Source organism: Nesterenkonia sp. PF2B19, from assembly GCF_001758425.2.
Taxonomy (GTDB): Bacteria; Actinomycetota; Actinomycetes; order Actinomycetales; family Micrococcaceae; genus Nesterenkonia; species Nesterenkonia aethiopica.
Genome location: NZ_MDSS02000009.1, coordinates 1 through 92124, shown reverse-complemented (window position 1 = coordinate 92124; position 92124 = coordinate 1). Strand labels below are relative to the sequence as shown.

Genomic DNA, 92124 nt, shown 5'->3' with positions numbered 1-92124 from the left:
GCTCGGCGCCGAGCGCCGCGAGCCGCTCCCGGGCCGGCGGCAGCCCCGGCAGCACGAGGACCACGAGGTCGATGCCGAGGCCGGGCGCCCGGAGCGGGCCGAGAGAGTCCAGCGCATGCGCCAGCAGCGGACGGCCGCCGAGCTCCACGAGAGCCTTGGGAATGCCGTGCCCCAGACGCTGTCCGCTTCCGGCCGCGACAATGACGAGCGCCCGGTGCTGTTCAGCATCCGGGCGCTTCGTCTCAGCCGGTGCGACCTGGGGGCCCACCTGATGATTCACCTGTTGTGTGCCTCGCTCCGTGGTCGGGCCTCAGGTCACTTCTTCGCCGACGCGGCGTCGGCGTCCTGCGGCTTGGGCGCCTCGTCCAGCACCTCGTCCAGCAGCTTCTCCGCCTCGTCCTCCTCGAGCTTCTTGGCCAGAGCCAGCTCGGAGACCAGGATCTGCCGCGCCTTGGCCAGCATCCGCTTCTCCCCCGCGGAGAGGCCTCGGTCGTTCTCCCGGCGCCAGAGGTCCCTGACCACCTCGGCGACCTTGTTCACATCGCCGGAGGCCAGCTTCTCCAAGTTCGCCTTGTACCGACGCGACCAGTTCGTCGGCTCCTCGGTGTACTCGGCACGCAGCACATCGAAGACATGCTCCAGGCCTTCCTTGCCGACCACATCACGCACGCCGACCAGGTCGACGTTCTCCGCCGGAACCTCGATCGTCAGGTCGCCCTGGGAGACGCGGAGCTTGAGGTACATCTTCTCCTCGCCCCTGATGGTACGCATCTTGACCTCTTCGATGGTGGCCGCTCCGTGATGCGGGTATACGACTGTCTCGCCGACCTCAAAAATCATGTAATTGTTCCCCTTTCCCGCGGACAAGTTTATCACGGATCACATGCGCGACAGCGTGTCGGATCCCACCCTTGCCGTCACACGGCATAAGGTGTGCGGCCGCAGTTCTTCGACAACCTGTAGAATCACGGCTGACACCCGCCTTCCGCGCGGACCTGGGGTCGACGTCGACCTCGGGCCTGGTCACCGCCTTCCCCGGCGGAGTCCGTACCTTTCTCCGCGCGGCCACATCTGCGGCGTGACGCCTCCTGGCACGGACACAGATGACGTAGTCTGGAGGCGATCATCGTCGCACCGACATCGTGAGGAGACTCTCGACGTGAAGCTCGCCCCCTCCCAGGTCCGCCGCGCGGCCGCGGCATCCCTGGCCGCCGTCGCCGTCATCGGCGTGACCGGCTGCAGCGCCATCAACTACCAGGCGACCACGCACCAGTACTCCGGGTCGGACGGCGTGCGCGTCGACATCGACGACGTGAAGTTCCGGCACATCGCCTTCGTCGGCGCCGAGGAGGGCGGACCCGCCCGTGCCATCGGCACCGTCAACAACGGCGGAGTCGAGGACGTCGAAGTCGAGATCAGCGCCGACGGCCAGTCCCACTCCTTCACCGTGCCGGCCGGCCAGGCCGTCTCCCTGGAGAACGATGAGGAGTTCATCGTCGAGGGCTTCAGCGGAGCCCCCGGCAGCATCCACGACGTCACCCTCACGGTCGACGGCGACACGGAGGACATCGGCGCCACCGTGCTCGACGGCGTGCTGCCCGAGTACCGGGCCCTGCTCCCGGACGGCTACGACGAGGCCGTGGTGGAGCACCTCGAGCACGGACCGGACACCTGGGGCTCCGGGGCCGCACACCACGACCCGGACGACGACGGCCACTGAGCATCCGCTCCGGCCGACCCGTGCGGTCGGCTCCTGCGAGGAGGGCCCAGCCGAGAGATCGGCTGGGCCCTCCTCGTATCTGCGGGGGCACCCACGACCCGCAGGCCAGGGCCGCCGCTCAGCGAGCGGTCGCCTCCCGCAGCATCCGCCGCAGCCGGATCGGATCGAAGCGCCAGAAATCGCGCACCCGACCGTCGATCCGCAGCACCGGGATCTCCTCAGCATGGCGGGCCAGAGCCTCCGGATCGGCGCTCAGGTCCACTTCCACCGGCTCCAACGCGAACTCCGCACAGGCCTCGGCGGTGACCGCCAGCGCCTCCTCGCAGAGATGGCAGCCCGGCTTGGTCAGCACCTCCACGAGGACGCCGCGGTCCCCCGCGCCGCCCGGGCTCACCGCACTCTGCTCCTGGGACGGATCCATATCAGTCAGCCTCCTGGTCGTCGATGAGACTCAGCCGCCCCGGACCTCCCCGGAGACGACCAGACCCCGGGAGCGCGGACGCTTCCGGGGTCTGTGTCAGCTCAGCTGAGCTTACTTCTTGTTGCGCCGCTGGTGGCGAGTCTTGCGCAGACGCTTGCGGTGCTTCTTCTTCGCCATACGCTTGCGGCGCTTCTTGATCACTGAGCCCATAGGGAGCAGATCCTTGTCTGTCGGTGAATAGTCGAAAGGTCTCGGAACAGTGTAGCGGTTACTGGGCCCATGCCTGGAATCGGCCCTCAGCGCCTGGTCAGTCGAACCAGGGGTCGAGCCCGTAGTGCGGGAACAGCTCTTTGCGCGTCTGCATGACCGCCCGGTCCACCGCGTCCGCGGGGTCATAGCCGAGCTCCCAGCTGCGCCACCACAGTTCGGCGTCGTCGTGCATCCGCTCCGGGGTCTCCACACCGCAAGTGCGCCGCACGTAGTCCCGCCAGGGCTCGGGCACCGCGGTGCGCAGCGGCAGCGGATCGCCGGCGGCGATCGCCACCAGATGCGTCCAGCTGCGAGGCACCACCCGGTGGACCTCATACCCTCCCCCGCCGGTGGCGATCCAGCGGTTCTGACAGTGCTCCTCCGCCAGATGCGCGACGTCCAAGGCCAGCTGACGCTGCCCGTCGATGCTGAGCCGACAGTCCGTCAGCGGGTCCTCCTCATGAGTGTCGCAGCCATGCTGGGACACCACCGCCTCCGGGGCGAAGGCCTGCACCAGCGGCGGCACCACCGCATGGAAGGCCCGCAGCCAGCCGGCGTCGCCGGTGTGAGGCGGAAGCGCCACGTTGACCACGGTGCCGGCGGCGCTCGTGCCGTCCGGCGCAGTACCGCCAGTCTCATCGGGGAACCCGGTGCCCGGATACAGCGAGACCCCGGTCTGGTGCAGGGAGACCGTCATGACCCGGGGGTCGTCATAGAAGATGTCCTGGGTGCCGTCGCCGTGGTGGGCGTCCACGTCGAGGTAGACCACCCGGGACAGCCCGCCGTCCAGCAGCCGCTGGACGGCCACGGCCGCGTCGTTGTACACGCAGAAGCCGCCCGCCCGCGCCCGGCCGGCATGGTGCAGGCCCCCGGCGAAGTTCACCGCATGGACGGCCTCCCCGGTCAGCACGGCCTCCGCGCACAACCGGCCGCCTTCAGCGATCCGCGCCGCCCCGGCATGCAGCTGGGGGAACACCGGGGTGTCCTCGGTGCCCAACCCGTGCTGCGGGGCGGGGAGACCGTCCGCCGAAGCGGCTTTGACGGCCTCCACATAGTCGGCGTCGTGGACCGCCAGCAGGGTGGCGTCGTCGGCGATGCCGGGCGCGACGAGACGCACCAGAGGGTCGTCGAGGATCCCGAACTCGCGGCAGAGCCTGTGGGTCAGGTCCAGGCGCACCGGATCCATCGGGTGGGTGGCGTTGAAGCGGTACTCCAGCAGCGCCGGATCCCAGATCACGGTGGTGGGCACGGCGGCGTGGAACGAGGGCTGTGTCACACGCCCGAGCCTACGACAGGACGACCCGGATAGGCGATCAGGCGCTCTCGGCGAAGTGCTCGAGCTTCGTCACGTCTCCGGAGACGATGATCGTGTCCCCCGGCGACACCAGGGTGTCCGGCTGGGCGTAGACGAACTCCTTGCCGGGGGACTTCACGCCGACCACATTGACCCCGTGTCGACGCCGCGGCTGGCACTGGTCGATCGTCTTGCCCTGCAGGTCCTTCGGCGGCCGCATCTTGACGATGGCGAAGTCGTCGTCGAACTTGATGAAGTCCATCATCTGCCCGGAGACCAGGTGCGCGGCGCGCACGCCGGCGTCGTGCTCCGGATAGATCACGTGATGGCACCCGATGCGTTTGAGGATCTTCCCGTGGGTGGGGTTGATGGCCTTCGCCCAGACGTGCCGGACCCCCAGGTCCACCAGGTTCACCGCGATCAGCACCGACGACTCGATGGAGGTGCCCACGCCGACGACCGCCGAGTCGAACTCGTCGGCGCCGATCTGGCGCAGCGCCTCGATGTCGGTGGCGTCGGCCTCGAGCACATGGGTGAGCGTGTCCGAGTACTTCTGGACCAGACCCCTGTGCCGCTCGACGGCGAGCACCTCCTTGCCCTGGGCCATGAGCTGCTCGGCCAGCGCGATGCCGAACCGTCCCAGCCCCACGACCAGCACGGGACGGTTGCGTTGTTGACGGCGATCACCCAAGGATCGGCCTCCCCTCCGGATAGCGGTAGCGCGTGGTGCGCTGACGCACGGCCAGCGCGGCCGCGAAGGTAATGATGCCCACCCGGCCGGCGAACATCAAGGCGGCCAGGACATACAGCCCCGACGGCGGCAGCTCCTCGGTGAGCCCCGAGGTCAGCCCCACCGTCGCGAAGGCCGAGATCGACTCGTACAGCGGCCGCTCCATGTCCAGGCCGGTGATGTGCATCAGCGCCAGCGTGGAGATCAGCACCAGTGTGGCCCCCATGGCCACCACGGAGACCGCCACACGGACCGCCGAGGCCGGGATGGTCCGCTGATGGGCGACCGACTCCTTGTCACCGCGTGCCTCGGCCAGGAACGCCAGCCAGATCACCGCGATCGTGGTGACCTTGATGCCGCCCGCCGTGGACACCGAACCGCCCCCGGCGAACATCAGGCGTCCGAGATCAGCATGGTGGTGGAGTTCTCATGGTTGGACTCCACCACGGAGAAACCTCCCGAGCGCATGTTCACCGACGCGAACAGCGAGCTCTGCAGCTTCTCCCACATCGGCATCTCCCCGATGGTGGCATTGTTGTTCCACTCGAGGAACGCGTAGATCGCCGCTCCGACGACCATCAGCAGCGTCGTGACCTCCACGGTGAGCTTGGCGTGGATGTTCCAGCTGCGGTAATGCCAGCGGAACCGCCACAGCACGTAGAGCACCGGGAAGCCCAGACTTCCCAGCACCACACCGATCATGATGGCCCAGAGCACGATCGGGTCATGACCTACGGCCTCCAGCCCGTCGGCATGGATCACGAACCCGGCATTGTTGAACGCCGAGATCGCATAGAAGATCCCATGCCAGAAGCCGGTGACGACGTCGCCCTCGATCGCGATCAGCCGCGGCACCAGCACGGCCGCCAACGCGGCTTCGATGGCCAGCGAGATGATGATGACGATGCGGATCAGACTGGCGACCTCCCCCAGCTGATCTGTCTTCCAACCCTCCTGAGCGAGCTGCTTGGTGCGCACGCCCAGGCTGCGGGAGACGCTGGCGGCCAGCACAGAGGCCACCGTGAGGATGCCGAGGCCGCCCAGCTGGATGGCCACGATGATGGTGATCTCCCCCGCCAACGACCAGTGCTCCGCGGTGTTCACCGGGGTCAGCCCCGTCACCGACACGGCCGAGGTGGCCACGAACAGGGCCTCCGGCAGGGAGGCCGCACGGCCGCTGGCCGTGGCCCACGGCATCATCAGCAGCGACGTGAAGAAGGCGATCGCGAAGGCGAAGATGAGCAGAGCCGCACGGGCCGGGGACGCCCCGGCCACACTCTTCATCCACCCCACGAAATCTGACCACAGGCCCCCGCGGGCCTGCGGCTGTCGATCCCTCACCATGGAAGAGAGCCTAGACCTGTTCTCGCAGCTGTGCGGTCATCTCCGCGGCCCGGTCCGCGCTGGCCTTCACGGCGGCGACCACGGCCTCCGGGACGCCATGGGAGTCCAACTGGCCGATGGCCCTCTCGGTGGTCCCGTTGGGCGAGCACACCGCTCGCCGCAGGGCGGCCGCATCGGCGGCGCCCGAGACATGGTTCTCCACCAGCATCGTCCCCGCGCCCTGCACGGTCCGAGCGGCGAGGTCGGCGGCCAACGCAGGATCCAGCCCCAGCTCCACGCCGGCGGCGGCCATGTGCTCCGCCAGGTGGAAGGCGTAGGCCGGCCCGGAGCCGGAGATGCCGGTCAGGGCATCGATCTGGGCCTCGTCGATGACATGGACCGCCCCGCAGGCCTCCAGCAGGCCCTTCACCCGGTCAGTCTGCTCCGCGGTGACGTGGACACCGGGAACCAGACCGACCACGCCGAGACCCACGGACAGCGGCGTGTTGGGCATGGAGCGGATCACCGGCTGGCCCGCACGCAGGGCGTCCTGCATCATCTGCAGGTCCACCGCGGCTGCCACCGAGACCACCACCGCCTCGGGCCTCAGCGCGTCCCGGATCTCCGTGCACAGGGCGACGATCCCATGCGGCTTCACGCCCAGGAAGACGACGTCGCCTCGGCGGCCGCGCGACGGTTGGCCTCGGCGTCGTCCTCCTCCGCCAGCACGGTCACGCCATGCTCGGCGGCCCGCGCCCGGGCGGAGGCCGCCGAACGCGAGGTGGCGACGACGTCGTCGGCCGAGACCCCCGAGGCGAGAAAACCGGACAGGATGGCGCCGTTCATGGACCCGAGCCCCAGCATCGCGATGCGCATCAGGACCTCTCCTCCTCCGTGTCAGCTGCGTCAGCCGTGTCATCGACCCCGGCCCCCTCGGCCGAGGCCGCGCCGCGCGCCAGGTGGCGGCGGGCGAACTCCAGTGATTCTGCCAGCCAACGCTCCTTCTCACCCACCTGCTTGGCCGCACGGGTGGCTACCTCCACCGCCACCACGCCTCGGAACCCCTGCCCGTCGGCGAAGTCGGGAGAGGCGATGAGCTCCAGAGTCTCCGCGACAGGCTGCTCGCCGTGGCCGGGGATGAGGTGGTCGTCCTTGAAGCCGTTGGACCAGCCGTCCGTCAGGTGCACATGCCGCAGCCGGCCGCCCAACCTGCGGCAGGAGTCCAGCGAGTCGGCCTCCGCGGTGGCCGCATGGGAGAAGTCCCAGGTCACGTAAGGGTAAGCCTGACCCACCGGGTCCCAGTGCGGCAGGTACATGGCCGCGGTGCGCCCTCCGGCCTTCCACGGGTACATGTTCTCCACTGCGAAGTGGACCCCGGTGTCCTGCTCCAGCTTGGCGATGCCGTCCGCGAAGCCCTCCGCGTAGCCGGCCTGCCAGCGGAACGGGGGGTGCGCCACCACCGTGGCGCACCCGACGGCGGCGGCCAGCTTGGCGCTGCGCCGCAGCTTCTCCCAGGCGGAGCCCCACACCTGCTGGGTCAGCAGCAGCGTGGGCGCGTGGATGGCCATCACCGGCAGCCCGAAGCGCCAGGACAGCTCGTTGAGCACGTCGGCCTGCTGCGTCTCGGCCCGGTGGGTGACCATGACCTCCATGCCGTCGTAGCCGAGATCGGCCGCCATGGAGAAGCCCTCAGCCGCCCCGAGGGGGTAGACCGAGGACGTGGACAGCGCCACCGGGATGCGCGGCTCAGCGGTGGGCATGTTCGACCGCCGCTCGAGTCGCCGCGACGTCGCGCCGCGACGGCCGCCTCAGCTCGCGGGCGAGGTCCACATGGCCCACCCCGGGCGCGTGGGCGACCTCCACGCCGTGCTCCCGCACCAGGGCGTCCAGCCGACGCAGGATCAGCCCCTCCCTCAGCGCCCAGGGGCAGATCTGCAGCTCGTCGATGCCGAAGGTCTTCATGGCCGCCTCCGCCACCAGCGCACCGGCGAAGACCTGCCGCGCGCGCACGACGGAGACGCCGGGCAGCTCCGCCCGCTCGGTGGCGCTCATCTGGCCCAGCCGCTTGACCAGCGGCTTGAGGTCCTTATGCGCCAGCGTACGACGCACATAGGGGCCGGAGGCCGACGGTGCCGCGCCAGTCATCCGGGCCAGAGAACGAAACGTCTTGGAGGTGGCCAGCACCTCGGTATGGGAGTTCAGCATCGGGAACTCCAGGCGGGCGGCCGCGATCTCCTCCCGCACATAGGTCTTCAGCGCCTTGATCTGCTCCTTGGTGGGGGGATCCTCGGTCAGCCAGTCCCGGGTCAGCCGACCCGCGCCCAGCGGCACCGACATCGCCGTGCTGGGCAGCTCGTCCTGCCCGTAGGCCATTTCGAAGGAGCCCCCGCCGATATCGAAGTTCAGGATGTGGCCCGCGCTCCATCCGCGCCACCGACGGGCGGCGAAGAACGTCATGGCCGACTCCTGCGCCCCGGTGAGCTCCATGAGCTCCACATCGGTCTCAGCGGCCACGCGAGCCAGGACCTCGTCCCCGTTGGTGGCTTCGCGGATCGCCGAGGTGCAGAAGGACAGCAGATCCTCGGCCCGGTGCCGGGCGGCGAAGCGGGCGGCCTCGTCGATGAACCCGATCAGCTCGTCCTGCCCCGCCCGCGTGATGGCGCCCTCGGGGTCCAAATGACGGACCAGGGACAGCGGCCGCTTATGCGAGGCGAAGGCTTCGGGCTTGGCTCCGACGTGCGCGTCCACCAGGAGCAGGTGGACGGTGTTGGAGCCGATGTCGAGCACGCCCAGTCGCATGAGACCCCTACTTCCCCGACCCTGCGGTGGCGGGCTTGGCACTGGAGGACTTCTTCGTCGTCGTGGACTTCGCCCCGGAGGACTTCGAGGACTTCGACGAACCGGACTTCGTGGAGGTGCCGGACTTCCGTGCGCCCTTCTTCGCCGGCGCTTGGCGCGCTTCTCGGCCAACAGCTCGAAGGCCCGTTCCTTCGTGAGCGACTCCACCGAGGTCCCCCTCGGCACCGTCACGTTCGTCTCCCCATCGGTGACGTACGGACCGAAACGGCCGTCCTTGACCACCACGGGCTTCTCCGAGGTGGGATCCTGCCCGAACTCGGCCAGGGGTGCGGCCGCCTGACGCCGACCCCGCTGCTTGGGCTGGGCGTAGATCGCCTGGGCCTCCTGCAGCGTGATCGTGAACAGCTGCTCCTCCGACTCCAGCGAACGGGAGTCGGTGCCCTTCTTCAGGTAGGGACCGAAGCGCCCGTTCTGAGCGGTGATCTCCTCGCCGTCGGCGTCGACGCCGACCACCCGCGGCAGGGAGAGCAGCTTCAGCGCGTCCTCGAGCGTCACCGTCTCCAGCGACATCGACTTCAGCAGGGAGCCCGTGCGGGGCTTCTCCTTCTTGGGCTTCTTCTTCGGCTTGGGCTTGCCGTTCTTGTAGTACTCGGTGGGCTGGGCGTCCAGATACGCCTGCACCTGGTCCTCGGTCATCTCCTCGATGACCTCGGTGACATAGGGGCCGTAGCGGCCGTCCTTGGCGACGATCTCCCGGCCGGTCTCCGGGTCATGTCCGAGCACCCGGCCGGAGTGCTGGGCCTTCTCGAAGAGCTCCTCCGCACGCTCGGCGGTCAGCTCGTCCGGAGCAAGGTCCTCGGGGATGTTGGCGCGCAGCGGCTCTGCGCCCTCCCCGCCCTCGGGGTTCGGACGCTCCAGGTAGGGCCCGTACCGCCCCACACGCAGGGTGACGCCCTCCGCGATCTCCATGGAGTTGATGGCCCGGGCGTCGATCTCCCCGAGGTTGTCGACGACGTGACGCAGCCCTTCGGCGCCGCTGTCGGCTCCGAAGTAGAAGCCCTGCAGCCACGCCTCCCGCTCGATCTCTCCGCGGGCGATCTGGTCGAGGTCGTCCTCCATGCGTGCGGTGAAGTCATAGTCCACGTAGCGGCCGAAGTGCTCCTCCAGCAGCCGGATCACGGAGAAGGCGGTCCAGGAGGGCACCAGGGCCGCCCCGCGTTTGGTCACGTAGCCGCGATCCATGATCGTGGAGATCGTCGGTGCATAGGTGGACGGGCGACCGATCTCCCGCTTCTCCAGCTCGGCGACGATGCTCGCCTCCGTGTAGCGGGCCGGCGGCGTGGTCTCGTGCCCCTTGGCCCGGACGTCCTCGCCGGTGAGGTTCTGTCCCTGCTCCAGTTTGGGCAGCCGCCGGTCCGAGGATGCGGCGTCGTCCTTCTCCCCCTGCTCCTCGCCCTCGGCGGCGGTCTTCTCCTTGACCTCCTCATAGGCGGCCAGGAAGCCAGGGAAGGTGATGACGGTTCCGGAGGCGCCGAACGTGGCGCGCCTCCCGTCGGAGGCCTGACCGGTCAGCCTCACCGAGGCGGTGAAGCCCTTGGCGTCGGCCATCTGCGAGGCGATGGTGCGCTTCCAGATCAGCTCGTAGAGGCGGAACTCCTCCTTGGAGAGCTCCCCGGCCACCTGGCCCGGGGTGCGGAAGTGGTCTCCCGCCGGACGGATGGCCTCGTGGGCCTCCTGGGCCGAGTCGTTCTTCTTGGCGTAGTGCCGAGGCTTCTCCGGCACGGACTCGGGGCCGTAGAGCTCGGAGGCCTGACGGCGCGCCGCGGTGATCGCCTCATTCGACAGCGTCACCGAGTCGGTGCGCATATAGGTGATGTAGCCGTTCTCATAGAGACGCTGGGCGACCTGCATGGTCACGCGGGAGGAGAACCGCAGACGCCGGGAGGCCTCCTGCTGCAGCGTGGAGGTGGTGAAGGCCGGGGACGGCCGGCGGCTGTAGGGCTTCTCCTCGAGGGAGTCGACCTCGAAGCGCGCCTGGGTCAGCCCCTCGGCGAGCGACTCGGCGGCCGTCCGGTCCAGGACGGTGACCTCGGACTTCGACCGGGTGGACTTCAGCGTCCCGCGGTCGTCGAAGTCCGCCCCGGTGGCCACCCGGGCGCGTCGACGGCGTGGAGCTTCGCGGCGAAGGACTCGCCGGCGTCGGTGGTGAAGGTCCCCGCCAGGTCCCAGTACGAGGCGGGGATGAACGCCATGCGCTCCCGCTCCCGCTCGACCACCAGGCGGGTCGCCACGGACTGCACCCGGCCTGCGGACAGGCCGCGGCCGATCTTGCGCCACAGCACCGGGGAGATCTCATAGCCATAGAGGCGGTCCAGGATGCGCCGGGTCTCCTGCGCGTCGACCAGGTCCTCGTCGATCTGGCGCACGTTGTCCAGGGCGCGGGTGATCCCCTCCCGGGTGATCTCGGTGAAGGTCATCCGGTAGACCGGCACCTTCGGCTTGAGCACCTCGAGCAGGTGCCACGCGATGGCCTCACCCTCGCGGTCGGCGTCAGTGGCCAGGTAGAGTTCGCTGGCCTCCTTGAGCGCCCGTTTGAGCTCCGAGACCTTCTTCTTCTTGGACTCGGAGATCACGTAGTACGGCTCGAAGCCGTCCTCCGGGTTGACCGCGAACTTCCCGAACGGGCCCTTCTTCATCTCCGCCGGCAGGTCCGAGGGCTGCGGCAGATCACGGATATGCCCGGCCGAGGCGTCCACGATGAAGTCGTCGCCCAGATACTTGGCGATCGACCTGCTCTTGGCCGGCGACTCGACGATCACCAGCTTCTTGCCTGCTGCGGCCTTGGGGGGCACTGCACTCCTCGACGTCGGGTTGGGTGGCGGCGGTGCTCAATATATCAGTGCCGTCAGACGGCGCCGTCGTCGGCCTCCGACCCCGTCTCATCGGCCCCGTCCCCGGAATCCGCGGGCTCTTCCGGCCCCTCCGGAGCAGCCCGGCGGACCGGCTCCTCGATGGCCGAGACGAAGTAGTGCAGTCGACTGGCCGGGTCCTCCTCAGGGTGCTCCGAGCAGGCCTGCTCGTACTCGGCGACCAGGGCGTAGAGCCGATCCTTGAACTCCTGAGCACGATCCTCATCCAGCGACAGGATGCCCGAAGACAGGATGGGGTGCAGCTCCACCGAGCTGGGACCGCGCTGCTCACGCCGCAGGATCTCGTCCCCGATGCGTCGCTGCAGCGACTTGATCTGCGCGTTGGCGTAGGCGTTCTTGGCGTGCGCCGAGGAGTCGAACCCGGAGATCCGCAGCCGCCGGGCGGCGGCCTGCCAGTACCGGTTGCGTCCGTCCCCGGCATGCTCCACCCGCCGGATGTATCCGTACTTCTCCAATGCCCGCAGGTGGTAGCTCATCGCCGAGGGCGAGATGTCGCACTGGGCCGCCAGTTCCGTGGCTGTGTAGACCCGATGGGTCCCGAAGAGCTCGTCCAGGGCGGTGAGCCGCGCCTCATGGGCGAGCGCACGGATGGCCTGGACGTCCTCGATGACGACCGACGGCGGCAGGTCCTCATGGTCGTGCCCGCTCCTCGGGGCCGCCGGACCTGTCGCGGCGTCATCGTGGTCTGCGAGTGCGGCGCGAGGTGACATGGTGGGAAGTCTAGACGAGCGGATGTGACGCAGACATCATCGCGCGTCATCCGAGGACGCCCGCAGCCGCCTCACGCCTCGGTGAGGAACCCGTCCACGTAGAGCTCCAGGACCTCCTCGCGCAGGGCGGAGGTCAGCTGCTCGACGTCGACCGTCCCGTCGTCCAGCAACGCCCCGACCGCGGTGATGAGCTGCCCGGCCTCGAAGTCCCCATCCGCCGCGCCCAGCACGCCCGCGGCCCCCGAGGACACGGGACGCGCCCGTCGCAGACCGCCGCCCTGACGCGCCAGGATGACCTCCGGGTCCGCGGCGCCGAACCGCTGATGCCGCTCCTCGGTGACGTCCCCGGCGACGACAAGCCGCTGATCCAGCACCGCTGCGGGGTCGGCGGCCGCCGCGAGCGCCCGCTCAGCGGCACGCCCCAGGATCGGGCCGAGCGGCTGATCCACGGGGTGGGTGATCTCCTCCAGCCGCACCCAGGACGCCCCGCGCCGGCGCGGGGCCGGTGCAGCCAGATCAGGCCGAATCCGACGGCGGTGACGCCACGGGTCGCGAAGTCCTCGACATACTCGGCGTAACGGCGCCGGTAGTCGTCCAGGTCACGCTCCTCGGCCGCGTCGCGCAGCCAGGTCTCCGCATAGCCGGGCCCGTCCTGGAGGTCGCGCTGGACGAACCACGCGTCGAGACCGGCCTCCTGAGCCCAGCCGCGGGGACGCTCCTGCCAGTCCGAGGCCCCATGGACCTCCCAGTTGCCCAGCATCTGGGCGGTCCCACCGGGTGCGAGCACCGCCGGCAGACCCCCGATCAGCTCGGCCATGAGCTCATCGCCGGTGCGGCCGCCGTCGCGGTACGTGTACCGCTCCCCCACGCGGGCCTCGGTGACGCGCGGGGTGATGACGAACGGCGGATTGGAGACCACCAGATCGAAGGTCTCGCCGGCCACCGGGTCCAGCAGGCTCCCGCGACGCAGCTCGACCCGATCGGCCAGCCGGCGCGGGTCCAGGCGCAGCGCAGGCGCATTGAGCAGCAGGTTGAAGCGGGTGAAGGCCAGCGCACGGTCCGAGAGGTCGGTGGCCACCACATGCTCAGCATGGTCCAGCAGATGGAACAGCTGGATGCCGCAGCCGGTGCCGATGTCCAGCGCCCGGCGCACCGGGCGACGGTGGGTGATCGACGCCAGGGTCAGACTGGCCTGACCGACACCGAGCACATGCTCCGCAGGCAGAGGACCGTCCACCTGATGAGCGGAGAGGTCGGAGGTGACCCACAGGTCCGACTCTCCCTCGCGGCCCTGGACCTGATAGGGGCGCAGATCCACCGACGGACGGCAGGTCCCGCCGTCGCGGTGGGCCAGGCCCAGCGTCTCCAGGCCCTCTGCTCCCAGCCGCGGCAGCGCGGCGGAGACGACGTCGGCATCGACCTCCATGTCCAGCAGCCACAGGGCGGTGAACACCGCGCAGGGGTCCGGTCGCTCCTGCTGGAGCAGCCGGGACACCACCAGCTGGCCCGGGGCGATCTGCTCCCGGTCCAGGGCGGCCACGGCCTCGGGACCCAGCAGCTCGGAGACCCGTGCGTTGGTGAACCGGGCGGCCTGAAGCTCGGCACGCAGCACAGCGACGGCGGCAACCGCGGCGTCGCTCTCGGAACGGGGGGCGGGCAGCGCGGCCGCAGCCTCGCGGGACAGGCGGGTCATCGGCGTCGGGGCCTCTCGAGGTGTCCGGAGTTGGGGTCCTGCGGGTGCGCGCTCAGTCGGGCCTCGCAGTCCGCGCAGCGCGTGGTCTCAGGGATGTGGCGGCAGTCCTCGCAGTAGAGCATGAGCGTGGAGCATCCACGGTCCCGACAGTTGTGGAAGGTGCTGGTGGGCCCTCCGCAGGCGGTGCATTCGCCCAGGGTGACGGCCTCCTGGCTGAACCGGGTGTTCATGCGCCCGTCGAAGACGTAGAGCTCACCCTCCCAGTAGCCGGAATCACCGTAGGTCTCCCCGTAGCGGACGATGCCGCCGTCGATCTGATAGACCTCCTCGAAGCCTCGCCGCCTCATCAGCGCGGAGAGGACCTCGCAGCGGATGCCGCCGGTGCAGTAGGTGACCACCGGCTGATCCTTCAGGTGGTCATACTTCCCGGAGTCCAGCTCCGCGATGAAGTCCCGAGTGGTCTCGGTCTCCGGGACGACGGCGTCCTTGAACCGGCCGATCTGGGCCTCCATAGCGTTGCGGCCGTCGAAGAAGGTCACCTCCGCACCGTCGGCTCGCTTGGCCTCCACCAGCTCGTGGACCTGCTGCGGAGTCAAGTGCTCGCCGCCGCCGACCACGCCCTGCTCGTCGACCTCGATCTCCTCCGGGACCCCGAAGGCCACCAGCTCGGGGCGGACCTTGACCGAGAGTCGAGGAAAGTCCGCGGCACCGCCGTCGGACCACTTGAACTCCATGCCGCGGAACGGGCCGTAGGAACGCGTCTGCTTCACGTACTGCTTCACCGCTGAGAGCTCTCCGCCGACGGTGCCGTTGATGCCGTGGGGGGAGACGATGATGCGACCCTTCAGCCCCAGCTCCCGGCACAGCGTGTGCTGCCACAGCCGTACGGCCTCCGGGTCGGACAGCGGGGTGAAGGCGTAGTAGAGGACGATCCGCGAGATGCTCACGGGGCACCAGGATACCGGCGCACACCGACGATCCGGACAGATCCTTCGCCCCTGGTCAGTCGCCCGCAGATCGTGCTGACCACGGGGTTCAGCGCATCGATCTTTATGAACTCGTTGCCGTGGCCCCTCCCACACCCCCGGTCTGAACTCATATAGTCGTCTCATGACTTCCGAGCTGAACGACGCACTCGTCCGCACCTGGGTGACCGGCTGGGCCCGGACCCACGACTACGACGTCGACCACGACGGAGCCGTCCACTCCGCCCTGCGCTCCGGCGATTCGGACGACTGGGAATACGTCCTCCACGCCCCGGACGAGACCGCTCTGCGCCAAGTCATCTCGGCGGTCACGAAGAGCCCGGGGCGACTGCTGACGCTGATTGCCGAGCCCGGCGACGAGTCCCTGAAGGACTCCATCAACGGCCTCGAGCGCATCAGCGACGAAGAGAAGCTGATGGTCGTCGACATGGGCACCCAGGACGTCGAGGACCCCATCACCCCGGAGGCTACACCACCACCCGGGAGGACTTCGACGGCTGGACCCTGTTCACCGTCTGCTCCGGCGACACCGTAGCCGCCCGCGGGCGCGTCGCCGTCGTCGACGAGTACGCCGTCCTGGACCGCATCTACACCAATCCCGACTTCCGCCGTCAGGGCCTGGGCACGTTCGTGACCCGCGCCCTGGTGGCCATCGCCCTGGAGGGCGACGTCGAGGAGGGCCTGCTGGTGGCCAACGCCGAGGGCCTGGAGCTCTACGAGTATCTGGGCTGGACGCTGCTGGGCGACGTCTACGTCTACGGCGCCCCGGGCAGCGAACGCATCCGCCCCTCGCACTCCCAGTTCGACGACCTCAAGAGCGAGGCCTGAGCCTCCGAGCGTTCCTGCGCGGCGGTACCGCCGCGCCGACCTGAGGGCCGTCTCCTGCGGCTCCGCCCTTCCCGGCGGAGCTCCGTAGGGGACGGCCCGTCGTCGTCTGAAGCCGCGTCCTCCCGATCCTCCGTGTCACTCTATGAACATAATTCCCATCGACGTGATCATTCTTGTAGAGTCGGCGTCACCGCCACGACAGATCGACCCACCCGGCCGGAGACGCGAGGCCTCGCATCGGCCGCTCCCACCCGTGGCACGTCACATCCCATGACTGAGAGGAGCGGTGATGACCGCCCAGCCATCGTTCACAGACCGACTCGACGCCGGACCGGTGATCTGCGCCGAAGGGTTCCTCTTCGAGCTGGAACGCCGTGGATACCTCACCGCCGGGGAGTTCGTCCCCGAGGTGGCCCTCGAGCACCCCGACGCGCTGCGCGCGCTGCACGTGGACTTCCAGCGCGCCGGCTCCGATGTCGTCGAGGCCTTCACGTACAACGGACACCGCGAGAAGATGCGCGTCATCGGCAAGGAGGAGCTGCTCGAGCCGCTGAACCGCGCAGCCCTGCAGATCGCCCGCGAGGTGGCCGACGCGCGCCCCGGCGACCTCATGGCCGGCAACATCTCCAACTCCAACATCTGGGACCCCGCCGACCCCGCCAAGCAGGCCGAGGTGCGCGGAATGTTCGAGGAGATGGTCGGCTGGGCCGTCGAGGAGGGCGCCGACCTGATCATCGGGGAGACCTTCTACTACGCCGGCGAAGCGCTCGCCGCCCTGGAGATCGCCCGCTCCGCCGAGCTGCCGGTGGTGCTCACGCTGGCGCCGATGGCCTTCGAGGAGATGGCCGACGGCCTGGGCGTGGTGGAGACCTGCCAGCGCCTGGAGCAGGCCGGGGCCGACGTCGTCGGCCTGAACTGCTTCCGCGGCCCGGCCACCATGATGTCCTGGCTGCGACAGATCCGCGAGGCCGTGTCCTGCCACGTGGGCGCGCTGCCGATCCCCTACCGCACCACCGAGGCGGAGCCCACCTTCTTCAACCTCTCCGACGACGGCGCCGCCGTGCCCTCCCCGCATGGCCGTACCTTCCCCACCGCGCTGGACCCGCTCTTCACCAACCGCTATGAGATCGGTGCCTTCGCCGCCGAGGCGCACGCCCTGGGGATCAACTACCTCGGCGTGTGCTGCGGAGCGTCCCCGATGCACATCCGCCAGGTGGCCGAGGCGGTGGGCCGCACCACCGAGGCCAGCCGCTACTCGGAGCGCATGGAGAACCACTTCATGTACGGCTCCCATGACCGGCTGCCCGAGCACATCGCGGAGCTCGGCTCCAGGGCCTGACGACAGGGGCCGACGACGGGCCCGGGCGGCCGGGCCTCAGACGGCGACTGCGGCGGCGGGGCGAGTACCCTGAACGGGATGACCCGCCCCGCCGCCGACCCCGCTGACGACGTCGCCGAGGACCCCTCCGCCGCACTCACGCTGCTGCGCCGCGCCGGACTGCCCGCCACGGTCAGCGACGAGGGCCCGCTGCGCCACGTCCGCACCCTGGAGGCCCGCACCGCCCGCACCGCGCCCTGGCCCGAGTGGGTTCCGGAGCCGCTGGCGCAGGGCTACGCCGGCGTCGGCATCGGACAGCTCTACACGCATCAGGTCGACGCGCCGAGGCCCTGCGGGCCGGACGGCACACGATCCTGGCCACCGGCACCGCCTCCGGCAAGTCCCTGGGCACCCAGCTGCCCGGTCTGGCCGCCGTGCTCGCCGAGGGCGGCACCGTCCTCTACCTCTCCCCCACCAAGGCCCTGGCCGCCGACCAGCTCGACGCGCTCACCGAGCTCGCCCGCCAGGTGGACCACGCCCTGGCCGACAGCGAGACGCACACCGCCGACGGCGGGATCCGCGCCGCCTCCTATGACGGCGACACCGACCCCGAGGAGCGCCGCTGGGTGCGTCAGCACGCCAACGTGGTGCTCACCAACCCGGACATGCTCAACGTGGGCATCCTGCCCAACCACCGGGCCTGGGCCCGCTTCCTGGCCCGCCTGCGACTGGTCATCATCGATGAGGCGCACAGCTGTCGCGGCATCTTCGGCTCCCACGTGGCCCTGCTGCTGCGCCGGCTGCGCCGCGTGGTGGCCCACTACCGCCGGGGCGCCGAGCCCGTCTTCGCCGCAGCGTCGGCGACCAGCGGCGATCCGGCGTCGTCGTTCTCCCGCCTCATCGGGGTTCCCGCCGAGGAGGTCACCGCTGTCACCGAGGACGGCTCGCCCCACGGAGCCGTGGACGTCTACCTGTGGGAGTCCACGCTCTCCGAACACACCGGCGACGGCGGCGCCCCGCTGAAACGCAGCCTCACCGTGGAGGCCGCCGACATCCTCACCGACCTCATGGTGGCCGGGCACCGGACGCTGGCGTTCATCAAGTCCCGGCGCGGCGCCGAGACCATCGCCCGGATCGCCGCCGACAACCTGGCCGAGATCGACACCGACCTGCTGGGACGCGTGGCCGCCTACCGATCCGGGTACCTGAAGGAGGAGCGGCGCACCCTGGAGGACGCGCTGCGCGACGGCCGGCTCCTCGGCGTCGCCTCCACCCCTGCATTGGAGCTGGGCATCGACATCTCCGGTCTGGACGCGGTGATCATCGCGGGCTGGCCCGGCACGCGAGCCTCCTTCTTCCAGCAGCTGGGACGCGCCGGGCGCTCCGGGCAGCGCGGGGCCGCATTCTTCATCGCCGGGGACGACCCGCTGGACTCCTACCTGTTGGAGCACCCGGAGGCGATCTTCTCCGCGAAGGTGGAGGACGCCGTCATCGACCCCTCCAACCCGCATGTGGCCGCCCCGCACCTGCTGGCCGCCGCGCAGGAGCTGCCGCTGACCCTGGACGACGTCGAGCTGTTCGAACCCGGCCGATGGCTGATCGACGCGCTCACCGAGCAGGGACATCTGCGACGCCGACCGCGCGGCTGGTTCTTCGCCCACGACGACGCCTCCGCCGCCGACTGGGTGCGCCTGCGCTCCGACGGCGGCGGGCCGTACACGATCGTCGACGCCGAGGACGGTTCGGTGATCGGTGACATGGGAGCCGCCCAGGCTCAGCCTCAGGCGCACCCCGGAGCCGTGTACGTGCACCAGGGCCGGACGTTCATCGTGGAGGACCTGGCCGCCGACGACGGCGTGGTGCTGGTCTCCCGGGCGAACCCTCCGTACTACACCCAGGCCCGTGAGACGACGTCGATCGAGGTGCTCGAGACCTCCGCCTCTCAGGCGTGGGACCGGTTCGGCCTGCACCTCGGACAGGTGGAGGTGACCTCCGCCGTCGTCGGATTCCAGCGCAAGGCGCTGGGCACCTCCGAGGTGCTCTCCGACGAGCCGCTGGACCTGCCGCCGTCGCGCCTGCAGACCCAGGCGGTATGGATCACCGCGCCCGAGACCGCGCTGGCGGCCGCCGGGGTGGTGCCCGAGCAGGTCCCCGGGGCGCTGCACGCCGCCGAGCACGCGATGATCGGACTGCTGCCGCTCATCGCCTCCTCCGACCGCTGGGACATCGGCGGGGTCTCCACCGCGCTGCACGCCGACACCGAGCAGCCCACGATCTTCGTCTACGACGGGCACCCCGGCGGCGCCGGGTTCGCCGAGCGCGGGCATACGGCAGTGCGGGAGTGGATCGCCGCGACCGCGCAGACCATCCGCGGCTGCGGCTGCGAGACCGGCTGCCCTTCCTGCGTGCAGTCCCCCAAATGCGGGAACCGGAACGCACCGCTGGAGAAGATCGCCGCGCTGCATCTGCTGGAAGCGCTGCTGGCAGCGGCGCCGTAGACGCGGCGCGGCCCGCGTGGGCTCCGGCAGACACGTCTGTCCCCGTCGTCATCGTCTTTCCCCCCACCGGGTTTCACGGGGACTGACGAAGACGACGGGGACAGACCGCGCGTCGGAGGGGGCTCAGATCACTCGCAGAGGTTGAGCTCCGAGTCGATCAGCGTGATGTTCTCCGCGGTGATGTTCTCTCCGCACGGGCTCTCGTTAATGGCCGTGTCTTCTAGAGTGAGGTTCGCGAACCGGATGTCCGAGGTGTTGGCGAACTCGCTGCGCGCCGAGATGCGCAGGTCGCCCGGCCCCGAGACGTAGCCCTCCTCACTGGCCACTGTGATGTTGTGGCAGTTCTCGATCAGCATGGCGTTGGACCCGGTGTCCCGGATCTCCAGGGTCTCGATCTCCACGCCGCCGGACTCGGAGACGCAGAAGAACCCGCGGCCGCCGCCGTCGGCGATCAGCTCCCCGACACGGATGTTGGTGGGGTACTCGCCGTCGATCTGCCCGTTGCGGTTCGCCGTCCGGAAGGTGGCGTATCCGGTGCCGGCCGCCGCACCGTCGCCGACGATCCGCTCGATGTCGGCGTTGACCGTGTCATTGAGCAGCAGGCCGGCATGCCCGGTGTCCACCGCGGTGACGGTGCCGATGGTCAGCCCGTCCACCCCGTAGGTCTCCACGCCGTGGGTCTGCGTGCCGGAGACGTAGACGTCGTCGATGGTGATGTCACGGGCCTCACGCACCGAATCGTCGTCGCGGCTGTCGATCCGCATCCCGTGGCCCCCGGAGAGTCGCAGGTCCATCTGTCCGAAGTGCACGTCTGAGGAGGTGCGCAGATACACGCCGAAGTTCGGGTTGCCGGTGACGGAGAGGAACGGCACGGCGACGTCCTCAGCGTGCCGGATCCGCACCACGCCGGTGTGGTCCTCGTAGCTGAAGTTCGACTCATTGCCGGCCACGTGGATGGTGCCGCACACCGAGAAGGAGGTGTGACTCGGAAGGTCGACGGCGGCGTCGGCGGTCATGGTGCCTGAGCCGCGGACCACCACGGACTCCTGCTCCGTGCGGCCCTCGGTAAGGCTGTCGACGGCGGCCTGCATGGCCTCGACCATCGCATAGGTCTCCAGCACGGTCTCTCCGTCGTTGGCGGCGCGCCAGGTGTCCCCGTGGCGGGTCACGACGGCGTCGGCGTCGTCAGTGGTGCACTCCTCGAAGGGATTGCCGTTGCCCCCGCGGGCCGTGACCGGAGCCAGCAGGGGCTCCGACCGCTCCGAGACGCCGCCGGGATTGACGGCGAGGACCATGTAGTACCAGTTGTGCTCGGCCTCTCCCTGCGCGGTGTAGGTGGTCTCCGCGGTCTCCGCGATCCGTTCGAAGCCTCGGTCCGCGTTCAGCGAGCGATAGACGTGGTACTCGTCCGCCGCGTCGTCACCGGTCCAGGAGATGGTGGTGCGGGACGGGTTGGCCTTCTCCAGGGTGAGATACTGCGGCGCGGCCGGAGCGGTGACCTCGGGGTCCACGATCGCGACCGTGTGGACCTCGCTGTGCCCTGATTCGACGCCGGCGGCGCTGGTCTGGGTGACGGCATAGTCATAGGAATAGCCCAGCTCCACGTCCGCATCGGTGAGACTGGCGCCCGCGGTGCTGCCCACCGCCTGGAAGTCCTGCTCGCCGTGGGCGGAGCGATAGAGGGTGTACTCGGCGGCGCCGACCGACTCGTCCCAGGCCAGGGTGGCCGACGGCGGTTCGGTGCTCACCTCGGCGGCCTCCAGCCCGGTGGGCGGGGCCACCTGGGAGATCTCGACGCCGTTGAAACGCCCATCCCCAGAGACCTCCAAGACCAGGGAGCCGTCGGCGACCTCCGTGTAGACGCTGTGCTCGGCGTACTCCCCGCTGCCGCGTGGGCTCAGGCTGCCCTGGAACTCCCCCTGGACCGTGAGCTGGGTGTTGTTCGAGGCGATCTCATCACCCGAGATGACGGTGACGTGATACTCCCCGTCGGGGAGATCCACCTGGAACTGCTCGCCTCCGGCCAGGACGAAGTCGCGGCGCATGTCATCCGGCGCGCCACGATCCCGGCAGGCGACCGGGGCGCTGAGCCCGAAGCCGGACTCGGCGTCATAGAGTGTGGATTCGGTGACCTCGTGATGGCCTTCGGCGACCGGCCCGCCGGCGCAGCCGAAGTCGAAGGCCAGCACCTCGCCCGGCGGGATGCCGTCTGCTGGCTGGATCGCGGATGCGGGGCTGGTGGTCGCCGTGTTCGTGGCGGTGCTGGCCCCCGTGCTGGAGGCGACTCCCAGCGGCGCCAGCAGGGCCAGCGCGGCCGCCGGTCGCAGCGCGCTGCGGCGCCTGCCGCGGGTACTCGTCCTACCCAGAGGCCGGGGCCTCGGTGTCGATGCGCTCGACATGCTCAACTCCCTCAGTAAAGCGGTCGGGTGATTCACGTCACGTATTGAAACGTTGCAATGACCCTATGGAAAGCGCTCGCCAGGTACAACGCAGATGCGCAATGGGTATCACTGAGAGAGTCCGTGCACGTCAGAGTCATCGCTGAAGCGCACGAGTGAGGTGGAGCGGGCAGTGGAGCCGGCGCCGTCACGCCCCGTCCTGATCACAGATCCTCCTCAAGATTCTCGGGGTTCTGCGATCAGAACGGGGCGACAGCACCAGACGACGGCGGAGCCCCCGACACAGCAGCACCCCTGCGGCACATGCCGCAGGGGCGCGCCTGGCCCATCAGCGGCGCATGACCTTCCGGGCCGCCCAGTTGCCGATGATCTGCAGCGACTGCACGAAGATGATGACCACGATGACGGCCAACCAGGTCACCTCCGGACGGAACCTGTTGTACCCCTCGACGATCGCGAAGTTGCCGATCCCGCCGCCGCCGATGATGCCGGCGAGGGCCGACATGTCGGTCAGGGCGATGATCACGAAGGTGTAGCCCAGGATCAGCGGTCCCAGTGCTTCGGGCAGCATGACCGTCATGATGATGCGTGTCCGCGAGGCTCCCATGGCGCGGGCCGCCTCGATGACACCCGGGTCGATGGAGACCAGGTTCTGCTCCACGATGCGCGCGATCGCGAACGTGGAGGCCCAGATCATCACGAAGATCACGGCATCATTACCGATACCCTTGCCCACCACGGAGATCGTGACCGGCTGGAGCGCCGCGATGAGGATCACGAACGGGATCGGGCGGATGAGGTTGACGACGAAGTTCGTCAGCAGCCACACCGGCCGGTTGGCGAGCAGGCCGCCGTCACGGGTGGTGTACAGCGTCACGCCGATGGCGAGGCCGATGAGACCGGCGAAGACGAAGCTCCACGCCACCATGTAGATGGTGTCCCCGATGGCCTCCAGCAGCGTCGGCCCGTAATAGGACCAGTCCAGGTCGCGGTACGTCTCGATCACGCCGCCACCTCCTGGACGGCGCCGGCCGCAGACAGCGCCCCGACGAACTGCTCCACTGCGTCGGACTCACCGGTCAGGGCCAACGTGAGCAGCCCGTAGGCGGCGTCCTTGGTGGTGTTCATTCCCCCGTGGACGATCTCGAAGCCCACCCCATGTTGACCGGCTTGGCCGAGCACACTCCCGACGGCCACCGAGTCCTTCAATGAGACGGTGACGAGCCGCCCCGAGGTGTGCTGCCGGATGCGCAGCACGTCCTCCGGCGACGGTCGGTCCTTCAATGCGGCCCCGACGAAGCTGGCCTCCTCCCCGTCACGTGGATTGGAGAAGATGTCATAGACGTGGCCGGATTCCACGATTCTGCCGCGATCCATGACGGCCACCCGGTCCGCAATGGCACGGATGACCTCCATCTCATGCGTGATCGCGACGATGGTGATCCCCAACTCCTCGTTCGCGCGACGCAGCAGAGCGAGGACCTCCGCCGTCGTGGACGGATCCAGGGCCGAGGTCGATTCGTCTGCCAGCAGGATGTCCGGTTTGGCGGCCAAGGCTCGGGCGATGCCGACGCGCTGCTTCTGGCCGCCGGAGAGTTCCTCCGGATGTTGGTCAGCCTTGTCGGCCAGGCCGACGAACTCCAGCAGCTCGGACACCCGAGCCTGCCGATCGGCCTTCTTCCATCGAGCCACCTTCAACGGGTAGCCGACGTTGCCGGCCACCGTGCGGGAATGGAAGAGGTTGAACTGCTGGAAGACCATGCCGATCCGGGACCGCACCTTGCTGAGCCGGCCTTCGGACAGTGCAGAGATCTCCTCTCCGAGGACGTGCACCGAACCGGATGTGGGCTTCTCCAGTCCGTTGATCATCCGGATGAGCGTGGACTTCCCCGCCCCAGAGAATCCGATGACGCCATACACCTCGCCACGGTCCACATGCAGAGAGACGTCGTCGACCGCCGTGACGGCCTTCTCCCCCTTCCCGAACCTCCGGGTGACGTGGCGAAACTCGATCAGCGGGTCGGCGCCCGCGGCGCCGCCGCTCATTCGTCCTCGTCCTCGTCGGTCTCTGCGTCCTCGGCGTCGGTCGCGTCACCGCGGAGGAAGTCCTCGTACTCCTGCAGACCAGCTTCGAGCTCCTCGATGCTCGGGTCGGCAGGCACCGAAGTGTCCTCGGAGATCTCGGCCGCCGAGTCCAGGACACGCTGGTCGTGATAGAGGGCAGCGATCTCCCGGAGGCCTCGTTGTCTCGGTCTTCGTCCCGGACCACGAACCCGTTGATGTAGGGGAACGCCTCCGGGTCCTCCGGATCATCAGCGAACAGGGCGGTGTTGGGGTCGATGCCGGCGTCGTTGATGAAGCTGTTGTTGATCACCGAACCCTCCACCGACTGCAGGGCGTTGACGGTCTGCGCGGCGTCGACCGGGTGCACGGAGACGGTGGAGGCGTCCTCGTCGATGTCCGCGGGACGGGGCTCGGGCACGTCGTTCTCCAGGACGACGAGCCCGGCGGCCACCAGCACGTTGATGCCTCGAGCCTGGTTGATCTCGTCATTGGCGATGGCCACGGTGTCCCCGTCCTGGAAGTCCTCCACCGAGTCATACGTCTCGGAGTACAGGGACAGTGGGACGATCTCCGTGCCGCCGATCATGGTGAGATCGTCATCGTTGTTGACGTTGTAGTTGGCCAGGTAGGCGATGTGCTGGAACCAGTTGGCGTCGAGGTCTCCGTTGCTCAATGCCGTGTTGGGGACGTTGTAGTCGTCGAAGTTGACGATCTCCACGTCATAGCCGAGTTCCTCGGCGGCGATGTCGGCCAGGAGCTGGTTGGTCTCGTCCTGGGCGGTCACACCGATGCGGAAGGTCTCGTCGTCGGCTGCGTCGTCACCTCCGCCGAAGACGGTGCAGCCGGTGGCCGTCAGGGCGATGGTGAGGCCCAGCGCGGTCAGAGAGAAGGCGGTCCGACGGGGGCCGCGGACGGTGGAGCCGACAGGTGTGGTGAACGGGATCATGAGCGTGTGCTCCTTCGATGAGCCGGGGTGGAATCTTGCGTGGCTCCTCCAAGGAGCCGGGCCCGTCGGACCTGGCCGGGGCAGGGCGAGGTCTTGGCAGGCGAAGTCCGTGACGGATCGTCAGCGGGACGGAAGGCGCCGTCGTCGCGGCGAGCATCGAGCCCGGGAGAGTTCCTTTCATGCTGCTCTTGCCCCATCCGGTCTGCGACGGCCACTGTGAGGCCGCGGCGCTGAGAGGGGCCGCTTCGTGATCCGAGACCACCCGTGAACATGGGGTTGGCGAGCGACCGCTGGCGGATCATGGAGGGCGGGCGCCCTCCGGTCGCTGCTCGTGAAGCACCTCCACTGTAACCGACCGGCCCCGGAGTGAGTGGAGGTCTGCCGCAGAAGGTCACGGGCCCGGATCGGGCCGCCGGTCGAGCCCAGTGCAGGCCAGCCCCGTAGACGGCGGATGGACGCACGGAGGCCCCCGCACCGGCTGGTGCGGGGGCCTCCGAGATGCGACGTCGGCTCAGCTCAGCGCTGATCCACTCAACGCTGAACCGTTCAGCTCAGTGCGGCTCAGCCGATCAGAACGCCGGGGCGACCTCGCCGTCGGGCCAGGTCTCCTCGATGAACTCACGGACCTCGTCGGAGTGCAGCAGCTCGTCGAGCTTCAGCAGGTTCTCGTCCTCCTCGGTGCCCTCACGCACGGCCAGGAAGTTGGCGTAGGGGCTGCCCTCGGGGTCCTCCACCAGCAGGCTGTCCTGGGTCGGGGAGAGCCCGATCTCCAGGGCGTTGTTGCCATTGATCACGGAGGCGTCGACGTCGTCAAGGGTTCGCGCCAGGGAGGCGGCGTCGGCCTCGATGAACTCGAACTCGGACGGGTTGTCCGCGATGTCGTTGATGGTGGCCTCGGCCGGGTCCACACCGTCGGCGAGGCCGATCAGTCCGGCGTCGGCCAGCATGGCCAGCGCGCGACCCTGGTTGGAGGGGTCGTTGTTCACGCCGATCTGGCCGCCCTCAGGCAGGTCCTCGATGCTGTCGTGACGCTCGGAGAACAGCGCGAAGGGCTCCACGTGTACGCCGTCGTAGTGTGCCAGCTCATAGCCCTGGCCCTCCACCTCAGACTCCAGCCACGGCTGGTGCTGGAAGTAGTTCGCGTCCAGCTCCCCGGCGACCAGCGCCGGGTTGGGCTCGGTGTAGTCCTGGTACTCGACGACCTCGAGGTCCAGACCGGCGTCGGCGGCCAGCTCCTCGTCGATGAAGCGCAGGATGTCGCCCTGCGGGACGGGGGTCGCCCCCACGGTGAGGGTGATGGTGCCGTCCTCGTTCTCGGTGCCGACGGCGACCTCGTCGTCGGCGAAGAGGCCGCAGCCGGTCAGGGCCAGTGCGGAGACGCCGACGACGGCCGACAGCCGCACCGCGCGGGAGGTGTGCAGAGATGCCATGTGTGTGCCTTTCTGTGTGCGAGCAGTGATGACGAAGCTGGTCAGCGGTGGTCGATCCCGCGGGCGACACGGTCGCCGACCCATTGGACGACGGCGACGATGATCACCAGCAGGATCACGCAGGCGAGCATCGTGTCGCCCTGGTACCGCTGATAGCCGTAGTTGTAGGCCAGCGCCCCGAGTCCGCCGCCGCCGATCGCGCCGGCCATGGCCGTGTAGCTGATCAGCGCCACCACGGTGACGGTGAAGCCGCCCACGATGCCCGGCAGGCCCTCACGGACCTGCACCTGGCGCATGATGTGCCCTGAGGAGGCGCCCATCATCTTCACGGCCTCCACCTTCCCGGAGGAGACTTCGCGCAGCGCGTTCTCCACCAGGCGCGCGAAGAACGGGATCGCCCCGATGGACAGCGGCACGACGGCAGCCTGCCAGCCCAGCGCGGTGCCCACCATGAACCGGGTGAAGGGGATGAGCGAGATCATCAGCACGATGAACGGGATGGACCGGCCGATGTCCACGACCAGGGAGACCACTCGGTAGACAGGGGAGTTCGGGGAGAGCCCCTTGGGGCCCAGGTTGTGCAGCAGGATGCCCAGCGGCAGACCGAAGATCGCCACGATGACGGCCGTGGCCGCCGTCATGAAGATCGTCTCCAGGACGGCGTCCGGCAGTTGGTTGTGGAAGACGGGGTTGTCCAGGAAACGCCCCGAGGCCAGCGGGGTCGCGGCGGCGAGACCGGATGCGGTGATGCTCACTGGTTCTCCTCCTGCTGCTCGGCGCGGGCGTCGTCCTCTTCATGCGCAGCCCGCTCAGCCTCCACCTCGGCGCCGGTGGTCAGCTCGGCGTGGATGCCGTGGTCACGCAGCACCGCCGCGATCTGCTCGGCCTCGGCGCGGGTGGTCGGCTTGATGTGCAGACGGCCGACCTGACGGCCCTGGATGGTCTCGATGGTGCCGGCTTCGACACGGGCGTCGAGCCCTTGGGAGGACAGCAGGGAGAACAGCTGGCCGACGTCGGCCAACTGGCTGCTCTCGGCCATCAGCGCCTCCACCAGGGTGTCGCCGGGCCGCAGCGCCGCCGTCGGAGGAAGAGAGATGAGCTCCTTCGACAGCGGGGAGCCGGTGTCCTGGATGACGTCCAGCAGGGCGCCGGAGCGCTCGATGCGACCCTCGGAGAGCAGGGAGACGGAGTCGCAGATCTCGCGGACCACGGACATCTCATGGGTGATGATGATGACGGTGATGCCCAGCCGGTCCCGCAGCCGGCGGATCAGCTCCAGGATCTGCCGCGTGGTGCCGGAGTCCAGGGCGGAGGTGGGCTCGTCGCACAGCAGCACCCGCGGCTCGGCCGCCAGCGCGCGGGCGATGCCGACGCGCTGGCGCTGCCCGCCGGAGAGCTGGGAGGGGTGGTTGCGACGACGGTCGGTCAGGCCGACCAGCTCCAGCAGCTCCTCGACGCGGCGCTTCCGCTCCTTGGCCGGCACCCCGGCGATCTCCAACGGGTGGGAGATGTTCTTCTCCGCGGTGCGGGAGTCCAGCAGGTTGTGATGCTGGAAGACCATGCCGATGCTGCGGCGCGCCTTCATGAGCGCGGCGCCGCGGGCCTGGCCGAGATCCACGCCGTCCACGCTGATGCTGCCCGAGGTCGCCGGGTCAAGCCCGGTCAGACAGCGGATGAGGGTGGACTTGCCGGCGCCGGAGCGGCCGACGATGCCGTGGATCTCCCCGTCGGGGATGGTGAGGTTCACCGAGTCGAGCGCGGTCACCCCGCCGGGGTAGACCTTGCTGACGTCTGTCAGTTCGATCATGCGGACTCCATGGATTCTGGGTGTGGGCAGGCGCCCTTGTGAGGCGTGGCTCCTGCACGGCGGCCCGGCGCGGGGCCGGGCACAGGTCTGGGCATGGGAGCGTCGCGGGGCGCAGGTCGTGGGCCCTCGGCGGCGCGGGGTGAGATGGAGTGTCAGTGGGGCAGGGCACCTGGCTGTGCCGGCCTCATCGATCCTTTCGTCGCTGCTCTTGCCCGTTCCATCCAGTGCTGGGGACCAGCGAGAACGGGCCGCTTCTGTCGATCCTGACCACCCGTGAACATGGGGTTGGTGAGTGACCTTCGGTGGATCGGTCGGGGCGCGGGCCCCGGGTCACTGCTCGTGAAGCATCCTTCAGCCTAGCGGAGGCTGAAGGATTCCGTCATGTGGGCGGGTACGCCGTCGTCGCGCGGCGTCACAGATGGCGTGTGGGTCACAGCCCCCAGCCGGGCTCTGGCTCGCACCGTCGGCGGGGTCCGGAGCTCCTCCACAGCTGCACGACGAGACGTGGGACACGCGGGGCTGTCCACAGGGCACGGGCTCGCCCTTCTGCCCCCGTCCCCCGGGGACCAGGATCGAAGGACCGCCCGGCCCCGGGCGGAGCCATCGAACCGCAGGATCTGGAAGGACTGATCACCATGGCGTCACTCACGATGCTCCCCTCACAGGACCGCCCGCCGGCGGGCCGCCGAGACTCCGGCATGGAGGAGCTTCTCCGAGAGCTCCATCAGGAGGAGGACGGTCTCGCCACTGCCGAATACGGCATCGTCATGCTGGCCGCCGTCGGCTTCGCCGGGCTGCTGGTGGCGGTGCTGTCCTCCGGCGAGGTTCGGGAGATGCTCGCCGGCATCGTCCAGCGGGCCCTCACCCTCTGATCAGGCAGCCAGAGGTGCAGCCGATGAGAGTGGAGGACGACGTGGGCCGGCCCAGGAGCCGACCCAGGGGCCGAGCCCCGGGGATCCACGACGACGGCGGTGCGGTGAGCGGGGAGTTCGCGGCCGCGCTCCCAGCCGCCGTCCTGATCCTCACGCTGCTCCTCGGGCTGGGCATGCACGCGCCGCGCAGGTGACCCTCGAAGAGGGCGCCCGCGCGGCCGCTCGGGAACTGGCCCGGGGTGAGACCGAAGCCTCGGCACGGGAGGTCGTCCAGCGGGTGGCAGGCGAGTCCGTGCAGGTCAGCATCTCCCGCGACGGCGAGCATGCCCGGGTGAGGCTCGTCCGCCCGGTGCGGCTCCTCGGACTCGTGGAGCTCTCCGCTGAGCAGACCGCTGACGCCTCGGCCCGCGTGGAGCAGCCCTCCCTGGGCGGCGCGCCTCCGGGTGGGCCGCCATGATCGCCCACCAGGAGGAGCGTGGCTCCGGGACGGTGCTGACCCTGGCGGCGATCGCTGCCCTGATGATGCTCATCGGGGTGGTCCATGTGGTCGGCTCTGCGGCTGTGGCGGCCGCCCAGGCCGCCCGCGGGGCAGATCTCGCCGCCCTCGCCGCAGCAGATTCCGCCCGGGGCCTCACCACCGGGGACCCGTGCACCGTGGCCGACGACGTCGCCACCCGGAATGGCGTGATGCTGCGGCACTGCGTGATCACCGGAGACCACGGCACCGAGGCCGTGGTGGAGGTGGTGGTCCCGGTCCTGCCGAAGCTGCTCGGGCGGGGCCGCGGAGCCCCCGGGCTCTGCCGGCGGCGGGTGGGAGGCTGTCGGCAGCGCACGAGCCGGGCCGCCGGCGGATGCCTGGGGCTGAGGTGATGCGTCCACGGAATGCAGCAGCTGGAACCCGGGGCGGACCTAGACTGGGGCGCATGAAGATCGAGGTCCTGGGCCCCATCCGGCTGCGGACCTCCACAGGTCAGGCGGTGGAGGTCCGCGAGCGCAAGGTCCGCGCCGTCCTGGCCGCTCTCGCCGTGGACCTGAGTGACGCCGTGCCTGCTGACACCCTGATCGATCGCGTCTGGGGCGGGGACCTCCCGGCCCACCCGACCCGTGTGCTGCAGGCCAAGCTGTCTCAGCTGCGGTCGGCTCTGGACGAGACCGAACCCGGGGGCCGAGCCCTGCTGAGCAGCGGGCCGGGCGGCCATAGGCTCTCCACCAGCGCCCCGGCACCCGCAGCGGGAGGCTCCGGAGGTGCTCAGGAGCCCGAGAGGGAACTTGAGGTGGAGGTCGATGCCGAGGAGTTCAGGCAGCTGATCGTCCGCGCCCGCGGATCGGAGGCCCTCGCCGAGCGGACCGAGCTGCTGCGTGCGGCCCTGCAGCTGTGGCGCGGTGAGCCCTATGCGGAGCTCCGGGACGCCACCTGGCTCGCCCCGGAGATCGGACAGCTGCACGAGCTGCGGCTGGAGGCCGCCGAATCGCTGGCAGAGGCGCTGCTCGAGGTCGGTCAGGCACAGGAGTCCGTCACCGTGCTGGAGCCCCTGGCCGCGCACCACCCCCTGCGCGCCCGCCTGACCCGTGCCCTGATGCTGGCCCTGCATCGGGCCCATCGCCACCCGGACGCGCTGGGCGTCTACGAACGGCACCGACGCCACCTGGCCGAAGAGCTCGGAGCGGACCCGGATCCGGAGACCTCCCACCTGCACGTGCGCATCCTTCAGCAGGACCCCAGGCTGCAGGACCGTCCACAGGATCATGACTCTGTGTTCCACCGACCCGACGCTGCGGCGCACCGCCCGGAAGCCGCGCCGGCGCCACGGCTGCCGGTGTTCGCCTCGTCCTTCCTGGGCCGCATGCCCGAGCTCCGCGAGGTGGAGCTGCGACTCACGCGGAGCCCGCTGGTCACCGTCCTGGGGATCGGCGGCGTGGGGAAGACCCGCCTGGCGGTGCGTGCCGCCGAGCTGCTCTCCGAGAAGTCCGGCGACGCGGCGTGGTTCGTCGACCTCAGCTCGCTCGACGCCTGCCCGCCCCCTGACACGGGTCCCGCTCGGGTCGCTCGGCTGGTCGCCGAGAGCATCGGGCTCACCCAGCTGCGCGAGGAGAGCCGGGACCTCCTCGATCGGCTGACGGCGGCCCTGCAGGCCACCGGAGGCCTGCTGCTGCTCGACAACTGCGAACACGTCGCCGATGAGGCCGCCCGCTTCGCCCACGCCGTGCTCTCCGCAGGGAACGCGCTGAAGATCCTGGCCACCAGTCGAGAGCCGCTCGGGCTTCCCGGTGAGCAGCGCCTGGCGCTGACCCCGCTGTCAGCACAGGCACCCGACGACGACGCGGTCACGTTCTTCCTCGACCGGGCCCGGGCCGTCACCCCTGACCTTCCGGAGGACCCGCACACACTGGCTGTCGTCGCCGAGCTGTGCCGACGCCTCGACGGTCTGCCCCTGGCCCTCGAGCTCGCCGCGGCCCAGACCGCCGCCCTGGACCCGACGAGGCTGCTGGACCGTCTCACCGACAGGCTGGACCTGCTGAGCCGCCCCGAACGCGGGGCACCACGGCGCCAGCAGACTCTCCGCGGCATGCTGGACTGGAGCTGGTCCCTGCTGGACGAGCCGGAGCGGGTCCTGCTGCGCAGGCTGGCGGTCCATCCGGTCAGCTGGACGGTGGAGACCGTCGAGTCGGTCTGCGCGGACAGCCAGGACGGACCCCTGCGATGCGCGGCCGTCGTCCCCGCACTGGTGAGCCTGGTGGACCGCAGCCTGGTGGTGGCGGAACCGACCGAACACGGCACGCGCTACCGGCTGCTGGAGTCGGTGGGAGCTTACGCGGCGGAGCAGCTGCGCCTGGCCGGCGAGCGCGAGCACATCGCCCGCCTCCATCGGGAGCACTGGCGCACCGAGATCTCCTGCGCGCAGGACTATCTGTTCTCCGCCCACGCCCGCGACTGGGTCCGCCGGATACGCGCCGAACGGGCCCATCTGCGCCACGCCTTCGCGGAGGCCGTGGCCGTCCAGGACGGAGCCGCCGCCGTCGACCTCATCCTCGCCTGGTTCTGGCACCGATGGATCACCGGGGAGACCGCAGGCCTGCTCGACGAGCTGCGGCAGGCGGCGGCCTGCCCAGGACCTCACGACGGGGCCCACGCCCAGGTGCAGGTCCTCATCGCGGTGCTGTCCGGCAGCCCCGGCGAGAGCACCGCGGACATCCTCGAGGCCCTGGACCGTCTCCGTGCCCGCACCGAGAGCTCTCCGGGGGGCCCGAGCCACAGAGCGCAGCGATCCCGGCTGCAGGTCCAATGGTTCGCGGCCACCCCGCTGCTGGTCGTGCCCGAGTCCCGTGCCCAGGGGCGGCAGGTGGCGGGAGAGGCGGTGGAGGGGCTCGTCGCGCTCGGCGACCTGCCCGCGGCCGCCTTCGCCTCCACCCAGCGGGACTGGTTCCTCCTCGACGCCGGCGAACCGGCCGTCGGCATGCCGGACGGGCATGATGCCGAGCAGATCCTGCGGGAGCACGGGGACGACTACGGGCTCACGCAGGTCCTCGGGATGCGTCACATCCAGGCGGAGCGCGACGGGGATCGGGAGGTCAGCGCGGCCGCAGCCCGAGAAGCCACGGACCTGTCACGCCGGCTGGGCGCCCGCGGCGAGGAGTGCTTCTGGGAGGCCATCCAAGGACTCCACGCCCTCGACGCCGGCGACCACACCGGAGCGCACGGCCACCTGGACCGCTCCCTGGCGCTGGGGCGCACCATCGGGTCCGACATCGAGGCCGGGTTCGCCACACTCGGGCTGGCTGAGCTCGCGGCCCGCGAAGGTGACCAGGCTCGCGCGGCGGCGCTGCGGGACAGCGCGGTCTCACCCACCGCGGAACGGTGGCTCCGGCGCATCCTCAGCGAGCCGTCCGTCCTGAGCGGGTCGTGAGGCCTCCGCCCCGGCGCCCAGACCGTCGTCCACTCTCCTGTCGACGTGGTCGCCACGCATCAGTCGCCCCCAGAGCAGCACACCTGCCGCACCGAGCAGGAGGACCGCTCCGAAGACCACATACCCCGCCTGGGTCGCCACGGTCAGGCCGACGTCCGCCGCCTGTGTGAGCGCCTCAGCCTCTGCCGCGGGCAACGTGGCGGCCACAGCGGGACCCGCACCGAAGGTCTCCGCCGCGGCGTCGACCGCGGAGAGCTCCACGTCCGAGGAGACCTCCTGACGGAGCACTCCGCGATGCACCCACAGCGCGCCGGAGCCCAACACCGCGATCGAGCTCGCGCCGCCGAGGCTCGCGGAGATCTCCTGCACCGCCGTGGCCGGACCTGTCTTCTCCAGGGGTGCGGCCCCGATGATCCGCTGGGAGAGCAGCGTCATCAGCGGGGAGACCAGCAGGGCGATGACTGTCAGCAGGACCGCCACCTCCGGTGCGGAGGCCGCCGGCAGACGGACGGCCAGCACCACACCGACCAGGCCGGCCACGAGCAGGAGGACCACAGCGAGCCCGGGCCCGCGGCGGGCCACCAGCGGAGTCGCCGCCGTGCCGACCGTGCCGGCCACGGCGGGCCCCAGCAGCACCAGCCCCGCGTCCCACGGGCTGAGCCCACGGACCACCTGCAGATGCTGAGCCATGAGCATGTCGACGAACCCGGCCCCCAGGCAGAGCAGGAACAGCACCAGGATCAGCGTGCGGAACGTCCAGCTGCGGAACAGGGCCAGGTCCAGCAGCGGATGGGCGGCCCGGCGTTGCCGTCGGATGAACAGCGCCAGCAGCACCAGGCCGGCTGCGGCCGAGAGCATCGGCGCCGGTGCCGGGCCGGCGTCGGCCATCTCCTGCATCCCGTACACCAGCGCCAGCACGGCAGCCACGGAGAGGGCCACGCTGGCGACGTCGAGGCGCACCGTCGGGTCAGCATGGTTCCGGGGCAGCAAGAACGGCCCAGAGAGCACGAGCACTCCCGCGATGGGCACATTGATCAGAAAGACCGCACCCCACCAGAAGTGCTCCAGGATGAACCCTCCGACCGCGGGGCCTGCGGCCATGCCGCCGGCGAATGCGGCCATGAACAGGGCGAAGGCCACCCCGTACTGCCGCTCGTCCCGGAACGTGGTGCGGATGAGCACCAGGCCCGCCGGGGTGAAGGCCGCCGCCGCGATCCCGAGCGCCGCCCGGGCGCCGATCAGCGTCTCTGCCTCTCCGGCGAAGGCCGCCACCAGGGAGGCGAGTCCGTAGGCCGCCACAGCCCCCAGCAGCAGCCGCCGGGGGCCCACACGCTGGGTGAGCAGGCCGAAGGTGATCATCGTGGCCGCCGTCAGGAACTCGCCGATGTGCAGGATCCACAGGGACTGGGACCCCGCCGGGGCGAGATCGGCGGTGATCGCCGGCATCGCCAAGTACAGGGCGGTCACATCGGTGGCGAGCATGAACAGGGGGATGACCATGATGATGAGCCCCACCCATTGGCGGGCCGTGGCCCTGACCGGTGCCTCGCCGCCGTCGCGAGCCGCTGTCGTCTCCGCGGTGCTCATTCTGCGATCCCCTCCGGGTAGGGCCGCCGCTGGCGCGACTCCGCCAAGGAGAGCGCCCACCAGCCCAGCTGGTCCAGCATCCGATGCGCCCAGCGGCCCATCCGTTCAGCGTCGACGGCGCGGCCGTCATGGTCGAAGCGCTCCCAGAAGTCCTGCAGCACCACGGCATCGCGCAGCGGCACCGCATGGAACTCCACGAACACGCCGCGCAGGTGTTCGATGGGCGGGAACGCCCCGAAATGACCTCCATAGGCGACGAAGCCGACGGGCTTGAGGCTCCATTCGCTGTAGAACCAGTCGATGGCGGCCTTCAGGGCCGGCGGATAGCTGCGGTTGTAGGTCGGGGTGACCACCACGAAGGCGTCAGCGCGGGCCAGTCGTTCGCCCAGCCGCCTGACGTCCTCGGGAGCCGCGGCGTCGGGGTCGTTGCCGCCCAGCTGGGCGGGCAGATCGAACTCGGCCAGGTCGATGAGGTCGACGTCGAACTGGCCGTGGGTCCCTGCTTCGGCCGCGAACCACCCGGCCGGCGTGGGGGCGAACCTGTCCGGCCGGGTGCTGCCGATGATCACCGCCAGCCGCGGCAGCCCGGGGGCGTCCTGGTCCGTGATTCGGCTGGTGGTCGGGGTGCTCTGGTCGGTGACGGTCATGATCTCCTCCTGATCGGTGGTGTGCCTGTGCCACCGATCCTGGAGCGCCCCCGCTCCGACTCTGCTCCGGTTCTGCTCCGGTTCTGCTCCGGGGTGCTCCGGGGCGCTCTCCGCCCCGCACCTTCAGCGCCCGACTGAGCCGCCAGACGTTCCGCGTCCGGGGGCGCCCGGATAGGCTCCAGTCCATGACGTCATCGCATCCTCCCCTGTCAGCCGACCAGGCCGCTCCTGGTCCCAGCAGCCAGCGATGGGATACGCACACCGCCGCACGCTATGACGACACGCTCGGGTGGATGGGCACGCCGGAGGCTGTGGAGCCCGCCGTCGACCTGCTGGAACAGCTGGCGGACGGCGGCACCGCTCTCGAGTTCGCCGTGGGGAGCGGGCGGGTCGCCGTTCCCCTGGCCGCCCGTGGGGTCCCGGTCCACGGCATCGAGCTCTCGGAGCCGATGGTGGAGCAGCTGCGCGCCAAGGCCGGCGCCGAGAGGATCCCGGTGACCGTGGGCGACATGGCCACCACACATGTCCCGGGCCGGTTCAGCCTGGTGTACCTGGTGTACAACACGATCTCGAACCTGCTCACCCAGCAGGAGCAGGTCGCCTGCTTCCGCAACGCGGCCCGCCACCTGATGCCGGGCGGCCGCTTCGTGGTGGAGCTGGGCGTCCCACCGCTGCGTCGACTGCCTCCCGGCCAGCTGACCTGCCCTTTCGACGTCTCTGAGGAACACCTGGCTTCGACGTCATCGACCCGGTCACCCAGCGGCTGACCTCCTACCACCACTGGCCTCGGCGCGGCGAGCAGGGCCGCAGCGAACAGCGCTACGCCTGGCCCGCCGAGCTGGACCTGATGGCCCAGATGGCCGGGATGGAGCTGGAACGACGCACCGCCGACTGGCACGGCGCGGAGTTCACCGCAGACTCGGAGCAGCACGTCTCCGTCTGGCGCCTCCCCCTCGAGGCTGCGGAGAGCTCTGACCCCGCCGCGCAGACGACCCGGGCCCCCTGAGAACACGTCGACACGAGGAGGACCCATGGGGACGCAGCACCAGCGCACCGAGGAGTTCACCGAGCTCCGACCACTGCTGTTCTCCCTGGCCTACCGGATCCTCGGCAGCGCCGCCGAGGCGGAGGACGTCCTCCAGGACGCCTGGTTGCGCTATGCGCGCACCGACGCCGTCGTGGAGACGCCGCGCGCCTTCCTGACCACTGTGGTCACCCGGCTCGCCGTGGACGTTCTGCGGTCCTCCCGGCTCCAGCGCGAACACTATGTGGGGCATTGGCTGCCGGAGCCTGTCCTCACCGATCACGACGACGACCCCGCCGCGGCGGCCGAGCGGGACGAGTCGATCTCCATGGCATCGCTGCTCCTGCTGGAACGCCTGAGCCCGCTGGAGCGGGCGGTCTACGTCCTGCGGGAGGTCTTCTCCTTCGACTATGCGGACATCGCCGAGACCGTGGAACGCTCCGAGGCGGCCTGCCGGCAGCTGGCCGTCCGCGCCAGGAAGCATATGGCCTTGCCCCGCCCCCGCTACGCCGCCGACCCTCAGACCCGGCAGGAGCTCACCCGCCGGTTCATCGCCGCCTTCCGACATGGTGATCTGGAGGGTCTTCGGGATCTCCTCACCGCGGAGGTCACCATGGTCGGCGACGGCGGCGGCAAGGCTCCGTCGGTGCCGCATCCGGTGTCCGGCCGGGACAAGGTCGCTCGCCTGCTGGCCTCGGTCGGCGCGCCGATGGCCGCGATCGGAGTGCGCCTGGAGTCCCGGGAGATCAACGGCTCCTCCGGCCTGCTCACCCGGACCGAGGACGGCGAGATCGTCAATGCGGTCATCCTGGAGATCTCCGAGGACGGAGTGGAGATGATCCGTGCCGTGAGCAACCCGGACAAGCTGCGTCATCTGGGGCCGGTCAGCGACATCTGGCGGCTCAAGGAGGAGTTCCAGCAGGCTCGGGCGTCCCAGCGTGAGGCGTCGATGTCACAGCGCGAGGCGCCGATGTCACAGCGGCCGCGGCCCGATCGTCCTGAAGGGTGAGGCGGCGGGACCCACCTGCCGTCCCACCCCTGAAGGAGGTCATCATGAGCACCACGTCCGGCCGAAGCTCAGAGCCCCGGCGCCCGCTGCTCACCCTCGGCGCCGTCGTCGTGCTGGTCGCCACGCTGCTGAACCTCGGTGTGTTCTTCGCCGCCCAGGCCCTGGGTGCCTCCCTGCGGCTGGATCCTCTGGGACAGGAGCCGGGCCACCTGCTCCGGTGGGTCGACGTCGCGTGGAAGACCGCCGTGCCGCTGGCGATCGGCATCGGCCTGGTGGCCCTGCTGCGCCGCTCGCGCAGGGGCCTGCTCGTGCTGCTGGTCGCCGCGCTGGTCATCGTCGGCCCCACCAGTGCTGTGCCGCCGTCGGTGGCCCATGACGGGATCACGGCGGCCGCACTGGCCTTGCTGCACCTGATCCCGCTGGCGGCGTTCACCGTGGTGGCGCTGCGCGTGCGGTCGGCTCAGCCGGCCACCAGCCCGCGGGCGGCGCGCAGCGTGGCCGCATAGTCACGACGCCGGGCGTCCGCGTCCCCGGGCACGAGGCCGGTGAGCTCCAGGCTGATCAGCCCGTGGGCCAGCGCCCAGAGCCGCAGGGCAGCGCGCCCGGCGGGGTCCAGATCTGGGCTGGAACCCGGCTCACGGGAGTCGTCCTGCGGCAGGCCCATGGCGCGGGCGACCGCGGCGCGCAGCACCTGGAACGTCGGGGAGGCCGGCGTCTCGGGGCGGGAGAGACCGTCGCCGAGGGACTCGAACATGACCCGGTAGAAGTGCGGGTCTGCCAGGGCGAACTCCCGGTAGGCCATCCCGAGGGCCAGCAGGTCCGCCCCGGGATCGTCGGTGTGCTCGACGGCGGCGAGCACGGCGCCGAAGCGGCGGAAGCCCTCCTCCACCACGGCCTGGATGAGCGCCTCGCGTCCGCCGAAGAGGGAATAGACCGCGGCGGTGGTGGTGTGGGACGACCGGGCCACGGATCGCAGCGAGAGCCCCTGGGCTCCGGAATCGGCGATGACTTGGGAGGCTTCCTCCAGCAGGCGGGTCCTGACGGTCTCATCGTGGGTGCGGGGCCGGGCCATGGCAGGAGTCTACCCTTGACACCAGGTTTTCTCACAGCGTTATATAACAGTGTCATGAAACTGACGGGCCCTCACGCCCGACCCAGCGCAGCCTCCCGATCGGAGTCGACCATGCTCGAGCTCTCCCCCGCCGCACAGACCACCGCCGGCATCGTCATCCTCGCGGCGATCACAGTGACCACCGGCGGCCATTTCCTCACCAAGGTGGTCCGCGGGCAGGTCCCCGCCACCGAGCTGCAGGTCTCCTTCTTCCGAGCAGGGCACGCCCATGCCGCCAGCCTGATCATGCTGGGGCTGATCTGCCTGCTGCTCACGGAGGCCACCGGACTCACGGGCGCCTGGCAGTGGCTGGCCCGGACCGGCGTGCTCATCTCCGCGATCCTGATGCCGGCCGGATTCTTCCTCTCGGTCCTGGGCCCGGGCCGCACCGAGCCGAACCGGCTGATCGTGCTGCTGTGGATCGGTGCGGGCTTCCTGGTCGCCGGCCTGGCCACTCTCGGGGTCGGGCTGCTGGCCACCTGATCACGCGTCTCGGACGGCGCTCGGCCGACCTGCTCGGCCCCCGCGGCCGGGCACCGGTGACCACGCCGGCGCTGCTGACTACGCTGACCCGCATGGACACCGCTGCAGAGAGAGCCCTGCCGTTCTACGACGACGCCTCACTGAGCCATGTGCTGTGCGTGGTCGCCCACCCGGACGACCTCGAGTACGGGGCCTCGGCTGCGGTCGCCCGCTGGACGGCCCGCGGGGTGAAGGTCTCCTATCTGCTGCTCACCGCTGGAGAGGCCGGGATGCGGGACCGGGACCCGGAGGAGGTCGCCGAGCTGCGGGCCGAGGAGCAGCGGCGGGCCTGCGCGATTGTGGGAGTCGAGGACCTGGTGATCCTGGACCTGCCCGACGGCATGCTGCAGGCGGACCTGGAGACCCGGAGGCAGATCGCCCGCCGGATCCGGCAGGTGCGGCCCGACGTCGTCGTCACCCAGCCCTGGGAGCTTGAGGTCGGCTGGGGACTGAATCATGCCGATCACCGGGCCGCCGGCATCGCGACGGTGGACGCCGTGCGTGACGCCGACAACCCCTGGGTGTTCCGTGAGCTGCTGGAGCAGGAACGCCTGGAACCTTGGGGCGCGAAGGAACTGGTCGTGGTCGGCGGGGAGCCCACGCACCTGGTGGATGTCACCGGAGAGCCCCTGGAGAAGGGCGTCGCCTCCCTGGAGGCCCATGAGCAGTACCTGGCCGCCCTGGGCGGAGAGTTCGACGTGCGCGGCATGCTGGAGGGATTCACGGCGGAGGTCGGGGCGGCCTCCGGCGTCGAGGGCGTCACCCATGCCCTGGGCGTCACGGTCCATCCGATGGGCTGAGCACAGGAGAAGGACCCTCAGCCGGACGCGAGCTGTGCGCGGCGATCAGTTCACCGACCAGCGCGGATCCCAGGAAGAACATGGCACTCACCACGCCGAAGGAGATCCAGACGAGCACGCCGATCTCAGGATCGATGATGCCGACGGCGCGACGGTGGACCCAGAGGAGCGTGGCGGCCAGGGCCACCATGGCCAGCAGCCAGGCCGGAGCCCGCCGACGTCGGGCGGCCAGTACGAGGATCGCCAGCATGGGCGGAAGCGTGAGACCGAACGCGTGGTCGGTGACGACGGCGACCCCGTATGCCGTGGTGCTGATCCATGCGGCCGTAGCGGGCCATCGAGGCAGCCCGAGCATCTGCAGGCAGACCGCGGCGAGCAGGAACCAGGCGGCGAGTCCCCCCCGCGCGCGTCGGCCCCCATCCCTGGCCGAAGGCGACGGGATCACTGCCGAGGTCGCCCAGGAACGCCAGCACTTCGACGAGGACCACCGCCACCGCCGCGAGGGGAACGAGCCGACCCCTCACCAGAGCACCGCCATCACCAGCGCGACGCCGCTCGACCCGGTGGCGGCGAGGTCCGACACCCACCTCCGACGCGTCCATGGGGATCTCCCTTCGTGTCGACATCAGCCATCATGAGGAGGTGAGTAAGCGTTCACTCACCCTCTCGAACGACCAGTATGCTGGCCCCATGGTGAGAAGTCCAGAGCAGGGGCACCCTCGACCCGCCCGCGAGCGCATCCTCGACGCCGCCGCCCAGGTGATGCGCGAGGACGGCCTGGTGCGCGCCACCACGAAGCTCATCGCCCGCACGGCGGGGTGCTCCGAAGCGCTGCTGTACAAGCACTTCCCCGACAAACGAGATCTCTTCCTGGCCGTGCTCCAGGAACGCTCCCCCCGGCTCACCCCGGCAGGGCCCGACGACGGCGACGCCCGCGAGCGCCTCTGCGCGATCACCTCCCGACTTCTGGAGTTCTACGCGCAGAACTTCCCGATGGCGGCCGCGCTCTTCGGCGATCGGGGCCTCCTCACGCTCCACCGGGATGCCCTGGCTGCCCGGGGCGCCGGACCCCGGGCGCCGTCTGCAGCGGTGGCCGACCTGCTGACCACCGAGATCTCCCGAGGGGGCATCTCCCCCGAGGTGGACCCGGACGCAGCCGCCCAGCTGCTGGTCGGCGCGGCGTTCCACGAGGCCTTCCTCGCCGCCTACGAGGACCGCCCGCTCGACGACCCCCGGGCCACTGCCGCGCGCCTCGTCTCGGCGCTGCGGCTCTGACCTCATGCGAGGCCGACCTGAGGCGGCGCTGACTCGATGCCGCACTGACCGATGCGGCACTGACCTGACGTGGCGCGTGCCTGCGCCTGACGACGAACGGACGGACCCATGACGGACACCCCGCACCTGAGGGAGGCGCACGACGTCGCCGGACTTCCCCCTGCGGTCCTCGAGCGGCTCGGCCGCTCCGCTGAGCTGGTGTGGACCAATGAGCTCGGCGGACGGACGTTCCGACTCGACGGCGGGGCGCGGTACCTGAAATGGCAGCCGCATGACGGGCTCTCCTCCGCGCTGCTGGCCGACGTCGACCTGCCCGAGGAGGCGCGCCGGCTGGACTGGGCCGGCCGATTCCTCTCCGTGCCGCAGGTGCTGGATGTCGGGACGGTGCCGGACGTCGAGGCCGTGCCGGACGTCGAGGCCGTGCCGGAGTCTCCCGAGGTCGATGACGGCGCCGCCCGGGGTGCTGGCACCTTCGGAGCCTGGCTGCTCACCGCGGGCCTGCCGGGAGAGAACCCGCTGGCTGGCGGCTGGACGGCGGACCCGGCCAGGGCCGTGCCGGCCATCGCGCGGGGCCTGCGGCGACTTCACGAGGCCCTTCCCGTGGAGGACTGCCCGTTCACCTGCCGGTGGCTGGACGGGCGGCTGGCCGACGCCCCTGAGCCGGAGCGGCTGGTGGTCTGCCACGGTGACCCGTGCGTGCCGAACACGCTGCTGGACTCCGACGGCCAGGCGATCGCCCATGTGGACCTCGGCGCGCTGGGCGTGGCAGACCGGTGGGCCGACCTGGCGATCGCCTCGATGAGCATCAGCTGGGACGTCAATTTCGGCCCCGGCCACGATGATCTGTTCTTCGACGCCTACGGGGTGGAGCCGGATGCGGAGCGGATCGAGTTCTACCGCGCGCTCTGGACAGGCTGAGAGAACCGTCGACCCTTGGAGACCCGTGGACGCCAGGAGGACAATGGACCCACGAGCTGTCCCCGCGGGAGAGGAGGCCGACGATGGTCCCGACGACACCATCCCCGACGACGCCGGAAGCACCCGTGACGGTGCGTCTACGGTCCCGCCTGGTCCTGGCCTTCACCGTGGCCGGGGCGGCCATGGGAGGCCTGGTCGCGATGGCGATCGGCCCCACCGCCGCCTGGCTCATGACCCGGCTGGACTCTCCGCCGACCCTGGTGGAGATGATGGACCAGGTGCGCCTGATCTGGTCGGTCCCGGTCCTCATGGTCCTGGGTGCCGTGATCGGCCTGTGGGTCTCCTCGGCTCGGGACCGGCGGGTAGGACGGCTGACGATCGACTCCCAGACCGTGACCTTGGACCGCCCGGAAGGGCCGGCGGCGTTCCAGCACCGGGACATCACCGAGGTCTTCCTGGACGACGCGGACCTGGTGCTTCTGGGCCGCGCTGGGCACGAGCTTGCCCGCACCCCGGCGGAGGACGGGCTGGCCTCCGAGCTGAAGGAGGCCTTCACCATGTTCGGCCTGCCCTGGTCCGGCACCACTGATCCCCGCGATGTGGAGTTCCACCCGTGGGTCGACCGCAGCCAGGAGCTGGATGCCGAGATGCATGCGATGCTGCGGGACCGACGGCGCGCGCTCGAGACCGGCGATGCCGCCCAGGCTGAGGTGCTGCGCGATCAGCTGGCCGCCCACGGTGTGATGGTCCGCGACCGTGCCGGAGGCCAGCAGCAGATCCGGATCCTGCCGGGGTGAGGCCGGCGGGTTCGTGCTCCTGGTCGGCGCGATGTGCTCACGCCGAGCGGCTGCTGCCGCGCCCCTGGAGCGGGTCGGCGGCGAGACGAGCGGCATAGTCCGCGCCCCAGCTGTCCATGGCCTCGACGATCGGGGCGAGAGTTCCGCCCAGGGCCGTCAGGCAGTACTCCACTCGGGGAGGGACTTCCGCGTGGACGTCGCGGTGGACGATTCCGTCCTCCTCCAGCTCGCGCAGGGCACGGGTGAGCGTCTTGCGGTTCGCGGCCGGGACGCGCCGGCCAAGCTCGCCGAAACGCAGCGGACCGGCGGTCAGGTGCTTGACCAGCGTGAGCTTCCAGGTGCCGCCGAGGATCGAGACCGCCACCTCCACGGGGCAGACCTCGACGGCGCGTCGGACGGGGAGGCGCATCACAGACTCCGATCGGCAGAAGGACACGGCACCGTGGATCCCTATAGGGACAAGAATGTCCGTACTGGTGATTCTCACCCTAGCGGAGCAGACTGCTCCTATGTCAGCTCCGTCGCTTTCTTCCTCCTCCTCCGTGTCTGGTCGCACTGTGTTGTGGGTCAGCGCCCATCCTGAGCCGGAGTCGCTGACCGGACGGCTCCGGCGTGACGGCATCGAGGCGCTCAGCCGGCGCGGCCACGCTGTGATCCAGTCCGATCTCTACGCCATGGGCTGGGATCCTGTGGTGCGCGCGGAGAACCTGGACCGGCGAGGCACCGACGCCCCGGTGCGCGTCACAGCGGCGGGGCGGCGCGCCCAGCTCGAGGGTGCACCGTGTGACGACGTGGCCGCGGAGCAGGAGAAGCTGCGCGGCGCCGATGCCGTCATCGTGCAGTTCCCCCTCTGGTGGTACGGAATGCCAGCGATGCTGAAGGGTTGGTTCGACCGGGTGTTCGTCTCCGGATTCGCCTTCGGGACCGACCCCGTCACCGGCCGCCGGCTCCGCTTCGAGCAGGGCCCCTTCCGGGGCACCCGCGCCTTGGTGGTGACCACGCTGGGGGACCGTCCGGCCTCGATCGGCCCGCGGGGGAAGGGCGGCGAGCTCCACGAGCTGCTGTTCGGTCTGCTCCACGGCACCTTCGCCTACACGGGCATGGCACCTCTGTCTCCATGGGCACTGCCCAGTGCTGACTTCACGGACTCCGAGTCCTACGCTGCGGCGGCGCAGTCGCTGGCACGTCGCCTCGAGGGGATCTTCGACGAGGCCCCGCTGCCCTACCGGGAGCAGTTCACCGGTGACTACACCGACCAGTGGGAGCTCCAGCCCGACGTGCGTCCCGGCGAGACCGGGCTCTCCGTGCATCTGCGCTGAATCCTCTGGTGGCGTCCCCCTGGCCTTTCCTCGGACGGCACGCCAGGGCATGCTGACCTCATGAGGCTCTTCGTGTCGCTGACCCCGCCGCCGGAGGTGCTGGACCATCTGGACAACGCCCTGGAATCGGTGCGGGCCCTGGTTCCCCTGGAGACCGGACACGGTCCCCCCGCGCTGCGCTGGGTGCCGGAGGAGCTGCGCCACATCACCGTGGCTTTCTTCGGAGAGCTCCCGGCTGGTGCGGTGGAGGAGCTCCATGACGCGCTCGGCGTCGTGATGGAGGAGTGTCCTCCCCTGGAGCTTCGGCTGCGCGGGGCAGGTGTGTTCTCCTCCCGGACGCTGTGGGCCGGCGTCCAGGACCTGGCGCCTGCCGCCCACAGCCGCCGCAACGGCCCCCTGACGGACCTCATGGCAGCCTGCGAGCGCGCCGGTCGAGCGGCGGGTTCCACCGTGGAGCGCCCGGAGCGGCGACGAGCGCACCTCACCCTGGCCCGAGCCCGGGGTCGTGCGGGGAACGGCAGAGGGCGGCACCGCGGACCGGGAGCCGACGCCGCCGAGCAGCTGCATCGGCTGGCCGAGGCCCTGGCCGTCTATGAGGGTCCGCCCTGGAGCGTGGACGAGGCACAGCTGATGCTCTCCGAGCTCGGGGCTGGCCCGGGCGGCGGACCGCGGCATGAGACGCTCGCCCGGCTGCCGAGGGTCGGGCTGACCGCTCGCCCCGGGGCCGCCCGCCCCGGTTCGCCCACCGGCCGGATCTGGGCACTCACAGGCTGAACACCTGCGGCAGCAGCCCGAGCAGCACCGGCACCACGCCGAGCAGAATGAACGCGGGCAGAAAGCAGGCCCCCAGCGGCATCACCATCTTCACTCCGAGCTCCTCGGCGCGTCGCTGGGCCTCATGACGACGTCGCCGCCGCAGCTGCTGCGCCCCGGCCTGCAGCAGCTCAGCCGTGGGAGCTCCGGTGGCGTGGGCGAAGGAGAGCTGCGCACCGAGCTCCGCCAGCTCCCGGTCCTGTCCGGACCATGCCTCCTCCCACCCGGCACCCGCCACCAGGGCGCGGTGGACCGTCGCGAGCGGCTCCGCCCCGGGAACTGTCCGGGCCAGCCGGTCCAGGGCGGCCTCGACACCGACCCCAGAGGTCAGCAGCGCGGCGGTCAGATCCAGCAGCATCGCGGCATCCGGGGCAGTCCGCAGCTCCTCCACCGCTGGGCCTTCAGCGGTGATGCCGGCCGCGATCCGCGACGGTCCCGGCTCCCGCCCCGGACCCGCATCGGGCAGGCTCGGGGCCGGAGGGACCATCAACAACGCCGCAGCCGCTGCCAGGAGGATGCTCGGGGCCGTCGTCAGCAGCTCATGCATGGCTCTCCACCGCCTGGATCATCCGTCGGCTCCACAGCATCCCGAGCACCATCAGAACAGCCCCCGCCACGAGGCAGGCGATCCCCAGGGCGCTGCCCAGCAGCACCGCGACCGCATCCGCACCGATGAGCTGGCCGACCAGGACGCCGCCCAGCGGCAGCCCCGCGAGGACCCGCTGGGTCAGACGCGGCCCGGCCGCGGCGGAGGCTATCGCCGCGGCGGCCTCACCGTCGTCGTCGAGAGTGGCGGCCAGCTCCTCCACCAGGCGGGACAGTGGAGCTCCGGTCTCCTCGGAGAGCCTCAGCAGCCCGGCAAGACGGCCGACGACGTCGAGCAGCCTCTGGTCTTCACGCCGCGAGCCGGTGACCCATGATCGGACCGGACCTCGCCGCCCGCCTGTCCGTCCCCACCGGCGGGACCCCGCTGGATGGGAACCTCGCGCAGACCCCGTCCCGGCGGCCCTCTCGTGCGCGAGCCGGGCCTGCAGTTCGCCGGCGAATCGTTCGAGTCCGTCTGCGGCACCCCTGCCCATGCGGTCGGCGGCCGCGGCCCGGGCCGCACACCTGAGCCAGGGGGTGCGCGCCGCGGGTCGCCACCCCGGCCGCCGGTCCCGAGGAACTTCCCCGATCGGCCATCGCCCATCTCCGGGCCAGATCGTCCCAGACCCGGCCAGGCCCTCGTCCCGACTGCAGCAGGGCGGCGAGCTGCCTGAGCAGCGTCGCGGACTCTCGGATCACGTCTGCACCCCGCGCCCGTCCGGTGAGCCGCCTCCGGACGCCGTCGAGGAGTCCGCGCACCCGTCTGATCTGGCCCGGCATCGGCCCGGCGGCCTCTCCGACGATCTCCGGCGCGGCGGCCCCCGGCAGGAGCAGCAGGACGGTTCCGGCCGCGAGCGTCCCCGCAGAGATCAGCAGGACGGCATCGATCATCTCGACCCCTGCGACGCGTCGTCCGACCGGGGCTGCCGTGTCCCGTGGAGGCTTCCCGCGGCTCCGCTGCGCGCAGCGAGCTCCTCCCAGGCCGGCCCCTGCCTCACCTCACCGGCTCCCGGCAGAGGGCCTTCCATGCTGAGGGCGGGCTCCATGTGCAGGCGACCCTGCCGCTGCCGCACCACGAGGCCGCCACGGGCATCCGCCGGCCTCCGCGCCGCTCGACATGGACGACCACATCCAGGGCGGCCGCCACCTGCAGCTGCACCGCCTCCGGAGGCATGCCCGCCAGCGCGCCCATGGCGGCCAGCCGAGCCGGGACGGCGTCGGGGGAGTTGGCGTGCACCGTGCCGGCCGCCCCGTGGTGCCCGGTGTTCATGGCAGCCAGAAAGTCGCGCAGCTCCGCGCCGCGACATTCACCGACGATGAGCCGATCGGGCCGCATCCGCAGCGTCTGGCGGACCAGGTCGCCCATCTCGATGCGTCCGGCGCCCTCCACGTTGCCGGCCCGACCCTGCAGATGGACGACGTGCGGGTGGTCCGGGACCATCTCGGCGGTGTCCTCGACGATGAGGATCCTCTCCTGTGGGGGAGCCTCACCGAGCATGGCGGCCAGCAGGCTCGTCTTTCCGGAGCCGGTGGCCCCGGAGATCAGCACGTTCAGCCGGGCGCCGACGATGCCCCGGATGAGCTCCAGCCAGATCCGCGGTCCGTGCCACTGCCGGGCGAGGTCATCGAGACCGGCCTGCGCCGCGCGGGAGATCCGCACGGAGATCAGCGTCCCCTCGACCGCCACCGGCGGGATCACGGCATGGATGCGGCAGGGTCCCAGGCGACCGTCGGCGCAGGGGTGGCCCTCGTCCAACCGCCCGCCGGAGAGGGAGATGAGTCGCCGCGCCAAGCCCCGTGCCTGCTCCTCCGAGTCGAGGCGCACGCCGGTGTCGGCGAGCCCCTCGACTCCGTCGACCCAGACGCGCCGCCGGCCGTCCACCAGCACGTCGGTGACTCCGGGACTGTCCACGAAACGCTGCAGCGGCCCCATGCCGACCAGTTCGTCCCGCAGGGATCCCACCAGGCGACGCGTGGTCTCAGCACCCAGGGCGACCCCGGAGTCCCGCACCACCTCAGCGATCCGGGCCGCGGTCAGCGGCTCGGTGCCCGCCGTGAGCTCCTCGCGGAGCCGGCCCTGCAGTTCCTCCAGTCCACCGTCCCGCGGCGGCCCCTGGCGTCGCGCGCCCCCGGCCCTGGAGCCTCCTGACCGCGATCCGATGGCCAGCGGCGGTCGATGGCTCCTTTCAGGCATCCCGGCCACCTCCGCCCATCCTCCGGACGACGGCGTCAGGCCCCTGGGTCCCCACACCGACAGCCTCCAACAGCGCCTGCGCGAAGGACGCGCCCCGTCGGCTGCGCAGCACCTCGTAGGCCTCCCCGAACTCTTCTGCCCGCCGCAGCCACCGCTGCTCGGCGAGCTCGGCGGCCACCGGGATCCCCAGACGACGGGGCAGCTCCGCGGCCGTGATCCCTCCGCGGGCGGCGCCGTTGATCACCAGGGACCAGTCCACGTCATGGCCGCGCAGCGGCATCTCCGCGACGGCCGCCGCGCCGCGTGCGGAGGGTTCGGTCACCAGGAGTCCCGCCTCCGGCGCTCCCCCGAGGGCCCCCAGCACGCCCGGGCGTCGCGGCGGCGTCGACCACCACCAGGTCCACGGCACGCCGAGCGGCGGTGACCACCGCCGCCAAGGCTCGGGGACCGGCGTCATCCTCGGAGGCCTCCCCGGTGAGCAGCGAGATCCCGTCCACCTCGGCGAGCGCAGCGGTGAGCTGGGCCGCCGAGAGGGGACCGTCGAGCGCATCGAGCTCCTCCCAGTCCAGGGCGCTCGACGCCCCGGTGAGCACTCCGGCGCGTCGGGCCTGCTCCCGCAGGGCACGCAGCCCGCTGCCGGCCCCGGCGTCGGCGTCCAGCAGCAGCACTCCCATCCCGCGGGCAGCCGCCTCGGCGGCCGTCAGATAGGCGACCGTGGAGGCTCCGACGCCGCCCAGGGCACCCATCACGGTCACCACGCGCCCGGGCAGTCGGTCCATGACCTGGGCGGCCAGATGGTCGACGAGCCACTGCTCACCGGCCGGCAGGGGCACAGGCCGCAGAGGGGGATGCTCAGCGGCCAGGGCCCAAGGGTCGGCACAGCTGCCCGCGTCGGTGACGAGCAGAACCTCGTCGCGTCTGCTCTCCGGCGGCGGGGCGTCCGGTCCGCACAGCACTGCCGCCCACTGGCGGTTGGGCGCCTCCTGCCAGGTGGAGAAGGTCTCCAGGCGAGCACCGACGACCGCGGCCAGCAGGGCCACGTCGTCGCGGAGGGTCGGCTCGGCGGTGACCAGCAGCAGCGAGGGATCCTCCGTCTCGGCGCCGACCGGCGGAACGGAGGGTCGGCGACGATCTGACCTGAGCAGCGGCATGGCCCCAGCATCTCGGGCGGCACGGCAGACGCCCAGGGCCCGGGGCGGCCCTGTGGAGAGGTCGGCGTGTCACGGAGCCTGTGGAGGAACGCTCCCCGCGGCGGATCAGCGCCCGCGGATCCGCATAGGCCGATCAGAACAGCGGCTGATACTCCCGCGGGTCCACACTGGCCTCCTGGTCCCAGGGCTCCTCCCAGCCGAGCCTGCTGAGGATGCGATCCAGCAGAATCCCTGTGAAACCCCAGATCAGCGTCCCGTCCACCACGAACGCCGGCGCCCGATGCGTGGTGCCGTGGCGACGGATCACCGAGGTGGTCCGGTTCGCCGGATCCACGAGTCGACGCACGGGCACCCGGATCACAGCGTCCACCTCCCCGGCCTGCGGAGTCAGCTGGCCGGGATCCTCGGTCACCCCGACCACCGGGGTGACCATGAATCCGCTGATCGGTACGGGCGCCGGCGGCAGCAGTCCGATCACCTCGACCCGGCCCGGGTCCAACCCGATCTCCTCGTGCGCCTCACGCAGTGCGGCGGCACCGGGACCGTGGTCGAAGGCCTCGAGCGCCCCACCGGGAAATGCCACCTGCCCCGGGTGCTTCGCGAGTCCGCGGGAGCGCTCCGTGACCAGGATGTAGGGGACCTCGAGGTCCACCAGGCCGTCCGAGCCGCCGTCGTCGAGATGCGGGCCGAGGCAGAACAGGGCGAGCACCGCAGCCTCCCGGCCCTCGCCGACACGCATGGCGGGCTCTGCGGGCGGCTCGAGAGCCGGCTCCGGGGTCCACCACCATCCGCCCAGCTCGGCGGCCTCCGGATGGTTCGCGCTGTAGTCCGCCGCTTCGGCGACCAGACGCGTCAGGTCCTCGGCCACCCGGTACCGGGCGGCCACCCCCTGCTGATCTCGGCGTCCATCTCGGCGTCCATCTCGGCGGACGCCTCCGCTCTGCGGCTCAGGCACTGAGCGAGTAGCCTTCCTCGCGCAGCTGGCGGCGGGTCCACCCGGCCCGCATCTTCTCCAGCAGCTCCTCCCGGCCCGGGGCGAGCTCGTACTTGAGCAGCTCGCGCGCCGCCTGGGGCTCCACCTCGCCGACGCCGTAGGAGGGGCACCAGCGGGAGATCGGGCAGGCGCCGCAGGCCGGTCGGCGGGCGTGGCAGACCCGGCGTCCGTGGAAGATCAGCCGGTGGGACAGCATCGTCCAGTCCTTGGGCTCGAAGAGGGCGGCGACGTCGCGCTCCACCTTCACCGGGTCCTCCTGCTCGGTCATGCCGAGCCGACGGGCGAGCCGCCCGAAGTGGGTGTCCACCGTCAGCCCGGGCTCGCCGAAGGCGTTGCCCAGCACCACGAAGGCGGTCTTGCGCCCCACCCCCGGCAGCTTCACCAGATCCTCAAGGCGGCCGGGCACCTCGCCGTCGTGCTCGTCGACCAGTGCTTGGGAGAGGCCGAGCAGGGCTCGGGCCTTGGACTTGTAGAACCCGGTGGGCCGGATCAGTTCGGAGAGCTCGCGCTCGTCGGCCACCGCCATGGCATGGGCGTCGGGGAAGCGGGCGAACAGCGAGGGCGTCACCTGGTTGACGCGCACGTCTGTGGTCTGGGCGGAGAGCACGGTGGCCACCAGCAGCTCGAAGGGGTTCTCGAAGTCGAGCTCGGCCACGGCATAGGGGTAGGTCTCAGCCAGCACCCTGTTGATCTTCCGCACCCGGCGAGTGGTCGCCAGCGGGGTCTCCTCGCGCATCATCGTGGTCATTCTACGGGCGACGTCGCCGCCGCCGGACCCCCACCGGGAGAACCGTTCGTCGCAGAATACCTACCGTTCGTCATGACCGCTCACGGAAAATCCCAGGTCAGCGAGCTATGGCGTGCGTCACGATGTGGTGCGCACCTCGCTTCGGGCACGCCCCGCGCGGTATTGTGATCGGCGACACAGCAAGGTGTCGGACGGCGTCGCGCGCACCGACCGACCCGGGGGTCACCGGGCGGGGGACGGGTGCACTGCGGCGCACCTGGAGCACCCAAGGAGGACAGCGCATGACCCCCACTCCCCCGGCAGACAACCAGCTGGACAGCATGCTCAAGGAGACTCGGGCGTTCCCGCCCAGCGAGGAGTTCGCCGCGCACGCCGTCGCGACGGCGGACCGCTATGACAAGGCCGCCGCGGACCGCCTCGGCTACTGGGCGGACCAGGCCCGCTCCGTGCTGAGCTGGGACACCGACTTCACCGAGACCCTCGACTGGTCCGAGGCTCCCTTCGCGAAGTGGTTCGTCGGCGGTGAGGTCAACGCCGCCTACAACGCCGTGGACCGCCACGTGGAGGCCGGCCGCGGGGACCGGGTGGCCATCCACTTCGAGGGCGAGCCCGGCGACTCCCGCAGCATCACCTACGCGGAGCTGAAGGACGACGTCGCCCGCGCCGCCAACGCCTTCGAGTCGCTCGGCCTGGCCAAGGGCGACCGTGTGGCGATCTACATGCCGATGATCCCCGAGACCATCGTGACCATGCTGGCCTGCGCCCGCATCGGCGCCATCCACTCGGTGGTCTTCGGCGGCTTCTCCTCGGATGCGCTGCGCTCGCGCATCGACGACGCCGAGGCCAAGCTGGTGGTCACCGCGGACGGCTCCTACCGCCGCGGCAAGCCCTCCCCGCTGAAGCCCGCCGTGGACGAGGCGCTCTCCGCCCCGGGCCACAGCGTGGAGCACGTGGTGGTGGTCCGGCGCAACGGGGAGGACGTCCCGGTCCACGACATCGACACCTGGTGGCATGACCTGGTGCCGCAGCAGTCCACGGAGCACAGCTACGTGCCGCACGACTCCGAGCACCCGCTGTTCATCCTCTACACCTCGGGGACCACCGGGAAGCCCAAGGGCATCCTGCACACCACCGGCGGCTACCTGACCCAGTGCGCGGTCACCCACCGGGACAGCTTCGACCTGAAGCCGGAGCAGGACGTCTACTGGTGCACCGCCGACGTCGGCTGGGTCACCGGGCACTCCTACATCGTCTACGGCCCGCTCGTGAACGGCGCCACCCAGGTGGTCTACGAAGGCACCCCGGACTCCCCGCACAAGGGCCGGCTGTGGGAGATCGTCCAGAAGTACCGGGTCACGCAGTTCTACACGGCCCCCACGCTGATCCGGACCTGCATGAAGTGGGGCCGCGAGATCCCCGACCAGTACGACCTCTCCAGCCTGCGCGTGCTCGGCACCGTCGGCGAGGCCATCAACCCGGAGGCCTGGATGTGGTACCGGGAGGTCATCGGCGCGAACAACGGGCCGGGCAACCCGCCCAAGGAGCACCCCGCGCCCATCGTGGACACCTGGTGGCAGACCGAGACCGGGGCCCACATGATCGCCCCGCTCCCGGGGGTCACCGCCACCAAGCCCGGATCCGCCCAGACCGCGGTCCCCGGCGTGGAGATCGGCGTGGTGGACGAGATGGGCACCCCGCTGGGCACGGGCGAGGCGGGTCTGCTGGTCATCAAGGAGCCGTGGCCCTCCATGCTGCGCGGCATCTGGAAGAACCCAGAGCGGTATCAGGAGACCTACTGGGCGCGATTCGGGGACGTGTACTTCGCCGGCGACGGCGCCCGCACCGACGACGACGGCGACATCTGGCTGATGGGCCGCGTCGACGACGTCATGAACGTCTCCGGACACCGGCTCTCCACCACGGAGATCGAGTCCGCCCTGGTCTCCCACGAGGCTGTGGCCGAGGCCGCCGTCGTCGGGGCGAAGGACGCCACCACGGGTGAGGCGGTGGTCGCCTTCGTGATCCTGCGCGGAGACGCCGAGGGCGGCGATCCCGCGCAGAAGGAGCAGGAGCTCCGCGCCCATGTGGGCCAGGAGATCGGCCCGATCGCCAAGCCGCGCAACGTGCTGGTGGTCCCGGAGCTGCCGAAGACCCGCTCCGGGAAGATCATGCGCCGACTGCTCAAGGACGTCGCCGAGGGCCGCGAGGCCGGTGACGCCTCCACCCTGGCAGACCCCTCGGTGATGCAGCAGATCGCTGAGGACATGCGCGCCAAGCACGGGGCGGACGCCTGACCCGGACGACCCTGCCGATCCGCCAGACGGCGCCCGTCTGCTCCGCAGGGAGCAGGTGGGCGCCGTCTGTCTGCTCACCCGGCCTGCTCACCAGGCCTGCCCAACGGGCCTGCCTGACCGTCCCGCTCAGCCTGCCCGATCACCCGCCGCGGGCCACCCTCTCCCGGGCGTCGAGCAGCGCCGAGGCGTCGGCCGGCGTGCCGGCCAGCTGAGGAGCCCAGCCGTCGTCGGCGGCGAGATACGCGGCCACAGTGTGCTCAGGGGCAGACTCGACCGGCAGCTGAGGTCGATCCTCGGTGACTTGTGAGCCGGGACCCCGATTCTCGAACTCGACGAAGCGGGCGTCGCGCCACGAGAACCCGCTCATGTCGGTCCACGGGCTGGACATGATGTGGGCTCCCAGGTGGCAGCGACGGACCAGCACCTGCGGGTTCGCCTCCGGATCGCCGCCGGGATGCCAGGGCCGCCCCAGATGGACGGTGCGCCGAGGCGCCGTCGAGGTGAACGCGCAGTCGTCGAAAAGGATGCCGTGGCGCAGGGAGCCGTCCAGGCTGCTGGCGGTCACATAGCCGTTGTTGGCTTCGCCCCGGTCCAGGGACTCGATGCGGCAGGCGTCGAACACCGCGGTGCCGCGGCCGAAGATGAAGTCCACGTCCCCGGTGACGTGGCTTTCCGTGACGTAGTGCCGGGCGGGGACCCCGGTGCCCGGAGAGTTCACGTACAGCGTGTCCTGCCGGCCGAGGCAGCGCACGTTCCTCAGCACGGAGAAGTCGCCGGAGATCAGCAGGGCGACCGCCTGGGTTCCGGAGATCTCCGGATGCGCGGCGGGGTCGAAGTCATTGGCGAACGTCAGGTTCTCGGCCTCGAAGAAGGGCGCGTGGACCCGGACCGTGGAGCTGCCGGTGGTGCCGTAGGTGCCGCCGTCGGGATGGGGTGTGCCGTTGGCGTTGTCGTAGACCAGCACAGTGTCCTCCGGGCGCTCCCCCATCCCGAGGAAGGTGAGCCGCGGCACGTCAGAGGGCACATGGACCACCGCTCGGTGCTCCCCGGGGTCGATGGCGATGATGGTGCGCCTGCCCGCCCCGCGAGGGGCGGCGTCGACGGCGTCCTGGACGGTGGAGTGAGCCTTTCCAGGGCCCACCGTAAGGATCAGGGCGTCGTCGATGGTCCGTTCAGCGGGCCAGTGGATCTCCGCTTCCGCATCGATCTCCCGCTCCAGCCGGGTGAACCAGCTGCCGGACACGACCTGCTGGTCCACCAGACCCTGGGCGACGAGCCGCGCGACGGCGAGCGCCCCGACGGCCTGGAAGTGCGTATTGTCCTCGGCCCCTTCAGGATGCTGGGGATGCACACCGGGCTCGAGGTGCATGAAGTGCCCCTTCGTCCCTTCAGGTCCGAGCCCCTCCCACAGCGCTCGCGAGCTCGCCGTCAGGTCCACCAGGGGGACCTCGAGCTCCTCGGCCAGTTCCTTCATGGCCCGCGGATAGTCTCCATGGGAGTCGCCGGCGGTCCCGTCCGCGTGGAAGCGACGTCGCTCCACGGGCGTCACCAGCACTGGAGCTCCGCCCTGCTGCCGGGCCCCCTCCACATAGCGGGTCAGATACTCCTTGAACGTGGTGTCCGGATCGGTGCCACGGTCCGGGTCCTCGATCTTGGAGTCGTTGTGGCCGAAGGAGATCAGCAGCAGGTCTCCGGGCTGCATGAGGTCCAGGACCACGTCGAGCTTGCCGGCTTCGAAGAAGCTCTTCGAGGAGGCTCCGGACCAGGCGTAGTCGAAGGTGGTCACGCCGCGACCCATGAGCAGCGGGAGCGCCTGCCCCCAGCCGGCGCGCGGTCGGATCTCCTGCTCATAGACGGAGGCCGTGGAGTCGCCCACCACGAACGCCACCGGGCCGCGGTGCCCTGGAGCGCTCGAGGTCGGGGCCGCCGCGGCCTGGGGAGCCGGAAGCATCCCGGCCGCCAGGGCGGCGGTCCCTCCGGCGGTGAGACCGAGCGTGCTGAGCACTGTGCGTCGGGAGAGGGCGCCGTCGGGCAGGGCGCGTCGGGAGAGGGCGGTCGAGGTCATCGTGGAGTCTCCTCATCGAGAGCAGTGACTGGCGTCACAGGCTGGGATGGGTCGACAAGTTACCGCGGCGCGCTGACCTGCGGGAGAGGTCATGCTGGATCGGCACAGCATGAGTCGCCCGAGGACTCGCCGTCCGAGCCGCCGGTGCGGCTAGGCTGATGACCGGCGGACCGACGACGACGTCGGCGGAGCCAGACCACCCGCGCACCACCGCAGAGGAGCACCGATGAGTGCAGAGACCAGCACCCCGTCCGAGCACGGCGCCTCCGGCACCGGCCGGCTGCTGATCGTCAACGGGCCGAACCTGAACCTGCTGGGCACTCGGGAGCCGGGGATCTACGGCTCCGAGACCCTGGAGGACGTCCATGAGCTGTGCCGCAGCACCGCCGCACGACAGGCTTCGCCGTCGACGTGGTCCAGTCCAACCACGAGGGGGAGCTCGTGGATGCGATCCAGGCCGCACGGGGCACGGCGGCGGGCATCGTGATCAACCCGGCGGCCTACACCCATACCTCCGTGGCGATCGCCGACGCGCTGCGGGCCGTGGCCCTGCCGGTGGTGGAGGTGCACCTGTCGAACGTGCACTCCCGCGAGGAGTTCCGCCGGCACTCTTTCGTCTCCCCGCTGGCCCAGGCGGTCATCGCCGGCGCCGGGGTGGCCGGCTACCGCTTCGCGATCGAGCTGCTGGCGGACACGCTGCGCAGCTGATCGCCCCGCTGTTCGCCCCGGTCGTCATCCCGGGAGCCGATGCCGGAGCCATCCTGGCCGCCGCCCCGCAGAGGCGGAGGAAACTGGCTCAGCGCTCCACGCACTGCCCGGTGGAGACCGCCTCCGTGTAGGAGTCCGGGCTGGTCAGCACGTCCCCGGCCTCCTCGGCGGTGAGCGCGAAGCCGACTGCGCTGCCCTCCATGGCGCGGGCGAAGACCACACCGGCGACGTCGCCGTCGGCGTCGATGAGCGGCCCGCCCGAGTTGCCCTGCCGGACGTCGGCGTTGAGCTGATAGATCTCCAGGGAGGACGGCGAGCTGCCGTAGATGTTGTTGACCTGGGAGACGTCCCGGGCCTGGACCACAGCGGTGCCCGCATGGAACGGCCCGCCGGCGGGATAGCCCATGACGAATCCGGTGTCCCCGGGGTCCAGCGGGTCGCCGATCTCCAGCGGGGCCGCGTCCAGGCCGTCCACGGCCAGCAGCGCGAGGTCCTCCGCGGCGTCGAAGTGCACCACCCGGGCGGAGGCCACCTGCCCGTCCCGCAGCTCCACGGTAGGCTCGTTGACCCCGGCGACCACATGCGCGTTGGTGACCACACGCGTGGGCGAGACCACGAAGCCCGAGCCGGACTGGCTCAGCCCGCACTGATCCGCCACGCCGGTGATCCTGGCCACCGACTGGGAAGCCTGGTCGGCCGCGGCGCTGAGGTCCTCGCTGTCCGGGGCCTCGTCGCTCTCCGGCACGAGCGTCTGGGCGAGCTCCGGGATGTCAGACTCCATGACGCGCGCGCGGATCTGCGCGATCCACGCCTCCGCCCGCTCCGGCATCACCGAGGTGATGCCCTGCAGCACGCTGGACTGGCGCATGTGCTGGTTGACCTGGGGGAAACCCATCGCGCCCACAGAGAGCGACAGCGCGGCGATGACGAAGACCGCGACGACGACGTTGAGCGCACCTCCGACGAGCGAGCCCAAGGTCCGGACGGTGGGCGAGCGGAACATCCGCTGCACCTCCGCGCCGGCGGTGGTCCCCAGTGCGTGCCCGGCGACGACCAGGACGATGGCGGTCGCGATGACGGCGACGATGCGCCACAGCGGATCCGGCACCCATCCGGCCACCAGCGGGATGGAGAAGAACGCCGCGACGGCACCCACGAGGAAGCCGGCGAGGCCCCCCACGGTGATCCAGATGCCCTTGCGCAGCCCGGCGATCAGGAACCCGAGCAGGACGAGCACCAGGATCACGTCGAGCAGGGTGACACCCATCTCAGGGCTCCTCTCGGGAGGGGTCTGAACAGCAGGCACCAGGATGACACACCCGCCTGACACGCCCCGGATACGGCTCCAGGGGCACGCCACGGCTATCCTGGACGTTTCCCACTTCGCCGCTGACCTGATACTTTCTTACCAGCGAGACAGCATGCATCTCGGAGAGGAAGAACGGAAGACCATGGATCTTGAAGTACTGCGTCGCGCGCCTCTGTTCGCGACTGTCGACGACGACGTCTTCGCCGCACTGACCGCGGAGCTCTCCGAGGTCGATCTCTCCCGCGGGAGCTCCATCTTCCACGAGGGTGACCAGGGCGATCAGCTCTACTTCATCGTCTCGGGCAAGATCAAGCTCGGCCGCACCACTCCGGACGGCCGCGAGAACCTGCTGGCCGTGCTCGGCCCCGGTGAGATCTTCGGCGAGATGGCGCTGTTCAACCCGGCGCCGCGCACTGCCACCGCCACTGCGGTCTCCGAGACCCGCCTGGCGGGCCTGAAGCACGAGAGCCTGCGCGAGGTCATCACCTCCACCCCTGAGGTCTCGGTGCAGCTGCTGCAGGCTCTGGCCAAGCGCCTGACCCGCACCAACGAGTCCCTGGCCGACCTGGTGTTCTCCGACGTCCCCGGCCGTGTGGCCAAGGCTCTGCTGGACCTGGCGGACCGCTTCGGCCGTCCCGCCCCGGATGGTGTGCTGGTGGCCCACGAGCTCACCCAGGAGGAGCTGGCCCAGCTGGTCGGCGCCTCGCGCGAGACCGTGAACAAGGCGCTCGCCGAGTTCGTCCAGCGCGGCTGGCTGCGCCTGGAGGCCCGCGCCGTCGTGATCCTGGACATCCAGCGGATCCGCCAGCGCTCCCGCTGACCGCAGCACACGCATCACCTGCCCCAGGGGCGAGCACGACGAAGGGGACCGGAATCATCCGGTCCCCTTCGTCGTGTCTGCTGCGTCGTGTCTGTGGACGTGCGCGACGTCGACTGCCACCCGAGGATCGTGTCTTCCTGAGAGATCGTCGCTGGATTCAGGGGCGATCTCTCAGAAAGAGACGATCTCTCCGTGTGGACTCGCTCACTCAGCGGAAGTGCGCGATGACGTCGACCTCCACGGGGGTGTCCAGCGGCAGGACGGCCACACCGACGGCGCTGCGGGCGTGCTGCCCCAGGTCTCCGAAGGCCTGCCCGAACAGCTCGGAGGCGCCGTTGAGCACCTTCGGCTGACCGGTGAAGCTGGGTGCGGAGGCCACGAATCCGCCCACCTTGGCGATGCGGGTGATGCGGTCGAGGTCTCCCACCGCGTGCTTCAGCGCGGCCAGGCAGTTCAGTGCGCACTGCCGGGCGAGGTCGTAGGCCTGCTCCTCGGTGACCTCGGCGCCCACCTTGCCGGTCAGCGGCAGCGTCCCGTCCACCAGCGGGAGCTGGCCGGCGGTGTAGACGACGCCGTCGGCGACGTCGGCCGGCTGGTAGGCGGCCACGGGCGGGACGACCTCGGGCACGGTGAGGCCGAGGTCCGCCAGGCGGGCCTCCACGGTGCTGGTCTGGCTGGTCTCAGTCATGGGGCTCCGATCAGACGTGCGGTCAGATGCGCGGGTCAGACGTTCTTCGGCCGCTTCAGGTAGGCCACCGGGGCGTTGCCGTCCGGGCCGGGCAGCACGGTGACGAGCTCCCAGCCGTCCTCGCCCCACTGGTCCAGGATGGCCTTCGTGTTGTGGATGATGAGCGGAATCGTGGCGTATTCCCACTGGGTCACAGAAGTCATGCGCCCAGCCTAACCTCCAGGAACCTCCCAGGGACGGGTTTGACCGTGCCCGCTACCATGGAGCCTATGGCGCCCCGTAAATCTCCCCTCTTCGACACTGCCACGACGCTCGGCAAGATCATGTCCTTCCTGGGCGTGAGTGCGCTGTGCGGCGTGCTGGCCGCGGGTCTCATCTTCCCCCTCGCCGCCTCCGGCGGTGCCGCTGCCGCGGCCGGCTCTGAGATGCTCGAGCAGCTGCCGGCCGAGCTGCGCGAGGAGCCGCTGTCGGTGCCCTCCCACATCCTCGCCGAGGACGGGACGGAGATCGCCCAGTTCTACGCGGAGAACCGGAAGCCGGTGGGCATCGAGGACATCTCTCAGGAGATGCAGGACGCGATCGTCGCCATCGAGGACGAGCGGTTCTACGAGCACGGCGGTGTGGATGCCCGCGGACTGGGCCGTGCGATGGTGCACAACGTCACCTCGGACTCCCAGCAGGGCGCCTCCACCATCACCCAGCAGTACGTGAACAACGTGCTGATCAATGCGGACTTCCTCCGCGGCGAGGACCGTCTGACGATCTCCGGCTCCAAGACCTACGCGGACAAGCTCCGCGAGATGAAGCTGTCGGTCTCCATCGAGCAGGAGATGACCAAGGACGAGATCCTCGAGGGGTACCTGAACATCGTGCTCCTGGGTGGGCGGAACTACGGCGTGGAGGCGGCCGCCCAGGCGTACTGGGGCGTCTCCGCGGCGGATCTGGACGTCGCCCAGGCCGCCACGTTGGCCGGCATCGTGCAGTCGCCGAACGGCTACAACCCGCTGGTCAACCCCGACGCCGCGGAGAACCGTCGCAACACCGTGCTCTCCGCCATGCTGCGCAATGACTACATCACGCAGGAGGAGTACGAGGACGCCGTCGAGGTGGATCTCGAGGAGTCGCTGGACCCCAACCCGGAGAGCGCCGGCTGCTTCAACGCCTCCATGGCCAACCATTTCTGCGACTACGTGGTCGAGCTGTTCCTGAGCAGCGACGCCTACGGCCCGGACCGCGCCTCCCGTGAGCAGCTGCTGGAGCGCGGCGGCCTGCGCATCACCACCACACTGGACCCCGATGCCCAGGAGGCTGCTGAAGAGGAGACGCAGAACGCTGTGCCGGCGGGCGACCCCTCCGAAGCCGCCGCTGCGCTGGTCTCCGTCGAGCCGGGCACCGGTGAGGTCAAGGCGATGGCCCAGAACACGCCGTACGACACCGAACAGACCGGCGGGACGAACGTCAACTACAACACTGACTTCGACTACGGCAGCAGCGGTGGCTTCCAGGGAGGCTCCACCCTGAAGCCGTTCGTCGCCGCTGCCTGGTTGGAGGACGGCAACTCCATGGGGGACAAGATCGACGCGAGCGTCGACGAGTATCCGGCCCTGGAGTCGTGGGAGGCGAGCTGCCTGGACAACGGCATCGCCCGGAACACAGACCGCTGGCCCATCAACAACGCCATCCGCGACATGAAGCGTGAGATGACCGTGGACTACGGCCTCTACTGGTCGATTAACACGGCCACGGTGGCCACCGCCCACGAGCTCGACCTGTGCGACATCACAGGGCTGATGAACCGCGTCGGATACCACTCGGCACGGGATGGCAGCGGATTGGACCCGAGCCACCCGTCGTTCGTGCTCGGCGCCCAGGAGGTCTCTCCGCTGACCCAGGCGAGCGCCTTCGCCACCTTGGCCAACGACGGCGAATACTGCCGTCCCCGGGCCATCGCCGAGGTGACGGACACCAACGGCAACACGTACGAGACCCCGGAGGCTGACTGCGAGCAGGTCATCGATGAGGAGGTCGTCGCCCAGTTGAACGAGACGCTCATCCGCATCGCCGAAGATCGCACCGCCGACGGCGACCCGCAGTTCCCGATGGCGGGGAAGACCGGCACCAACAACTTCGAGTCCTCCACCTGGTTCATCGGCTTCTCCCGCGGCCTGTCCACGGCCAGCTGGGTGGGCAACCCGAACGGAGTGGGCGAGGACTACTCCCTGAACGGCGAGACCATCGGCGGCGTCTTCTTCGACGACGTGTGGGGCTCCATCATCGCCGGGCCCATGTGGCTGGACTACATGAACCAGGTGGCCCCGAACTACTCCACCGACGAGTTCCCGGAGCCCGAGGACTCCCCCTGGGACGACCCGGAGTCCTCCGACCGCTACTCCTGGGAGAACGACGGCACCGAGCGTGGCGGCGGAAGCTCCGACAGCGACGACGTCCCGGACATCGACGACGCTGACGGCAGTGACAGTGACGGCAGCGACAGCGACGACGACGGAGATGACTCCGACTCGGACGACGACTGAAGCTCCTCCTCACGATGAGCCCGTCGACGCCTGATCCGTCCCTGCCCTCGCGGCTGCCCTCCCGCCACTCGTCGGCCGTTCCGTCCAGCCTGCGCACCGCCACCCGGTGGGGCCTGGCTGCGGCGGGCGTGGGCGCCGTCGTCGGGGCCGGCCTGATGACCTATGCGCATCGTGTAGGCCTGACCCGATTCACCACGCGTTTCGAGCAGCTGGAGATCCTACCCCCGGGGCAGGTCCCGCTGCGGATCCTGCACATCTCCGACATCCACTATGTGCCGGGCCAGGAGAAGAAGTTCGCGTGGCTGCGGGCCCTGGCCGAGCTGCAGCCTGACCTGGTGGTCAACACCGGGGACAACCTCTCCCACCCGGACGCCGTGGACGAGGTTCTGGAGGCCCTGGCCCCGCTGCGCCGATTCCCCGGGGTCTACGTGCCGGGGTCGAACGACTACTACGGTCCGCGGCTGAAGAACCCGCTGAGCTACCTGCGAGCGCCCTCGGAACACGAGCCGGACCGGCTGGAGCTGCCCTGGAGGCGGCTGTTCGCCGCCTTCGGGGCCTCGGGCTGGGTGAGCCTGAGCAACCGACATCACGCGATGACGGTGGGCGCGACTCCGGTGCTGTTCAGCGGGGTGGACGATCCGCACATCGGACGCGACCGGTTCTCCGGCTGGCCGCGAGGCGTGGCGTCGTCGAAGGCTCTGCGCCTCGGTGTGGCCCACGCTCCGGTCTCGCGCATACTGAGCCGATTCGCCGACGCGGGCGCGGACCTGATCCTGTCCGGCCATACCCATGGCGGCCAGGTCTGCTTGCCGGGCGGCCGTGCGCTGACCACCAACTGCGATCTGCCGACCACGCAGGCCAGCGGCCTGTCCACGGTCACCTCCACCGGCGGGCGAAAGGTGCCGCTGCATGTCTCCGCCGGCATCGGCACCTCGGCCACGGCGCCGATCCGGTTCAACTGCCCGCCGGAGGCGACTGTGCTGGATCTGTTCCCCCACCGGTGACGTGCGGCTCGGGCCTCAGCGGCGCTGACGGACCTCCAACCGAAGCCGGGTGGCCAGCCACTGGATCACGACGGCGGCCCCGATGAGCGCGGCGCCGAGAGGGAACAGCGACCAGCGCAGAATCGACACCACCGGCTCGACGACGGTGAGCAGGACCTGGCCGGGCTGCCCGGCCGACGTCGCCAGCCACATGAGCACAGGCGGGAAGATGGCCACCACCAGGGAACCGATCACGAGGCAGGCCACGGCCCACCCCACGCATCGGCGCGCCGTCGGATCCATCCGCGACTTCTGGCTCCCCGGGTAACCTCCACCGGCGCCGATCTGCTCTGTCATGGGTCCCCTCGCTGGGCTGATGTCTTCGCTGGACTGATGTCCTCGCGTCATGCCGTCCACAGTAGTTCTTGCAGGAAACCACCGTCCAGGGCCTCAACACCGCGGCTGACCAGGCCTGTCGATGATATTCCGGGAATCATGCACCCCGTGCGCCGGAGCCCGCCGGAGGAATCTGTCAGCACGGAGGGGTAGCATGTGTCACACGGGAGACCTGACGCGCGATTGTTCTGACGGGGATGGGGTGCCCTCCAGGCCGGACGGTGCAGCGCTCCGCCTGGAACCACCGATGCTCCTCCCAGAATCACCGATGCACAGCGGGGCGGGGAATGGACGGACCCCCGCCGGCGCTGCACGAAGTGGAGCCGACGGGCCTGGGCACTGCGGAATGAGGCACCGCGGCGTCGAGCCCCTCGGAGTGCGGCATCTCGAAGCGCCGCACCTCGACGCGAGCCACGACAAGGCGAGCCACGACAAGGCGAGGCACGACGAGGTGAGGTACGACGGGGCGAGGTACGACGTGCCGCTGGGCCGGGAACGGACCCATGACCAGGTACGTCCCCACGGCGCGTGACCACGTCATCCAGGGCCATCGGTCCCGTCGCGCAGCCGGCCGCGTGACGCCCCGGCCCGTGGGCACCCGCAGCCGGGGAGCGGCGTGACTGCACCGGTGCCACCGGAGGGGTTCTGGTGCGCACTGGCACCAACGCTCCCGTGCCGTTCCAGCGGCGGTGCCGTTCCAGCGACGGCTCCGCCCAGCCTCAGCGCGGCACCTCGCCGTCGGGACCGCCCCGCCGGCATGCCCGGCAGACCAGGACCTCTCCGCCCCAGGGAGTTCCCCCGCCCACTCCTTTAGACTAGGATTAGTTGTCTGATGCAACGAGACGCAAGACACCTGGAATCAGAGAACTCCACCCGCCGCCGCTCGCTGTGGCAGGCGCTGGGGCGCCTCAACCCCTACCTGCAGGGCATCCGCCTGCGCTGGACCCTGGGCCTGATCTCCGCCGTCGGGGCAGGCATCGTGGCGCTGACCATCCCGCAGGTCCTCCAGGTGCTGGTCAACTCCGTGCTCGCCGAAGGCGCCGAGGCCTCGGCCGTCTGGACCGCCGCCGGCATCATCCTCGCTCTGGGCCTGCTGGAGGCCTTCCTGTTCTTCCTGCGTCGGTACTTCGTGCTCCCGCCGGCCTCGGATGCGGAGACCGCCATGCGCACCCGCCTGTTCGAGAAGCTCCAGGACCTGCCGGCATCCTTCCACTCCGCATGGGGCGCCGGTCAGCTGCAGTCGCGCGCCATCGCCGACCTCAACCTGCTGCGCCGCTGGTTCGCCTTCGGCTCGATCATGTTCATCTCCTCGGTGATCAGCGTGATCGTCGGCTTCACCCTGATGATGCGGCTCTCCCCTCTGCTGGCCGTGGTCTTTCTGGCCGCCGCGATCCCGATCATCGTCTACGGGCCCAAGTTCCGGAACAAGTTCGTCCTCTACTCCCGCCGCGCCCAGGACCAAGCCGGCGACGTCGCCACCGCCGTGGAGGAGTCCGTGCACGGCATCCGGGTGCTCAAGGCCTTCGGGCGCGGCGACCACGCCCTCAAGGGGTTCGTGACGCAGGCCGACCGGCTGCGCACCACCGAGGTCGCCAAGGCCCGCACCCTGGCGCGCTTCCTGCTGGTGATGATCACCCTGCCCGAGACCGTGCTGGGGATCTGCCTGTTCATCGGTCTCTGGCAGGTGGCCCACGAGGAGACCACCGGCGTCACCGTCGGCGCGTTGGCCGCGTTCTTCGCCACCGCGGCCGTGCTCAAGGGCCCCATCGAAGGCGTCGGCATGCTGCTGGGCATGACGTTCACGGCCAAGACCGCCATCGACCGCCACGCCGACGTCATGGACACCGAGAACACCATCACCTCGCCGGAGGAGCCGGTGCGGGTCCCCGAGCACGGAACCCTGGAGCTCGACGACGTCCACTTCCGCTACCCGGACGCCAAGCCGGAGGAACGGGACCAGCTCGACGGCGTCAGCCTGCGCATCGAACGCGGCGAGACCATGGCCCTGGTCTCGCACACCGGGGGCGGCACCTCCACCCTGCTGAACCTCATCCCGCGGCTCTACGACGTCACCTCAGGGACCGTCCGTGTCGACGGCGCCGACGTCCGGGACCTCGACCTGGCCGACCTTCGCTCCCGCATCGCCGTCGCCTTCGAGGACCCCACGCTGTTCTCCTCCTCGGTGCGGGCCAACGTGCTGCTGGGCACCGGACACGACCGTGACGAGGACGACCCGCAGCACCCCCACCGAGACGGCGCGCCCGGGCCGGAGGAGTTGGACGCGGTGCTCGAGCGCGCGCTGCGCACGGCCGACGCCGAGTTCGTCGAGGACCTGCCCCACGGCGTGGACACCGCCATCGGGGAGGAAGGCCTCAGCCTCTCCGGAGGTCAGAGGCAGCGACTCGCCCTGGCCCGCGCCATCGCCGCCGCGCCGTCGGTGCTGCTGCTCGACGACCCGCTCTCCGCGCTCGACGTGCGCACCGAGGAACGGGTCACCGGGCGACTTCGCGAGGTGCTCGACGGCACCACCACGCTCATCGTCGCTCATCGCCCCTCCACCGTGGCCCTGGCGGACCGGGTGGCCCTGCTGCACGAAGGCCGCATCGCCGACGTCGGCACCCATGAGGAGCTGTTGGCCCGGTCAGCGCTCTACCGGGATGTGATGAGCACGACCCCCGAAGCCGAGGAGATCATGGACTCCATCCCCGCCGATGAGCGCACCGACACCGGCTCCATCCAGGAGGTCAGCACCCATGGCTGAGACCACCCAGAACGGCCACCGCGGCTCCGCGGATCGGGGCTCCTCGGGCCGACGCTCCGAGAACGATGTGCCGGAGTTCGACGTCGATCCCGTCGCCGCCACCACCCGCACCGCCGTGCCCGAGGCCATCCGCCACGGCAGCTTCTCACCGGAGGACCCGCGCTTCGACCATCTGCGCGGCACCGCGGGCGAGGAACAGGTGGACATGGACGCTGAGGAGCGGAAGTTCATCCGCCGCCGCTCCTGGAAGCTGCTGGTGCACCTCTCGAAGGGCGTGCGGCTGAAGCTGCTGATCACCGCGCTGTTCGTCATGGTCGCCCAGGCCGCCCAGGCCGCCACTCCGCTGATCATCGCCTGGGCCATCGACTGGGGACTGCCCCGGATGATGGAGGGCCAGAGCTCCGGCATGATCCTGCCCGGGGTCACCTATGTGGCCGCCGCAGTGTCGGCCGGGGTGCTGACCTGGGCCTACACCCGGATGACCGCCGAGGTCTCCCAGCAGATGCTGTTCACCCTGCGCGGCGAGGTCTTCCGCAAGACCCAGCAGCTCAGCCTCGACTTCCACGAGGACTACACCTCCGGGAAGGTCATCTCCCGGCAGACCTCGGACCTGGAGTCGCTGCGCGAGCTGCTCGACCAGGGCATCAGCTCGCTGGTCTCCGGCATCATGTTCATGTCCTTCACCGCCATCTCCATCGTGATCCTGGACTGGCGCTCCGGGCTCCTGCTGGTCGCCGTCGCCGTGCCGATCGCCCTGCTGGGCCGCTGGTACCAGCGGCGCTCCGAGGTCGCCTACCGGCAGACCCGCATCTCCTCGGCCCGCATGATCGTCCACTTCGTGGAGACTATGACCGGCATCCGCGCGGTGCAGGCGTTCCGTCGTGAGTCCTCGCGGTCCCGGCAGTACCAGCGCCTGGCGCACAGTTACCGGGATGACATGGTCCGCTCCCTGGGTCTGTTCGGGATCCTGCAGCCCGCCCTGCTGGCCCTGGGCAACCTCACCGTGGCCGCCGTGCTGATCTGGGGCGGCTTCCGGGTGCTGCAGGGAGACCTGGAGGTGGGTGTGCTGGTGGCGCTGCTGCTGGCCACCAAACGCGTCTTCCAGCCGCTGGACATGATCGCCATGTTCTACAACGCCCTGCAGTCGGCCACGGCGGCGCTCGAGAAGGTCTCCGGCCTGTTGGAGGAGAAGCCGACCGTCACCGAGGACCCGCAGCCGGAGCGTCTGGACGCCTGCCGCGGCGAGGTGGAGTTCTCCCAGGCGGAGTTCCGCTATACGTCTGAGGGTCCCGTGGTGCTGCATCGGATGGACCTGCACATCCCCGCCGGACAGACCGTGGCCGTCGTCGGCCGCACCGGAGCGGGCAAGTCCACGCTGGTGAAGCTGCTGGCCCGGTTCTACGACGTCACCTCCGGCAGTCTGACCCTCGACGGCGTCGACCTGCGGAAGCTCTCCCTGGAGGACCACCACCGTCACGTGGCGATGGTGACCCAGGAGGCGTTCCTGTTCTCCGGCACGATCACCGAGAACATCGCGCTGGGCCGCCCCGACGCCCCGCAGGAGGACGTGATCGCCGCTGCCCAGGCCGTGGGCGCCCATGAGTTCATCATGGACCTGCCCGAGAGCTACGACACCGACGTCAACAAGCGCGGGGGTCGGCTCTCGGCCGGACAGCGGCAGCTGATCTCCTTCGCCCGCGCTTTCCTGGCGGATCCCGCGGTGCTGATCCTGGATGAAGCGACCTCCTCCCTGGACCTGCCCAGCGAGCAGCTGGTGCAGCAGGGGCTGCAGCGGCTGCTGGGGAACCGGACGGCGCTGATCATCGCGCACCGGCTCTCCACCGTGGCGATCGCCGACCGGGTCCTGGTGGTGGACGAGGGGCGTGTGGTGGAGGACGGCTCCCCCGAGGAGCTCATCGCCGCTGGCGGGTACTACGCCAAGCTGCACGCCGCATGGGAAGCCACTATGGGCTCCTGATCCTCAACGACGACGCCCCCCTCCCTCCCACACCCCGCCCCACGCCCCGCTGAGTTGGTCTGGAGTTGTGGGTACTCGACTCGATCGAGTCGATACCCACACTCAGACAACTCACGCGCGCTCGGGCCCCGCGCAGACCAGCTCGGAGAGCACTCTCTCGCTGTCCCGACTCCATTGACACGATTTTGTTTTTCGAGACCCTTGAAATGTGAGCCAGGCCACAGTAGGTTCAACGCAGGGAGATGGAAAGCGTATTCCATTGGACGCGAGGCAGTTCTCCCGGCCTCATCGATACTGACGGAGAGAGTCCCATGCCCATCCCGCGGCATCACAACCATCCACAGGCCGAAGACAGACCACCGCGACGACGGCCCCTCCGACTCCTCGGAGCGGCGGTCCTCGTCGGACTTTTGGCAAGCGCTTCCCTCATCGGTTCGCCGGACCAACCCGCGGAGGCAGCTCCAGAGAGCGACCTGCCACCCACCGGCATGACCTATGAGAACTACCCCGCCCTGAAGGATCAGTACGAGGACTACTTCCACTTCGGCATCTTCGGGCGCGGAGAGATGGAAGGACTGATCTACAACTACGCCTCCTACACGCCGGGCAATGAGATGAAACCGGAGAGCACTCAGCCGGAGAAGGGCGTCTTCACATTCGAGAACGCTGAGGCAGCCATGGCCCAGCACGCGGAGCACAACCCGGACCTGCTCTTCTCCGGGCACACGCTGGCCTGGCATTCCCAGACGCCGTCGTGGATGTGGGACGCACCCCCGGCCCGCTACGGACAGCCCGGCGAGTACGACCCCGCAGTGGCGCAGGAGAACCTGGAGACCCACATCGAAGAGGTCCTCGGACACTTCGGGGAAGACCTCCAAGCGATCGACGTGGTCAATGAGGCGATCGAGAGCGCGGATCCTTCCGACTGGCGAGCGTCGTTGACCACCGGCCAGGGCTGGTATCCGGCCCTCGGCCCTGACTGGGTGGAGATGGCGTTCCTCAAAGCCGCCGAGGTGGTGGATGAGAACGGATGGGACGTCAAACTCACCTATAACGACTTCGGCCTGAACAACCCGGACAAGGCCCGTGTGGTCCATGACATGGTTCGTGAGATCAACGAGACCCATGAAGGCCTTCGACCGGATGGAAAGCAGCTGATCGAGGTCATCGGCATGCAGGGCCACTACGGTCTGAACACGGACGTCAGCGATGTCGAGGAGAACATCCAGCTCTTCGCCACTCTGCCCGGGGTGGAGATCCACATCACCGAGATGGACGTCGGGGTGCCTCCGGGGGAGTTCGACGAGGTCAAGGAGAACAACCAGGGCGTCCAGTATGCGGAGCTGTTCCGAATCTTCCGGGACTATGCGATCGGCCCGGGGAACACCACCGACAACCCCAAGGTCATCTCAACAGTGAAGCTCGCCGGGGTCCGCGACGTCATGGAAGGCTGGCGAGGCGGCGAGTACGCCATGCCCTATGACGTCGACGGTCACGCGAAGAAGGCTCTGCTGGGCATCCTCTGGCCCGAGGAGTTCCTTGCGGAGCACGAATGGATCGAACCGGACTACGACGACGGGCACGACCCGATCGACGGCGTGCATGTCTACCACGCGGAGCACGGGGATGGATACACCGGAGCGAACATCATCCTCGGGAACGACTCCTCCCAGTGGCCATGGTCGACCGCTGGGGAGGACGGCCAGGTCGCCTTCGATCCCGAGCCCGACGCCACCTACCGCCTCACGGTCACCGTCACACCGGCAGGCACCACATCGGTGAGGATCCGATGGATCCATGATGAGTCCAACGGCGGCTACACCTCCGGCGACGGCGCCGCGGTGAACGATCACCAGTACTCCGCCTCCGAGGTCGCCTCCCATATTCCGGCCTACTTCAACCGCGGCTTGGTGAACATGGGGACGTATGACCTGGTCACCGAGTTCACGATGGACGGCACCGAGCCCGCCGACGGGCTCATCGGCAACATCGCCGTGCGCGGCGGCGGAGGCGGCAGCGCCTACACGATCAACTCGATCACGGTGGAGAAGGTCGACGACGACGGCGATGACGAGCTGCTGGTCAACTGGCCCGAAGGCCTCGACGAGGACGAGACCGGCCAGGACCGCCCGGGCCACGGCCCGCCCAGCGGAGATGATCGCCCCGGCCATGGTCCGCCCGACCACGACGAGCGCCCCGGCCATGGTCCGCCCCACGGTGATGACCGTCCGGGCCAGGGCACGCCGGGCCGGAACTGATCACCAGCCTCGTTGAGAGGGTGCGTCTCCGCCGCACTGAGCCGCCGCAGGGCGTCATTCGGGCGGAGGCGCACCCTCTCCACGTGAGGGGTGGGTTCAGCTGTGCACCAGCGGCAGCACCTCGGTCAGGTCCGCGCGGATGCCGGAGGCGGAGATCCGGCCCTCCGCTCGCGCCTCATCCCAGCTCAGCCGGCCGACGGCCAGCGCCAGCCAGGTGGCGGCGTCGAGCTCGACGACGTTCGGCGGGGTTCCGCGGGTGTGGGTCGGCCCCTCCACGCACTGGGTGACGCCGAAGGGCGGCACCCGGACCTCCACGGAGTTCCCCGGGGCGCGCTCGGCCAGCTCCTCCAGCAGATACCGGACGGCCGTGGCCACGGTGCGCCGATCGGCGTCGCCGGCCTCAGCCCACCGGCGCAGTGCGGCCGTCCCGGCTTCAGCGGTGATGCGTCGTCGTGCCATCGATTTCCCGGACCGCCGCGTCAGAGCCGTTCGAGCACCGTGTGGGACAGTCGGATGCTGCCCACCTGGGCCTCGTCGACGCCGCCGGTGATCGGCCGGATGAGCTTCTTCAGCACCGCGCCGAGCGCGTCGACGTCGATCACGCCGTGGGCGGCCAGCAGGCTCAGCGCCACCAGGTTGTTGGCCCGCTGGCTGCCGTCCAGGGTCTTCACCGCCGCCGTCGTGCCGTCCGGGGCGCCGACGATCAGCACGCCCTCGGCGCCGAGCTTGGCGAGCAGCCCCAGCTCCTCCATCACCACCGTGTTGGCCTCTCCGCGCCCGTGGACCGCCCAGGGGTAGTCCAGCATCGCCTGGGAGACGGTGAAGGCGTGGACCTCCGCGTCCCGTCGGGAGGTGGCGGAGGCGATCTTGGAGAACCCGCGGGCCAGCCCCGTCAGGGTGAGCGACGGCGCGGGCGCCCCGCAGCCGTCGGTGCCCACCACGCCCGGGACCTCCTCGCAGTACTCCTCCAGCACGGTCATCACCGCCTGCTGCATGGGGTGCTTGGGATCCGTGTACGTGGCCAACCGCCACCCCTGGGTGCGGGTGGCCGCCAGGAAACCGGCGTGCTTGCCGGAGCAGTTGAACGCCAGCGGAGTCTTCTCCCGGCCAGCCGTGATGTGGTCGATCAGGTCCTTCTCCCGGGCCGGGTAGGCGGCCGGGCAGCGCAGGTAGGACTCGTCGAGCTTCTCGGCCTCCAGCACCGCCGCGGCCACCTCCTGGTGCCGCCGCGACCCGTTGTGGGACCCACAGGCCAGGGCCACCGCCTCCTGGGAGATCAGGGCACCAGACCGCAGGGAGGCGATCGCCTGGAACGGCTTCAGCGTGGAGCGCGGGAAGATCGGCCGCTGCGGGGCGCCGAGGGACTCCAGCACTGCACCGTCGGGGCCGAGCAGCACCGCCGAGCCGATGTGCCGGGACTCCACGGCCCCGGCCCTGGTCACCCAGGCCAGCTCCGCGGACTCCGCGGCGGAGGCGGTATGCGGCGGCGTCCCCGTGGTCACCGGAGCCGGCGAGGCAGGGGCGGCGTCACGGGCGGTGCGGGTGCTCTGGGGGTGGTCGGCGCTCATGCGGCCCAGTCTAGAGGGCGCTCCGCAGAGATGCCGCGCCTCCGTCGCGCGACGAACTGCCGAGTTGGTCCGCAGTTGCGGGTACTCGACTCGATCGAGTCGAGTACCCGCAACTGCGGACCAACTCGGCCCTGATGGCAGCCCCATGACGTAGTCTTGACCACCGTGAAGGTACTAGTTGTGGGGCCGGGAGGCCGCGAGCACGCCATTGTCCGAGCACTGCTGCGCGACGACGCCGTCGACACGGTCGAAGCAGCCCCTGGCAACGCCGGGATCGCCCAGGACGTCGCCTGCCATCCGGTGGACGCCTCCGACGGCGAGGCGGTCGCCCAGCTGGTGACCGACCACGCTATGACCTGGTGGTCGTCGGCCCGGAGGCCCCGCTGGCCGCCGGAGTGGCCGACGCCGTCCGGGACGCCGGGGTGCCGGTGTTCGGGCCCTCCGGTGCCGCCGCCCAGCTGGAGGCCTCCAAGGCCTTCGCCAAGGAGGTCATGGGGGCCGCCGGGGTGCCCACTGCGGGCGCCGTCCACGCCACCGAGCTGACCGCCGCCGAGGCCGCACTGGACCGCTTCGGCGCTCCCCATGTGGTCAAGGACGACGGCCTGGCCGCCGGCAAGGGCGTGGTGGTCACCGAGGACCGTGAGGCCGCCCTGGCGCACGCGCAGGCCTGCTTCGACGCCGGCGGGTCCGTGGTGATCGAGGAGTTCCTCGACGGCCCCGAGGTCTCGCTGTTCGTCCTGGCCGACGGCGAGCACCTGGTGCCGCTGAGCCCCGCCCAGGACTTCAAGCGCATCTTCGACGGCGACGCCGGCCCCAACACCGGCGGCATGGGCGCCTACACCCCGCTGGACTGGCTGACCGGCTACACCGAGACGCACGACGACGGCGTCACCCGCGACTTCGTGGCCACCGTGATGGACCGGGTCGCCCGCCCCACCGTGGCGGAGATGGCCCGCCGAGGCACCCCCTTCGTGGGCGTGCTGTACTGCGGTCTGGCCGTGACCTCCCGCGGCGTGCGGGTGGTGGAGTTCAACGTCCGCTTCGGCGACCCGGAGACCCAGGCCGTGCTGGAGCGGCTGGCCACTCCCCTGGGCCGGCTGCTGCTGGACTGTGCCACCGGCACGCTGGGCGCGGACCGCACCCTGGACTGGCGGGACGGCTACGCCGTCGACGTCGTCATGGCCGCCGAGAACTACCCCGACTCTCCCCGCAAGGGCGACGTCATCCAGGGCTTGGATGCCGCGGAGGGCCTCGACGGCGTCGCCGTGCTGCACGCCGGCACCGGCCGGGATGAGGACGGGAACCTGCTGACCGCCGGCGGGCGTGTGCTCGCCGTCGTCGGCACCGGCTCCACGCTCGCCGAGGCGGTGGGCCGCTCCTACGAGGGTGTGTCCCGCATCAGCTGGCGAGGTGCCCAGCACCGCACCGACATCGCTGCGAAGGCGCTGGCCGGGGACATCCGCGTCTCCTCCCAGCTGCCCGGCTGGGTCCATGTGACCTCCGGGAAGGTCCGTGACCTCTATCGACCGGCCCCCGGCTCCGCCTGGGACGGCCAGGACGTGGTGCTGGTGGTCGCCAGCGACCGGATCAGCGCCTACGACCACGTGCTCTCCACTCCGATCCCGGACAAGGGCCGGGTGCTCACCCAGCTGAGTCTGTGGTGGTTCGAGCAGCTGCGCGAGGCAGGGATCGCCACCCATGTGGTCTCCACCGAGGTGCCCGAGGCCGTGGCCGGGCGGGCGATGATCTGCCGGGACCTGGAGATGGTGGAGGCCGAGTGCATCGCCCGCGGGTATCTCACCGGTTCCGGGCTGGCCGAGTACCGCGAGTCGGGCACCGTCACCGGCATCCCCCTGCCGGAGGGGCTCACTGACGGCTCCCGCCTGCCGGAGCCGATCTTCACCCCGTCCTCGAAGGCCGAGCAGGGAGGCCACGACGTCAACATCAGCTTCGCCGAGCTCGCCGCCTCGGTGGGCGAGGACCTGGCCGAGCAGCTCCGTGAGGCCACGCTGCGGATCTACCGACTGGCCGAGCAGACCTGCCGGGAGGCCGGCGTGGTGCTGGCCGACACGAAGCTGGAGTTCGGCCGGGACCGCGCCACCGGCGAGCTGGTGCTCGGTGACGAGGTGCTCACCCCGGACTCCTCCCGGTTCTGGCCGGCCGAGTCCTGGGAGCCGGGGTCCGCTCAGCCGTCCTTCGACAAGCAGTACGTCCGTGACTGGCTGACCTCGTCACGCTCCGGCTGGGACCGCGACTCCGGCGTCGCCCCGCCCGCGCTGCCCGCCGACGTCGTCGCCGCCACCCGGGAGCGCTACCTGGACGCCTATCGGCGCCTCACCGGCGAGGAGCTTCCGCAGTAGCGGCCGGGGACCGGCGCGTTCTTCCGGGCCGCGCGAAGCCAGTAGACTGGAAGCCATGCCCTCCAGCGAACAGCACCGCCAGGTGACGGTCCGCCCCACTCCCCGTCTCGTCCCGTTCCTCGTGGCGGGCGTGGTCGTCGCCCTCGTGGCCGCCGTCGTCCTGGTCCTGATCACCGGACCGGCGGACGACTACTCCACCGCCGGAAGCATCGGCTTCGTGACGTTCGTGCTGTCCCTGCCCGGACTGGCCCTGGCGGCCACTGCGTGGCTGTTCCTGGACCGCCGTTCTCGCCGGCGCACGCGCGAATACCGTGCCGTGCCCGCCACCCCCGCACCCTCCGAGAGGACCGACGAGCATGGCCCGCGCTGACGGTCGCCTGACCTTCAATCTGCTCGACGACGACGCGACCCCGCAGGACGAATGCGGAGTGTTCGGCGTCTGGGCCCCCGGTGAGGAGGTCGCGAAGCTCGCCTACTACGGGCTGTACGCGCTCCAGCACCGCGGCCAGGAGTCGGCCGGCATCGCCGCCTCCGACGGCCAGAGCATCCGCGTCTACAAGGACATCGGCCTGGTCTCCCAGGTCTTCGACGAGTCCACTCTGACCGCCCTCAACGGTCACATCGCGGTGGGCCACTGCCGGTACTCCACCACCGGCGGCGGGCAGTGGTCCAACGCCCAGCCGACCCTCGGCGACACCCCGCACGGCACCGTCGCGCTGGGCCACAACGGCAACCTGACCAACTCGGCGGAGCTCTACGACCGCCTGGTGGAACGCAGCGGCGGGGCGACCCCCTCCTTCGGGGAGCTCGCCCAGGGCAACACCACGGACACCGCCCTGGTGACCGCGCTGCTCAAGGATGAGGAGGGCGCCAGCCTGGAGGAGCAGGCCATGGCGCTGCTGCCCACGTTGAAGGGCGCCTTCTGCCTGGTCTTCATGACGGAGAACACGCTCTACGCGGCGCGCGACGCCCAGGGTGTGCGCCCCCTGGTGCTGGGCCGCCTGGACCGCGGCTGGGTGGTCGCCTCCGAGCAGTCGGCGCTGGCCACCGTGGGCGCCTCGGTGATCCGCGAGATCGAGCCCGGCGAGTTCATCGCCATCGACGCCGACGGGATCCGCTCCCAGCACTTCGCCTCCCCCAAGCCGGCGCGCTGCGTGTTCGAGTACGTCTATCTGGCCCGGCCCGACGCCAACATCAACGGCCGCTCGGTGTACGAGTCCCGCGTGGAGATGGGTCGCCAGCTGGCCCGTGAGGACACCCACGACGCCGACATCGTCATCCCGGTGCCCGAGTCCGGCACTCCGGCCGCAGTCGGGTATGCGGAAGCCTCCGGGCTGCCCTTCGCCCAGGGGTTCATCAAGAACGCCTATGTGGGCCGCACCTTCATCCAGCCCTCGCAGACGCTGCGGCAGCTGGGCATCCGGCTGAAGCTCAACGTGCAGGAGCACGTGGTCCGCGACAAGCGCGTGGTGGTGGTGGACGACTCGATCGTGCGCGGCAACACCCAGCGGGCGATCGTGCGCATGCTCAAGGAGGCCGGGGCCAAGGAGGTCCACGTGAAGATCTCCTCGCCGCCCATCAAGTGGCCCTGCTTCTACGGCATCGACTTCGCCACCCGGGCGGAGCTGATCGCCAACGGGGCCAGCATGGATGAGATCCGGCAGGCCGTGGGGGCCGACTCCCTGGCCTACATCTCGGAGGAGGGCATGATCGCCGCCACCGAGCAGCCGCGCTCCACCCTGTGCACCGCCTGCTTCTCCGGGGAGTACCCGATCGAGCTGCCGCCGGAGAACCGCCGCGGCAAGCTGCTGCTGGAGCAGCCGGAGCTTCCCGGCATGGACCGGTCGGCCCCCTCGGGGTGCGAGCCGGGTCCGGATGCAGAGTTCGACGTCGACGACCAGCCGCTCGCGGAGGCCACTTCATGACCGACCAGCCCGCACCCATCACCTACGCCGCCTCCGGGGTCGACGTCGAGGCGGGAGACCGCGCCGTCGAACTGATGAAGGCCCATATCGAAGCCACGCACACGCCTGCGGTGATGGGCGGGGTCGGCGCGTTCGCGGGCCTCTACGACGCCTCGGCCCTCAAGGCTCTGCCGCGGCCGCTGCTGGCCACCTCCACGGACGGGGTCGGCACCAAGGTGGCGATCGCCCAGGCGATGGACGTCCATGACACGATCGGCTTCGACCTGGTCGGGATGGTGGTGGATGACATCGTGGTCATGGGCGCCGAGCCGCTGTTCATGACCGACTACATCGCCACCGGGAAGGTGGAGCCGACCCGGATCGCCGCCGTGGTGTCCGGGATCGCGAAGGCCTGTGCGGAGGCCGGCACCGCCCTGGTGGGCGGCGAGACCGCCGAGCACCCGGGTCTGCTGGCCGAGGACGAGTACGACGTCGCCACGCCGCCACCGGCATGGTGGACGCCTCCGCCGTGCTGGGTCCGGAGCGCGTGCGCGCCGGTGACGTGATCATCGGCATGGGGTCCTCCGGCATCCACTCCAACGGCTATTCGCTGGTCCGCCGGGTGGTGTCCGCGGCCGGGTGGGGCTACGAGCGCGAGGTCCCCGAGTTCGGCCGCACCCTGGGCGAGGAGCTGCTGGAACCCACCCGCCTGTACACCACGCCCTGCCTGGACCTGGTGAAGGCCCTCAACGGCGACCCGGCGCAGGGCGAGCTGCCCGCAGACCTGCCGGTGCGCGGGTTCAGCCACGTGACCGGCGGCGGCCTGGCCGCGAATCTGGCCCGCGTGCTGCCGGCCGGCCTGCTGGCCACCGTGGACCGCTCCACCTGGTCCTGGCCGGCGGTGTTCTCGCTGGTCGCCGAGCTCGGCCGAGTCCCGCAGGCGGACCTGGAGCGGACTCTGAACCTGGGGGTCGGGATGGTGGCCGTGGTGGCCCCGGAGCAGGCCGACGCCGCCGTGGCCCAGCTGACCGCCGCCGGTCAGACCGCCTGGGTGATGGGCGAGGTCTCCGCGTACTCGCCCGAGGATGTGGCCGGTGCCGGCGAGGACTTCGTCCAGGGTGCCAAGGGTGTCGACGGCGGCGGCGTGCTGCTCACCGGCGCCTACGCCGACTGAGCCGTCCTCCCCGCCGCATATCGCCGCTGCCGCCCTCCGATGAGGCCGGCAGCGGCCTGACGGCCCCCCGGGTACAATGCCGTCATCCCTCACTGCCGAGGAGCGTGATGACCCAGGGACCCGTCTCTCAGCCTGCCGGAGCGCCGGGCTCGCAGCGCGCACTGGCCGCGGCGAACCGTCGCCGCGTGGAGGCCGCACTGCGGGACCACGTCGCACCACTCAGGCGGAGATCGCCCGCCGGACCGGGCTCGCGCCCGCGACCGTCTCCAACATCGTCCGCCGTCTCCGTGAGGACGGACGGGTGGAGACCGTGCCGGGCGGCACCAGGCATCGGCCCCGCATCCGCCTCACCCCGGGCGAAGGCACCGTGGTGGGTCTGGACGTCGGACACCGGCACATCTCCGTGGCGCTGGCAGACTCTTCCGGCGAACCGTTGGGGCTGTGCCGCAGCGTTCTGCCGGCCGGCACGTCCGCGCCCCGTGCCCTGGAGATCGCCGAGCGTCTGCTCGGACAGATCCTGGCGGACCAGCGCCGGGGGCTGAGCGCGGTGCAGCGGGTGGGCATGGGGCTTCCGGCCCCGGTCGGCCGCCCTGGAGGCCGCATGCACTCTCGTGCCATCCTGCCCGGCTGGGCGGGCCTGGATCCCGCCGAGCAGGCCGCGGAGACATTCGGGGCGCCGGTGTCGGTGGACAACGACGCCAATCTCGCCGCCCTGGCGGAGCATCGCTGGGGTGCGGGACGGGGCGCGGAGACGATGGCCTACGTGAAGCTCTCCGACGGCGTCGGCAGCGGACTCATCATCGACGGGCGTCTCTTCCGGGGACCCGGCGGCACGGCCGGGGAGCTGGGGCACACCACGATCGAGGACCACGGGACGGTGTGCCGCTGCGGCAACCGGGGCTGCCTGGAGACGGTGGCCTCCGCTCGCGCCATCCTGGAGCTGCTGGAGCCCCGGCTGGGCCCGGGGATCTCCATCGCTCAGGTGGTCTCGGCGGCCTCCGACGGCGACCATGCCTGCCTGCGGGTGCTGCATGACACCGGGCACCATGCGGGCAGGGCGCTGGCCAACCTGTGCAACCTGTTCAATCCCGAGGCCATCATCGTCGGCGGCGAGCTCGCCCAGGCGGGGGACCTCCTCCTCGCGCCGATGCATGAGGCGATCCGCCGCCACGCCGTGCCGCCCGCCACCGACCAACTGACGGTGCGCCTCTCGCGGCTGCGTGAGCGCGCCGGCGTCCTGGGGGCGGTGGCCCTGGCCCTCGACGAACAGCTCCGCTCCACCGGCAAGTCGTTCACTGGATGAACGTTCAGCAAGACTAGAGCGCGCTTCTTGTTCATCACATAGACAGCAGGCGAACGGGCTCCCTAGAGTGATCCGCACCACTCACACCGGCCTGCCGTCCCGATGAGCGACACGTGACGCGACTCACCAGATCCTCCCCGGGACGGATCACCACAGGAGGACCCTATGACAGAGACCCGCTCCGCACCCGAGAGCTTCCATACCGGCCAAGCGCTGCTGCTGGCCTCGGTCGCCGCCCTCGGAGGATTCCTCTTCGGCTTCGACACCGCCGTCATCAACGGCACCGTCTCCGCCGTCCGCGACGGCTTCGAGCTCAGCCCCGCACTCACGGGCTTCGTCGTCTCCTCGGCCCTGCTGGGCTGCGTGGTCGGCGCCTTCACCGCCGGCAAGCTGGCCGACCGGATCGGCCGCGTCCGGGTCATGCTCATCGCGGCCTCGCTGTTCCTCATCAGCGCGGTCGGCTGCACCTTCGCCGTGGGCGCCACCGACCTGATCGTCTGGCGGGTCATCGGTGGTCTCGGCGTCGGCACGGCCTCGGTGATCGCTCCGGCCTACATCGCAGAGATCTCTCCGGCACAGATCCGCGGCCGCCTCGGCTCCATGCAGCAGATGGCCATCGTGGTCGGCATCTTCGTCGCCCTGCTCTCCAACGCCTGGCTGGCCGGCCTCTCCGGAGGCGCGGCGGAGCCCCTGTGGTTCGGCCTGGAGACCTGGCGATGGATGTTCTTCGCGGAGGTCGTCCCCGCCCTGGCCTACGGCGCCTTCGCCCTGATGATCCCCGAGTCCCCGCGATTCCTGGTGAAGAAGGGCTCCCCGGCCCAGGCCCGCGAGGTGCTCAGCCGCGTGCTCCAGACGGGCGTGGACCAGCGCATCGAGGAGATCCGCCGCAGCCTGGGCACCGAGACGCGGACCCGGCTGAAGCATCTGCGCGGCCCGGCCCTGGGCCTGCTGCCGATCGTCTGGGTCGGGATCCTGCTCTCCACGTTCCAGCAGTTCGTGGGCATCAACGTGATCTTCTACTACTCCTCCACCCTGTGGCAGTCGGTGGGCTTCACCGAGGCCGACGCGCTGGCGCAGACCGTGATCACCGGCGTGACCAACATCGTGGTCACCATCATCGCGATCGCCCTGGTGGACAAGATCGGCCGCCGTCGACTGCTCATGATCGGGTCCACCGGTATGACCGTCACCCTCGGTCTGCTGGCGTGGATCTTCGCCACAGCCCCGGTGGTGGAGGCCGCCGACGGCAGCGTCACCCCGCAGCTGACCGACACCGGCGGCGTCATCGCCCTGTTGGCCGCCAACGGCTTTGTGGTCTTCTTCGGCATGTCCTGGGGTCCGGCGGTCTGGGTGCTGCTGGGCGAGATGTTCAACAACCGCATCCGGGCTACCGCCCTCGGCATCGCTGCCGCTGCCCAGTGGCTGGCCAACTTCGCCATCTCCACGACCTTCCCGATGATGGCGGACCTGAGCCTGGGTGTGGCCTACGGTTTCTACACCATCTGCGCGGCGATCTCGCTGTTCTTCGTGTTCCGCTTCGTCCCGGAGACGAAGGGCAAGCAGCTCGAAGACATGCAGTGATCCACACGCTGACGGTTCACGCGGGCCGCCCACCCTCCCCCGCACCGGGTGGGTGGGCGGCCCGTTCCGGCGCCTGCTGAGCCTGAGCCGCGTCCCGCAGCCGCTGGCGACGGCCGCCGTGGGTCTCCTCCCAGCGGGCGGCCTCCTCGCGCCGCGCCTGATCGAGGCGCGCGTAGACGCCGTGGTCGATGTTGCCGCGGTAGGTGACATAGGTGCCCAGGGCCAGGACATAGAAGAGGATTCCGCTGATCATCACCACGGTGGCCCACACCCCGGTGTCCACCCCGGAGGCGACGTTGTAGAGCTGCGAGGCCAGCTGCAGGGAGCCACCCACGACCCCGGCCGCGACCTGGAGCTTCGCCCGCCCGGGCGTGCCGGCGGCGGGGCCGACCGTCCAGCGGCGCCAGCCGGTCAGGCCGTGCCGCGGGCGTCGTCGTCACTGAGCCGGTGCCGCACCTCATCCGGGCCCAGGTACGAGCCGTCCGTCGGAGGATACGGGGCGGAGGTGTGGTTCTGCGCTGACATGCGACCCTTCTGCGCGACGGCGATGCTGTCCCGCGTCAGGGTACCGGCGGACGACACTCCTCGCCAGAGCCCTCAGCCCGTCATGGACGCCACCGTCTCCACGGCGGCCGGGATCAGGGAGACCACCAGCAGGCCGGCCATGATCAGGTTGAAGGCCCGCAGGTGCGCGGGCTTGGAGATGAGCCTGCCCGCTCCGACGCCGAGCAGCGCCCAGCTCACCGTGCACGGGGTCCCGAACAGCAGGAAGACGGTGGCGATCACCAGCACCTCGACGGTGAAGGACTCCCAGAATCCGGTGTAGGCGGCGATCGCGCCCACCACCATGGTCCACGCCTTCGGGTTCACGAACTGGAAGAGCGCCATCTGCACGAACGACGGCGGACGGGCCCCGTCCTGGGCCGAGAGGTCCGTGGGGCCGGAGGCGATCTTCCACGCCAGGTACAGCAGGTAGGCGATGCCGATCGGGCGCAGCACGTCCAGGACCACCGGCTGCTGCTCCAGGATCTGACCCAGCCCCAGCCCGACGAGCACGATCATCACCGGGAAACCGATGTTCACCCCGGCGATCGTCGGCACCGTGCGGCGCAGCCCGTAGGTCGCGCCCGAGGCCATGGCGATCGTGTTGTTCGGGCCAGGCGTGCCGGCGGTCGCCAGCGCGAAGAAGATCAGCGAGAGGATGGTCACGGGCGACAGCGTAGCGTGGGTGACAGGGCCGGCGGCGGGACGCCCGGCGGAGCCCGCACTCTGAGACTCGCCACCCGAGCCGCGATCCCCCGCACCGCCTGTCGGCGTCCCCGGGAGCGGCAGGCCCGGCCGGTATCATCGGGACCGTGAGCACCCCACCCCAGCCCTCCCGGCAGACGACCAGCCCGCGCCGCTCTCGGTGACGCCGATCAGCACCGCCGACCACGCCGCCTTCCTGCGTCGGCACCCGACGTCGTCGTTCCTGCAGAATCCCCGCTGGCCGCAGGTCAAGACCGACTGGCGGGGCGAGTCACTGGGAGCCTTCGACGGCGACCGGCTCGTGGCCGCGACCCTGGTCCTCCACCGCCGGCTGCCCGTCCCTGCGGCCGTTCCGGTGCTGGGCCGCAAGAGTCTGGCCTACCTGGCCGAGGGGCCGGTCTTCGACCCCGACGAGGTGGAGCTCCGTGCGCTGCTGCCCGCCCTGACCGACCACCTGAAGCGCCAGGGGGCCTTCCTGATCCGCATGGGCCTGCCCGGGGTCACCCGCCGCTGGGCGGCTCAGGACGTCCGCCGCGCGCTGGCCTCCGGGGAGCACCGCAGCATCACCGAGCTGGAGCCCTTGACGGTCCACGACGGCGCCGACTCGGTCCGTGCCGAGCTGGAGCACCTCGGCTGGCAGGCCCCTTCCGCATCGGAGGAGTTCGAGGCCGGTCAGCCGCAGTTCCAGGCCCGCATCCCGCTGGCCGACGACGACGGCGCCGCCCTCGACGTCGACGCGGTCCTGGCCCGCATGGACCAGACCTCGCGGCGGCAGACCCGCAAGTCCACCCGCTCGGAGCTGACCATCAGCACCGGCGGGGAGGAGGACCTGCCCGCCTGGCAGGCGCTCTACGAGGAGACCGCGGAGCGTGACGACTTCACCGGTCGCCCGTTGAGCTACTTCCAGCGGATGTTCCGCGAGCTCAACGCCGCCGAGGACACCGAGTGCACGCTGTACTTCGCCCACCACGAGGAGACGCTGCTGGCGGCGGCGATCTATGTGCGGCAGGGGCAGTTCGCCTGGTACGTCTACGGGGCCTCCTCCTCCGAGGAGCGCAAGCGCTACGCACCCCGGGCGCTGCAGCTGCGGCAGATCGAGGACGCGCTGGCCGCCGGCTGCCGGTGGTACGACCTCGGCGGGCTCAGCCCGTCCCTGGACCCGGAGTATCCGCTGGCCGGACTCACCCGGTTCAAGACCACCATGGGGGCGGATGTGGTGCAGACCTACGGCGAGTGGGACTTCCCCGTGGACCGACTGCTGACGAAGGCGTTCACCCTGTACATGTCCCGCCGCTGACCCGGGGCGCCGCTGAGCGGACGCCCTGGTCAGCCGTGCCCCGCTCAGCCGTGGGCCCGCACCACACGTCACGCCCACCGGTGATCTCGGTCCCAGAACCCTCCACACTTCACCATACGTCCGGTACAGTTTCTGGCATGACGACCGCCTCCCTCCCTGTCGTGGGCACCGGCCCCGGCCAGCAGCTCTCCCGCTGGCAGCGCTGGAGCGTGCTCGTCATCGTCTCCTCCGCGCTGCTGCTGATCACCCTGGACAACACCGTCCTCTACACGGCGCTGCCCCGGCTCACCGAGGATCTCCAGGCCTCCACCTCGCAGTCGTTGTGGATCATCAACGCCTATCCGCTGGTCATCGCCGGGCTGCTGCCCGGATCCGGGTCCCTGGGCGACCGCCTCGGCCACAAACGGCTCTTCCAGTACGGGCTGGTGATCTTCGGCCTCGCCTCGCTCGCGGCCGCCTTCTCCCCCACTGCGGAGACGCTCATCGCCGCCCGGGCGCTCCTCGCCGTCGGGGCCGCCGCCATGATGCCCGCCACCCTGGCGCTCATCCGGATCAGCTTCCCCATGGAGCGCGAGAGGAACGTCGCCATCGCCGTGTGGGCGTCGGTCTCGCTGGTCGGCATGGCCATCGGCCCCATCGTGGGCGGACTGCTGCTGGAGCATTTCTGGTGGGGCTCGGTGTTCCTGATCAACGTACCCATCGCCGTCGCGGGACTGCTGGCCATCATCCTGATCGGCCCGCCCAACCGCCGGAATCCCAGCAAGCACTGGGACGGGGTCTCCTCGGCCCAGGTGATGGTCGGCCTCACGGCCTCCGTGCTGGCCATCAAGTCCCTGGCGGAGAACCACATCAACTGGCCGCTCGTCATCGGCTCCGCCGTCATCGCCGCCGCGTCCCTGACCGTCTTCGGCCGGCGGCAGACCCGGCTCCGGGAGCCGCTGATCGACTTCACGATCTTCCGGAACAAGGCCTTCACCGGAGGCATGGTGGCGGCCGGGACCAGCGTCTTCGCCATCATGGGCGCTCAGCTGGCCAGCACGCAGCGCTTCCAGCTCGTGGAGGGCTACACCCCGCTGGAGGCGGGCCTGCTGGTCTCCGTCATCGCCGTCGGCTCCCTGCCGCTGGCCCTGATCGGCGGTGCGGTCCTGCAGCGCACCGGTCTGCTGCTGCTCATCGGGGGTGGACTGAGCACAGCGGCGGTGGGCGCCGGCGTCGCCGTCGTCGGGGCCGCGCAGCACCTGCTGCCGGTGCTGGTGCTGGGGCTGCTGATCATGGGCGCCGGGCTCGGCGCCTCCATCTCCGTGGCCTCCACGGCGATCATGGGCAACGTCCCGCCGCGCCGGGCCGGGATGGCGGCCTCCATCGAGGAGGTCTCCTACGAGTTCGGCGGCCTGGTGGCCGTGGCGACGATGGGCAGCCTGCTGAACTTCGCCTACTTCCGGTTCCTGGTGCTGCCGACCGGTGCCGGCGAGTTCGCCGACGCCAGCCCGACGGCGGCGCTGACCAGCGGCCGGTCCGACGTCGTCCTCGCGGCCGCCGACGCATGGACGGGGCCTTCGTGGCGGTGCTGGTCGCCGTCGCTGTGGTGCTGGTGGCAGGCGCCGCGACCACGCTGTCCCTGCTGCGCCGCTACACCCCCGGCACCGCATCGCAGGCGTACCCGGGCAACCACTGAGGGCCCGGCACTCCTGAGCGCCCCGCGCTCCACGACGGTTAGGCTTGACCATCATGCGACAGTCCAAACGCACCGAGATCCTGCAGGCCGCCACGCGCATCGTCCAGCGCGACGGCGTCACGGCCCTGACCTACGAATCGGTGGCCTCCGAAGCCGGACTCACCAAGGGCGGGCTGCTCTACCACTTCCCGTCCCGGGAGGACATGCTGCTGGCGCTGCATGAGCACGTCTCCGGGCAGTGGGAGGCCTGTATGGAGTCCGAAGCCGGCGGCCCCTATGAGGAGCTGACGCCGGGGCAGCGCCTGGACGCCTATATCCGCGCCTCGCAGAACCCGGACCGGGCCGAGCTGCTGCTGATGCTGGAGTCCGCCGGTGATCCGGCCGCCCAGGCCGCCTGGGACCGGGTCCACGACCGCTGGTCCCCTCCGGCCCCGAGCGGGGCTCCGGCCCCGACGAGTGGCGACAGCGCAGGAGACAGCGCAGGAGACAGCGGCTCCTCCCGGGACTCCGAGCCGGACCCTGCCCTGCTGCCGTTCCTGGCGCGGCTGGCCGCCGACGGGCTGTGGTTCTACGAAGCGCTGACCCCGGGCCATTTCACCGAAGCGCAGCGTGCCACGATCGTGGAGGCGATCGTCAAGCTCGGCGCGGGTGGACACTCGCAGGGCTGAGGCGACGTCTCCGCCCCGCTGAGGTTCAGCCGAGCACTGAGGTTCAGCCAAGCAATGAGATTCAGGCGAGGGCGGCGTCGAGGTCCTGCAACGCCGGGGCGATGCGCGTGCGCCAGCGCCAGTCCGCCTTCGCGTCCGCACGGGAGGGGCCCCCGTTGATGACCCCGATCGGACGGCCGGCCCGCCGCATATGCAGGGCGATCCGGAAGCCGCTCATCACGGCCATCGAGGACCCCACCACGAGCAGTCCGGTGGAGGCGTCGATGAGCTCGTCGACGGCGGCCTTGCGCTCCGGCGGGACGCTTTCGCCGAAGTAGACCACGTCGGGCTTCAGACGCGTCGAGCCGCAGACCAGGCAGGCCACCATGTGGAACCGCTGGACCCAGGAGTCGTCCAGGCTGACGTCGCCGTCGGGATTGACGTTCTCGGCGGCGTGGATCGCCTCCTCGGCATAGCCCGGGTTGGCCTCCTCGAGCCGCGAGTCCAGGTGACGCCTGTCTTCCCGGTTGCCGCAGGCCAGGCACATCACGGTGTCCAGGTCCCCGTGCAGCGGGATCAGGGGGCTGACGACGCCGACCTCGCGGTTCGCCTGGGCGTGCAGACCGTCCACGTTCTGCGTCACCAGGCCGGAGAGCAGCCCCCGGCGCTGCCAGTCGGCAAGGATGCGGTGGGCCATGTTCGGAGCAGCCTGGTCCATGTGACGCCAGCCCACATAGCTGCGGGCCCAGTACCGGTGACGAGCGCCGGCGTCGTGCTGGAACTCCTGGTACGTCATGGGCCGATGCCGGTGCAGCGAGCCCTGCGGGCCTCGATAGTCAGGGATGCCGGAATCGGTGGAGACGCCGGCACCGGTGACCACCAGGATGCCACGGGATCCCATCAGCTCCAGGATGCCGGCGCGGGCCTCCTCGGCAGGCTGCGGAGGGGCGGTGTCCTCCACCACTCGGGCGATGGAGCGCAGAGCGGCCCGATGCGCATTGGCCACAGGTGTGGTGAAGGCCGGGGAATCGGTGTAGAGGGTGCCGTGTCCAGGCACAGCAGAATCCGACCCGGCGGTCATCGCCGGGTCGGATTCGTGACTGCTGATCTGTGCCGACCTGCTGAGCGGAGCGGTGCTGCGCTGCTCCACGGACTCAGCGGCCGTAGCGGTCTGAGAGGTCGTCGTAGCCGTACGACTCGTCCTCCGACTCGTATGAGGTCAGGTCATCCGCCGAGCTGTCCCCACGCGACTGAGCCAGCTCTCGCTCGAGAGCTGACAGGTCAGTGTTCGGGGTGAAGTACTTGATCTCCCGAGCCTGCTTCGTTGCTTTCGCCTTCTGACGGCCGCGCCCCATGAGCGAGACCCCCTCTGTCTTCTCTGGTCCTCGCGATGCCGGGCAGGGTCCACCGCGGGAGTATCTCTGCGATCAACTGGTTCGTGCTTCCTAGGTTAACATGATTGGGAACGGCGCGTCGCACGTCCGCGCAGGGCGAAGCCTCCACTCTGGCCCGTCCTGCAGTGTGTCGCGCGCCGGGAAGGTCCAGTTCACGGGGGTCCCCACCTGCTCACAGGCTGTTCTTCCGAGTGCCGTCACCACCTGACGGCGCCCTGGATGACGGCCGGATGGGACGGACATCACCCCGGCGGCGCGCCGCGGGGCTCCGCCGGAGGCCCCCGCCGAACCCGCCACGACGCGCACAGGAGCACCGCCGCAGTGGAAGACAGCACCGAGGACGGCACCACCGACCCGACATCCCGCACCGACGGCCAGGACGGGACGTCCTCGCCGCAGACGCGCCGGGCCCGCCGCGAGGCTCGCCAGCGCGCCGCCCGAGGGAAGGGGACTCGTGACGCCCGCACCTCCGGGGAGGGTCAGACACCCGCGCAGAAGATGCCCGCCGACGAGCCGGCCACAGACGGGCCGGCCGCTGACACCCCGACCGGCACGCCCGAGGAGGCGGAGCCTGCCGGGCTCGAGGAGTTCGACGTCCGGGAGACCGCTCACCGCGACCCACACCGACCGAACATGCTCCCCTTCGTCTTCATCGGCGGGCTGGTCGTGCTCGTCACGCTGGCTCTGCTGTGGTGGTTCCTGATCCGCGAGGAGCCCACAGAGCTGCCTGAGACGGTCGCGGAGCGCGAGGACGATCCCGGCATCGATGGGGTGATCCTCCGCGACGCCGCCCCGGACCAGTGGTTGGCCGGCGACTGCCTGACCGGCTTCCAGCCGCATGACGAATCCGCCCCTGCCACGATCATCGAATGCGACCACAGCTATGACGTGCAGGTGATCCACTGGGAGGACCTTGAGGTGGGCGAGTACCCGGGTGATGAGGAGATCTCGGAGCGGGCCCACCGCGCCTGCGAGGAGAACGGCCAGCTGGACCAGGACGCCGTGGACTCCGTGGACTTCGCACTGGAGGTCCGCATCTCCCACCCGACCGAGTCCACCTGGCGTCGCGAAAGCGACCGGCGGGTGAACTGCCTGCTGCAGCCCGCCGGCGGCACCACCATGACGGGGAACTTCGTGGTGGACCCGGAGGAGCACTCCTCCGCCGCCGACGATGAGGACGCCGAGCCCGGCTCCGGAGATGACGCCGGAGATGACGCCGAGGGCGAGGAAGACACCGAGGACACGGAGGACACCGAAGACGAGACGGACGACGCTGACAGCACTGACGCCGACGCCTGAGGCGGCGGCCAGCCTCAGACAAGTGCCCCTTCCACGCTCTGCCTCACCATCTGTTCGACGCTGCGCCTCCAGGGCGTTCCAGGCAGTGCACCGGCGAACTCTCCGCTCGGGACCAGGACGCAGCGACGCCACCAGATGGGCTGAAGCCGGGCGAGTTCCAGCGCCGTCCGACTGACCAGCCCTGCGGCACGCAACACACCATGAGGCAGCACCCACGGCGCCGCAGCAGGACGCCCGGCGACACCAGCCGCACGCTCGCCGACGTCGCGCAGGGTCGGCGCCTGCGACGGCGCGATCAGCAGCCGATGCCCACCGGCTCCTGCCACTCCCACGAGCAGTTCCTCGACGTGCTCCGCACTGTGGATCATCGCCGCACTGAGATCGGCGATGTCGGTGAGGGCATGCGGCACATCGGGGTCTGCCGGAATGATGGGGCGCCGGCCCGCCGCCACGCGGTCCGTGATCATCATGCGGACCACGCTCGTCGCGGGCGCAGCATCAGGACCGACGAGGTCTCCCGCCAGCACGCTGAGCGCGGGAGCGGGATGGGCCGACCGCGCCTCCATCAGCCGCTGACGAACCCGCCCCTTGTCCTCTGCAGGCGCGAACTCGGCGTCGTCTCTGAGCTCCTCCGCCCGGGCCGCGAAGGCGTACGTCGACTCGGGAAAGATCACCACGCTGCCCTGCTCGGCAGCGACGTCGAGCACTACCTGCTCCAAGCCGGGCAGGACATCTGCCCATAGCCGGGAGTCATACCCGGTGTGGAAGCAGGCAAAGATCGCCTCAGCCCCCGCTGCGGCGCCGGCGACGTCGTCCCGGCGTCCGGCATCGCCGATCACATGCCTCGCCGCTTCCGGCACCGAAGCTCCCGCAGAGCGCGTCACCACTGTCGTCTCCACTCCCTGACGCAGCAGATCGGCGACGATCCGCGCCCCGATCTGCCCATAGCCGATGACCGTTGCTGTGCGCATGGCCAGCCTCCTGTCGATGTCCCGCACCACGAATGAGAGCACTGCTCTCCGATGACGAGTCGACCCTATTCCCCATAGCCCCCGAAAGCAAGAGCACTGCTCTCATATGTGACTGGTGATCTCCGCGTCCTGCTAGCCTCGTGCCATGACGTCCGACGCCGGCATGACGCCCCGCCAGAAGAACAGGCAGGCCACGGAGGCCGCCGTGCTGGAGATCGCCAACCGCCACCTCGACGCCGACGGCGCCCAGAGCCTGTCGCTCCGAGCGGTGGCACGAGACCTCGGCGTGGTCTCCAGTGCCGTCTACCGCTACGTGCGGAGTCGGGACGAGCTGCTGACGCTCCTGATCACCGACGCCTACGATCGCCTGGCGGACACGGTCGACGCCGCTGTGGCACGTGACGACTCCTTGGAATCGGTCGCCTTCGCGATGTTGGACTGGTCCCGGCGCCATCCCCGACGGTGGGAACTCATCCATGGGTCCCCCGTGGCGGACTACCGGGCACCACGGGACACTGTCATCCCCGGGACACGCGTCGCCATCCAGGTGGCTCGGCTGGTCGCAGCTCTTGACGACGCCACCGACGATCCCCGACTCTCCTCCGAGTCGGCGGCACGGGACCCGGCGGCGCTCTGGCTCGCCAGGGACCTGGACGAGCTCGGCCTGGCCATACCCCCTCATTCAGCGTTGCGGGCCGTCTCCGTCTGGGCGAGCCTTCTCGGCATGGTGAACATGCTGCGCTTCGGTCAGCTCGGACCCGAGAGCGCCACCTGGGAAGACCATCTGATGCGCACACATGTCCTGCGCCTGATCTGCGGCACCGGCACGCCGGCGCCTGAGACCCTGGAATCACCCCATGTTCCACCACGCCAGGAGACCCGATGACCACCGACCCTTCCACGCCGCTGCCGGAGCTGCGCTGGTCCTCCGCATCGCTGGGCGAGCTCGGCTCCGCCGTCGTCGTCCACTCCCCCGAGGATGACACCATCCGCGCCGCGAGCCTGGCCCATCCGGTGGGCGGGGAGCCGGAGGTGGCAGCGATCGGCCGCGCTCTGGAGCAGATGATGGACCGCCTCGAGGCCACCGCCCCGGAGACCGCGGACCGAGAGATGAACCCGCTGCCCACGGACCGGGGCGCCGTCGCCGAAGCCGTGGCGGCCTACGGCGACGGCGACCATGCCGCCTTCGACGGACTCGCCGTCGTCCAGCCGGGCTCGGAGTACCGACAGCAGGTGTGGTCGGCGCTGCGCGAGGTGCCCGCCGGTGAGACAGTCTCCTACGCGGAGCTGGCACAGATGGCGGGACGCCCGCTGGCCCATCGGGCTGCGGCGAGCGCGTGTGCGAACAACCTGGTGGCGTTCGCGATCCCCTGCCACCGGGTGATCCTGGCGGACGGCTCCATCGGCGGCTACGGCTTCGGCGGGGTGAGCACCAAGCGTCGACTGCTGGCCCGCGAGGGCATCCACCTCTGAGCAGCCCCCAGCAGCATCGAGTGGCCACGAATCGCGGTGCTTTCACCCGTGTCGCGGCGCGTCACTGGGCAGATGCCGGGATTCGCGGCCACTCGATGGAGGGGTGACGCGGCCTCAGCCCGTCACTGCCGCATCCTTCTTCGCCACGGTGAGCCCGTGCACGGAATCCTCCTCCAGGGAGAGCTCCTGCCGGTCCACCAGGACGGTGTCGCCGTCCTCCACCGCACCGGAGAGCAGCGCCTTGGCCAGCTGGTCACCGATCTCCCGCTGCACCAGCCGGCGCAGGGGTCGCGCCCCGTAGGCGGGGTCGTAGCCGGTGAAGGCCAGCCACTCGCGGGCCGGGTCGGTGACCTCCAGGACCAGACGGCGGGAGGCCATCCGCTCCTGCAGGGACCCGATCTGCAGGTCCACGATGCTGCTGAGCTGCTCCATGGACAGCGGGTCGAACATCACGATGTCGTCCAGGCGGTTCAGGAACTCCGGTTTGAAGGACCGGTTGACCACCTCCATGACGGCCTTGCGCTGGGCGTCGGCCCCCAGCGACTGGTCCACCAGGAACTGGGAGCCCAAGTTGGAGGTCAGGATCAGCACCACGTTGCGGAAGTCCACGGTGCGACCCTGCCCGTCGGTGAGGCGGCCGTCGTCGAGGACCTGGAGCAGGATGTCGAAGACCTCATGGTGGGCCTTCTCCACCTCGTCCAGCAGCACCACCGAGTAGGGGCGCCGCCGCACCGCCTCGGTGAGCTGACCGCCCTCGTCGAAGCCGACGTACCCGGGAGGCGCACCCACCAGCCGGGCCACAGAATGCTTCTCCGAGTACTCGGACATGTCGATGCGCACCATGGAACGCTCGTCGTCGAAGAGGAACTCGGCCAGCGCCTTGGCCAGCTCGGTCTTGCCCACCCCGGTGGGACCCAGGAACAGGAAGGAACCGGTGGGCCGGTCCGGGTCGGAGACCCCGGTGCGGGCCCGACGGACGGCGTCGGCCACGCTGGCGACCGCCTTGTGCTGACCGATGAGCCGGGAGCCGATGAGCTCCTCCATGTGGAGCAGCTTCTCGGTCTCGCCCTGCATCAGACGGCCCGCGGGGATCCCGGTCCAGGCGGAGATGACCTCGGCGATGCCGTCGGCGTCGACCTCCTCGGAGACCATGCGGGCACCCCGGCCCTCCCCGGGCGAGCTCTCCTGGGCCTCGGCGTCGGCCAGGCGCTGCTCCAGCTGGGGGATCTCCCCGTAGAGCAGACGGGAGGCCTCGGCGAGGTCCCCCTCGCGCTGGGCGCGCTCGGCCTGGCTGCGCAGGTCGTCGAGCTGGACGCGCAGCTCACCGGCCCGGTTGAGCTCAGACTTCTCGGCCTCCCAGCGGGCAGTGAGCTCGGCGAGCTCCTCCTTCTTGTCCGCGAGGTCGTCCCGCAGCGCCTGCAGGCGCTCGGCGGAGCCCGCGTCGGTCTCCTCCGCCAGGGCCATCTCCTCCATGGTCAGGCGGTCCACCACCCGGCGCAGCTCGTCGATCTCCACCGGGGCGGAGTCGATCTCCATGCGCAGCCGGGAGGCGGCCTCGTCGATGAGGTCGATGGCCTTGTCCGGCAACTGACGTCCGGTGATGTACCGGTCGGACAGCGTGGCGGCGGCCACCAGGGCGTTGTCCGCGATGGCCACCTTGTGGTGCGCCTCGTAGCGCTCCTTCACGCCGCGGAGGATGCCGATGGTGTCCTCCACCGAGGGCTCGCCGACGTAGACCTGCTGGAAGCGGCGCTCCAGAGCGGCGTCGGACTCCACGTTCTCCCGGTACTCGTCCAGGGTGGTGGCACCGATGAGCCGCAGCTCGCCGCGGGCCAGCATGGGCTTGAGCATATTGCCCGCGTCCATGGACCCCTCGGAGGCGCCGGCGCCGACCACGGTGTGGAGCTCATCGATGAAGGTGATGATCCCACCCTCGGCGGCCTTGATCTCCTCCAGGACGGCCTTGAGCCGCTCCTCGAACTCGCCGCGGTACTTCGCCCCGGCGATCATCGCCCCCAGATCCAGGGAGATCAGCGTCTTGTCCCGCAGGGACTCGGGGACGTCGCCGGCGACGATGCGCTGGGCCAGGCCCTCGACGACAGCGGTCTTGCCGACGCCGGGCTCACCGATGAGCACGGGGTTGTTCTTGGTGCGCCGGGAGAGCACCTGGACCACGCGGCGGATCTCGGAGTCGCGCCCGATGACGGGGTCCAGCGAGCCGGAGCGGGCGACCTCGGTGAGGTCGGTGCCGAACTTCTCCAGCGACTGGAAGGTGTTCTCCTGGTCCGGGGTGGTGACCTTGCGGTCGCCGCGCAGTCCGGGCAGCTCGGCCTTCAGGGCCTCCGGGCCGGCCTGCGCCTCGCTGAGGGCCCGGCCGGCCGGTCCGGCGTCGGCGCCACACCGAGCAGCAGATGCTCGGTGGAGACGTAGTCGTCGCCCAGCTGCTCGGCCTCGGCCTGCGCGGCCTTGATGACGTTGAGCCCGGCCTGGGAGAACTGCGGGGCCGCGACGGCGTCGCCGCTGGTGGCCGGCAACTGTCGGATGGCTGCGGAAGCCCGCGTGGAGACGGCGTCGGGGTCCGCCCCGGCAGCCTTGAGCAGGGCGACGGCCACGGACTCCCGCTGGTCCATCAGCGCCTTGAGGATGTGGGCCGGTTCGATCTGCGGGTTCCCAGCGGTGCTGGCGTTCATCGCGGCGGCCGACACGGCCTCCTGCGACTTCGTGGTGAGCTTGACGTCCATGGGGTGAAGGCTCCTTTCTCAGCGCCTCGGCGGGCCCTCACCTGTAGTACATCAGGTCTGGCGAGCCCTGTCATGCAAACTTGAGTCAATGATACTCAACTTTTCGCATGGGTCGCATATTCCCCTCCTGAGGGCACCAGAACTCGCCCGCCCTTGTAGGTTCTCGTCTAAGTTTGAACTGCACTGGGATTGATGGAGACTCCGGCTATAGGGATTCCACCAGCTCATTGGGTCTGATGTTGTCATCGTAGAACAGGTCCTCGAACTCAGCTGGCGGCC

The 92124-nt window shown here is 70.3% G+C and carries 77 protein-coding genes and 11 pseudogenes; 42 read left to right on the top strand and 46 right to left on the bottom strand.

Features of this window, described 5'->3' with window-relative positions:
* Window positions 1-268 (bottom strand): NTP transferase domain-containing protein (locus tag BCY76_RS04645; protein WP_170922588.1); only part of this gene is annotated, 268 nt, incomplete at its 3' end.
* Window positions 269-315: 47 nt separating this feature from the next.
* On the bottom strand, window positions 316-840 hold the full coding sequence (locus tag BCY76_RS04640; protein ID WP_070162238.1) for a CarD family transcriptional regulator: 525 nt from the start codon (window positions 838-840) through the stop codon (window positions 316-318).
* A gap of 319 nt (window positions 841-1159) precedes the next feature.
* Here BCY76_RS04640 and BCY76_RS04635 point away from each other — a divergent pair, with 319 nt between their 5' ends.
* Window positions 1160-1720, top strand: coding sequence for a hypothetical protein (locus BCY76_RS04635; RefSeq protein ID WP_070162236.1), 561 nt, complete (start codon window positions 1160-1162; stop codon window positions 1718-1720).
* A 118-nt stretch (window positions 1721-1838) separates the two neighbouring features.
* On the opposite strand, the gene BCY76_RS04630 is transcribed toward BCY76_RS04635, so the two are convergent.
* The 12 genes and pseudogenes from BCY76_RS04630 to trhO all read right to left on the bottom strand — a co-directional run bounded on the left by BCY76_RS04630 (window position 1839) and on the right by trhO (window position 14816).
* Window positions 1839-2141, bottom strand: coding sequence for a glutaredoxin family protein (locus BCY76_RS04630; RefSeq protein ID WP_083277766.1), 303 nt, complete (start codon window positions 2139-2141; stop codon window positions 1839-1841).
* A gap of 111 nt (window positions 2142-2252) precedes the next feature.
* Window positions 2253-2351, bottom strand: a complete 99-nt coding sequence (locus BCY76_RS04625; protein WP_081652675.1) for a 30S ribosomal protein bS22 — start codon at window positions 2349-2351, stop codon at window positions 2253-2255.
* 97 nt (window positions 2352-2448) lie between these two features.
* A complete protein-coding gene (locus tag BCY76_RS04620) occupies window positions 2449-3609 on the bottom strand; it encodes an acetoin utilization protein AcuC (RefSeq protein WP_442935345.1) in 1161 nt (386 codons plus the stop codon).
* Window positions 3610-3703: 94 nt separating this feature from the next.
* The gene (locus BCY76_RS04615) at window positions 3704-4375 is read right to left on the bottom strand and encodes a potassium channel family protein (protein WP_083277765.1); all 672 of its coding nucleotides are present in this window, start codon (window positions 4373-4375) and stop codon (window positions 3704-3706) included.
* A pseudogene (locus BCY76_RS19825) lies at window positions 4368-5758 on the bottom strand (TrkH family potassium uptake protein). The gene BCY76_RS04615 and the pseudogene BCY76_RS19825 overlap by 8 nt, the downstream one beginning before the upstream one ends.
* A 10-nt stretch (window positions 5759-5768) precedes the next feature.
* Window positions 5769-6613: pseudogene (gene proC / locus BCY76_RS04605) on the bottom strand (pyrroline-5-carboxylate reductase).
* The gene (locus BCY76_RS04600) at window positions 6613-7497 is read right to left on the bottom strand and encodes a sugar phosphate isomerase/epimerase family protein (RefSeq protein WP_070162228.1); all 885 of its coding nucleotides are present in this window, start codon (window positions 7495-7497) and stop codon (window positions 6613-6615) included. Before BCY76_RS04600 ends, proC begins: the two are co-directional and overlap by 1 nt.
* Window positions 7484-8473, bottom strand: a pseudogene (locus BCY76_RS04595) (Ppx/GppA phosphatase family protein); the annotation flags it as partial. The pseudogene BCY76_RS04595 and the gene BCY76_RS04600, both read right to left, overlap by 14 nt.
* Before the next feature lie 70 nt (window positions 8474-8543).
* Window positions 8544-11388: pseudogene (gene topA / locus BCY76_RS04590) on the bottom strand (type I DNA topoisomerase).
* A 53-nt stretch (window positions 11389-11441) separates the two neighbouring features.
* The gene (locus tag BCY76_RS04585; protein ID WP_083277764.1) at window positions 11442-12176 is read right to left on the bottom strand and encodes an ArsR/SmtB family transcription factor; all 735 of its coding nucleotides are present in this window, start codon (window positions 12174-12176) and stop codon (window positions 11442-11444) included.
* A gap of 133 nt (window positions 12177-12309) precedes the next feature.
* The gene (locus BCY76_RS04580) at window positions 12310-13869 is read right to left on the bottom strand and encodes a DUF7059 domain-containing protein (RefSeq protein WP_237089963.1); all 1560 of its coding nucleotides are present in this window, start codon (window positions 13867-13869) and stop codon (window positions 12310-12312) included.
* Complete coding sequence (trhO, locus tag BCY76_RS04575; protein WP_083277763.1) at window positions 13866-14816, bottom strand: oxygen-dependent tRNA uridine(34) hydroxylase TrhO; 951 nt, start codon at window positions 14814-14816, stop codon at window positions 13866-13868. The genes BCY76_RS04580 and trhO overlap by 4 nt, the downstream gene beginning before the upstream one ends.
* Before the next feature lie 163 nt (window positions 14817-14979).
* Here trhO and BCY76_RS18905 point away from each other — a divergent pair, with 163 nt between their 5' ends.
* From BCY76_RS18905 to BCY76_RS04560, 4 genes and pseudogenes are all read left to right on the top strand, one after another.
* Complete coding sequence (locus BCY76_RS18905) at window positions 14980-15390, top strand: hypothetical protein (protein WP_070162224.1); 411 nt, start codon at window positions 14980-14982, stop codon at window positions 15388-15390.
* Window positions 15360-15683 (top strand): GNAT family N-acetyltransferase, encoded by a 324-nt coding sequence (locus tag BCY76_RS18900; RefSeq protein ID WP_170922589.1) that lies wholly within the window; start codon window positions 15360-15362, stop codon window positions 15681-15683. Before BCY76_RS18905 ends, BCY76_RS18900 begins: the two co-directional genes overlap by 31 nt.
* 289 nt (window positions 15684-15972) lie before the next feature.
* Window positions 15973-17022, top strand: a complete 1050-nt coding sequence (locus BCY76_RS04565) for a homocysteine S-methyltransferase family protein (RefSeq protein WP_070162220.1) — start codon at window positions 15973-15975, stop codon at window positions 17020-17022.
* Between the two features lie 78 nt (window positions 17023-17100).
* Window positions 17101-19499 (top strand): annotated as a pseudogene (locus BCY76_RS04560) (DEAD/DEAH box helicase).
* Window positions 19500-19627: 128 nt separating this feature from the next.
* Here BCY76_RS04560 and BCY76_RS04555 read toward each other — a convergent pair.
* The 7 genes and pseudogenes from BCY76_RS04555 to BCY76_RS04520 form a co-directional block, all read right to left on the bottom strand.
* Window positions 19628-21898 (bottom strand): fibronectin type III domain-containing protein, encoded by a 2271-nt coding sequence (locus BCY76_RS04555; RefSeq protein WP_139827614.1) that lies wholly within the window; start codon window positions 21896-21898, stop codon window positions 19628-19630.
* 328 nt (window positions 21899-22226) lie between these two features.
* Entirely contained in the window at window positions 22227-22826 is a 600-nt protein-coding gene (locus BCY76_RS04545; protein WP_083277214.1) for a methionine ABC transporter permease, read from the bottom strand.
* A gap of 74 nt (window positions 22827-22900) precedes the next feature.
* Window positions 22901-23944, bottom strand: a complete 1044-nt coding sequence (locus tag BCY76_RS04540) for a methionine ABC transporter ATP-binding protein (RefSeq protein WP_070158487.1) — start codon at window positions 23942-23944, stop codon at window positions 22901-22903.
* Window positions 23945-24194: 250 nt separating this feature from the next.
* Window positions 24195-24908: pseudogene (locus tag BCY76_RS20650) on the bottom strand (MetQ/NlpA family ABC transporter substrate-binding protein); the annotation flags it as partial.
* A 569-nt stretch (window positions 24909-25477) separates the two neighbouring features.
* The gene (locus BCY76_RS04530) at window positions 25478-26338 is read right to left on the bottom strand and encodes a MetQ/NlpA family ABC transporter substrate-binding protein (RefSeq protein ID WP_070158485.1); all 861 of its coding nucleotides are present in this window, start codon (window positions 26336-26338) and stop codon (window positions 25478-25480) included.
* A gap of 41 nt (window positions 26339-26379) precedes the next feature.
* The gene (locus tag BCY76_RS04525) at window positions 26380-27087 is read right to left on the bottom strand and encodes a methionine ABC transporter permease (protein WP_442935344.1); all 708 of its coding nucleotides are present in this window, start codon (window positions 27085-27087) and stop codon (window positions 26380-26382) included.
* Between the two features lie 2 nt (window positions 27088-27089).
* Window positions 27090-28145 carry a methionine ABC transporter ATP-binding protein gene (locus BCY76_RS04520; protein WP_070158484.1) on the bottom strand — a complete coding sequence of 352 codons (1056 nt, stop codon included), beginning with the start codon at window positions 28143-28145 and terminating at the stop codon, window positions 27090-27092.
* 635 nt (window positions 28146-28780) lie between these two features.
* On the opposite strand from BCY76_RS04520, the gene BCY76_RS04515 reads away from it, so the two are divergent.
* The 5 genes from BCY76_RS04515 to BCY76_RS04500 are packed head-to-tail and all read left to right on the top strand — an operon-like array spanning window position 28781 to window position 32922.
* Window positions 28781-29017 carry a DUF4244 domain-containing protein gene (locus BCY76_RS04515; RefSeq protein ID WP_083277212.1) on the top strand — a complete coding sequence of 79 codons (237 nt, stop codon included), beginning with the start codon at window positions 28781-28783 and terminating at the stop codon, window positions 29015-29017.
* A 23-nt stretch (window positions 29018-29040) separates the two neighbouring features.
* Entirely contained in the window at window positions 29041-29211 is a 171-nt protein-coding gene (locus BCY76_RS17955; protein WP_170922587.1) for a hypothetical protein, read from the top strand.
* Window positions 29208-29474, top strand: a complete 267-nt coding sequence (locus tag BCY76_RS04510) for a hypothetical protein (RefSeq protein ID WP_083277211.1) — start codon at window positions 29208-29210, stop codon at window positions 29472-29474. Before BCY76_RS17955 ends, BCY76_RS04510 begins: the two co-directional genes overlap by 4 nt.
* A complete protein-coding gene (locus BCY76_RS04505) occupies window positions 29471-29887 on the top strand; it encodes an Rv3654c family TadE-like protein (protein ID WP_085437239.1) in 417 nt (138 codons plus the stop codon). The genes BCY76_RS04510 and BCY76_RS04505 overlap by 4 nt, the downstream gene beginning before the upstream one ends.
* Before the next feature lie 53 nt (window positions 29888-29940).
* On the top strand, window positions 29941-32922 hold the full coding sequence (locus BCY76_RS04500) for an AfsR/SARP family transcriptional regulator (protein WP_170922586.1): 2982 nt from the start codon (window positions 29941-29943) through the stop codon (window positions 32920-32922).
* Here BCY76_RS04500 and BCY76_RS04495 read toward each other — a convergent pair.
* Together BCY76_RS04495 and BCY76_RS04490 are read right to left on the bottom strand one after the other, a co-directional pair.
* A complete protein-coding gene (locus tag BCY76_RS04495; RefSeq protein WP_085437235.1) occupies window positions 32857-34509 on the bottom strand; it encodes an MFS transporter in 1653 nt (550 codons plus the stop codon). The two genes, BCY76_RS04500 and BCY76_RS04495, sit on opposite strands and share 66 nt — an antisense overlap.
* Entirely contained in the window at window positions 34506-35156 is a 651-nt protein-coding gene (locus BCY76_RS04490; RefSeq protein WP_083277355.1) for an NADPH-dependent FMN reductase, read from the bottom strand. The genes BCY76_RS04495 and BCY76_RS04490 overlap by 4 nt, the downstream gene beginning before the upstream one ends.
* A gap of 293 nt (window positions 35157-35449) precedes the next feature.
* Here BCY76_RS04490 and BCY76_RS20255 point away from each other — a divergent pair, with 293 nt between their 5' ends.
* The 4 genes from BCY76_RS20255 (at window position 35450) to BCY76_RS04475 (ending at window position 37695) form a co-directional block, all read left to right on the top strand.
* Window positions 35450-35923, top strand: a complete 474-nt coding sequence (locus BCY76_RS20255; protein ID WP_336581932.1) for a class I SAM-dependent methyltransferase — start codon at window positions 35450-35452, stop codon at window positions 35921-35923.
* 80 nt (window positions 35924-36003) lie between these two features.
* The gene (locus BCY76_RS20250) at window positions 36004-36162 is read left to right on the top strand and encodes a hypothetical protein (protein WP_336581931.1); all 159 of its coding nucleotides are present in this window, start codon (window positions 36004-36006) and stop codon (window positions 36160-36162) included.
* Window positions 36163-36187: 25 nt separating this feature from the next.
* Complete coding sequence (locus tag BCY76_RS04480; RefSeq protein WP_070159112.1) at window positions 36188-37189, top strand: RNA polymerase sigma-70 factor; 1002 nt, start codon at window positions 36188-36190, stop codon at window positions 37187-37189.
* A gap of 44 nt (window positions 37190-37233) precedes the next feature.
* The gene (locus BCY76_RS04475; RefSeq protein WP_085437233.1) at window positions 37234-37695 is read left to right on the top strand and encodes a DUF6069 family protein; all 462 of its coding nucleotides are present in this window, start codon (window positions 37234-37236) and stop codon (window positions 37693-37695) included.
* Here BCY76_RS04475 and BCY76_RS04470 read toward each other — a convergent pair.
* The gene (locus tag BCY76_RS04470; protein WP_085437231.1) at window positions 37650-38261 is read right to left on the bottom strand and encodes a TetR/AcrR family transcriptional regulator; all 612 of its coding nucleotides are present in this window, start codon (window positions 38259-38261) and stop codon (window positions 37650-37652) included. The two genes, BCY76_RS04475 and BCY76_RS04470, sit on opposite strands and share 46 nt — an antisense overlap.
* 111 nt (window positions 38262-38372) lie before the next feature.
* Between BCY76_RS04470 and BCY76_RS04465 the strand changes: the two genes are divergently transcribed.
* Window positions 38373-38783 carry a hypothetical protein gene (locus tag BCY76_RS04465; protein ID WP_070160125.1) on the top strand — a complete coding sequence of 137 codons (411 nt, stop codon included), beginning with the start codon at window positions 38373-38375 and terminating at the stop codon, window positions 38781-38783.
* Between the two features lie 92 nt (window positions 38784-38875).
* Complete coding sequence (locus BCY76_RS04460) at window positions 38876-39622, top strand: PIG-L deacetylase family protein (RefSeq protein WP_070160124.1); 747 nt, start codon at window positions 38876-38878, stop codon at window positions 39620-39622.
* On the opposite strand, the gene BCY76_RS04455 is transcribed toward BCY76_RS04460, so the two are convergent.
* Entirely contained in the window at window positions 39600-39872 is a 273-nt protein-coding gene (locus BCY76_RS04455; RefSeq protein WP_170922585.1) for a hypothetical protein, read from the bottom strand. The two genes, BCY76_RS04460 and BCY76_RS04455, sit on opposite strands and share 23 nt — an antisense overlap.
* Before the next feature lie 440 nt (window positions 39873-40312).
* Here BCY76_RS04455 and BCY76_RS04450 point away from each other — a divergent pair, with 440 nt between their 5' ends.
* From BCY76_RS04450 to BCY76_RS04440, 3 genes are all read left to right on the top strand, one after another.
* Window positions 40313-40897 carry a TetR/AcrR family transcriptional regulator gene (locus tag BCY76_RS04450; protein WP_070160140.1) on the top strand — a complete coding sequence of 195 codons (585 nt, stop codon included), beginning with the start codon at window positions 40313-40315 and terminating at the stop codon, window positions 40895-40897.
* A gap of 108 nt (window positions 40898-41005) precedes the next feature.
* Window positions 41006-41815, top strand: coding sequence for an aminoglycoside 3'-phosphotransferase (locus BCY76_RS04445; protein ID WP_070160120.1), 810 nt, complete (start codon window positions 41006-41008; stop codon window positions 41813-41815).
* 83 nt (window positions 41816-41898) lie between these two features.
* Window positions 41899-42612, top strand: a complete 714-nt coding sequence (locus BCY76_RS04440; RefSeq protein ID WP_139827612.1) for a YqeB family protein — start codon at window positions 41899-41901, stop codon at window positions 42610-42612.
* Window positions 42613-42649: 37 nt separating this feature from the next.
* Here the strand turns inward: BCY76_RS04440 and BCY76_RS04435 are convergent, their stop codons facing one another.
* Entirely contained in the window at window positions 42650-43021 is a 372-nt protein-coding gene (locus BCY76_RS04435; protein ID WP_070160138.1) for a winged helix-turn-helix transcriptional regulator, read from the bottom strand.
* A 148-nt stretch (window positions 43022-43169) separates the two neighbouring features.
* Here BCY76_RS04435 and BCY76_RS04430 point away from each other — a divergent pair, with 148 nt between their 5' ends.
* Window positions 43170-43931 carry an NAD(P)H-dependent oxidoreductase gene (locus BCY76_RS04430; RefSeq protein WP_070160117.1) on the top strand — a complete coding sequence of 254 codons (762 nt, stop codon included), beginning with the start codon at window positions 43170-43172 and terminating at the stop codon, window positions 43929-43931.
* A 60-nt stretch (window positions 43932-43991) separates the two neighbouring features.
* Entirely contained in the window at window positions 43992-44705 is a 714-nt protein-coding gene (thpR, locus tag BCY76_RS04425; protein WP_085437229.1) for an RNA 2',3'-cyclic phosphodiesterase, read from the top strand.
* On the opposite strand, the gene BCY76_RS04420 is transcribed toward thpR, so the two are convergent.
* From BCY76_RS04420 to nth, 7 genes are all read right to left on the bottom strand, one after another.
* On the bottom strand, window positions 44695-45291 hold the full coding sequence (locus BCY76_RS04420; protein WP_083277491.1) for a type II secretion system F family protein: 597 nt from the start codon (window positions 45289-45291) through the stop codon (window positions 44695-44697). The two genes, thpR and BCY76_RS04420, sit on opposite strands and share 11 nt — an antisense overlap.
* Window positions 45284-45553 carry a type II secretion system F family protein gene (locus BCY76_RS17410; protein WP_139827611.1) on the bottom strand — a complete coding sequence of 90 codons (270 nt, stop codon included), beginning with the start codon at window positions 45551-45553 and terminating at the stop codon, window positions 45284-45286. Before BCY76_RS17410 ends, BCY76_RS04420 begins: the two co-directional genes overlap by 8 nt.
* A 770-nt stretch (window positions 45554-46323) precedes the next feature.
* Window positions 46324-47523 (bottom strand): TadA family conjugal transfer-associated ATPase, encoded by a 1200-nt coding sequence (locus BCY76_RS04410; protein WP_139827610.1) that lies wholly within the window; start codon window positions 47521-47523, stop codon window positions 46324-46326.
* Window positions 47516-47845: a hypothetical protein gene (locus BCY76_RS04405; protein WP_085437225.1), complete on the bottom strand. Its 330-nt coding sequence runs from the start codon at window positions 47843-47845 to the stop codon at window positions 47516-47518. The genes BCY76_RS04410 and BCY76_RS04405 overlap by 8 nt, the downstream gene beginning before the upstream one ends.
* Window positions 47784-48674, bottom strand: coding sequence for a hypothetical protein (locus BCY76_RS04400; protein WP_085437223.1), 891 nt, complete (start codon window positions 48672-48674; stop codon window positions 47784-47786). Before BCY76_RS04400 ends, BCY76_RS04405 begins: the two co-directional genes overlap by 62 nt.
* A gap of 133 nt (window positions 48675-48807) precedes the next feature.
* Complete coding sequence (locus BCY76_RS04395) at window positions 48808-49629, bottom strand: NUDIX hydrolase (RefSeq protein ID WP_139827609.1); 822 nt, start codon at window positions 49627-49629, stop codon at window positions 48808-48810.
* Window positions 49622-50416 carry an endonuclease III gene (nth, locus tag BCY76_RS04390; RefSeq protein ID WP_070160107.1) on the bottom strand — a complete coding sequence of 265 codons (795 nt, stop codon included), beginning with the start codon at window positions 50414-50416 and terminating at the stop codon, window positions 49622-49624. The genes BCY76_RS04395 and nth overlap by 8 nt, the downstream gene beginning before the upstream one ends.
* A gap of 281 nt (window positions 50417-50697) precedes the next feature.
* Here nth and acs point away from each other — a divergent pair, with 281 nt between their 5' ends.
* On the top strand, window positions 50698-52710 hold the full coding sequence (gene acs, locus BCY76_RS04385; protein ID WP_070160105.1) for an acetate--CoA ligase: 2013 nt from the start codon (window positions 50698-50700) through the stop codon (window positions 52708-52710).
* 139 nt (window positions 52711-52849) lie between these two features.
* Here acs and BCY76_RS04380 read toward each other — a convergent pair whose 3' ends face one another.
* Window positions 52850-54775, bottom strand: coding sequence for a pectinesterase family protein (locus tag BCY76_RS04380; RefSeq protein WP_070160103.1), 1926 nt, complete (start codon window positions 54773-54775; stop codon window positions 52850-52852).
* Between the two features lie 226 nt (window positions 54776-55001).
* Here BCY76_RS04380 and aroQ point away from each other — a divergent pair.
* Window positions 55002-55483: pseudogene (gene aroQ, locus BCY76_RS04375) on the top strand (type II 3-dehydroquinate dehydratase).
* An 88-nt stretch (window positions 55484-55571) separates the two neighbouring features.
* Here the strand turns inward: aroQ and BCY76_RS04370 are convergent.
* Window positions 55572-56750 (bottom strand): MarP family serine protease, encoded by a 1179-nt coding sequence (locus BCY76_RS04370; protein WP_085437219.1) that lies wholly within the window; start codon window positions 56748-56750, stop codon window positions 55572-55574.
* Window positions 56751-56934: 184 nt separating this feature from the next.
* On the opposite strand from BCY76_RS04370, the gene BCY76_RS04365 reads away from it, so the two are divergent.
* The gene (locus BCY76_RS04365) at window positions 56935-57612 is read left to right on the top strand and encodes a Crp/Fnr family transcriptional regulator (protein WP_070160133.1); all 678 of its coding nucleotides are present in this window, start codon (window positions 56935-56937) and stop codon (window positions 57610-57612) included.
* Between the two features lie 208 nt (window positions 57613-57820).
* On the opposite strand, the gene BCY76_RS04360 is transcribed toward BCY76_RS04365, so the two are convergent.
* Window positions 57821-58300 carry a RidA family protein gene (locus BCY76_RS04360; protein WP_085437217.1) on the bottom strand — a complete coding sequence of 160 codons (480 nt, stop codon included), beginning with the start codon at window positions 58298-58300 and terminating at the stop codon, window positions 57821-57823.
* Window positions 58301-58335: 35 nt separating this feature from the next.
* On the bottom strand, window positions 58336-58503 hold the full coding sequence (locus BCY76_RS17950; protein WP_170922583.1) for a hypothetical protein: 168 nt from the start codon (window positions 58501-58503) through the stop codon (window positions 58336-58338).
* 66 nt (window positions 58504-58569) lie between these two features.
* Here BCY76_RS17950 and BCY76_RS04355 point away from each other — a divergent pair, with 66 nt between their 5' ends.
* Both BCY76_RS04355 and BCY76_RS04350 read left to right on the top strand, forming a co-directional pair.
* A complete protein-coding gene (locus tag BCY76_RS04355; protein WP_139827608.1) occupies window positions 58570-60834 on the top strand; it encodes a transglycosylase domain-containing protein in 2265 nt (754 codons plus the stop codon).
* Window positions 60835-60848: 14 nt separating this feature from the next.
* Window positions 60849-61838: a metallophosphoesterase gene (locus BCY76_RS04350; protein WP_083277488.1), complete on the top strand. Its 990-nt coding sequence runs from the start codon at window positions 60849-60851 to the stop codon at window positions 61836-61838.
* Window positions 61839-61853: 15 nt separating this feature from the next.
* Here BCY76_RS04350 and BCY76_RS04345 read toward each other — a convergent pair whose 3' ends face one another.
* Window positions 61854-62174, bottom strand: a complete 321-nt coding sequence (locus tag BCY76_RS04345) for a hypothetical protein (RefSeq protein ID WP_139827607.1) — start codon at window positions 62172-62174, stop codon at window positions 61854-61856.
* An 871-nt stretch (window positions 62175-63045) separates the two neighbouring features.
* Between BCY76_RS04345 and BCY76_RS04335 the strand changes: the two genes are divergently transcribed.
* From BCY76_RS04335 to BCY76_RS04325, 3 genes are all read left to right on the top strand, one after another.
* On the top strand, window positions 63046-64974 hold the full coding sequence (locus BCY76_RS04335; RefSeq protein ID WP_070160094.1) for an ABC transporter ATP-binding protein: 1929 nt from the start codon (window positions 63046-63048) through the stop codon (window positions 64972-64974).
* Between the two features lie 205 nt (window positions 64975-65179).
* Entirely contained in the window at window positions 65180-66952 is a 1773-nt protein-coding gene (locus BCY76_RS04330; RefSeq protein WP_070160128.1) for an ABC transporter ATP-binding protein, read from the top strand.
* A 488-nt stretch (window positions 66953-67440) separates the two neighbouring features.
* Window positions 67441-69210 (top strand): endo-1,4-beta-xylanase, encoded by a 1770-nt coding sequence (locus BCY76_RS04325; protein WP_070160615.1) that lies wholly within the window; start codon window positions 67441-67443, stop codon window positions 69208-69210.
* A 96-nt stretch (window positions 69211-69306) separates the two neighbouring features.
* On the opposite strand, the gene BCY76_RS04320 is transcribed toward BCY76_RS04325, so the two are convergent.
* Together BCY76_RS04320 and BCY76_RS04315 are read right to left on the bottom strand one after the other, a co-directional pair.
* Window positions 69307-69669 carry a sterol carrier family protein gene (locus BCY76_RS04320; protein ID WP_070160613.1) on the bottom strand — a complete coding sequence of 121 codons (363 nt, stop codon included), beginning with the start codon at window positions 69667-69669 and terminating at the stop codon, window positions 69307-69309.
* Window positions 69670-69689: 20 nt separating this feature from the next.
* On the bottom strand, window positions 69690-70778 hold the full coding sequence (locus BCY76_RS04315; protein ID WP_083277554.1) for an asparaginase: 1089 nt from the start codon (window positions 70776-70778) through the stop codon (window positions 69690-69692).
* A 165-nt stretch (window positions 70779-70943) separates the two neighbouring features.
* On the opposite strand from BCY76_RS04315, the pseudogene purD reads away from it, so the two are divergent.
* The 7 genes and pseudogenes from purD to BCY76_RS04285 all read left to right on the top strand — a co-directional run bounded on the left by purD (window position 70944) and on the right by BCY76_RS04285 (window position 79100).
* Window positions 70944-73138 (top strand): annotated as a pseudogene (gene purD / locus BCY76_RS20645) (phosphoribosylamine--glycine ligase).
* Between the two features lie 55 nt (window positions 73139-73193).
* Entirely contained in the window at window positions 73194-73508 is a 315-nt protein-coding gene (locus BCY76_RS04305) for a hypothetical protein (RefSeq protein WP_070160609.1), read from the top strand.
* A complete protein-coding gene (gene purF / locus BCY76_RS04300) occupies window positions 73495-75063 on the top strand; it encodes an amidophosphoribosyltransferase (protein ID WP_085437215.1) in 1569 nt (522 codons plus the stop codon). The genes BCY76_RS04305 and purF overlap by 14 nt, the downstream gene beginning before the upstream one ends.
* Window positions 75060-76216 (top strand): annotated as a pseudogene (purM, locus tag BCY76_RS04295) (phosphoribosylformylglycinamidine cyclo-ligase). The gene purF and the pseudogene purM overlap by 4 nt, the downstream one beginning before the upstream one ends.
* A 76-nt stretch (window positions 76217-76292) precedes the next feature.
* Window positions 76293-76517: pseudogene (locus tag BCY76_RS20640) on the top strand (winged helix-turn-helix transcriptional regulator); the annotation flags it as partial.
* Window positions 76518-77519, top strand: a complete 1002-nt coding sequence (locus BCY76_RS04290) for an ROK family protein (protein ID WP_237089961.1) — start codon at window positions 76518-76520, stop codon at window positions 77517-77519.
* 165 nt (window positions 77520-77684) lie between these two features.
* Window positions 77685-79100 (top strand): sugar porter family MFS transporter, encoded by a 1416-nt coding sequence (locus BCY76_RS04285; RefSeq protein WP_070160605.1) that lies wholly within the window; start codon window positions 77685-77687, stop codon window positions 79098-79100.
* 16 nt (window positions 79101-79116) lie between these two features.
* Here BCY76_RS04285 and BCY76_RS04280 read toward each other — a convergent pair whose 3' ends face one another.
* Window positions 79117-79434: a hypothetical protein gene (locus BCY76_RS04280; RefSeq protein ID WP_085437213.1), complete on the bottom strand. Its 318-nt coding sequence runs from the start codon at window positions 79432-79434 to the stop codon at window positions 79117-79119.
* 263 nt (window positions 79435-79697) lie between these two features.
* Window positions 79698-80309, bottom strand: a complete 612-nt coding sequence (locus BCY76_RS04275) for a LysE family translocator (protein WP_201791074.1) — start codon at window positions 80307-80309, stop codon at window positions 79698-79700.
* A 199-nt stretch (window positions 80310-80508) separates the two neighbouring features.
* On the opposite strand from BCY76_RS04275, the gene BCY76_RS04270 reads away from it, so the two are divergent.
* From BCY76_RS04270 to BCY76_RS04260, 3 genes are all read left to right on the top strand, one after another.
* Window positions 80509-81645 (top strand): lipid II:glycine glycyltransferase FemX, encoded by a 1137-nt coding sequence (locus BCY76_RS04270; RefSeq protein WP_085437211.1) that lies wholly within the window; start codon window positions 80509-80511, stop codon window positions 81643-81645.
* A 137-nt stretch (window positions 81646-81782) separates the two neighbouring features.
* Window positions 81783-83543 (top strand): MFS transporter, encoded by a 1761-nt coding sequence (locus BCY76_RS04265; protein WP_237089960.1) that lies wholly within the window; start codon window positions 81783-81785, stop codon window positions 83541-83543.
* Window positions 83446-83988: a TetR/AcrR family transcriptional regulator gene (locus tag BCY76_RS04260; protein ID WP_237089964.1), complete on the top strand. Its 543-nt coding sequence runs from the start codon at window positions 83446-83448 to the stop codon at window positions 83986-83988. Before BCY76_RS04265 ends, BCY76_RS04260 begins: the two co-directional genes overlap by 98 nt.
* Window positions 83989-84049: 61 nt before the next feature.
* On the opposite strand, the gene BCY76_RS04255 is transcribed toward BCY76_RS04260, so the two are convergent.
* Together BCY76_RS04255 and BCY76_RS04250 are read right to left on the bottom strand one after the other, a co-directional pair.
* Entirely contained in the window at window positions 84050-85024 is a 975-nt protein-coding gene (locus BCY76_RS04255) for a Sir2 family NAD-dependent protein deacetylase (RefSeq protein ID WP_237089959.1), read from the bottom strand.
* A 97-nt stretch (window positions 85025-85121) separates the two neighbouring features.
* Complete coding sequence (locus tag BCY76_RS04250; RefSeq protein WP_070160596.1) at window positions 85122-85322, bottom strand: DUF3073 domain-containing protein; 201 nt, start codon at window positions 85320-85322, stop codon at window positions 85122-85124.
* Between the two features lie 360 nt (window positions 85323-85682).
* On the opposite strand from BCY76_RS04250, the gene BCY76_RS04245 reads away from it, so the two are divergent.
* Window positions 85683-86660, top strand: a complete 978-nt coding sequence (locus tag BCY76_RS04245; RefSeq protein ID WP_070160595.1) for a hypothetical protein — start codon at window positions 85683-85685, stop codon at window positions 86658-86660.
* 14 nt (window positions 86661-86674) lie between these two features.
* Here BCY76_RS04245 and BCY76_RS04240 read toward each other — a convergent pair whose 3' ends face one another.
* A complete protein-coding gene (locus BCY76_RS04240) occupies window positions 86675-87631 on the bottom strand; it encodes an NAD(P)H-binding protein (RefSeq protein ID WP_070160593.1) in 957 nt (318 codons plus the stop codon).
* A 145-nt stretch (window positions 87632-87776) separates the two neighbouring features.
* Here BCY76_RS04240 and BCY76_RS04235 point away from each other — a divergent pair, with 145 nt between their 5' ends.
* Window positions 87777-88517 (top strand): TetR/AcrR family transcriptional regulator, encoded by a 741-nt coding sequence (locus BCY76_RS04235; RefSeq protein WP_070160591.1) that lies wholly within the window; start codon window positions 87777-87779, stop codon window positions 88515-88517.
* Window positions 88514-89104 carry a methylated-DNA--[protein]-cysteine S-methyltransferase gene (locus BCY76_RS04230; protein WP_070160589.1) on the top strand — a complete coding sequence of 197 codons (591 nt, stop codon included), beginning with the start codon at window positions 88514-88516 and terminating at the stop codon, window positions 89102-89104. The genes BCY76_RS04235 and BCY76_RS04230 overlap by 4 nt, the downstream gene beginning before the upstream one ends.
* Window positions 89105-89218: 114 nt before the next feature.
* Here the strand turns inward: BCY76_RS04230 and clpB are convergent.
* Window positions 89219-91845: pseudogene (clpB, locus tag BCY76_RS04225) on the bottom strand (ATP-dependent chaperone ClpB).
* Window positions 91846-92124 lie beyond the last annotated feature (279 nt).

What these genes read in the sequence shown, in the direction of transcription:
- BCY76_RS04585 (WP_083277764.1), bottom strand. Translation starts at nt 12,176, where the DNA reads ATGTCACCTCGCGCCGCACTCGCAGACCACGATGACGCCGCGACAGGT.
- BCY76_RS04315 (WP_083277554.1), bottom strand. Translation starts at nt 70,778, where the DNA reads ATGAGCGCCGACCACCCCCAGAGCACCCGCACCGCCCGTGACGCCGCC.
- BCY76_RS04240 (WP_070160593.1), bottom strand. Translation starts at nt 87,631, where the DNA reads ATGCGCACAGCAACGGTCATCGGCTATGGGCAGATCGGGGCGCGGATC.
- BCY76_RS04440 (WP_139827612.1), top strand. Translation starts at nt 41,899, where the DNA reads ATGGTCCCGACGACACCATCCCCGACGACGCCGGAAGCACCCGTGACG.
- BCY76_RS04445 (WP_070160120.1), top strand. Translation starts at nt 41,006, where the DNA reads ATGACGGACACCCCGCACCTGAGGGAGGCGCACGACGTCGCCGGACTT.
- BCY76_RS04555 (WP_139827614.1), bottom strand. Translation starts at nt 21,898, where the DNA reads ATGTCGAGCGCATCGACACCGAGGCCCCGGCCTCTGGGTAGGACGAGT.
- BCY76_RS04435 (WP_070160138.1), bottom strand. Translation starts at nt 43,021, where the DNA reads ATGCGCCTCCCCGTCCGACGCGCCGTCGAGGTCTGCCCCGTGGAGGTG.
- BCY76_RS04380 (WP_070160103.1), bottom strand. Translation starts at nt 54,775, where the DNA reads ATGACCTCGACCGCCCTCTCCCGACGCGCCCTGCCCGACGGCGCCCTC.
- nth (WP_070160107.1), bottom strand. Translation starts at nt 50,416, where the DNA reads ATGACCACGATGATGCGCGAGGAGACCCCGCTGGCGACCACTCGCCGG.
- BCY76_RS04370 (WP_085437219.1), bottom strand. Translation starts at nt 56,750, where the DNA reads ATGGGTGTCACCCTGCTCGACGTGATCCTGGTGCTCGTCCTGCTCGGG.
- BCY76_RS18905 (WP_070162224.1), top strand. Translation starts at nt 14,980, where the DNA reads ATGACTTCCGAGCTGAACGACGCACTCGTCCGCACCTGGGTGACCGGC.
- BCY76_RS04345 (WP_139827607.1), bottom strand. Translation starts at nt 62,174, where the DNA reads ATGACAGAGCAGATCGGCGCCGGTGGAGGTTACCCGGGGAGCCAGAAG.
- BCY76_RS04320 (WP_070160613.1), bottom strand. Translation starts at nt 69,669, where the DNA reads ATGGCACGACGACGCATCACCGCTGAAGCCGGGACGGCCGCACTGCGC.
- BCY76_RS04475 (WP_085437233.1), top strand. Translation starts at nt 37,234, where the DNA reads ATGAGCACCACGTCCGGCCGAAGCTCAGAGCCCCGGCGCCCGCTGCTC.
- BCY76_RS04325 (WP_070160615.1), top strand. Translation starts at nt 67,441, where the DNA reads ATGACCTATGAGAACTACCCCGCCCTGAAGGATCAGTACGAGGACTAC.
- BCY76_RS20255 (WP_336581932.1), top strand. Translation starts at nt 35,450, where the DNA reads ATGGGCACGCCGGAGGCTGTGGAGCCCGCCGTCGACCTGCTGGAACAG.
- BCY76_RS04600 (WP_070162228.1), bottom strand. Translation starts at nt 7,497, where the DNA reads ATGCCCACCGCTGAGCCGCGCATCCCGGTGGCGCTGTCCACGTCCTCG.
- BCY76_RS04410 (WP_139827610.1), bottom strand. Translation starts at nt 47,523, where the DNA reads ATGCCTGAAAGGAGCCATCGACCGCCGCTGGCCATCGGATCGCGGTCA.
- BCY76_RS04235 (WP_070160591.1), top strand. Translation starts at nt 87,777, where the DNA reads ATGACGTCCGACGCCGGCATGACGCCCCGCCAGAAGAACAGGCAGGCC.
- BCY76_RS04565 (WP_070162220.1), top strand. Translation starts at nt 15,973, where the DNA reads ATGACCGCCCAGCCATCGTTCACAGACCGACTCGACGCCGGACCGGTG.
- BCY76_RS04335 (WP_070160094.1), top strand. Translation starts at nt 63,046, where the DNA reads ATGCAACGAGACGCAAGACACCTGGAATCAGAGAACTCCACCCGCCGC.
- BCY76_RS04640 (WP_070162238.1), bottom strand. Translation starts at nt 840, where the DNA reads ATGATTTTTGAGGTCGGCGAGACAGTCGTATACCCGCATCACGGAGCG.
- BCY76_RS04365 (WP_070160133.1), top strand. Translation starts at nt 56,935, where the DNA reads ATGGATCTTGAAGTACTGCGTCGCGCGCCTCTGTTCGCGACTGTCGAC.
- BCY76_RS04540 (WP_070158487.1), bottom strand. Translation starts at nt 23,944, where the DNA reads ATGAGCGGCGGCGCCGCGGGCGCCGACCCGCTGATCGAGTTTCGCCAC.
- BCY76_RS04520 (WP_070158484.1), bottom strand. Translation starts at nt 28,145, where the DNA reads ATGATCGAACTGACAGACGTCAGCAAGGTCTACCCCGGCGGGGTGACC.
- purF (WP_085437215.1), top strand. Translation starts at nt 73,495, where the DNA reads ATGGCCCGCGCTGACGGTCGCCTGACCTTCAATCTGCTCGACGACGAC.
- BCY76_RS04490 (WP_083277355.1), bottom strand. Translation starts at nt 35,156, where the DNA reads ATGACCGTCACCGACCAGAGCACCCCGACCACCAGCCGAATCACGGAC.
- BCY76_RS04250 (WP_070160596.1), bottom strand. Translation starts at nt 85,322, where the DNA reads ATGGGGCGCGGCCGTCAGAAGGCGAAAGCAACGAAGCAGGCTCGGGAG.
- BCY76_RS04330 (WP_070160128.1), top strand. Translation starts at nt 65,180, where the DNA reads ATGGACGCTGAGGAGCGGAAGTTCATCCGCCGCCGCTCCTGGAAGCTG.
- BCY76_RS04580 (WP_237089963.1), bottom strand. Translation starts at nt 13,869, where the DNA reads ATGACCCGCCTGTCCCGCGAGGCTGCGGCCGCGCTGCCCGCCCCCCGT.
- BCY76_RS04625 (WP_081652675.1), bottom strand. Translation starts at nt 2,351, where the DNA reads ATGGGCTCAGTGATCAAGAAGCGCCGCAAGCGTATGGCGAAGAAGAAG.
- BCY76_RS04530 (WP_070158485.1), bottom strand. Translation starts at nt 26,338, where the DNA reads ATGGCATCTCTGCACACCTCCCGCGCGGTGCGGCTGTCGGCCGTCGTC.
- BCY76_RS04305 (WP_070160609.1), top strand. Translation starts at nt 73,194, where the DNA reads ATGCCCTCCAGCGAACAGCACCGCCAGGTGACGGTCCGCCCCACTCCC.
- BCY76_RS04505 (WP_085437239.1), top strand. Translation starts at nt 29,471, where the DNA reads ATGATCGCCCACCAGGAGGAGCGTGGCTCCGGGACGGTGCTGACCCTG.
- BCY76_RS04465 (WP_070160125.1), top strand. Translation starts at nt 38,373, where the DNA reads ATGCTCGAGCTCTCCCCCGCCGCACAGACCACCGCCGGCATCGTCATC.
- BCY76_RS04230 (WP_070160589.1), top strand. Translation starts at nt 88,514, where the DNA reads ATGACCACCGACCCTTCCACGCCGCTGCCGGAGCTGCGCTGGTCCTCC.
- acs (WP_070160105.1), top strand. Translation starts at nt 50,698, where the DNA reads ATGACCCCCACTCCCCCGGCAGACAACCAGCTGGACAGCATGCTCAAG.
- BCY76_RS17950 (WP_170922583.1), bottom strand. Translation starts at nt 58,503, where the DNA reads ATGACTTCTGTGACCCAGTGGGAATACGCCACGATTCCGCTCATCATC.
- thpR (WP_085437229.1), top strand. Translation starts at nt 43,992, where the DNA reads ATGAGGCTCTTCGTGTCGCTGACCCCGCCGCCGGAGGTGCTGGACCAT.
- BCY76_RS04480 (WP_070159112.1), top strand. Translation starts at nt 36,188, where the DNA reads ATGGGGACGCAGCACCAGCGCACCGAGGAGTTCACCGAGCTCCGACCA.
- BCY76_RS04495 (WP_085437235.1), bottom strand. Translation starts at nt 34,509, where the DNA reads ATGAGCACCGCGGAGACGACAGCGGCTCGCGACGGCGGCGAGGCACCG.
- BCY76_RS04350 (WP_083277488.1), top strand. Translation starts at nt 60,849, where the DNA reads ATGAGCCCGTCGACGCCTGATCCGTCCCTGCCCTCGCGGCTGCCCTCC.
- BCY76_RS04400 (WP_085437223.1), bottom strand. Translation starts at nt 48,674, where the DNA reads ATGCCGCTGCTCAGGTCAGATCGTCGCCGACCCTCCGTTCCGCCGGTC.
- BCY76_RS17955 (WP_170922587.1), top strand. Translation starts at nt 29,041, where the DNA reads ATGAGAGTGGAGGACGACGTGGGCCGGCCCAGGAGCCGACCCAGGGGC.
- BCY76_RS04515 (WP_083277212.1), top strand. Translation starts at nt 28,781, where the DNA reads ATGGCGTCACTCACGATGCTCCCCTCACAGGACCGCCCGCCGGCGGGC.
- BCY76_RS04500 (WP_170922586.1), top strand. Translation starts at nt 29,941, where the DNA reads ATGAAGATCGAGGTCCTGGGCCCCATCCGGCTGCGGACCTCCACAGGT.
- BCY76_RS04285 (WP_070160605.1), top strand. Translation starts at nt 77,685, where the DNA reads ATGACAGAGACCCGCTCCGCACCCGAGAGCTTCCATACCGGCCAAGCG.
- BCY76_RS04455 (WP_170922585.1), bottom strand. Translation starts at nt 39,872, where the DNA reads ATGCTGGCGATCCTCGTACTGGCCGCCCGACGTCGGCGGGCTCCGGCC.
- BCY76_RS04470 (WP_085437231.1), bottom strand. Translation starts at nt 38,261, where the DNA reads ATGGCCCGGCCCCGCACCCACGATGAGACCGTCAGGACCCGCCTGCTG.
- BCY76_RS04450 (WP_070160140.1), top strand. Translation starts at nt 40,313, where the DNA reads ATGGTGAGAAGTCCAGAGCAGGGGCACCCTCGACCCGCCCGCGAGCGC.
- BCY76_RS04630 (WP_083277766.1), bottom strand. Translation starts at nt 2,141, where the DNA reads ATGGATCCGTCCCAGGAGCAGAGTGCGGTGAGCCCGGGCGGCGCGGGG.
- BCY76_RS04460 (WP_070160124.1), top strand. Translation starts at nt 38,876, where the DNA reads ATGGACACCGCTGCAGAGAGAGCCCTGCCGTTCTACGACGACGCCTCA.
- BCY76_RS04420 (WP_083277491.1), bottom strand. Translation starts at nt 45,291, where the DNA reads ATGCATGAGCTGCTGACGACGGCCCCGAGCATCCTCCTGGCAGCGGCT.
- BCY76_RS04265 (WP_237089960.1), top strand. Translation starts at nt 81,783, where the DNA reads ATGACGACCGCCTCCCTCCCTGTCGTGGGCACCGGCCCCGGCCAGCAG.
- BCY76_RS04360 (WP_085437217.1), bottom strand. Translation starts at nt 58,300, where the DNA reads ATGACTGAGACCAGCCAGACCAGCACCGTGGAGGCCCGCCTGGCGGAC.
- BCY76_RS04355 (WP_139827608.1), top strand. Translation starts at nt 58,570, where the DNA reads ATGGCGCCCCGTAAATCTCCCCTCTTCGACACTGCCACGACGCTCGGC.
- BCY76_RS20250 (WP_336581931.1), top strand. Translation starts at nt 36,004, where the DNA reads ATGGCCCAGATGGCCGGGATGGAGCTGGAACGACGCACCGCCGACTGG.
- BCY76_RS04545 (WP_083277214.1), bottom strand. Translation starts at nt 22,826, where the DNA reads ATGGTGGCGTGGAGCTTCGTCTTCGCCGGTCTCATCGGCCTCGCCATC.